The organism is Mycobacterium sp. 134 (genome assembly GCF_048282715.1).
Taxonomy (GTDB): Bacteria; Actinomycetota; Actinomycetes; order Mycobacteriales; family Mycobacteriaceae; genus Mycobacterium; species Mycobacterium septicum.
This window is the reverse complement of sequence record NZ_JBLVUN010000008.1, coordinates 680,393-795,735: the sequence shown is the minus strand read 5'-3', so window position 1 is coordinate 795,735 and position 115,343 is coordinate 680,393. Positions and strand designations below refer to the sequence as shown.

Genomic DNA, 115,343 nt, shown 5'->3' with positions numbered 1-115,343 from the left:
CGTCGTCAAGGGCCGATCCCAGAGCGTCGACATCGATTGCACCGTTGATCTGGAACGCGATCGGCATGTTGTAGGTCGCGACTCCACCCTCGAACCTGTTGAGGAACCACAGTCGCTGTTGCGCATACGACAGCGGGATGACGGCGGGACGCTGCTGCGGGACCAGCGGGCGGCGGCCGCTGGAGCCGGCGCTGAGGCGCAGCGCGAGTTGGGCGATCGTGGGTGCGTCGAACAAGGTACGCACCGCAAGGTCGACGTCAAGGTGGCTGTTGACCGCGGCGAGCAACCGCATGGCCGACAGCGAGTCGCCACCGAGATCGAAGAAGGAGTCGTCGATACCGACCCGTTCGAGTCCGAGCACCTGGGCGTAGATGCCGGCCAGGATTTCCTCGGTGGCGGTTGTCGGCGCCCGGTAGTGGTCTGTGTCAGCGTATTCGGGTGCGGGCAGGGCCCGCTTGTCGAGCTTGCCGTTGACGGTCAGCGGCAGGGCGTCGATGACCACGACCGCCGCGGGGACCATATACGAGGGCAGCCGCTGTGAAAGCTGTGCGCGGATCACCGACGGATCCGCAGTGCCGGTGATGTAGCCGACCAGGCGCTTGTCACCCGGCCGATCCTCCCGAGCGATCACCACCGCTTGCTGCACACCATCCAGATCAGCCAACGCTGTTTGTACTTCACCCAATTCGATGCGATACCCACGGATCTTGACCTGATCATCAGCCCGACCCGCATACCGCAACTGCCCATCGGAACCCCACGACACCAAGTCCCCGGTGCGATACATGCGGGCCCCCGGCGCCCCGAACGGGCACGGCACAAACCTCGAGGCAGTCAACCCGGCGCGGCCCAGATACCCCGCGCCGACCCCGCGGCCGGCCACGTACAACTCACCCACCACACCGGGCGGCACCGGACGCAGCAACCGATCCAACACGAACAACGCCGCACCCGGCACCGGCACACCAATAGGCACCGTGCTCGCACCCGCAACCAGCGGAGCGCTGATCGTGGCGTACACCGTCGTCTCGGTCGGACCGTAACCATTGATCATCACCCGGCCCGGCGCCCACCGATCCACCACATCCGAAGGGCATGCCTCAGCAGCCACCATCAACGCCGACACCGACGCCAGCTTCTCCGGCGACAACATCCCCACTGCGGACGGCGTCTGGCTCAGCACTGTCACCCGCTCGGCAACGACCAACGCCTCCAAGTCCCGCGGTGAGCGTGTGGTCTGCTCAGGCACCACCACCAGACGCCCGCCGAACAACAGCGCGCCCCAGATCTCCCACACCGAATAGTCGAATGCCAGCGACGAACACGCAGCCCACACCTGCCGGGGACCCATCGCCACGCCGACATCCAGTCCGTCGAACAGCCGGGTGACGTTCTGATGGGTAACCGCGACACCTTTCGGCACACCCGTCGTCCCCGACGTATAGATGATGTGCGCGATATCGTCCGGCGCGGGCACCGGCAGCGCGGTGGCCGACTGCACATCGATACGGGGATCGTCGACTTCGACGACCGGCACACCGCGACCATCGAGCCGCTCGGCCAAACCACCCGTGGTGACCGCTGCGACCGGCCTGGCATCGGTGAGCATGAACTCGATACGGGCGTCTGGGACAACCGGGTCGATCGGCAGATACGCCGCCCCCGACTTCAGCACACCCAGGATCGCGACAATCGACTGCGCAGAGCGCTCCAGCAACAACGCCACACACTCGCCAGGACGTGCGCCCCGGTCGATCAGCATGTGCGCCAACCGGTTCGACGCTTCATCGAGTTCTCGGTAGCTGAGGGTACGACCCTCGAAGCTGACCGCTTCGGAGCCGGGAGCCCGCTCCACCTGTGCCGCGAACAACGCCGGAATCGAGGACTCCATCACCGGGCGGTCCAGGACTCCCCGATGACCGACCTCATCCAGCCGCGCACGATCGGCGGCGTCGAGCACATCGACCGCTGACAACCGCTGCGCCGTGTCGGCCGTCATCGCCACCAACACTCGCTGCAACCGCTCGACCAGTGTGTGAACGCCGGCCGGGCCGAATACGTCGGTACGGAACTCGACCACACCGCCTATCCCGGCCGGTGCACCGGACTCGCTGAACCGCTCAGCGAGAGAGAACACCAGATCCATACGAGCCGTTCGAGATTCGGCGTCCAGTGGTGTGGCCTGGACATTCCCCAGCGCCAAACTAGAAGCCTGGTCCGCAGCGAAGTTCTGCCAGGACACCATCACCTGTACGAGCGGATGATGGGTAAGGCTGCGAGCCGGGTTGAGCCGCTCGACCAGTACCTCGAACGGCACATCCTGGTGGTCGAATGCCGCGATGCCGCGCTGACGCACCTGGCCCAACAGGTCAGAAACCGTGGGATCGCCGACCAGGTCCAGGCGCAGAACCAGGGTGTTGACGAAGAATCCCACAAGCTCATCGAGTGCCGGATCGCTACGTCCCGCGGTCGCAATTCCCACCGCCACATCGGAACTCGCGCTCAACTGGGCAAGCAACGTCGCCAGCGCAGCCTGCACCACCATGAAACTCGTCGCATTGTGCTCACGAGCCACCCGCGCCACCTGCTGCTGCAACTCGACAGGCCAGTCGATCGCCACGCTGGAACCCTGGTAGTCGGCCACCGGCGGATACGGCCGGTCTGTCGGCAGCTCAAGGCGCTCGGGCAGCCCCGCCAACGCCTCCTCCCAGTAAGCCAACTGCGTGGCGATCACGCTGTCCGGATCGGACTCCGAACCCAGCCAACCCTGTTGCCACAACGTGTAGTCGGCGTACTGCACCGGCAACGGCGTCCACTGCGGGGCCTGGCCGGCACAGCGGCTCGCATAGGCCGAACCCAGATCCGCCACGAGCGGGGTGATCGACCACCCGTCTGCAGCGATGTGATGTACCACCGCCACCAACACATGTTCGTCGTCCGCAACGCGGAACAGTGCGGCCCGAAGCGGGATTTCGCGAGTGAGATCAAACGGGCGCTGCGCGACCGCTCCGGCGGCCTCCGTCAATCGATCTGCCGACCAACCGGTGGCGTCCACTATCTGCCAGCCCAGTTCGGCCTGCCCGGCCGGTACCACCACTTGCTGTGGAATCCCGTCGACCGCCCCGAACATGGTGCGCAGGCTCTCGTGCCGACCCACCACATCGGCCAAGGACTGCCCCAGCGCGTCGGCATCCAGGTCTCCGACCAACCGCAACGCGACCGCCATGTTGTAGATCGCCGACGGGCCCTGCAACTGTTCCAAGAACCACAACCGCTGTTGTGCGTACGACAACGGAATGACGGCCGGGCGCTGTTGCGGAGTCAACCGCTGACGTCCGCCCGAGCCTGCCTTGATATGCGGCGAGAGTTGGGCGATCGTGGGTGAGTCGAACAGGGTCCGGACGCCCACGTCGGCGTCGAGGCCGGCGTTGACCGCAGCGATCAGGCGCATGGCGGACAGGGAATCGCCACCGAGGTCGAAGAAGGAGTCGTCGATCCCGACCCGTTCCAGTCCGAGTACCTGGGCGTAGATGCCGGCCAGGATTTCTTCGGTGGGAGTCGTCGGCGCCCGGTAACGGTCGACGTCGATGTACTCCGGTACCGGCAGGGCCCGCTTGTCGAGCTTGCCGTTGACAGTCAGCGGCAACGCGTCGATGACGACGACCGCGGCGGGCACCATGTAGGCCGGCAACCGCTCGGCCATCGCAGCCCGCACTTCGGCTGGGTCGGCGGTGCCGGTGATGTAACCGACCAGGCGCTTGTCGCCGGGATGGTCCTCCCTGGTGATCACCACGGCTTGCTGCACACCATCGAGATCAGCCAACACTGTTTGTACTTCGCCCAATTCGATGCGGTAGCCACGGATCTTGACCTGCTCATCCGCGCGGCCCGCGTACCGCAACTGCCCATCGGCACCCCACGAGACCAAGTCCCCGGTGCGATACATGCGGGCCCCCGGTGCGATGAACGGACACGGCACAAAGCGTGACCCCGTCAATCCCGCCCGACGCAGATACCCGGCACTCACCCCGCGGCCGGCGACATACAACTCACCCACCACGCCGGGCGGCACCGGACGCAACCACCGATCCAGGACGAACAACGCCGCACCCGGCACCGGCACACCAATAGGGACAACGTTCGAGCCGGGAACCAATGGCGCGCTGATCGTTGCATACACCGTCGTCTCAGTCGGACCGTAACCATTGATCATCACCCGACCGGGCGCCCAATGGTCCACGACCTCGGCAGGGCACGGCTCGGCGGCCACCATCAACGCTGCCGACTCCAGCCCCTCCGCAGCCAACATCCCCACCGCCGAGGGGGTCTGGCTCAAGACGGTGACGCGCTCACTGACCACAAGCTCGTGTAGGTCTTCCGGTGAACGCGTGACCTGTTCGGGCACTACGACCAGACGCCCGCCGAACAACAGAGCGCCCCAGATCTCCCAGACCGAGTAGTCGAACGCCAACGACGAACACTGGGTCCACACCTGTTGCGGACCCATCTCGATACCCACGTCCAGCCCATCGAAAAGGCGGGTCACGTTCTGATGGGTGACCGCAACACCTTTCGGCACACCCGTCGTCCCTGACGTGTAGATGATGTGCGCCAAATCGTCGGCTGCGGGACCCACCGTCAATGGAGTTCCGGGCTGAGCATCGATACGGGGATCGTCAACCTCGATCACCGGCACGCTGTACCCATCGAGCCGACCTGCCAAAGCACCCGTGGTCAGCACGGCCGCCGGCTCCGCATCGGTGAGCATGAACTCGACGCGCGCATCCGGCACCGCCGGATCGATCGGCAGATACGCCGCCCCCGACTTCAACACACCCAAAATCGCGACAACCGCATCAACCGAGCGGCCCGTCAACAAACCCACCGACCCGCCAGGCCCCACACCCTCGCTGACCAACAACCGCGCCAACCGATTCGACGCCTCATCCAACTCCCGATAAGACATCGAACAGCCACCGAAACGAACAGCCACCGCATCCGGAGCCCGAACCACCTGCGCCGCAAACAACGTCGGAATCGAGGACTCCACCACCGGGCGGCCCAGGACCCCCCGATGACCGATCTCATCCAGCCGCGCACGATCGGCGGCATCGAGCACATCCACCGACGACAACGACCCATCCGGATCAGCGACCATCGCCACCAACACCCGCACCAACCGGTCGACAAGTGTCTCGATGCCGGCCGCGTCGAAAACATCGGTGCGGAACTCCACCATTCCCGAGATGCCGGCCGGCGTTCCGGTGTCGCTGAATCGTTCGGCCAGTGAGAACACCAAATCCATACGAGCGGAATGGGTTCCCGCATCCAACGGGGTTACCTGGACGTCGCCCAGCGCCAGTCCGGCGGCAGGGTCACTGTGCTGCCATGGCAGGTTCTGCCAGGTCAGCATCACCTGTACGAGCGGGTGATGGGTCAGGCTGCGGGTCGGATTGAGCCGATCCACCAAGACCTCGAAGGGCACGTCCTGATGTTCAAAGGCGCCCAGGCTGCGCCGGCGCACCTGCGCCAGCAACTCGGCCACAGTGGGGTCGCCGGACAAGTCCACCCGCAGCACCAGGGTGTTGACGAAGAATCCCACCAGATTGTCCAGCGCGGGCTCACCGCGGCCGGCGGATGCGATGCCCACGGCCACATCGGTGCTGGCACTCAACTGGCCGAGAAGCGCGGCCAACGCGGTTTGCACCACCATGAAACTGGTCGCATTGTGCTGACGGGCTATCCGGGCGATCTGCTGCTGCAGTTCGGCCGGCCATTCCACGGCGACGCTCGAACCCTGGTAGTCGGCCACCGGCGGGTAGGGACGATCGGTCGGCAGTTCCAACTGCTCCGGCAGCCCGGCGAGCGCTTCCGTCCAATAGGCCAACTGGCCGGAGATCACGCTGTCGGGATCTGCGACCGAGCCCATCCAATCCTGCTGCCACAGTGTGTAATCGGCGTACTGCACCGGCAACGGCTCCCACTCCGGGGCCTGCCCGCCGCTCCGGCTGGCGTACGCCGCTCCCAGATCCGCCACCAGCGGGGTGACCGACCAACCGTCTGCGGCGATGTGATGCACCACGGCTGCGAGCACATGCTCGTCCGTGTCGACCCGGAAGAGCGTTGCCTTGATCGGGATCTCGCGCGACAGGTCAAAGCTGTGGCTCGCCGTCTCACTGATGGCCTCGTCCAGCCGGCTTACCGACCATCCTCCGGCATCGACCACCCGCCAACCCAAGTCAGCCTTGTCGACGTCCACGACCAGTTGGTGGGGTACCCCGTCGACCGATCCGAAGATTGTGCGCAGACTCTCCTGCCGGGCCACGACATCCGCCAGTGCGGCCCCCATCGCATCGGCGTCCAGGCGTCCCCGCAGCCGCAATGCGACGGCCATGTTGTAGATCGGCGACGGTCCCTGCAACTGCTCCAAGAACCACAACCGTTGCTGGGCATAGGACAACGGCACAGATTCGGGACGGTGGCGCGCCGTCAGCGGTGGGCGGGCTATGCCGTCCTGATGCCGGTCCAGATAGTCGGCAAGTCCTCCGACGGTGGGCGCGTCGAACAGATACCGCACCGGTACGTCCCTGCCGAGTGCCGACTGCAGCCTGGCGCTCACCCGGATGGCGATGAGCCAGTCACCGCCCAGGGCGAAGAAGTCGTCATCGAGTCCGGCTCTGCCGAGCCCCAGCACCTCGGTGAACACCTCGGCAACGATCTTTTCGGTATCGGTCTGCGGGGACCGGAAGGAGGTGGCGGCAAACGTCGGTTCCGGCAGCGCTTTTCGGTCGATCTTGCCCGAGGAGGTCAAGGGGAACTCCTCGAGCACCATGATCTGTGTCGGCACCATGTACTCAGGCAGTTGCTCGGCCAACCACTGGCGCACCTCGCTCACCTTGGCGTTGGTGTGTGGGTCGTTGGCGTACCCGCCGTGCAGACGCGAGTCGGTGGTGGGTTGGTAGAGATCGGTGAGCGGCGGCATCGCCACGCCGTCGGCGGCCGAGATGAAGGCGGCATCCAGCGTGCCGGGTTGTGCGCCCCATGTGACCGCGACGTGGTACCCGGCGGCCTCGCCGAGTCCATACAAGAGTTCAGGCGTGACGGCATCCTCGGAGGCGGCAACGGAGTCGGCATGGTCGAGGGCCTCGGCGAGCGGGAGACCGGCAGCCAGGGCCTGTTCGGTGACCACATCGGCGATCACGCCCGCTCGCGGGATCGCACTGACCCGCACCGTCTGTGGGCGCTGCGCCATCAACTCGGCGTGTAGCCCACTCAGGCCGGCGCAGTCGGTCCACGCCCAGTTCGGTGCACCGGCCAGCGAGCACACCTGGGTCGGAGACTTGTGGACGATGACGTCGTAGCGGTACCGAGTCAGCTCATTGTCGGCCTCGCCGCGCTTGGCCAAGACCCCGATTCCCCCCACCTCCGGGTGGTCAGCCGCCCAGCTGGTGAAGAACTCTGGGGATAGCAGCAATTCGTGCTCGCCCACGGTCGCGCGTTGAATCCGTTGGCGGACCTCGTCGGTGTCGGTCCCGGCGCGACTGCGCGCCAGCGCGATCCCAGTCTGGAACGCACCCTGCAGGCTGTGGTTACGCACATCGCCGACGAACAATGCCCCGCCCGGACGCAGCAGCTCCATTGCCTTGTCGATGACCTCGGCCAGATACCCCGCGCTGGGGAAATACTGGATCACCGAGTTGATCACCACCACATCGAACTGGCCTTCTGGCAGTGCCTCGGTGACATGCGCCGGTCGGGTCAGCAGATGGACCCGTTCTCCCCACGGCTGCCCGGCAACTGCTGCCTGCAGCTTCCGGATGGTCGGCGCGGAAAAGTCTGTCCCCCAGTACTCCACGCATTCCGGCGCGACCTGTGAGAGAACGAGGCCCGAACCCACGCCGATCTCCAACACCCGCTGAGGCTTCAGAGCCAGGATGCGGTCGACTGCACCCGAGCGCCATTCCCGCATCTGATCCAGCGGAATCGGCTCGTCGGTGTAGCTGCTGTTCCAACCTCGGAAGTCGCTACCGAACTCCGCCACCTGCATGTCGGCGTCGTACAGCTCGTCGTAGATGTCCTGCCACTGATCGACGACTTCGGCGTCGTGATCGGCGGTGGTGGTCTGTTCGAGAGCGATGTAGCCGACCAGATGATCGACACCGGTGCTGCCTCGATGAACAGCCGCAGCCGCACGCGTGACCTGGGGGCAGGCCAGCAGGGTGTTCTCGATCTCGCCGAGTTCCAGACGCTGCCCGCGCAACTTGATCTGCGCATCGGCGCGACCCAGATACTCCAGACTCCCCACCGGGGTCCAGCGCACCAGGTCACCCGTGCGGTACAGCCGCGACCCGGGAGCGCCAAAGGGGTTGGCCACAAACCGATCCGCAGTCAACTCCGGTCGGCCCACATACCCGCGCGCCAGCACCGGACCAGCCACATACAGCTCGCCTACCACCCCAACCGGGGCCGGGTTCAGCCGCGAATCCAGCACCAGCGCACACGTACCGGGAACCGGGGCACCAATGCGCACCGGCTCGCCGACCGACAGTGCACTCCAGGTGGCCCAGATCGTGACCTCGGTCGGTCCATAGGCATTGAACATCCGCCGACCCGGCGCCCAGGCCGCCACCAACTCCGCCGGGCACGCCTCACCACCGGTGACCAACGTGCCCAGTCCGTCGACCCGCGCCGGATCCAGTGTCGCCAGTACCGTGGGAGTGATCAATGCGGCAGTGACGTTCTGGCCGCACAGGATCTCGGTCAACGCCTCGCCGGCGTAGGCGTCCGGTGGGGCCACCACCAACGCCGCCCCCGACGCCACCGCCCACAACCACTCGAACACCGATGCATCGAACGTCGGCGCGGCCACCATCAACACCCGCGCACCAGCACCCACCCCGAACAACTCACGATGCGCCGCAGCCACACCCAACACACCGGCATGACTGATCGCCACACCCTTCGGCGTACCCGTGGACCCCGACGTGAAGATCGCATACGCCGCATCATCAAGACTCAACGGCGCCAACCGATCCGCGTCGGTGACAGGATCCACACTGTGGTCGGACAGATCCACCAGATCGAGCGGGATCACGAGTCGACCGCCGGTGCCGTCAACCAGATCGACACCGCACGTCAGTACGCACACCGCGTCGACGGTGTCCAGCACGGTGGCGATCCGCTCGGCCGGGTGGCCCGGATCGACGGGCACGTAGACCCCGCCCGCCTTCAGCACCGCCCACCACGCGATCACCAGCTCAGCAGACCGGCCCATCGCCACGCCGACCGCGCGCTCCGGACCGACGCCGGCTTCCACCAACGCGCGTGCCAGCCGATTGGATGCCTCATCCAACTCGCGGTACGACAGCTCTCTGGACCCGTCCACGACCGCCGGGGCGTTCGGGTCCGCGGCCACCGCCTCCGCCAGCAGCTGCGGTGCCAACCCCATGGGCGCGCCGACCTCGGCTCCAGACCACTTGTGCAGCAGCAGTTCCTGCTCGTCATGATCGAGCAGGCCCACCTCGCCGACCACCACCGACGGATCAGCCACCACGGCCTCGACCACCCGGCCGAACCAACTCACCAACCGCTCGATGCTGGAGCGGTCGTACAGGTCGGTGGCGTAGGCGACCGTGCCTGCGGCCATCAGCGCGCCACGGCCTTCGGCCGGTACTGCCTTCAGATCGAAGAGCGCACTGGCATCGCCGCTGGGTATTTCTCGCAGATCGAATTCCAGGTCGAATCGAGCGGTGCGAATATCTGCCGCCAGCGGCTCGACGTCGAGTTCGTCGAGCTCGATCTCGGGGCGCACATTGTTCTGGAATGCGAGCGCCACCTGGAACAGCGGATGATGAGAAGTGGAGCGGGTCGGGTTGAGCCTCTCGACGAGTAGTTCGAATGGCACGTCCTGGTTGGCGTAGGCATCGAGGGCTTTTTGCCGAACCCGCTCCAGCAACTCACTGAACGGCAGTGCGGGGTCGACTCCTACCCGCAGTACCCAGGAGTTGACGAAGAACCCGACCAACTCGTCGAGGGCCTGGTCCATGCGACCCGCGATCGGAGTTCCCAGCGCGATGTCTTCGCCGACTCCGGCGCGGTGCAATGCCACCGCCATCACTGCCTGCAAGACCATCGACGCCGTGGCGTTGTGTTCGGCGGCAACCGCCTTGATTCCCGCCCATGACTCTGGATCGATGCGCAGATCGACCGCGTCGCCGCGATAACTCGGAACCGGCGGCCGGGGACGATCCCCTGGCAACGACGAGACCTCAGGAAGGTCCGCCAGCTCTCGCCGCCAATAGGCCAGCTGGCGGGCGATCACACTGTCAGCGTCGGACTCTGACCCCAGCCAGTCCTGTTGCCACAGGGTGTAATCGGCGTACTGGACGGGCAACGGCACCCAGTCGGGGGCTTGACCCTGCACCCGCGCCCGGTACGCGTCGCCCACGTCACGGGCCATCGGCGCCATCGACCACCCGTCGAAGGCGATGTGGTGCAGCACGATTCCGAGGACGTACCGGTCAAGCCCTACTTCATAGATCTCCGCCCGGAACGGGATCTCAGCCGACAGGTCGAAACGATACTCGGCCAACGAAATCAGCTCGTCGACCACATCGGCATCCTGGAGCTGCACCACGGCGGGTCCTCCGCGCCGCCAGAGGCCCGGCTGCGCGGGAACTACTCGCTGCATAGGCACACCCTGGACATCGGGAAACACCGTGCGCAACGACTCGTGGCGGGCGATCACATCATCGAGCGCGGATCCCAGAGCCTCGGCATCCAGCGCTCCGTCGATCCGGAAGGCCATCGGCATGTTGTAAGTCGCGGCGCCATCCTCGAATCGGTTGAGGAACCACATTCGGTTCTGCGCATACGACAGCGGCACCACCGCGGGACGCTCACCTGCGGTGAGTGGCGCACGTCTGTCAGATCCCTCACCAAGACGCGGAGCCAACTGCGCGACGGTCGGTGCATCGAACAGCGTGCGCACCGACAGCCCGGCATCCAAGGTCGTGTTGACCGCGGAGACCACCCGCATCGCCATGATGCTGTCCCCGCCGAGGTCGAAGAAGGAGTCGTCGACCCCGACCCGTTCCAGTCCGAGCACCTGGGCGTAGATGCCGGCCAAGACTTCTTCGGCCGCGGTACCCGGTGCCCGGTACCGGTCGCCGGTGTACTCCGGTGCGGGCAGGGCCCGCTTGTCGAGCTTGCCGTTGACAGTCAGCGGCAGAGCGTCGAGGACGACGACCGCGGCGGGCACCATGTATGCCGGTAACCGCTCGGCCAGCGCGGTGCGCACTTCGGCTGGGTCGGCGGTGCCGGTGATGTAGCCGACCAGGCGCTTGTCACCCGGGCGATCCTCCCGAGCGATCACCACCGCTTGCTGCACACCATCCAGATCAGCCAACGCTGTTTGTACTTCACCCAATTCGATGCGGTAGCCACGGATCTTGACCTGATCATCAGCCCGACCCGCATACTGCAACTGCCCATCGGCACCCCACGACACCAAGTCCCCGGTGCGATACATGCGGGCCCCCGGCGCCCCGAACGGGCACGGCACAAACCTCGAGGCAGTCAAACCGGCGCGGCCCAGATACCCGGCACTCACCCCGCGGCCGGCCACGTACAGCTCGCCCACCACGCCGGGTGGCACCGGACGCAGCCATCGATCCAGGACGAACAGCGCCGCGCCCGGCACCGGCACACCGATCGGGACCGTACCCGAACCAGGCTGCAGAGGCCGGCTGATCGTGGCGTACACCGTCGTCTCAGTCGGACCGTAACCATTGATCATCACCCGGCCCGGCGCCCACCGATCCACCACATCCGATGGGCATGCCTCAGCAGCCACCATCAGCGCCGACACCGAGTCCAGAGCTACGGGATCCAAAACCCCTACCGCAGAAGGTGTCTGACTCAACACCGTCACCTGCTCTTCGACGAGCAACGCCTGCAACTCCTGCGGCGACCGTGTCACCGACTCGGGCACTACGATCAGGCGCCCACCATGCAGCAGGGCGCCCCAGATCTCCCAGACCGAGTAGTCGAACGCCAACGACGAACACTGGGTCCACACCTGTTGCGGACCCATCTCGATACCCACGTCCATACCGTCGAACAGACGGGTCACGTTCTGATGGGTAACCGCAACACCTTTCGGCACACCCGTCGTCCCCGACGTGTAGATGATGTGCGCCAAATCGTCCGGCGCAGGAAGTGGTAGCGCGGTACTCGGTTGAGCATCGATGCGGGGATCGTCGACCTCGATCACCGGCACGCTGTACCCATCGAGCCGACCTGCCAAAGCACCCGTGGTCAGCACGGCAACAGGCTCCGCATCAGCAAGCATGAACTCCACACGCGCATCCGGCACCGCCGGATCGATCGGCAGATACGCCGCCCCCGACTTCAACACACCCAAAATCGCGACAACCGCATCAACCGAACGGCCCGTCAACAAACCCACCGACCCGCCAGGCCCCACACCCTCACCGACCAACAACCGCGCCAACCGATTCGACGCCTCATCCAACTCCCGATAAGACATCGAACAGCCACCGAAACGAACAGCCACCACATCCGGAGCCCGAACCACCTGCGCCGCAAACGCCTCCGGAACCGATACCTCAGACACCGGCTGCGCCAGCACCGCCCGATGACCCACCTCATCAAGACGGCCCTGCTCACCGACCTCCAGCACATCGACCGACGACAACAACCCGTCCGGGTCAGCCGTCATCGCCGCCAACACCCGCTCCAACCGTGCCGCGAGGTCGGGGACCGCAAAGCTGGAGAACGGCTGACCGGCTCCCATGGTGCTGAGAAGCAGTTCCTCTCCCGCACTGGAGAAGATCAGACCGAACCCACCGACAACGCCCGCATTGGTCAACGACGCCGATGCCTGCACACCGCCGAAGTCCAACGTGAACGTGGACGGGAGGAAGTTCACACTCACCCGGTTGGCCATCTGTCCCGCGGCGCGTGGATTGATCTTGCGCTCAAGGGCATGCACCGGGAACCGTTGGTGCTGAACGGCTTCTTGTATGCGAGTCTCGACGTGGTCGATGAAATCGGAAATCGAGGATGCCGGCGAGGCTTTCAGCACCAGGGGCACGACTCCCGCGACCATCCCGGGAAGCGTCCGGGCCTCGGGACGCACGCGACGGCTGACGGGGAAGTCGAGCACGACATCTGGGCCATCGGCACACCATCCATGTACAAGAAGTGCGCACGCGGCGGTGACGACCGATGAGCGGGGAACGTTCAGCGAGTGGGCCAACTTGTCAACACTGCGGAGCAGATCAGAGTCCAATTGCACTGCGGCCGATGGCCAATTGGCGTCTTGGATGTCGGTAGTGTCGGCAGACCCGTACCGCGGATCGCTTTCCGGAGGCAGATGCCCATGCCAGTAGGCCTGGTCATCGAGATAGTCGCCAGACGCTTCGTAGTCGGACTCGCCGTCGATCAGATCGGACAGCGAGCCGAAGATCGCGCCTGGGATCGGCGCGCCGCTGAGAACTGCCGAGTAGACAGAGGCGAGCCGGGCTCCCACGAGTGCGATACCCGTTCCGTCCACAACGATGTGGTGGCAGCACGCCAGCAGGAAATGCTCGTCGGCACGGGTCTTGAAGAGTGCGCAATTGAACAGCGGTCCTGCCAGAGGCAGGGGCGTGCGCTGGATCGCCGCCGCCATGTCCCGGGCTTCCTGCTCGGGATCGGTCGCGCCGGTCAGGTCGTGGAATGCCAGCTCAACCTTCGGGTAGTCGACCGGCCGCTGGAACACCTGCCCGTCTACCTCGAAGAACGTGGCCCGTATAGGTTCCGCCTCGCGGACCACACGGCAGATCGCCCACTCAAGGGCATCGCGATCTACCGCACCCGCGATCTTCACGAACAAGCCGAGTTGCCACTCCGAACCGGAGCTGGCGACGTCTTGCGCAAGCCAAATGTCTAGCTGCGCACGTGTTACCGGCAGCGCCTGTTCACCATGCTGCATCGGACTCTCCCACCGCGAGATGTAATGCGAGCCCCCCCGGCCCCTTTATTTACCTGTCGGACCCCTGGCTCTGCGCTAATCGATCGCGCAGGCTCTTCGGCCGGATATCCGGCCAGTTCTGCTCGATATAGTCCAGACACGCAGCGCGATCGGCTTCGCCGAACACCACCTTCCAGCCGGCCGGAACGTCCGCGAAGGTCGGCCACAGACTGTGTTGCTCCTCGTCATTGATCAAGACGAGGAAACGGCCGTTGTCGTCGTCAAACGGGTTGATGCTCACCTGGTCCTCCCCACCGTCGAGTTGACCAGTAAAAATCGCTCAGGAATCCGATGCACGACGCCCAGTCCCGCACCTTGCCCGCACGATGTCTGTTTCTTTGGCCTACTCCAGCTATGACGTGTCTAGTTGCAGAGCGCCAGCATATCCACATCTTCTTGACGGGGGTGCAGAAATTAGCGAACCAGGAATTATCTGTTGCTACATCGATGGTATTCATCTTCTCTCTCGAGGACCCAGCAGATGTCGGGCAAATACACGCCATATTCGCGGCTACGACCCCACTGGCTTGGGCGACTCGCAACCTTTCAGCGGTCTCGGAAGTACGATCCGTCGCCCCTCGACGCGGACAACTACGGTCGAATGTCGCCGTCAAACTTCAGGGCGCGCGACGACCGACGAGATCCATCGCCCCATTCTTCCCATGCCGGTGGCCACGTAATGCTCAGTTCCGACGCGGACGCGGTGCGGCGAGCGGATGGGGTACACAGCGAGGTCAGGTCGCCTCGAGGACACCCCCGAACGCCGGTCACGACGGCCTTTCAAACCGCGTACACAGGCGATTCCCAGCAGAAACACACGGCGACCGCGTCGTTCTAGATCCGTCCGATCAGTGGCAGGACCGAGCTCATGCGCGGCAGCTCGTTTGACCCGGAACAGAGAAGAAGCGACGTCCGCGCACCCATTCCATCCGGACAACTCCCGGGATTGACGGCGACACGATGATCGCGGCAGATATCAAGAACACGTGTGTAGTTCTATCTAGCGAAGCTGCGCCCAATAGTGGCGGCGCGCAGGTAGGGCCCCAGCCCCGGCTATGGGTGGCTCAACCCCTGACATCACCGATTCAGCAAAACCCGAGCGAAACGACCGGGAACGTCGACCCGGGGTGAATCACGATCGGAACCGAGGAGTGACAGTTAGCCACGCAATCCTTACCGTTTTATCAAGATCGTTTGTTTTCAAACTTTTCGATCGCAAAAACCAGCGAACAATTGGCACGGATTCCGCAGTACCGGGCCGACGCCCACTTGATCTTCATCGCCGCTTCCTGGGCAGCCAACGACCGGCTTCAAACCCGGGCCAATTGACGTGATAAGTGCACGCACTTGCAGAAGCAGTAAACAACACTTGTTGACTAGTGAAACAAACTCGGGCCTTAATTGCTGGCAGCGTCATTTTGCGACGGGTTTTCCACCACGCAGACCGAAGCTCAGAAGTTCGCTCGCAGTCAGCTGACGCTCGCCAACACCAATGGCAAGACCTCGGGCACTCCAGCCTCGCGCAGCACCCGGCTGGCCATCGTCAGTGTCCATCCCGTATCGGTCATGTCATCGACCAGCAGCACCGGCCCGTCGACATCAAGCTGCGGCGATTCCCAGGCACCGTCCAGCGCAGCCACCCGATAGGCTGAATTCGCGGCGGTGACAGGGCGGTGTTGCGGGGCGTAGGGCAGGACGCCCAGATTCGTCAGCCGCCCGATCTGCGCCAGCCGCTGCACCGTCGAAGAGATCAGCACCGGATGCGCGTGAGAGTCCAGCCCCATCACCGCTACCGGCCGCTGATCCCAATCCCACGCCTTGAGCACCTCGATGGCCGCGCCGATCACGTCGTCGGGCACCTCGCCGTCGGTTTCGGCGAGCAGGCGCCGTAGCCGCGCTCCCCAGCCGAGATCGGTGAGTCTGCCGATCGCCCGCCCCGGTGCGGCGCCGTCGGCGATCCGGCCTGACAGCGGCAGACCCAGCGCGGCCAGTCCGGACGGCCACTGCTTGCGCGGGGCCACCAGGACGCCGGGCCGGGACAGCCGCTGCGCGGTATCGGTGAGGATGTCCTGCGCCACCGCAGCCTGGTAACGCCGACCGGTGCAGTTGTCACATCGTCCACATCGCGCGTCAGGGGCCAGCTCGGGATCGTCGAGTTGACCGCGCAGGAACACCATCCGGCAGCCGTCGGTGGCCTGATAGTCGAGCATCGCCTGCTGCTCCCGGCGCCGCGCCTCGTCAAGTGCCCGGTAACGGGCCTCGTCGTAGCTCCAGGGCATTCCGGTGCCGATCCAGCCGCCCTTCACCCGGCGGACCGCCCCATCCACGTCGAGCACCTTGAGCACCATCTCGAGGCGGGACCTGTTGAGATCGACCAGCGGTTCCAGCGCCTGCGTGGACTGTGCACGGTCGGTCTCCAGTGCCCCGATGACGTGGCGCACCATGGGTTCGGACGGGAAGGCCACCGACGCGAAATACCTCCAGACGTCCTGGTCCTCGGTGCCGGGAAGCAGGATCACCTCGGCGCTGTCGGTGGCACGCCCGGCGCGGCCCACCTGCTGGTAATAGGCGATCGGGGACGACGGCGCCCCGAGATGCACGACGAACCCCAGGTCGGGTTTGTCGAAGCCCATCCCCAGCGCGGACGTCGCCACGAGTGCCTTGACCCGGTTGTCGAGCAGGTCGGCTTCGAGTTGTTCGCGTTCGGTGGTGTCGGTGGACCCGGTATAGGCCGCCACCTTGTGGCCGCGCTCGGCCAGGAGTGCCGCCACGTCGTGCGCCTGGGCCACCGTCAGGGTGTAGATGATGCCGGAGCCGGGCAGGGAATCCAGTTGCGCCGCAATCCAGGCGGCACGTTGTGCGGGCGTGCCCACCTGCACCACCGACAGCCGTAACGATTCACGGTCCAGACCACCGCGCAGCACCAGGGTGTCCGACCCGCCGACTCCGAGTTGGGCCGCGACGTCACCGACCACCCGGTCGTTTGCGGTCGCGGTGGTGGCGAGAACCGGTATCTGCGAACCCAATTCGCCGATCAAGGTGCGGATGCGACGGTAGTCCGGCCGGAAGTCGTGTCCCCAGTCCGACACGCAGTGCGCCTCGTCGACCACCACCAGGCCCGCATCCGCGGCCAGCGCCGGCAGGACGTTGTCGCGGAAGTCAGGATTGTTGAGCCGCTCGGGGCTGACGAGCAGCACGTCGAGTTCCCCCTCGGCGACCTGCTGATGGATCGCGTCCCACTCGGTGACGTTGCCGGAGTTGATCGTCGCGGCCCGCACCCCGGCGCGCTCGGCAGCGGCCACCTGGTTGCGCATCAATGCCAGCAGCGGCGAGACGATCACCGTCGGCCCGCGACCGGAGGCGCGCAGCAGCTTGGCCGCGATGAAGTAGACCGCGGACTTGCCCCACCCCGTGCGTTGTACGACCAGCGCCCGGCGCCGCTCGACCACCAGTGCCTCGATGGCGGCCCACTGGTCATCTCGCAGAACCGCCTCGGGCCCGGCCAGCTGTTCGAGGATCGACTGGGCCTGCTCGCGGGTTGCCATGGCCCAATCATGCCGGGCTCGACTGACACCCTTCACCACGCCAACGGCTCAATCGCCGAAACCGCAGGGGCACTAAGCATTCCGCTTAAACATGAAACTGTGTCAACTTTTGCCAAACACCGGTGATCGGGATGGGCGGTCAGCAGTGTCTTGTGCACGATTTTCCGCGGCTGCCGCGGAAAATCGTGCACAAATCCAACTCAGAGTCAGCGTCTAGGCCTTGGCGGCCGCGGCTTCCTGCTCGCGCTTGATCTCGAGTGCGATGTCGATGAGCTGGTCTTCCTGACCACCGATCAGCTTGCGCTGCCCGACGCGGAGTAACAGCTCGTGGGCGGGCACTCCGTAGCGTTCGCCCTGGCGCACCGCGTGCTTCAGGAAGCTGGAGTACACCCCCGCATAGCCCATCACCAGCGCGTTGCGGTCCAGCAGGCACTCGGCCGGCATCGCCGGGGCGACGACCTCTTCGGCGGCATCGGCGATGTCGAAGAAGTCGATACCGGTCTTGACGCCGATCTTGTCGAACACCCCGACCAGCGCCTCGACCGGGGCATTGCCGGCACCGGCACCGAACCGACGGCACGAGCCATCGATCTGCTTGGCACCCGCACGGACCGCTTCGACACTGTTGGCCACACCCAGACCGAGGTTCTCGTGGCCATGAAAACCGACCTGCGCATCGTTACCGAGTTCGGCAACCAGAGCCGACACCCGGTCGGCGACACCTTCGAGCACCAGGGCGCCAGCGGAGTCCACGACGTACACGCACTGGCAGCCGGCGTCGGCCATGATGCGGGCCTGCTTGGCCAGCTTCTCCGGCGGAATGGTGTGGCTCATCATCAGGAACCCGACGGTCTCCAGACCCAGCTCACGGGCCAGCCCGAAGTGCTGGATCGACACATCGGCCTCGGTGCAGTGGGTGGCGATGCGGCAGATCGAGCCACCATTCCCCTGGGCTTCCTTGATGTCTTCCTTGGTGCCCACACCGGGCAGCATCAGGAAGGCGATCTTGGCTTCCTTGGCCGTCTCGGCGGCCAGCTTGATCAGCTCCTGCTCCGGGGTCTTGGAGAACCCGTAGTTGAAGCTCGACCCGCCCAGGCCGTCACCGTGGGTCACCTCGATGACGGGGACACCGGCGGTGTCCAGCGCGGCGACGATCGCGCCGACCTCGTCCTTGGTGAACTGGTGCCGCTTGTGGTGCGACCCGTCGCGCAGCGACGTGTCCGTCATCCGGACGTCCCACGCGGGGTTGAAGAAAATATCGGCGGTCATCGTGCACCTCCTGCAGTTGTCTGCTCCTCGCGCGAGCGCTCGTCGGCGCCCGACAGCGACTCTTTCGCGATTTCCTCGCCGACCTTGGTCGCCGCCGCGGTCATGATGTCCAGATTTCCAGCGTAAGGCGGCAGGTAGTCACCGGCACCCTCCACTTCCACGAACACCGTGACCAGGTGGTTTCCACCGTTGACCACGGACGGTTCGTCGAACTGCGGTTCGTTGAGCAGGCGGTAGCCCGGGACGTAGGTCTGCACCTCGGCGACCACATCCTTGATCGACTGCGTGATCGCGGCGTGGTCGGCGTCCTCGGGGATCGCGCAGAAGATGGTGTCGCGCATGATCATCGGCGGCTCGGCCGGATTGAGGATGATGATCGCCTTGCCGTTGCGGGCCCCACCGATGTCGCGCACGCCGGCACTGGTGGTCTTGGTGAACTCGTCGATGTTGGCGCGGGTGCCCGGACCGGCCGAGGCCGACGACACCGACGCCACGATCTCGGCGTAAGGCACGTCGACGACGCGGCTCACCGCGTAGACCATCGGGATGGTCGCCTGGCCACCACAGGTGACCATGTTGACGTTCGGCGCATCGAGGTGCGCGCGCAGGTTGGCCGGCGGAATCACGCCGGGGCCGACGGCCGCCGGGGTCAGGTCGATGGCGCGGATGCCGGCCTCGGCATAGCGCGGGGCCGCATCGCGGTGCACGTAGGCGCTGGTCGCCTCGAACACCAGGTCCGGCTTCTCGCTCTGTGCGAGCAGCCAGTCCACGCCCTCGTGCGAGGTCTCCAGGCCCAGCTTCCGAGCACGTGCCAGACCTTCGGACTGCGGATCGATACCGATCATCCAGCGCGGCTCGAGCCACTCCGACCGCAGCAACTTGTACAGCAGGTCGGTGCTGATGTTGCCCGACCCGACAATGGCAACTGATGCCTTTTCAGCCATATCGGCTCCCTTATTCGAAACTCAGTCTTACTGAACCTAACCCGGCGAAGTCAGCGACGAAATCGCTGCCCGGAGGTGCATCTATCGCACGTGTGCACGAGCCCGGCAACACGATGTCACCGGCCTTCAGGCGCACCCCGAAGCTCTCCACCTTGCGGGCCAACCAGGCCACCGCGGTGACCGGATTTCCCAGCACCGCATCGCTGCGTCCCTCGGCGACAACCTCGCCGTGGTTGGTCAGCACGGCGTCGATGTTGCAGATATCCACGTCCTTGGGCGAGACCCGCGCTTCGCCCAGCACCCATCCGGCGCTCGACGCGTTGTCGGCGATGGTGTCGCACAACTTGATCTGCCAGTTGGTGATGCGGGTGTCGATCAGCTCGATCGCCGGGGCGAACGCAGCGGTCGCGGCGAGCACGTCTTCCTCGGTGCATCCGGCCCCGGGCAGATCGTCGGCGAGGATGAACCCGACCTCGACCTCGACCCTCGGGTACAGGAAGTTCGACGACTTCACCGGGACGTTCTCGAACACCTCCATCTCGTCGAGGAGATGGCCGTAGTCCGGCTCGTCGACGCCCATCATGTCCTGCATGGCCTTGCTGGACAGGCCGACCTTGTGGCCGATGATCCGTGCACCCTCGGCGACTCGCTGCCGGATGTTGATCAACTGGATCTCGTAGGCATCCACCACGTCGATGTCGGGGTTACCGTCGGTCAACGGGGTCATCGGAACCCGGCTGCGCTCGGCCTGGGCCAGGTCGGCGGCCAGCTGGGCACGCACCTCGTCGCTAAGCATTCTGGTGAATTCCCCTCACTTCTTTGACCGGGGCGGTTGTTGGATTGCCGGTCAATTCTATAACGTGTTCTACATGACTGGACAGGAGTACGACGTTGTCGTGGTCGGCAGCGGCGCTGCCGGCATGGTCGCCGCCCTCACCGCAGCCCACCAGGGCCTCTCGACAGTAGTCGTAGAGAAGGCGCCGCACTATGGAGGTTCCACTGCGCGGTCAGGTGGTGGGGTGTGGATCCCGAACAACGAGATTCTCAAGCGTGACGGGGTCAAGGACACGCCCGACGCCGCCCGCACCTACCTGCACAAAACCATCGGCGACGTGGTGCCCGCGGAGAAGATCGACACCTATCTCGACCGCTCGCCGGAGATGCTGTCGTTCGTCCTGAAGAACTCGCCGCTGAAGCTGTGCTGGGTGCCCGGGTACTCGGATTACTACCCCGAGACGCCGGCGGGAAGCCCACCGGCCGTTCGGTGGAGCCCAAGCCGTTCAACGCCAAGAAGCTCGGCGCCGACGAGAAGGGCCTGGAGCCGCCGTACGGCAAGGTGCCGATGAACATGGTGGTGATGCAGCAGGACTACGTCCGGCTCAACCAGCTCAAGCGTCATCCCCGCGGCGTCCTGCGCAGCATCAAGGTGGGGGTGCGCTCCGTGTGGGCCAACGCCACCGGCAAGAACCTGGTCGGCATGGGCCGCGCACTGATCGCCCCGCTGCGCATCGGCCTTCAGCAGGCCGGCGTCCCGGTCCAGCTGAACACCGCGCTGACCGATCTCTATGTCGAGGACGGCATCGTCCGCGGCGTCTACGTTGTCGATCCCCGCGACAGTTCCGCTGAGCCGCAACTGATCCGGGCGCGCCGCGGCGTGATCCTGGGCTCCGGCGGATTCGAGCATAACGAGCAGATGCGGGTGAAGTACCAGCGCGCACCCATCACCACCGAGTGGACCGTGGGCGCGGTGGCCAACACCGGAGACGGCATCCTCGCCGCCGAAAAGCAGGGCGCCGCACTCGAATTCATGGAGGACTCGTGGTGGGGCCCGACGGTCCCGCTGACCGACTCGCCCTGGTTCGCCCTGTCGGAGCGCAACTCCCCCGGCTCGATCATCGTCAATATGGCCGGCAAGCGGTTCATGAACGAGTCGATGCCGTACGTCGAGGCCTGCCACCACATGTACGGCGGCGAATACGGCCAGGGCGCGGGCCCGGGCGAGAACATCCCGGCCTGGCTGATCTTCGACCAGCAGTACCGTGACCGCTTCATCTTCGCGGGTCTGCAGCCGGGACAACGCATTCCGAAGAAGTGGCTGGAATCGGGCGTCATCGTCAAGGCCGACACCCTCGAGGAGCTGGCCGCCAAGACCGGCCTGCCCGCCGACGCGTTTGCCGCGACCATCGACCGGTTCAACGGGTTCGCCCGCTCCGGGGTGGACGAGGACTTCAAGCGCGGCGACAGCGCCTACGACCGCTACTACGGCGATCCGACCAACAAGCCCAACCCGAACCTCGGCGAGATCAAGCACGGCCCGTACTACGCGGCCAAGATGGTGCCGGGCGATCTGGGCACCAAGGGCGGCATCCGCACCGACCTGCAGGGACGCGCGCTGCGCGACGACGACTCGGTCATCGAGGGTCTCTACGCCGCGGGTAACGTCAGCTCACCGGTGATGGGTCACACCTATCCCGGCCCGGGCGGGACCATCGGACCCGCCATGACCTGGGGTTACCTCGCAGCACTAGACATTGCAGGGAAGAAGTAGATGCCAATCGATCTCGACAAGGCGCTCGGCGCCGAGCTGGAACCCATCGAGTTCTCCTGGACCAGCAGCGACATCCAGCTGTACCACCTGGGCCTCGGCGCCGGCGCCGACCCGATGAGCGCGCGCGAGCTGAGCTACCTCGTCGACGACACCCCACAGGTGCTGCCGACGTTCGGCAATGTCGCGGTCAGCTTCCACATGACCGAGCCGCCCAAGGTGCAGTTCCCCGGCATCGACATCGAGCTGTCCAAGGTGTTGCACGCAAGCGAGGCCGTCAGCGTGCCCGGTCCGATCCCGACCAGCGGAACCGCGAAGTCGGTGCAGCGCTTCACCGAGATCTGGGACAAGGGCAAGGCCGCCGTCATCGTCAGCGAGTCCACGGTGACCGATGAATCCGGCACGGTGTTGTGGACCACCAAGCGGTCGATCTTCGCCCGCGGCGAGGGTGGATTCGGCGGCGAGCGCGGACCCGCGACCTCGACCGAACTGCCTGACCGCGCACCCGATATCGAGATCTCGTTGCCGACGCTGCCGCAGCAGGCGCTGCTGTACCGGTTGTGTGGCGACCGTAATCCCCTGCACTCCGACCCGGCCTTCGCCGCGGCGGCGGGCTTCGACCGGCCGATCCTGCACGGGCTGTGCACCTACGGCATCGGCTGCAAGGCCATCGTCGACAACCTGCTCGACGGTGACGTCTCGCAGGTGGCGTCCTACGGTGCGCGGTTCGCCGGCGTGGTGTTCCCCGGCGAGACCCTGCAGGCCAACATCTGGAAGGAAGACGGCAAGTTCATCGGCGTGCTGACCGCACCGTCGCGGGACAACGCCGTCGTACTGTCGGGCGTGGAGCTCGTCCCGGCCTAGCCTTCTTCTTTTTGCTCCACCCGCTTTGTCACGCTGGAGTGGCTGTCGACCTCGACGGCCACTCCAGTGTCGTTTTGGGGACGACGTCACCCACCTGATCGGATAGCTTTGGGCCCCAACTGCTCCCGCAACTTGCGCAGCCCTGCCGAGTCTTGTGTCAGTCGGTACAGTCGCTCCACCATTCGGTACAACCGGCAATAGATCCGCGGCGGGAAGTGGGGCAGCATCGGCGATCGGCGCGCCCGGAGCGCTACCGAGAACTCCGCCGGCGGCAATCCAACGTAGCGCGTAAGGTCCTCGTACCACTGTGCACTATTTCGTGCCCAGCCCTGGTGAGGCACTATCGCGCGCACGCGCTCGGTTTGGTAGGAATCGAGCGCGGAGACCAAATCCTGCTCCCCGCAGAGCTTCTCAGCGAGTGCGATGCCGTCCTCAAGCGCCAAGATCGTCCCTGATCCGATGCTGTAATGCGTGGTGTGAGCCGCGTCCCCCATCAGCACGATGTTGTCGTGGTGCCATCTCTCGTTGGTCACCGTCGCGAAGTTCCCCCACGCCGCCCCGGTGTGGTTGGGCGCGGCGCTCAACAGCGGATGACCGTCCAGCTGCCGCGCGAAGATCCTGCTCAACAGCGCCGTGGCATCCTTCTCGTCCAGCGCGTCGAAGCCGAGCCCAGCCCAGGTCTCCGGTGAGCACTCGACGATGACGGTACTGGCCCGCCCGTCAAAACCGTAGCCGTAGAACCAGATCCAGCCGGCGTCGGTCTCGGTGAATGCGAAGTTGAACGCATCGAAAACCTTGCCGGTGCCCAGCCAGATGTACTTGTTTCTGCCCGTGACGACGTTGGTCCCGAAAGTACCCGAGTGGAGCTTCCTCAGCCGACTGTTGACGCCGTCACACGCGACTATCAAATCGGCTTCAGGCAATTGAGACGGATCCGCCACATCGTGCTCGAACTGAATGTCAATTCCGAGTTCTGTTGCACGCCTGGCCAATATGTCGACCAGCGCCTGACGACTGATACTCAATCCGCTGTGCCCGAGGCTCTCCGTCCGAGCGCCTTCCAGGTCGACCAAGCTGCCGGACCACCGGAAGGAACTCTCCCGGATCTCATCCGCCAGGCGTGGATCGATATCGACGAGCTTGTCCAGAAGTGGCTGCCAGTAGGTGATTCCCCAGCCGTACGTCGATCCTGCGGGGTTACGTTCCAGAACCGTGATCTCGTGCGACTGATCACGCATCTTCATCAAGGTCGCGAACGACAACCCGGCAGGTCCCCCACCGACACACACGATCTTCACTTCGACCCTCCCCGCGAGGAATCCGGCGTTCTTGATGATCGCAACCGGACTGCGCCGACGGGAGGCATTTGCCAAAACCGCGTCAGCGTTGCTCGATCAGTTCGCGGGCATTGTCTGCGTAGGCAAGAAGATGTGCTGTCTGGCCACCGCAGATCGCTGTGCCCGGCAGGCAGTGCCGGGCACAGCAAACAGGACTCCGAACTTCGCTACATGCGCTTCCAGAGATCGTCCCCACCGGAATGACGTGGGGCCTCGGGTGCCACCGGAACCGGGCCGGGAGCCGGCTGGCTCGGCGCGGGCGCAGCCGGTGCCGGAGCGGCAGCAGCAGGCGGGGCCGAATGCGTGACCGGAGGCGCCGAATGCGGTGCCGACGAAGCAGCCCCACCGGTGCGCTCGTTCATCTGAGTCTCACGAGAGTCCAGGCCCGCTTCACGCCGGTCCTGCGCAGCGTCGCGGTCGTTCTGGGCCGTCTCCCGATCGTTCTGCTGCTTGTCCCGATCGTTGAGCTTGGCCTCGCGCTCTTCCTGCTGCTGTTGCGGGTTCGGACCGCCGGGACCACCCGGGCCACCGGGTTGGCCGGCACCGGGTGCACCGTCTTTCCCCGCGCCGTCGCCCTTGGCGCCTTCCATGGCCTTCATCAACGGCTCCATGAGCGAGCCGAACTGGCCGCCCATCTGGCCCGCCATCTGGGCGGGCTGGCCGGCCATCTGGCCCATCTGGCCCAGCTGCCCCATCATCTGGCCCAGCTGGCCGACGCCCTGCCCACCGGATTCGTCGGCCTTCTCGTAGGCGCCCTGGGCATCGGAAAGCTTGGCGTTGAACATGTTCTCTTTGGCCGACAGGGCCGTCACGTTCGTGGTCAGCGACGCCGCCAGGGTCGGCAAGATGCCGGCGATGGTCATGCTCATGGCGTCTTCGCCGGCCTGGATCGGCGGCATGTCCGGCAGCTCGATTCCAGCGGCACTCCAGTTGAGTGCGCCGGGCGTCTGCATCGGTGCGGTCATCGGTCCCCTCCTAGCGTCAGATCACCAGTCGTCAAAGTCGTCATCGCCATCACCCAACTCGTGTTCCAGCGGGGCCGGGACGGCCAGTCCGGACGTCGTACCGCCGCCGCCACCGGCGCGCTGGCCGCCGCCCATCATGCCCATGCCACCGCCCATGCCGCCCGCCGCGTTGGCGGCAGCCACCGGCGCGACGCCGCCGATCACAGCGGCACTGGCGCCGGCGTCGACGGAAACGGGTGCGGTACCGCCACCGACCATCTTCGACAGCAGGGGTGTCTGTGGACTCCCGCCACCCGAGCCACCCGGCAATCCCGCCGCCTTGACCATCCCCGCGCCGCTGCTCGGCCCGGACCCTCCGGCCAGCGGATGGTTCGAGAATGCCGAGAACGGGCTGGGCCCGCCACCGGTGCCCTTGCCGCCCGAGCCCAGCATCTGCGTGAGCTGCTGCAGGGGCTGCGACAGCTGCTGCAGAGGTTGGGAGAGCTGCTGGGGAATCTGCCCGAGCATCTGCGGGATCTGGCCCAGCATCTGCGGGAGCTGGCTGATCATCTGCATCATCTGCTCGCTGCCCTTTTGGGCCGCTTGCGTCGCCTGAGCCGTCGGTGGGGTTCCGACCTGCGGGAGGTTGGCTATCGTGCCCAGGCTGCTGGCCATCTCACTGCTCGCGGCCGAGACCGTCGCGATGTTCTGCGACAGCCCCATCTTGATCCGGCTCTCGATCAGCTCCTGCTTGTTGCTGAACGGCAACGCCTGCAGGGCGGTGACCTCCTGCTGGACCTCTTCGGCGGCCGCATTGAGCGTGGTCTTGGTCTGCACCACGGAAGCCGCCATCGTGGTCAACGCGGTGGCGATGGCCTGCGCCTGAGCTGCATTCGCCTCGTGGCCGGCGATCATCGTGGTCGCCTCACCCGAGGCCGCCACCGACGCGCCGCCCTGCCACTCACCGGTCAGCTTCGAGAGCTGATTGGTCTGCTGCGGGACGACGTTGCCGCTGATCTTGGTCGCGACCTTCGTGTACGACGCCGCAGCCGCGGTCAACTGGTCTTCATCGATATTCGGCCAAGCCGGTCCCTGCAACGTCTGCGACCCGTACGGGCTGCTGTCGCGCGGCATCCCCATGCCACGGCCCCCTTCTACGCGTGATGCACATCCGGAGCAAACATTACCGTGCCGATCGGGGGTGGCGATGCACCTTTATCCGAGGATCAATCCCGAAGTCGGCACCCCGGTTCCCGCGGTGACCAGCACATGCTCGACACCCTCGACCTGGTTGACCGAAGTACCCCGCAATTGGCGGACGCCCTCGGCAATGCCGTTCATCCCGTGGATGTAGGCCTCACCGAGCTGACCGCCGTGGGTGTTGATCGGCAACCGGCCGCCGAGCTCGATGGCGCCGCCGGCGATGAAGTCCTTGGCCTCGCCCTTACCGCAGAAGCCGAGCTCCTCGAGCTGGATCAACGTGTACGGGGTGAAGTGGTCGTAAAGGATCGCGGTCTGGATGTCGTCGGGCGACAGACCACTCTGCTCCCAGAGCTGACGGCCCACCAGACCCATCTCGGGAAGGCCGAGCTCGTCGCGGTAGTACGAGTACATGGTGAACTGGTCGGTGCCTGCGCCCTGCGCGGCAGCCTCGATGATCGCCGGCCGGTGCTTGAGATCCTTGGCCCGCTCGGGCGTGGTGACGACGATGGCCACGCCGCCGTCGCTCTCCTGGCAGCAGTCGAGCAGCCGCAGCGGTTCGGCGATCCACCGCGAATTCTGGTGATCCTCGATGGTGATCGGCTTGCCGTAGAAGAACGCCTTCGGGTTGGTCGCGGCATGCTTGCGGTCGGCCACCGACACAGCGCCAAAATCCGCACTCGTGGCGCCGTATTCGTGCATGTACCGCTGGGCGATCATGGCCACCGAAGCGGCCGGGGTGCTCAGTCCGTGCGGGTAGGACCAGCTGTACTCGACGCCGCGCGAGTCGGCGTTGACGGTCAGGCCCGTCATCACCTGGCCGAACCGGAACTCCGAGCGCTCATTGAAGGCCCGGTAGGCCACAACGACTTCGGCCACACCCGTGGCGACCGCGAGAGCCGCCTGCTGCACGGTCGCGGCCGCGGCGCCGCCGCCATAGCCGATCTGGCTGAAGAACTTCAGGTCCCCGATCCCAGTGGACCGCGCCACGGCGGTCTCCAGGTTGGAGTCCATCGTGAACGTCACCAGGCCGTCGACATCGGACGGCTTGAGGCCGGCGTCGTCGAGGGCATCGAGCACGGCCTCGGCCGCCAGCCGCAGCTCACTGCGACCGGAATTCTTGGAGAAGTCGGTGGCGCCGATACCGGCGATGGCTGCCTTGCCGGAGAGCATCAGTTGTCCCCCAAAGTAAGTGTGGACGTGGCGATGACGTGGTTGCCAAGGCTGTTGCTGCCCACCACCTTCAGTGTCACCAGGTCGCCTTCGATCTCGGTGACCTCTCCGGTGAACGTGATGGTGTCGTAGGCGTACCAGGGCACCCCCAGGCGCAGCTTGATCGACTTGACGAACGCGTTCGGACCCGCCCAGTCGGTCACGTACCGACCGACCAGTCCGGTGTCGGTCAGGATGTTGACGAAAATGTCCTTGGAACCCTTGGCCTGCGCCAGGTCCCGATCGTGGTGCACATCCTGGTAGTCGCGCGTCGCGATGGCGGTGGAGACGATGAACGTCGGGTCGCCGTAGATCTTGAGTTCGGGAAGTGTGGTGCCGACTCGAACGTCGGAGACAGTCGGGCTCATGCTTGTGGCTCCCATGCGTACAACGTCCAGGCTGGGCTGATCTCACTGTCCGGGAAGTCGAGATAGGTCGCGGAGACCGGCATGCCGATCTTCACCTGATCGGCGGCGATCCCGCGCAGCTCGCCCAGCATCCGGACCCCCTCCTCGAGTTCGACGAGGGCGATCACGAACGGCAGGCTGCGTCCGGGCACCTTCGGCGCATGGTGCACGACGTAGCTGAAGACCGTGCCCTTGCCGGAGGCAACGACGTAATCGGCGGGAGCGTCCTTGTCGGCCCACACCGCGGGCACCGGCGGGTGCTGCAACGTGCCGTCGGGGCGGCGCTGGATCCGAAGCTCGTGGGCGTTGATGCCGTCCCAGAAGAACTTGGTGTCCCGTGACGAGGACGGTCGCATCAGCTTGTCCGGGTCGAGATCTTCTGGGATCTCATAGGTTTCGGCGGCTTCCGCGGCTGCCTGCTTGGCGGCGGGAAGGAACTTCATGATGCGCCAGTCCATGTCGGCGACTTCCTCGTCACCGACATGCCAGCGGATCTTCTGATTGATGAAGTAGCCCTCACCCAGCGCGGTCTGCTTGGGCCCCACGATGCCGACGATCTCGGCGCTCATCACCACCTGTTCGCCGGGCTGGAGGTAGCGGTGATAGGTCTGGTCGCAGTTGGTGGCGACGACACCGACATACCCGGCATCGTCGAACAACTTCATCGCCCTGCCCAGCGGATCATCGTCGGACCGGCTGCGCCCCAACCCCATCATGGTCCAGACCTGGATCATCGCCGGCGGCGCCACGATGCCGGGATGACCTGCAGCCTTGGCGGCTTCCGCGTCGACGTAGATCGGGTTCTTGTCACCGATCGCGTCGACCCAGTGGTGAATCATGGGCTGATTCACCGGGTCCCGTGCCACCGTGGGCTTGCTCGTCCCGGACGCGATGATCTGGTCGATCCCTGCCTGAAGATTCGCGCTCATCTCAACCCTTCGCTCTACCGAGGAACTCTCGGCACCCGCAGACCCGACGCCGCGATCATCTCGCGCATCACCTCGTTGACGCCACCACCGAACGTGATCACCAGATTGCGCTTGGCCATCTTGTCCAGCCAGACCAGCAGTTCGGCAGTCTCGGAGTCGGCCGGGTTGCCGTACTTGCCGACGATCTCCTCGGCCAGGCGGCCGACCTCTTGGATGCGCTCGGTGGAGAACACCTTGGTGGCAGCGGCATCGGCCACGGCGATGGTCTCGCCGGAGGCGGCCACCTGCCAGTTGAGCAGCTCGTTGATCCGCCAGATCGACTTGATCTGCCCCAGAAGGCGTTTCACGTCGTCGTGCTCGATCGGCGTGACGCCGTCCGAACCGGGCTTGGAAGCCCAGCCGTGCACCTGATCGTAGATTCCGGCAATGCGGCCGGCCGGCCCAGGCCGACCCGCTCGTGGTTGAGCTGGGTGGTGATGAGCTTCCAGCCGCCGTTCTCCTCGCCGACGAGCATGTCGGCGGGGACGTGCACATCGTTGTAGTACGACGCGTTGGTGTGGTGCGCCCCGTCGGACAGGATGATCGGGGTCCAGGAGTAGCCGGGATCCTTGGTGTCGACGATCAGGATCGAGATGCCCTTGTGCTTGGCGGCTTCCGGATCGGTGCGGCAGGCCAGCCAGATGTAGTCGGCGTCGTGGGCGCCGGTGGTCCACATCTTCTGCCCGTTGACGATGTATTCGTCGCCGTGCTTGACGGCGGTGGTGCGCAGAGACGCCAGGTCGGTACCCGCCTCAGGCTCCGAATAGCCGATCGCGAAATGCACTTCGCCGGCAAGGATTCCGGGGAGAAACTTCTTCTTCTGTGCCTCAGTGCCGAGCGCCTGAAGGGTGGGTCCCACCGTCTGCAGCGTGACCATCGGCAACGGGATGTCGGCGCGGTTGGCCTCGTTGATGAAGATCTGCTGCTCCACCGGGCCGAAGCCGAGGCCGCCGTACTCCTTGGGCCAACCGACGCCGAGCTTGCCGTCGCTGCCCATGCGCTTGATCACCGCACGGTAGGCCTCGTTGTGCCGGTCGGACTCCATCGCCGCGGCCTCTTCGGGCGTGATGAGAGTCGAGAAGTATTCCCGCAGTTCGGCTTGCAGCGCACGCTGCTCGGTCGTCAGATCGATGAACATTACGCTCCCACCAAATCGAGGCGATGCGACGGACCACCCAACAGCCGGGTCAGATCCTTGATCGAGGAGTAGTAGCGGTCCATCGGGTAGGTGATGTCCATACCCATACCGCCGTGCAGGTGATGGCACAGCCGCATGGCCGGCGCGGCCTGCGAAGTGAGCCAGTAGCCCAGAATGGCCAGGTCCTCGTCGGCGTCGAGCCCCTCGGACAGCCGCCACAGAGCCGAAGTGGACAGCAAAGAGATTGTCCGCGAGGCGATGTAGACCTCGGACAGCTGTGCGGCCACCGTCTGGAACGTCGAGAGGGGACGGCCGAACTGCTCACGGGTGGCCACGTAGTCGGCGGTCAACCGCAGTGCGCCGGCCACCAGCCCGGCGGCGAATGCCCCGGTGACGGCGAGCGCCAGCTGGTTGACCCGGTGCGCGCTCGCGCCGTCGAGCACGTCGGCAGCGTCGACCACGACATCGGCGAACGTGACCGCGTATTCGTCGGAACCGTTGGAGGTCGGGGTCTTGGTGACCGTCACGCCGTCGGCCTCGGGCGAGACCACCACCACCGCGTTGTCGGCGGTGACCACCAGCCACTTGGCCGTCTCGGCATAGGGCACACCGATTTTGGTGCCGTTGAGCTTGCCTTCCGCGAAGTTGGTCGCGGGACGCTCCGGCAGTGACTGCCCGGGCTCGTTGAGCGCCGCCGAGAGCAGCGCACCCGTCGCCACACCGGCGAGGTAGCGGTCCTGCTGGGCGTCGGAAGCCAGGTCGAGCAGCGTCACCAGACCGAGGCCCACGGTGGCCAGCGCCGGACCGGTCGTGCCGTGCCGGCCGATCTCGGTCAACGCCGTCGACAGCTCGGGCAGCCCCAGACCGTCACCACCGAGTCGTTCCGGCACTCCCAGCGCCGCGACACCACCGGAAACCAGTGCATCCCAGGTGTTGTCGCGTTCCAGAACAGAAGTCACCACGTCGGCGACAGCCTGCTGTTCTGGGTTCGGTGTGAAATCCACCCGAATCCTCCTTGATCCGTTTAGACGACAGTGCGCTCAGGCCTGATGCGCCGGCCCGCCGGCCACGGGGCACGTGCCCGTGTAGTCGACCGGCCAATGCTTAATACCATTGAGCCAGCCGGACTTCAGCCGTTCGGGATCCCCGACCGGCTTGAGGTCGGGCATGTGATCGGCGACCGCGTTGAAGATCAGGTTGATCGTCAGGCGGGCCAGGTTGGCTCCGATGCAGTAGTGCGCCCCGGTGCCGCCGAAGCCGACGTGCGGGTTGGGATCGCGAAGGATGTTGAAGGTGAACGGGTCCTCGAACACCGCGTCGTCGAAGTTCGCCGAGCGGTAGGACATCACCACACGCTCGCCCGCCTTGATCTTGACGCCGGAGATCTCGGTGTCCTCGCTGGCGGTGCGCTGGAAGGCCGACACCGGCGTGGCCCAACGAATGATCTCGTCGACGGCGGTCTTCGGCCGCTCCCGCTTGAACAGCTCCCACTGGTCGGGGTTCTGCGAGAACGCGATCATGCCGTGGGTGATCGAGTTGCGGCTGGTCTCGTTGCCCGCGACCGCCAGCATGATGACGAAGAAGCCGAACTCATCGTCGCTGAGCTTCTCGCCGTCGATGTCGGCCTGGATCAGCTTGGTCACGATGTCGTCGGTCGGGTTCTTGCCCCGCTCTTCGGCCATCTTCATGGCGTAAGTGATGACCTCGAACGAGGACATGGCCGGGTCGACGTCGGCGTACTCGGGATCGTCGCCGGCGGTCATCTCGTTGGACCAGCGGAACAGCTTGTCGCGATCGTCCTGGGGCACGCCGAGCAGTTCGGCGATGGCCTGCAGCGGCAACTCGCAGGAGACCTGCTCGACGAAATCGCCGGTGTTCGACGCCGCGGCGTTCTTGGCGATCTGCTGAGCGCGGTTGTTCAGCTCGTCCTCGAGCCGCGCCAGGGCACGCGGAGTGAACCCACGGGAGATGATCTTGCGCAGCCGGGTGTGGTGGGGGGCGTCCATGTTGAGCAGGACGGCCTTCTGCAGGTCGACCGCTTCGCGGGTCATCTCCTGCGGCCAGACCGGGATCGCACCGTTCATCGCGCTGGAGAACACCTCGCTGCGCAGTGAGACGTCCTTGACGTCCTCGTGCCGGGTGACCAACCAGTAGCCCTTGTCGCCGAAGCCTCCGGTGCCACCGGGCACGTCGACCCAGCGAACCGGCTCGGCCTTACGGAGCTCGGCGAGCTCTTCGACCGGCAGGCCCCTGAGGTTGAGCTCGGAATCGAGGAAGTCGAAATCCTTGGGGATGTTCGGGCAGCCCATGTGTCTAACTCCTAGTGTCTGTAGCAAGCCGTGCGCGTAGCCAGCAATGCTTGAAACAACGTGGTCTAGTACCAATTGAGACCATTGAAACACGCCTTGACCGCAGATCAAAGGTAGTGATGCATCCGCGCTTGTCAGAGTAATGAAACGTGTTCTAGCCTGGCTTCATGGGTAACCCTGTCATCGTCGAAGCCACCCGCAGCCCCATCGGCAAGCGCAACGGCTGGTTGTCCGGCCTGCACGCCACCGAGCTTCTCGGAGCCGTCCAGAAGGCCCTCATCGAGAAGGCCGGAATCGACCCCGGCAGTGTCGAGCAGGTCATCGGCGGCTGCGTCACCCAGTACGGCGAGCAAGCCAACAATGTCACCCGTCAGTCCTGGCTGATCGCCGGACTGCCCGAGCACGTCGGCGCCACCAGCGTGGACTGCCAGTGTGGCAGCGCCCAGCAGGCCAACCACCTGGTCGCGGGCCTGATCGCCACCGGCGCCATCGACATCGGCATCGCCTGCGGCATCGAGGCGATGAGCCGGGTCGGCCTGGGCGCCAACGGCGGCGGGGCTCGCGCCGCGTCGTGGGACATCGACCTGCCCAACCAGTTCGAAGCCGCCGAGCGGATCGCCAAGCGCCGCGGCATCACCCGCGCCGACATCGACGCACTGGGCTTCGCCTCGCAGGCCAGGGCCAAGCAGGCCTGGGCCGAAGGCCGTTTCGACCGGGAGATCTCCCCGATCGAGGCGCCGGTCATCGACGAGAACAAGCAGCCGACCGCCGAATGGAACACGGTCAGCCGCGACCAGGGTCTGCGCGACACCACCCTTGAGGGCCTGGCCGCTTTGAAGCCGGTGATGGAGGGCGGTATCCACACCGCCGGAACGTCCTCGCAGATCTCTGACGGCGCTGCGGCGGTGCTGTGGATGGACGAAGACAAGGCGAAGTCCCTCGGCCTGAAGCCGCGGGCCCGCATCATCAGCCAGGCCAACGTCGGCGCCGAGACCTACTACCACCTCGACGGCCCGGTGCAGTCCACCGCGAAGGTCCTGGAGAAGGCCGGCATGAAGATCGGCGACATCGACCTCGTCGAGATCAACGAGGCGTTCGCCTCGGTGGTGTTGTCCTGGGCCCGGGTGCACGGCGCCGACATGGACAAGGTCAACGTCAACGGCGGTGCCATCGCACTCGGCCATCCGGTCGGGTCTACCGGCGCCCGACTGATCACCACCGCCCTCCATGAGTTGGAGCGCACCGACAAGAGCACGGCACTGATCACGATGTGTGCCGGCGGCGCGCTGTCCACCGGCACGATCATCGAGCGCATCTAGTGGCCCCGGAGGGCAGGAGCGAAGCGACCGGGGAATCGGCACGGTCTGACGCCGAGCGCATCGCGGCCGCACAGGCCTACATCGATGCGCTGGTGACCCATCAGGCCGACGCGGTCCCGTTCACGCCGGATTGCATCCGCATCGAGATGGGGCTGAAGACCGGCCGGTCCGGAGATCACCTGCGCCGCAGCCTGAACAACGGCCCGCAGTTCAAGTTGATCGAGAAGACGACGGCGCCGGAGTTCAGCGTCGACGGCGATCATGTCCGCGCCCGCTTCGACGTGCTCACCAAGCCGCGCCTGTTCGGGCGGCGGGTGTGCTCACACGTCGACGAGACGTTCCTGATCCCGGCGTCGGACGGAAAGATCCACCACATCCGCGCCTCCCTGACCCCCTTCATCAGCCGCTAAGGTCCACCGCATGGCCAACACCCCCCGCCCGCTCAACGCCAAACAGGTCGAGCGCCTCAACGCGAAATCGACCGGCACCGCCATCAAATGGATGTCCCGCGCCCAGACTTGGATCTTCAAGAAGACAGGCGGACGCTTCGGGGACAAGTTTCTGCGCGGCGCCGAAGTCGGCATCCTGACCACGATCGGACGCAAGTCGGGCGAGGAACGTGACAGCCCGTTGCTGTTCCTGCAGGAGGGCAAGCGCATCGTGCTGGTCGCCTCGCAGGGCGGCCAGGGCCACCAACCCGATGTGGTACCTGAACCTGGTGGCCAATCCCCGGGTGAAGTTCCAGACCAAACACGAGACCCTGGAGCTCACCGCGCGCGACGCCACCGACGCCGAGCGCGACGTGTACTGGCCCAAGCTGGACGCGATGTACGCCGACTTCGTGAACTACCGGTCCTACACCGACCGCAAGATCCCGATCGTGATCTGCGACCCGGCATAACAGACGTTCGCCCAAAGCGCCCCTGACCTCGAGGTCAGGGGCGCTTTGCGTTGCCAGGTGTCCTGGAGCTGGCCAATTACGCAACTCTCGGTAGCAGAATTGACGAGTTAACAGAATTTTGATTATGTTCTGTGAGCGCGCCCACAGTGAACGACAGGTGAGCGGCAGGCCACATTCTCGTGAACCGATGGAGACCCTATGCAACGACCCACTCGACGCCGGGCTGCCGGTGCCGCCGCGACCACCCTGACCGCGTGTTCGCTGTTCGCCGCCGCGACCCTGCCCGCCTCCGCGCTGACCGTGACGTTCATCCGGCACGCCGAGTCGCAGGCCAACGCCTCGGGGTACATCGACACCAGCACGCCCGGACCACACCTGACCAATGACGAGGTGGACCAGACTGGCGGACTAACCGGCGAACAGCAGGCCCAGAACTTCGCTGACGCGCTGTGTGCCACCTCCTGCACCGGAACGGCAGCGCCGTTCGACGCGCTCTACGCCTCGACCATGATCCGCACCCAAGAGACCGCGAAGCCGTTGGCCGACAAGACCGGGCTGCCGGTCACCATCCTGGGCTCCTACGACCCGAACAACCCGCAGCGGAACTCCGGCGTGCAGGAAATCAGTGCCGGCATTTTCGAGGGCCTTTCCGAAAAAGAGGGCATCGGCCGCATCGGCTACATCCTCGCCCCGTTGGCGTGGACGCTGGGCTTGCAGTTCGTCCCGATCCCCGGCGGCGAGACCGGCCTCGAGTTCAACGAGCGCGTCACGAATGCGCTGGCCGATGTCGAAGCCGGAACCACCGACACCAACGGTGACGGCGAGATCGAGGCCGCGGTGTTCTCCCACGGCGCCACCATCATGATGTGGACGTTGATGAACGTCGACAATCCCAGCTTGGCCCTCCTGGCGAACACGCTCGACAACACCGACACCGTGGTGGTCACGAAGAACGATGACGGCAGTTGGCATCTGGTGAGCTGGAACGGCCAAGAGGTCGGCGATGCCGACTACGCGACCAAGATGTTCGTCAACGTGCGCGATCTGATCGTGGCCCCGCAGAAGGCGGTCTACAACATGCGCATTCCGGTCCTCTCCCTGGATCCGGAAGCCATCGTGACCACCGGTGCACAGGGTCTCCAGGACGTGGCGCAGGCCGGGGTCAAGTTCGTGACAGACTCGGTGACCGACACCGTCAACGCGATCACCGGCATCCCCGGCTCGCTGGGTCAGTCGACATCGAAGGTGTCGAAGCTCAACACCCTCAACGTCGTCGCCGACAGCGGCACCCCGGCAGCGGGCGATCTCGCCGAGAAGGCCAAGACCGCCGTCGAGGGTGTCACCGAAAGCACAAAGGCCGCCGTCGAAAACGTCGCCGAGGACGCCACATCGGCGGTCGAGAAGGTGACCGAGCCGGTGCAGGCCAAGATCACCGCCGCCCGTACCGCCAACGGCGCCACCAAGCTGACCAATGGCAACAAGGCGGAGCCGGGTAAGGCCGTCTCGGCGGTTCGCGACCGGGTCAACCAGGCTGCGGACGACGTGCGCAGCGGCGTCGAGTCCTCGGTCAAGCAGGCACGCGAAACCGTCAAGAAGCTCGCGGGTGCCGACAAGACCACCAAGGCAGTCAAGGCGGGCAAGGACAACAGCGCCGGCAAGCCGAAAGCCGCATCAAAGGACGCCGCGTGAAATAGGCGTCACAGCAAGGTAATACCAACCGGGTCGATCCCTCTCCTCGCATGAGGAGGGGGATCGACCTGTCTCTGACCCGATGTAGAGCAGCGCCCAAATTTTGTCAAATACCTTCCCGCTCAACGGGATAACTGTTCGACCTCGCCGCAAATCGCCAGACAATGTTTCTGGCCGGCCAACGCAGTGTCACCGGCACGTCACGTGAAATCCCTACAGCCACAATGGAGGAAACACATGAACCGCCGCAGAGGTGGCGCGCCGGCGTCACGGTATCGAAGTCTACTAGGGGGTGTCGCCCTGGCATTCCTCGCCTTCTTCCTGGCGATGCCAGTGGCCCATGCCGCCGAGGTCATGCGGGTGACATTCATTCGCCACGCGCAGTCAGAGGGCAACGCCTCCGGCCTGATCGACACCAAGACCCCGGGTCCGGTCCTTACCCCCCTGGGCCAGCAGCAGGCCCAGGCCGTGGCCGACAAGCTCGGCGACAACAACTACGACGCCATCTACGCGTCGACCATGGTGCGGACTCAGCTCACCGCCGCACCGATGTCGCAGCGTCTCGGCCTGCCGATCCAAGTGCTGCCAGGTCTGCAGGAGATCGAGGCCGGCGCCTTCGAGGGCACACCGGAGGCGAACGCTGCCAGCGGGTACGGTCTGTATCCGATCGCATGGGCGCTCCCGGGCGTGATCCCGCAGATCCCGTTCGACAAGAGCACGTACATGCCGGGTACCAACCTCAATGGCTACGTATTCGACGAGCGGGTCCGGGGCGCGCTACAGACGATGTACGACAACGGCGACCGCAATGCCGTGGTGTTCTCCCACGGCGGCACCATCATGTTCTGGACATTGATGAACGTTCAGAACCTCACCGTGATGGAGAAGCTCCAGCTGCTGCAGACAGCCCAGTTGAACAACACCGATTACGTCGTGATCGAGGGCAACAACGAGGACGGCTGGACCCTGGTGAATTGGAACGGCAAGCAGTTCAGCCCGGAACCGACCTTCGGACACGAGGTGAACCTCCAGCTCCGGACTTTGTCACGCCAGCTGACCGCCGCCGCGGATCAGGTCAAGGAGGCGTTCAAGACGGGTGACTTCGTGACCATTGCGACGGCCATCAACCACAGTGTCGCCGATGCAACCTTCTCGGTCACCAAGTTCAACCGCGCCATCAACGCGCAGATCATCAAGCGCGTCAGCGATGCATTCCCGAGCAACACCAACGAGGTGCAGGACAAGGTGTCCACTGGGGTCGAGGACGTCAAGAGCACGCTGAAAGCGACCACGGACAGCATCGAGCAGAAGGCGCAGTCCGCTCCGGTGACGGAGACCGTCTCGGACACAACGAAACCGGCTGATTCCGCATCCCTCGCGGGTGCGAGGTCGAAGCTCAAGGCCACCGTCGACGGCATCATCAAGCCCCGTGGCGCGACCGATCTGTCCGACGGCAACAAGGCTCTGCCGGGCGTCACGAAGTCGCTCAGCCGTACCGGCGAGCAGGTTAGGACCGCTGTGAAGGATGCTCAGGACCAGGTGGCGTCGTCGATCAAGAAACTCGGCGACGCGGTCAAGAAGGCCACCGGAGGGGTGGCCAAGCCTGCGGGCGAGAAGGCTGCCGCCAGTGAGAGCAATGCCGGCAGCGACACCGCCGGCAAAAAGGACGCCGCCTAACCAGTCGGCGTTGTTCAAGGGGTGCCCCAGGCCAATTGGCCTGGGGCACCTTTTGCATTCGCATTCGCAATCCGTGCAATAACCAGTCTCAGACAACGAGACATCTGCACATGCCCAACCAATTCACTCATACGTTCATTTCGCTCCACCTGCACATCAATGATTGGAGGAACGAAGCAATATGAGTAATTTCAGACGCCCGGGCGTTCGGGCGACGATCGCCGGCATGGGAATGATGTTCCTGGCATTCCTTTTGGCCATTCCGGTCGCCCACGCAGCGGAAGTCATGCGGATCACGTTCATTCGTCACGGTGAATCCACCGCGAATGCGGCCAACGTCGCCGACTCATCCGTGCCGGGTCCGGTCCTCACGGAGAAGGGCCGGCAGCAGGCCCGTGACATCGTCAAAGTGCTGGGCGACAACAACTACGACGCGATCTATGCCTCGACTATGGTCCGGACCCAGCTGACCGCCACGCCGATGGCGGAGTATCTGGGCCTGCCGATCCAGGTGGTTCCAGGCCTCCAGGAAATTGAGGCAGGGATCTACGAGGGCACCCCGGAATCCGATGCGGTGAAAGGCTACCTGCAGGCGCCGCTGAAATGGCTGCAGGGTGATCTCGACGCCCGCATTCCCGGGTCTGTCAACGGGCGGGAATTCGATGCGCGTATGGATGGCGCAATTCAGACCATGTACGACAACGGGGACCGTAATGTCGCGGCATTCTCGCACGGCGGCGCCATCATGTTCTGGGTTTTCCTGAATGCGGAAAATGCGGACCCGATGTGGCTGATGACCAATCCGCTGCGAAACACCGGTTATGTCGTGGTGGAGGGAAATCCTGAGGACGGCTGGCGCGTCGTCAACTGGAACGGCACCGAGATCGGCCCCGAAACCGCGTTCCACGTCGAGGTCCTGCGGCAGGTAAGGACCCTGTCGAGGCAGCTCAACGCCGCGGCCGAGCAGGTGACAGATGCCTTCGCCACCCGTGATCCGGCGGCTATCGCCACGGCGATCAACCGGAGCATCGCCGACGCGAGCTTCTCCGTGACCAAGTTCAACCGGGCGATCGGCGCCGAGGTCATCGATCGGGTGAACAAGGCATTCCCGAAGAGCGAGAACGAATTACGCGAGAAGGTGTCGTCGGGAATCGAGAGCGTCGAGACGGCGGTGGGCAACACGGTCAACACGGTGACCGAGGAGGTCCAGACCTCCGAGCCCGCTACCGCCAGGGTGCAGTCCGCTGTCAAGAAGCCCTCTGCTGCAGCAGATCTCAGCGACAGCAACAAGTCCACCTCAAGTGTCGACAAAGTGGTCAAGCGCTCGGGCGACAAGGTGCGCGCCGCTGCCGAGAACACCCGTGAGCAGGTCTCGTCATCGGTGAAGAAAGCCGGAGACGCGGTGCGCAAGGTGGTGGCGAAGGCCTCCCACGCGGCGTCACAGTCCGGGTCGGACAAAGCCGGGTCGGACAAGACCAGCGGCAAGCGCATGGCCAACTCAAAAGGCTGACAAAGACATCGAGCCTGCGCGCAGATCGCCCATCGAAGAGCCGATTTCGCGATCTGTGCGCAGACTCGGCGTAAAGAACTAGGCGCCGTACACCGGGACCGCGGGGCGAGCCTTGGCCAGCAAGTCGTTGACGACCGGGCCCAGTTCGGCGGGATCCCACTTCGCGCCCTTGTCGATCTGCGGTCCGTGGGCCCAGCCCTCGGCGATGCGGATCTTGCCGCCCTCGATCTCGAACACCTTGCCGGTGACGTCCTTTGACTCGACGCTGCCCAGCCACACCACCAGCGGGGAGATGTTCTCCGCGGCCATGGCGTCGAAGGCCTGGTCCTGGGTGGCCATCATGTCGGCGAACACGGTCTCGGTCATCCGGGTCCGGGCCGACGGCGCAATGCCGTTGACCGTGACGCCGTAACGACCCATCTCGGCGGCGGCCACCAGGGTCAGCGCGGCGATACCGGCCTTGGAGGCGCTGTAGGTGGCCTGGCCGACGCTGCCCTGCAGACCGGCGCCGGAGCTCGTGTTGATGATGCGCGCGTCGACGGTTTCGCCGGCCTTGGACTTGGCCCGCCAGTACGCGGCGGCGTGCTTCATGGTGGCGAAGTGCCCCTTGAGATGCACAGCGGTGACGGCGTCGAACTCTTCTTCGGTGGCGTTGGCGAACATCCGGTCGCGCACGATGCCGGCATTGTTGACCAGCACGTCCAGGGTGCCGAAGGCGTCCACCGCGGTCTGGATCAGACCCTCGGCCTGCGCCCAGTCGGCGACGTTGGCCCCGCTGGTGACGGCTTCGCCTCCGGCAGCGACGATTTCGTCGACCACGTTCTGCGCCGCGCTGCCACCACCGGCCGGCGAACCGTCCAGGCCGACCCCGATGTCGTTGACCACGACGCGGGCACCTTCGGCGGCGAACGCGAGCGCGTGCTCACGCCCGATACCGCCACCGGCACCCGTCACGATGACCACGCGGCCGTCGAGCAATCCCATAGCTGTTTCTCCTTATTTGTTGGCGCTTGAGGCGTCGAGGTAGGTCGGCGGCTCACCACCGCCGTGCACCTGCAGCGCCGCCCCACTGATGTAGGACGCCGCGTCAGAAGTCAAAAATGCTGCGGCCCAGCCGATATCGGCGGGCTTGGCCAGCCGGCCCAGCGGCACGGTGGAGGCCACGGCGGCAACCGACTCGGCGTCGCCGTAGAACAGCTCGGACTGCTCGGTCTCGACCATGCCCACGATCACCGAGTTCACCCGGACCTTCGGCGCCCATTCGACGGCCAGGGTCGAGGTCAGATTGTCGATCCCGGCCTTGGCCGCGCCGTAGGCCGCAGTGCCCGGCGTCGGCCGGTGCCCACTGACACTGGAGATGTTGACGATCGTCCCGCCGGTCTCCTGCTTCTGCATCACCGCGTTGGCGTGCTGGGAGACCGACAGCGGTCCGAGCAGGTTGAGCTCGATGATCTTGGCGCTGAATTTGGCCGACGCATCGGCGGCCGCCACGTACGGCGATCCGCCGGCGTTGTTCACCACGGCGTCCAGTCGGCCATGCCTGTCCACGATGGCCTCGATGAGTCCGGCCACCGAGTCGTCATCACGAACGTCGCAGCTGTGGAATTCGTAGGGCAATCCCTCGACCGGACGGCGTGCGCAGGTCACCACGGTGGCGCCCTGACCGGCGAAAACCGCGCTGATCCCAGCGCCAACCCCTCGCACTCCGCCGGTCACCAGGACCACCTTGCCGGTCAAACCCAAATTGATGGCACCGGCTTCTGGCGTATCGGTCACTGTGCTAGCGTACCAAGCAAGTGCTTGCTTAGGTAGCGACCCCTTCAGGAAGTGGATTGATGACGATCACCACCAAGACAGTCGAGCCGGGCATCGTCTCGGTCACCGTCAACTACCCGCCCGTCAACGCCATCCCGTCGGCCGGCTGGTTCGAACTCGGCGATGCGATCACCGCGGCAGGCCGCGATCGCAGCACCCACGTCGTGATCCTTCGGGCCGAGGGCCGCGGCTTCAACGCCGGTGTGGACATCAAGGAGATGCAGAACACCGAGGGCTTCGGCGCGCTGATCGACGCCAACCGCGGCTGCTACCACGCCTTCAAGGCCGTGTACGAGTGCGAGGTTCCCGTCGTCGCCGCGGTCAACGGGTTCTGCGTGGGCGGCGGCATCGGCCTCGTCGGCAACGCCGACGTGATCGTGGCCTCCGATGACGCCAAGTTCGGCCTGCCCGAGGTGGAGCGCGGCGCGCTCGGAGCCGCCACCCATCTGTCCCGGCTGGTTCCCCAGCACCTGATGCGCCGGCTGTTCTTCACCGCCGCCACCGTTCCCGCCGAGACGCTGCACCACTTCGGGTCGGTGCACGAGGTGGTCCCGCGCGAGGATCTCGACGAGGCCGCGCTGCGCGTTGCCCGCGACATCGCCAGCAAGGACACCCGGGTGATCCGGGCCGCCAAGGAGGCGCTGAACTTCATCGACGTGCAGCCCGTCAACGCGCGCTACCGCATGGAGCAGGGCTTCACCTTCGAACTCAACCTGTCCGGTGTGTCCGACGAGCACCGTGACGCTTTCGCCGGCACTGACAAGGGATCGAAATAACATGGCAGACAAGCGAACAACTCTCGACGAGGCGGTCGCCTCGATCGAAAGCGGCATGACGATCGGCATCGGCGGCTGGGGCTCACGGCGCAAGCCGATGGCCTTCGTGCGCGCCCTGCTGCGCACCGACGTCAAAGACCTGACCGTGGTCACCTACGGCGGTCCGGATCTGGGCCTGCTGTGCTCGGCCGGCAAGGTCAAGCGCGTCTACTACGGCTTCGTCTCGCTGGACTCACCACCCTTCTACGACCCGTGGTTCGCCAAGGCCCGCACCACCGGTGCGATCGAGGCCCGCGAGATGGACGAGGGCATGCTGCGCTGCGGCCTGCAGGCTGCCGCCCAGCGGCTGCCGTTCCTGCCGATCCGCGCCGGTCTGGGTAGCGATGTCCGCACGTTCTGGGGCGACGAGCTCAAGACTGTGAAGTCGCCGTACCCGACCGACGGCGCCTACGAGGAGCTCATCGCGATGCCCGCGCTGAACCTCGACGCCGCATTCGTGCACATGAATCTCGGTGACGCCCAAGGCAACGCGGCCTACACCGGTATCGACCCGTACTTTGATGACCTGTTCCTGATGTCGGCGCAGCGCCGCTTCCTGTCGGTCGAGCGCGTGGTCTCCACCGAGGAACTGGTCAAGGCCGTTCCGACGCAGGCCCTGCTGATCAACCGGATGATGGTCGATTCCGTGGTGGAGGCCCCGAACGGCGCCCACTTCACCACCAACGAGCCCGATTACCGGCGCGACGAGAAGTTCCAGCGCCACTACGCAGAGGCCGCAGGCTCCGACGAGACCTGGGCCGAGTTCGTCAAGACGTATCTGTCCGGTAGCGAAGCCGATTACCAGGCTGCCGTTCGGAAGTTCAAGGAAGATCAGGAGGCCGCCAAGTGATTGCCGTGACCCGTGCCGAGGTGTGCGCCGTCGCCTGCGCCGAACTGTTCCGCGACGCCGGCGAGATCATGGCCAGCCCGATGACCACCGTGGTCCAGATCGGTGCCCGGCTGGCCCGGCTGACCTTCTCCCCCGACATCGTGCTGACCGACGGTGAGGCCAGGATCCTGGCCGATACCCCGGCGATCGGCGCCCCGTTCACCGTCGAAGGCTGGATGCCGTTCAACCGGGTCTTCGAGACGCTGGCCTGGGGCAAGCGCCATGTGGTGATGGGCGCCAACCAGATCGACCGCTACGGCAACCAGAACCTGTCGGCTTTCGGTCCGATCCAGCAGCCGACCCGGCAGATGTTCGGTGTCCGTGGCGCGCCCGGCAACAGCATCAACCACGCCACGAGCTACTTCGTCGGTAACCACTCCAAGCGCGTGTTCTGCGACTCGGTGGACATCGTCTCCGGAATCGGCTGGGACAAGGTCGATCCGGCGAACCCGGCCTACCGCTTCGCCAACATCTACCGCGTGGTGTCCAACCTGGGCGTGTTCGACTTCAACGGCCCCGACCACCAGATGCGCGCGGTGTCGCTGCACCCCGGCGTCGAGGCCGATCAGGTCGCCGACAACACCTCCTTCGAGGTGCACGGCCTCCAGGAGGCCGAGACCACCCGGCTGGCCACCGAGGAGGAGCTCAAGCTCCTGCGCGAGGTCATCGATCCGAAGTCGTTGCGCGACAAAGAGGTCAAGGTCTAAAGAATGGGCAAGCTCAAGACTCCGCTGACCGAACTGGTCGGCATCGAGCATCCCGTGGTGCAGACGGGAATGGGCTGGGTGGCCGGTGCACGACTGGTCGCCGCAACCTCCAATGCCGGCGGGCTCGGCATCCTGGCGTCGGCGACGATGACGCTCGAGGAACTGCAGACCGCCGTGACCAAGGTCAAGGCCGCCACCGACAAACCCTTCGGCATCAACATGCGTGCCGACGCGGGCGATGCCGGTGCGCGCGTCGACCTCCTGATCCGCGAAGGAGTCAAAGTCGCCTCCTTCGCCCTAGCTCCCAAACCCGAACTCATCGCCAAGCTGAAAGACGCCGGCGTCGTGGTGATCCCGTCCGTCGGCGCGGCCAAGCACGCCAAGAAGGTGGCCGGCTGGGGTGCTGACGCGGTGATCGTGCAGGGCGGCGAGGGCGGTGGCCACACCGGCCCCGTCGCGACCACGCTGCTGCTGCCCTCGGTGCTGGATGCCGTCAAGGACACCGGGATGCCGGTGATCGCCGCCGGTGGTTTCTTCGACGGGCGCGGCCTGGCCGCCGCCCTGGCGTACGGCGCCGCTGGGGTTGCCATGGGAACCCGGTTCCTGCTGACCTCGGACTCCACCGTGCCCGAAGCGGTCAAGGAGCGGTATCTGCAGGCTGCGCTGGACGGCACCGTGGTGTCCACCCGCGTCGACGGCATGCCGCACCGGGTGCTGCGCACGGGCCTGGTCGAGAAGCTGGAGAGCGGCTCGCGGGCACGCGGTTTCGCCGCAGCCGTCGGCAACGCCCAGAAGTTCAAGAAGCTCTCGGGTATGACGTGGCTGTCGATGGTCAAGGACGGCCTCGCGATGCGGCACGGCAAAGAACTCACCTGGTCGCAGGTCGTGATGGCCGCGAATACCCCGATGCTGCTCAAAGCCGGTCTGGTGGAGGGCAATACCGACGCCGGCGTGCTGGCATCAGGGCAGGTGGCGGGCATCATCAACGACCTGCCGTCGTGCGCCGAGCTGGTCGAGAAGATCGTGGACGACGCGGTCGCACACCTGCAGTCCGCCTCGGGCTACATCCAGTAACTTCCTCGCCGAGCAGACGCAGAATCGCCCTTTTCCAACGCGAAAGGGGCGATTCTGCTGGGGGCCCCTCCCGCTTGCGGGGGACTGCTCGCGGTGTTTCCCCGCACTTGGCACAGTGGATGCATGGACATCCGTCGCGTCGAGCACCCGGTGGTCCGGCGGGCCGCCGAGGGACTGCACAACTTCAACAGCAGGCACCCGTGGAGTCACAACGACCATTTCCACGGTTGGATCCTGGCGAACCTGCCCGCACACCGCGAGGCCGCGATCGACATCGGCTGCGGCCAGGGCGAATTGGTGGCCCAGCTGGCCACTCGGTTCGCGCACATCCACGGCACGGACCTTGACGCCGGCATGCGGAGGGCGACGGCACGGCGGTGCTCCGGGCTCACCAATGTCACCGTCGACGACGCCCAGCTCACCGAGCTCGGGGGTCCCGTCGATCTCATCACCATGATCGCGGTGCTGCACCATCTCGATGCCGAGCAGGCGCTGTCGGAGGTCAAACGGCTGCTGCGCCCGGGCGGACGGTTCCTGGCCGTCGGACTGGCGGCCCCGGCCTCGATGCGTGACACCGCGTGGGATCTGGCCTCCGCGCTGACCAACCCGCTCATCGGACTGGTCAAGCATCCGCGGCCGGTGCCCGGCGGCCCGGTGCCTCCGCCCTTCCCGGTACGCGATCCGCAGCTCGGTTTCGACGAGCTTCGGGCCGTGGTCCGGGACGTGATGCCGGGCGCCGAGATGCGCCGCCGGTTGGCGTTCCGGCACACGATCTCTTGGACCAAACCCGACCCGGAGTCATGACCGCCGGGGATGTTTGCCATCGGGATGATCCGGGCCCAGTGGCGATCCTGTTCATCCCGATGCTTGTGCCGGTGGAACGCCGCGGCACGGCCGGCACACCATCGCGCGACCGCGGTCCGGGCGACGGCCGGGCGCATTGTTACCGGGGTGATAAATCATCGAGGGTTTCCACGGCTCGGACCACGAGATTCCGTTGCCCGCCGATGCCCGCAGCCAACCGAGATTTCCACCGTCACCGCAGGTGAAAGGCCAAATCATCACATCGCTGCCGGATTGCCATATGACTGCCGCGTTCCCGTGAAATGACTTGTGCGTTAACGCAATTTCACAGCGCCCGACAGCCTCGGGTGCGTTCTTTTGATGCCCTCCGCGACGCCCCTACGCTCGATTGTCAACAGGCTGGAGGGACGGATCGTGGTCGATTCACATGCAGGCGGCGCAACACCCGCCGATGCTTTGCTGCGACTGGGTAAGTACTTCCACCGCGGCGAGATCTCCGACGATCAGCGGACTCTGCACAAGATCGGCGGGCGCTCGGCCGACGACTTCTATCGGGACCGCTGGGCTCACGACAAAGTGGTGCGATCGACCCACGGCGTCAACTGCACCGGATCCTGCTCATGGAAGATCTACGTCAAGGACGGCGTGATCACCTGGGAGTCGCAGCAGACCGACTACCCGTCGGTCGGTGCCGACAAGCCCGAGTACGAACCGCGGGGATGCCCGCGCGGAGCGTCGTTCTCGTGGTACACGTATTCACCTGCGCGCGTTCGCTATCCGTACGTCCGCGGCGTGCTGCTGGAGTACTACCGGGAGGCCAAGGAGCGGCTCAAGGACCCCGTGCTGGCCTGGGCCGACATCGTGGAGGATCCGGAGAAGTCGAAGCGGTACAAGACCGCCCGCGGCAAGGGCGGATTCGTTCGCGCCGAATGGTGGGAGGCCGCCGAGATCGCCGCTGCCGCCCACGTCCACACCATCAAGAAGTACGGACCGGACCGCGTGGCAGGCTTCTCGCCGATCCCGGCGATGTCGATGGTCAGCCACGCCGTCGGCGCCCGGTTCATCTCGCTGCTCGGCGGGTCGATGCTGTCGTTCTACGACTGGTACGCCGACCTGCCGGTGGCCTCGCCGCAGGTGTTCGGAGACCAGACCGACGTGCCCGAATCAGCCGACTGGTTCGACGCGGGCTACCTGATCATGTGGGGATCCAACGTCCCCGTCACCCGAACTCCCGACGCGCACTACATGACCGAGGCCCGGTACCGCGGGCAGAAGGTGGTCGTGGTGTCGCCGGACTATGCCGACAACACCAAGTTCGCCGACGAATGGCTGCCGGCCCGCCCCGGAACAGACGCGGCCCTCGCCATGGCGATGGGTCACGTCATCCTCAAGGAGTTCTTCGTCGAGAAGCAGACGCCCTACTTCACCGACTACGTCAAGAAGTACACCGATCTGCCGTTCCTGGTCACCCTCACCGAACGCGACGGACGCCTGCTGCCCGGGAAGTTCCTCACCGCAGCCGATCTGGGCGGCGAATACGCCGATGTCGAAGCCGCGTCCTCCAAGACCGTCCTCCTGGACCAGGCCGGGCGGCCCGTGGTGCCGAACGGCTCGCTCGGACACCGCTTCACCGCGTCCGGCGAGGGCCATTGGAACCTCGATCTGCAGGGTGTCCACCCGATGCTGACCCTGCTCGGCAACCATGACGACACCGCAACCGTCGCCTTCCCCCGGTTCGACAGCGACAAGCCCGGCGTCCTGGAACGCGGCGTTCCGATCAGAGTCGTTGCCGGACATCGTGTGACGACGGTGTTCGACCTGATGCTGGCGCAGTACGGAGTGGCTCGAGACGGACTCGCGGGTCAGTGGCCGTCGGGCTACGACGACGCGTCCGAGCCCTACACCCCGGCGTGGCAGGAAGAGATCACCGGCGTACCCGCTCAGGCCGCCGAGCGCATCGCCCGGGAGTTCGCCGACAACGCCGAACGTTCCAAGGGCCGGTCGATGATCCTGATGGGCGCGGGCACCAACCACTGGTTCCATTCCGATCAGATCTACCGGTCGTTTCTCACGCTGGTCATGCTCACCGGCTGCCAGGGTGTCAACGGCGGCGGCTGGGCGCACTACGTCGGTCAGGAGAAATGCCGGCCCGTCACCGGTTGGGCCACACTGGCGTTCGGCCTGGACTGGCAGCGGCCACCGCGGCAGATGCAGGGCACGGTGTTCTGGTACCTGGCGACCGACCAGTGGCGCTACGACCCGTTCACCTCGGAGGTGATGGCCTCGCCCCTGGCCGAGGGCAAGTTCGCGGGCCGCACGGCCGCCGACAACATCGCCCTGGCCAGCCGGCTCGGCTGGATGCCCAGTTACCCGACGTTCAACCGCAATCCGCTCGATCTGGCCGACGAGGCCGCCCGGATGGACAAGGACGCCGCGGAATACGTCGTGGACGGGCTCAAGTCGGGCCATCTGCAGTTCGCCTGTGAAGATCCCGACGCCCCGGAGAACTTCCCGCGCTGTCTGACGGTGTGGCGGTCGAACCTGCTCGGCTCCTCGGCCAAGGGCAACGAGTACTTCCTCAAGCACCTGCTCGGCACGGACTCCGCGGTGGCCGCGCGCGACGAGGACGGCATCCGCCCGCAGGAGGTCCGCTGGCGCGACGAGGCCCCGGTCGGAAAGCTGGATCTGCTGCTGTCCCTGGACTTCCGCAACACCAGCACGACGCTGTTCTCCGACATCGTGTTGCCCGCGGCCACCTGGTACGAGAAGCACGACCTGTCCAGCACCGACATGCACCCGTTCGTCCACGCCTTCTCGCCGGCCATCTCGCCGCCGTGGGAGACCAAGACCGATTTCGATGCGTTCCACCGCATCGCCCGCGGCTTCTCCTGGCTGGCCGAGAAACACCTCGGCAAACGCAAGGACATCGTCGCCATGCCGCTGCAACACGACAGCGCCGACGCCACCGCCCAGCCCGGTGGTCACGTACTGGACTGGAAAGCCGGTGAATGCGAACCGATTCCCGGCAAGACGATGCCGCGGCTGGTCATGGTGGACCGCGACTACCCCGCGGTCGCCGAGAAGATGGCCGCACTCGGGCCGATGGTGGAGACCGTCGGCCTCACCACCAAGGGTGTGACCACGCACCCCGACGCCGAGGTCGAGTACCTGCGCGGTGTCAACGGCGCGGTGGTCAGCGGCGTGGCGATCGGGCGGCCGTCGTTGGCCAAGGACACCCACGCCGCCGAGGCCATCCTGGCGTTGTCGGGCACCACGAACGGGCGCCTGGCCGTCGAGGGATTCGAGGCCCTGGAGCGGCGCACCGGAACCGAGCTGGTCGACCTGGCCAAGGAGAACGAGGGCAAGCGAATCACCTTCGCCGACACCCAGGCCCGGCCGGTACCCGTCAACACCTCACCGGAATGGTCCGGCTCGGAGACCGGTGGCCGGCGGTACTCACCGTTCACGATCAACACCGAGCGACTCAAGCCATGGCATACGTTGACCGGCCGCCAGCACTTCTATCTGGACCACGACTGGATGAGTGAGCTCGGCGAGCAGCTGCCGACGTTCCGGCCGCCACTGGACATGACCGCGCTGTTCAACGAGCCGGCAGTCGGGGACACCAACGGGGGCATCACGGTGCGATACCTGACGCCACACTCCAAATGGTCGATTCACTCTGCATACCAGGACAACCTGTACATGCTCACCCTGTCCCGAGGCGGTCAGTGCATCTGGATGTCGGACGTGGACGCCGCCAAGATCGGGGTCAAGGACAACGACTGGATCGAGTGCACCAACCGCAACGGCGTGGTGAATGCACGGGCCATCGTCAGCCACCGCATGCCCGAGGGTCTGGTGTTCATGTACCACGCCCAGGACAAGGCAGTCGACGTTCCGCGCACCGAAAAGAACGGGAAACGCGGCGGCATTCACAACGCGCTGACCCGGATCATGATCAAACCCACCCACCTCATCGGCGGGTATGCACAGCAGTCTTTCGCCCTGAACTACCACGGGCCCACCGGAAACCAGCGCGACGAGGTCACCACGATTCGTCGTCGATCGCAGGATGTGGAGTACTGACATGAGGGTGATGGCCCAGCTCGCGATGGTGATGAACCTCGACAAGTGCATCGGCTGCCACACCTGCAGCGTCACGTGCAAGCAGGCGTGGACCAACCGCAGCGGTGTGGAGTACGTGTGGTTCAACAATGTGGAAACCCGCCCCGGACAGGGCTATCCACGTCAATACCAGGACCAGGAGCGGTGGAAGGGCGGCTGGACGCTGAACAAGCGCGGCAAGCTCACCCTGAAGTCCGGCTCGCGCCTCAAGCGGTTGCTGAACATCTTCGCCAACCCCGACCTGCCCACGGTGTCGGACTACTACGACCCGTGGACCTATGACTACGAGAACCTGCTGTCGGCGCCGGCGATGGACACCACGCCGGTGGCCCGGCCCAAATCGTTGATCACCGGGCGGGACACCAAGGTCACCTGGGGCGCCAACTGGGACGACGACCTGGGCGGCGGGCCAGAGCAGGTGGGCCGGGATCCGTTGCTGGCCAAGGTCAACAAGGACGCCGAGGTCGCCGAGCTCTCGGCCAAGGTCAAGCTCGAGTTCGAGCAGACGTTCATGTTCTACCTGCCGCGGATCTGCGAGCACTGCCTCAATCCGGCCTGCGCCGCAGCCTGCCCGTCCGGGGCCATCTACATACGCTCCGAAGACGGCATCGTGCTGGTGGATCAGGACAAGTGCCGGGGTTGGCGGCAATGCGTCACCGGGTGTCCCTACAAGAAGATCTACTTCAACCACAAGACCGGCAAGGCCGAGAAGTGCACGTTCTGCTATCCGCGCGTCGAGGTCGGCATCCCCACGGTGTGTTCGGAGACCTGCGTCGGGCGGCTCCGCTACATCGGCGTGATGCTCTACGACGCGGATGCGGTGCTCGAGGCCGCCTCGGTCACCGACGACAAGGACCTCTACCCGTCACAGCTCGGCGTGTTCCTAAACCCACACGATCCACGCGTGGTCGCCGAAGCCGAACGGGCCGGCATCTCACCCGAATGGATTGAAGCAGCCCAGAATTCACCGGTATACCGGCTCATAGTCGACTATCAGGTGGCCCTGCCCCTGCATCCGGAGTACCGGACCATGCCGATGGTCTGGTACGTGCCGCCGCTGTCACCTGTGGTGGACATCCTGAAGGAGACCGGCCACGACGGCGAGAACCAGAACAACCTGTTCGGCGCCATCGACACGCTGCGGATCCCGGTCGAGTACCTCGCCGAGTTGTTCACCGCGGGTGAGGTCGGCCCGGTCCGGGCCGCTCTGCAACGTCTGGCGGCCATGCGGTCGTACATGCGCGCGGCCAACCTCGGTGAGGAGTTCGACGAGACCATCCCGGAATCGGTGCGGTTGAGCGGCGATGAGATCGAGGCGATGTACCGCCTGTTGGCCATCGCCAAGTACCAGGACCGCTACGTCATCCCCACCGGGGCCGGTTCGGATGCCCACCGCCTCGACGCACTGGCCACCGGCTGCAGCCTGGACGGCGATGGCGGTCCGGGAATGACCGCCTTCGACACCATGGTGGACAAGTTCCACCTGACCAATACCAATGACGCTGTTCCGCAGGGTGATCCGACCCGGGTCAACCTGCTCAACTGGGACGGTCGGAGCACAGACGGGTTGTTGCCGACCACATGAAGCTACTCACCCTCGGCCGCAGAACAGGTACGGGTTCCGCCCTGTCCGAGCGCCAGCAGCGACTGGTGTGGCGCATCGCCGCGCTGCTGCTCGACTACCCGACGGCCGAAACAGCCGATCTCGTCGGCCAACTAGCCGCTGCCACAGCCGAACTGCCGGATGCGGCGAGGATGCCGTTGTCGGATTTCCTGCAGCGGTTCGGCGATACGGATCCGATGCGGCGTGCATCCAACTATGTCGAGACGTTCGATATGCAACGGCGCAGCAGCCTGCATCTGACCTACTACGCCTATGGCGACACCCGCAAACGCGGTATGGCCCTGCTGCGGTTCAAGCACGCCTACCGCCAAGCAGGCCTGGAGGTGGGCGACCTGGAGAACTCGGAGCTGCCCGACTACCTGCCCATGGTGCTCGAGTTCGCCGCGACGGTCGATCAGGTCCAAGGTGAGCGACTGCTGGCCGAACACGTCCCGGTGCTCGAGCTGTTGCGACTCTCCCTGCAGGACAACGAGTCCTACTACACCGGTCTGCTGGCCGCCGTCCTCGCGACGCTGCCGCCGGTGAACAGCGCCGACCGCCGCCGTATCGCGCAGCTCGCCGCCGAGGGACCGCCCGACGAGGATGTCGGCCTCGACCCGTTCGCGATGGATCCGATGACGATGGATCCGATGACCTCAGGAGGCCGCCGATGAGCGCTTGCGCGAAGAGAGAAAAACTCCGATGAGCGCTTGCGCGAAGAGAAGAGAGTCCCGATGAGCGCTTGCGCGAAGAGAAAGACTCCGATGAGCAACGTGCTGTGGATGACCCTGCCGTACATCGCCTTCACCTCGTTCGCCCTCGGGCACGTCTGGCGGTACAAGGCCGACCAGTTCGGTTGGACCACACGGTCTTCGCAGATCTACGAGAGCAAGCTGTTGCGGCTGGGCAGCCCGCTGTTCCATTTCGGCATCCTCGGCGTGCTCGCCGGGCATGTCGGAGGGCTGCTGATCCCCCAGTCGTGGACGTCTGCGGTCGGCATCTCCGAACACTTCTACCACCTGATGTCGGTGAGCCTGGGGTCGATTGCCGGGTTGGCTGTGGTCGCCGGGGTGGGCATCCTGCTGTACCGCCGCGTCACCGTCCCGGAGGTGCGCACCGCGACCACACTCAACGACAAGGTGATGTACCTGCTACTCGTCGGCGCGCTGGCGACCGGGATGCTGAACACCCTGACCAACGTGTTCTCGACGTACAACTATCGCGAAACCGTGTCACCCTGGTTCCGCAGCTTGTTCACGTTGCACCCGGCACCGGAGCTGATGGCTGAATCCCCGTGGACGTTCCAGGCGCATGTGCTGATAGTGCTCGCCCTGCTCGGCTTCTGGCCCTACACGCGACTGGTGCACATGTTCAGTGCACCGATCGGCTATCTGGTCCGCCCCTATGTGATCTACCGCAGCCGCGATCCGCAGCGGGCCGGAAAGAACCGCTACGCCAAAGCCTGGGTGACGCCGCAGGCGCCGCCCCAGCGCAGCCGTTGGGTGTGAGCGATCTGAAGACGCCGGGGCTGCGCCGATAGGCAACTCCGATCGGCTCGTCGGAAACTCCGCTTTGACGAGCGAATCGCGGTGACGCAACCTCGATTGAGGCTGCCGAGCCATGGTTTTCATCGATCGGAGAATCCACATGCGCACCGTCGGGGTGTACGCGCGGGTGCGCATCGCGATGACGCCGCCACCGGGCGACCATCGTCCCGCGCTGCGCGTCGCCCTCGGCCTGGCAGTGCCCGGGGTGGCCCTGCTTCTCGCGGGACGCCCGGACCTGATGATCTACGCGGTATTCGGTGCGGTCACCGGGATGTACGGTCGGGCCGAGCCTCGGCAGCGCCGTGTCCTCCATCAGACGCAGGCGGCAGCCATCCTGATCGCGGGGGTCGCCATCGGTGTGGCCCTGTCGAGCATGCGGGCGCACCCCTGGGCACTGGTGGTCGCCGCAGTCGTCTTCGTGACGGTGGGATCGGTGGTGACTGACCGCCTTGCGCTCAAACCGGAGGGGCCGTTCTACGGGGTGTTCGCCCTCGGCGCGGTCGCCACGGTTCCGGCCGGGCGGGTTTCCCCGGCAGCTGCGGTGTCCATATGCGCCGCAACGGCTTTACTCTGCATCGTGCTCGGCGCACTCGACGCACCACGGGCGCCCGGCCTCGCACCGCGTAGCTTCACCACATCCGTGCAGAACGTGCCGATCCATGCCGTCCGCTACGCGGTCGCCGTCGCCGCGGCAGGAACCGCAGGCCTGTTTCTCGGGGTGGACCATGCCAACTGGGCGATCGCCGCTGCCGCCGGACCGCTGGCGGCAGCCGATACCAGTGGCCGGGTCCGCCGCGGCGTGCACCGCTTGACGGGCACACTCATCGGTCTCGTGGTGGCCGCCCTGCTCCTGGTTCCGCATCCCGACGAGTACATCCTGGCCATCTGTGTGGTGCTGCTCTTGTTCCCGACCGAACTGTTCATGGCCCATCACCACGCGATCGCCCTGGGCTTCTTCACTCCGCTGATCATGCTGATGACCGATCTGGCCGAGCCCGCGGAGCCGCTCGCGCTGCTCGCCTACCGCGGGATCGACACCGTCATCGGCGTCGCAGCGGCCGTCGGGGTCGCGCTGTTGCTACCCGGACCGGGTTTCAGCTGGACACGATGCCGACAACCAGGTTGATCGTGGTTGCGAGGATCACGGTGCCGAACAGATACGACAGCAGGCAGTGCCGCAGCGCGACCGCGCGGATGGTCGTGTCGGTGACGCTGGTGTCCGACACCTGATAGGTCATGCCGAGGTTGTAACTGAAGTAGAAGAAATCCCGGAACGCCGGCAGCTCGTCGGAATTGAAGTCGATGCCACCGGCTTTCGGGATGTAGTACAGATAGGCGTAGCGGGCGGCGTACATCAGGTGCATACCCGCCCAAGCCATGAAGACCCCGGCCAGCGCCGCGGTGGCCGCGCTCGGATCACTGTGCGAACCACCGCGAACCAACATGACGACGATGCTGACCAGTGCACCGACCGCGGCCGCCACGATCACGAGTTCCTCGACCACTGGGTTGAAGGCTTCCTGGCGGGCATGGTCGCGGGTGGCGCCGGCATCCATGGGCCACAGCAGAAGCCATCCTCCGGCGACGAAAACCGCTCCGGTGGAGGCGATCCCGACCAGCACCCCGAGAGAGGCGTCGGTCAGCCCTCCGGTTATCTGACCCGCGAGTACACCGACGATCACCGAGCCCCCGAGCCGAGTGACCGGGGAGAGCAGCCATGGTGCTGCCATCAGGCGGGCGCCGACAGGGACACACGCACCTTGACGTTCTTCATGATGGGCTGATCGCTCTGGGTGCTGTAGTCGCCGATGGCGCACAGCACGTTCATCTCGGGCATGTAGCCCGCGGCGCAGCCGCGCGGAATGCCGTACGGGATGGCCTTGTAGCGCCGTAGTGATCGGGTGCTGCCGTCGCGCGCGGTGGCGACGATGTCGACGTCGTCGAACTCCTTGATCCCACGCTCGGCCATGTCCTGCGCATTCATGAAAACGAGGGTGCGCAGGTTCTTCACGCCGCGATAGCGGTCGTTGTCGGAGTAGATGGTGGTGTTCCACTGATCGTGCGAGCGCAGTGTGGCCAGGATCAGGGTGCCGGTCGCGGCGCTGTCGTCGGGTAGGTCGGCCGCCGAGAACTCGGCCCGACCGGACGGGGTCAGGAAGATCAGTTCCCGCGCCGGCTGCTTGATGCGGAAGCCCAGCGGGAGCCGGACCCGCCGGTTGAAATCCTCGAAACCGTTGAGCACCTTGGCCATCGTGTCCCGGATCCGGTCGTAGTCCTCGACGTACCAGCTCCACGGCGTGCCGCTGGAGGGCAGTGCGGCCCGCGCGATCCCGGCGATGATCGCCGGTTCCGACATCAGGTGCGGCGAGGCGGGCTTCTTCATCCCGACCGAGAGATGCACCATGCTCATCGAATCCTCGACCGAGGTGGACTGGACCCCGGCCTTCTGGTGATCCTTCTCGGTACGGCCCAGGCACGGCAGGATCAGTGCCCGGCGACCGTGGATCACGTGACTGCGGTTGAGTTTCGTGCTCACCTGCACGGTGAGATCGCATTTTTGCAGGCCCGCGAATGTGTACGCGGTGTCCGGGGCGGCACTGGCGAAGTTCCCGCCCATCCCGACGAACACCTTGATCTCGTCGCGGTGCATGGCCTCGATGGTGTGCACGGTGTCCATTCCGTGCACGCGCGGCGGGTCGATACCGCAGACCTCGGCGAGCCGGTCGAGGAAGGCCCCGGCCGGCCGGTGGTCGATACCGCAGGTGCGGTTGCCTTGCACATTGCTGTGCCCTCGTACCGGTGACGGGCCGGCTCCTTCGCGGCCCAGATTGCCGCGCAGCAGAAGCAGATTGACGATCTCCCGCACGCTGTCCACGCCGTGCTCGTGCTGGGTGACACCGAGGCACCAGCTGATGATGCTGCGGTCGGCGTCGCAGTAGATCTTGGCCGCCTTGCGGATATCGGCCTGGCGCACACCGGATTTGTATTCGATCTCGTCCCATGAGGTGGCGTCGCAGACCGCGCGGTAGTTCTCGAATCCCGCGGTGTAGCGGGCGATGAACTCGGCGTCCAGTGCCTTGGGGTCGATTTCCGCCTGTTCGAGAACTGCTTTGGCGATGCCGCGGATCAGCGCCATGTCCCCGCCGATCCGCGGCTGCAGGTTCAGCGTGCTCGTCTTGGTGGACTTGAAGGTGGCCATCCGCAAAAAGTCGTGCGGGATGATGGTCTTGGTCGCGCCGGCTTCGACCAGCGGGTTGATGTGCACGACCTGCGCACCGCGCCGGTAAGCCTCGGCCAGCGCGGTGAGCATGCGCGGCGCGTTGGAGGCGGCGTTGACCCCGATGATGAACAGCGCGTCAGCGGTCTCCCAGTCCTCAAGGTCGACGGTGCCCTTGCCCGTTCCCAGCGCTGCCTGCAGCGCCCGCCCGCTCGCCTCGTGGCACATGTTGGAGCAGTCCGGCAGATTGTTGGTGCCGAGCTCGCGGGCCATCAGCTGGTACAGGAACGTGGCCTCGTTGCCCAGCCGGCCCGACGTGTAGAACGCCGCCTGGTTCGGGTCGTCCAGATCCGCCAGTGCCCGGCCGACCACATCGAACGCGTCGCGCCAGCTGATCGGTTCGTAGTGATCGGTGTCGGAGTTGTACATCATCGGTTCCGTCAGCCGGCCCTGGTCTTCGAGGGCGAAATCGCTCCAGGTCGCGAGTTCGGAGACGGTGTGCCGGGCGAAGAATTCCGGACCGCAGCGCTTGTGCGTCATCTCCCACGTGACGTGTTTGATGCCGTTCTCGCAGATGTCGAGTTTGAGGCCCTTCATGTCGTCGGGCCAGGCGCAGCCCGGACAGTCGAAGCCGCCGTCCTCATGGTTCATCTTCATGATCGCGCGGGGGCCGTCGATGGGCTCCCGCTCGCGGATCAGGAACCCGGTGACGCTCTTCGCCGCGCCCCATCCGGCCGCAGGGTGATGGTAGGGGTGGAATTCCGGTTGGTCGTGCCCCTCGGCGTCGGTGCGCTGCTCGGTGCCCCGGTCTGTCATGAGTCAAGTCTGCGCGCCGGCGAACAGCCGCGTCCAAGGAATGTTTCCGACGATGCGATAAGCCGCGCCTATCGTCCGTGGTCGAATGGCTCATGCTGTTCCGCCAGCTCGAATACTTCGTCGCGCTCGCCCGCGAGAAGCATTTCGCCCGTGCCGCGAGCGCGTGCTACGTATCGCAGCCGGCTTTGTCGGAAGCCATCCGCAAACTGGAGAACGAGCTCAAGGTTCCACTGGTGCGTCGTGGGCAGAGCTTCGAAGGGCTGACGCCCGAGGGCGAGCGGCTGGTGCTGTGGGCACGCCGGATCCTGGCCGATCACGATGCGCTCATCCATGAGGTCACCGCATTGCAGACCGGCCTCACCGGAGAGCTGCGGCTCGGCGTCATCCCGGCGGCCTCGAGCACCGTCGCACTGCTCACCGACCCGTTCTGCGCCGAACATCCGCTGGTGCGGGTGCAACTGGAGAGCAGTCAGCGCTCGGCAGGGATCGTGGAGCGTCTCCGCCGGTTCGAGCTCGACGCGGGCATCATCTACCCGGACGGGCAGAACACCACCGGCCTGCTGGTCACGCCGCTCTACCAGGAGCGCCAGGTGCTGATCGCCAGCGGCGAGTTGCTGACGAGCCAACCGGATCCGGTCACCTGGACCGACGCGCTACAACTACCGCTGTGCCTGCTGAACAAGGGCATGCGCGGCCGTCAGCTCCTCGACGACGCGCTGGCCGGTCAGGGCCTCACCCCGATGCCGCGGTTGGAGGCCGATTCGGTGGTCTCACTGATGGCGCACGTCAGCACCGGCCGGTGGGCCAGCATCGTCGGCCAGACCTGGCTGCGCGCGTTGCGCCCGCCGGACGGGGTAAGGGTGGTGCCGTTGGACGACCCGCCGGTGACTGCGACGGTCGCGCTGGTCACCAGCGCCGACGAGCCGGGATCGGTGTTGGCCCGCGCCTTGGTCAAGACGGCGCTAGAGGTACCAGTCGGGCAGCTGCTCGGGCCGTAATTCGGTGGCATCGCCGGGACGGGTGAGAGTCAGTACCGCGCGCACGATCTCGGGCCGGGTCTGCAGCACGTCGGCGATCGCGTTGAGCCGTGCCGCCACGTTGGATTCGGCGGCGTCACCGGTCAGGTCGACCGCAGCCACCAGGTAGATACGGTCCGCCCCAACCCATTCCATGTGCAGGTAGCTGACCCGCTCGATGTCGGTGTGATCGAGCAGCGCCCGCAGCACGTTGTTGCGGGCGAGCGGGGTGGCCGCCTCCCCCGTCAAGAAGTCCATGTTGCGCCCGATCAGGAACAGCGCGACGCCGCCCAGCAGCACGCCGACCAGGATCGACCCGATGGCATCCCACACCGCGTTCCCGGTGAGCTGATGAGCCGCAATGCCGGCCGCGGCGATCATCAGTCCGATCAGCGCCGAGAGGTCTTCGGCGAACACCGCGCGCAGCATCGGATTCGACGTCACCCTGATGTAGCGCAGCGGGTGGATACGTCGCCGCACCGCGCCCGATCGGGTCTGGCGCAGGGCTTGCGCGAACGACGTTCCCTCCAGCACGAATGCGATGCCGAGCACCGCGTACGCCCACCCGTACGACGTCGCCTCCGCTTCCCCGGTCAGCGAGGAGATGCCGTGCCAGATCGACACCACCGCACCGACGGTGAACAACCCGAACGCGGCGAACATCGACCAGATGTAGCCAGCCCGCCCATAACCCAACCGGTGTTCGGCATCAGCCGGCTTCATCGACTTGCGCGTACCGATCAGCAGGAACACCTCGTTGCCGGTGTCCGCCCAGGAGTGAGCGGATTCGGCCAGCATGGAGGCCGAGCCGGTGATGCCCGCGACCGCGGTCTTGGCGACCGCGATGAGTACGTTGGCGCCGAGTGCGACGGCGACGGTCAAGACGCTCTCGTCGCCCGAATCGCTCATGTCCAGGACACTACGGGCCTGTGCCCAACGCAACGGTCCCCCGCAAGCCGGAGCTCGCGGGGGACCGTTGGCGGAAGAAATCCGTCAGATTCAGAGGCGCTCGATGATCGTGACGTTGGCGGTGCCGCCGCCCTCGCACATGGTCTGCAGGCCGTAGCGGCCGCCGGTGCGCTCGAGGGTGTTGAGCATGGTCGCGAACAGCTTGGCACCGGTGGCGCCCAGCGGGTGGCCCAGCGCGATGGCGCCGCCACTCGGGTTGACCTTGGCCGGATCGGCCTTGGTCTCCTTGAGCCAGGCCAGCACGACCGGCGCGAAGGCCTCGTTGATCTCGACGGTGTCGATGTCGTCGATGGACAGGCCGGTCTTCTCCAGTGCGTACTGGGTGGCCGGGATCGGGCCGGTCAGCATCATCACCGGATCGTCGCCGCGCGCGCTGATGTGGTGGATCCGGGCGCGGGGCTTCAGGTTGTACTTGTTGACCGCTTCCTCGGAGGCCAGCAGCACCGCCGCCGCACCATCGGAGATCTGGCTCGCCAGCGCGGCGGTCAGCCGGCCGCCCTCGACAAGAGGCTTCAGCGAGGCCAGCTTCTCCAGCGTCGATTCCCGCGGTCCCTCGTCGACGCCGAAGTCGCCGACCGGGATGATCTCGTTGTCGAAGTGCCCGGCCCGGATCGCAGCGAACGCGCGCTGGTGGCTGTTGTAGGCGAACTCCTCCATCTCCTCGCGGGAGATGTCCCACTTCTCGGCGATCATTTCCGAGCCACGGAACTGCGAGATCTCCTGATCGCCGTAGCGGTGCAGCCAGTTCTTGGATTCGTTTGTGGGCGAGGTGAATCCGAACTCCTTGCCGACCACCATGGCCGAGGAGATCGGCACCCAGCTCATGTTCTGCATGCCGCCGGCCAGGATCAGGTCAGCCGTGCCCGACATGATGGCCTGGGCACCGAAGGAGATGGCCTGCTGGCTGGAACCGCACTGCCGGTCGACGGTGACGCCGGGGACGGACTCGGGGTAGCCGGCGGCCAGCCAGGTCAGGCGGCCGATGTTGCCGGCCTGCCCGCCGATGGCGTCGACGCAGCCGACGATGACGTCGTCAACGGCACCCGGGTCCACGTCGGTGCGGTCGAAGATGGCCCGGAACGCGTGCACGCCGAGGTCGATCGGGTGCACCTCGGCCAGCGAGCCGTTCTTCTTTCCGACCGGCGTACGCACGGCGTCGACGATGTATGCCTCAGGCATTACTTGTCTCCTTTGACAGTCGCGTTCTCCGCGGTGATTCCGCCGAGGACGATGGCGAGGTATTGCCGGCCGACCTCTTCGGCCGAAAGCGGTCCGCCCGGCTGGTACCAGCGGACCGAAACCCAGGTGGTGTCGCGGATGAACCGGTACACCAGGTCGACGTCGATGTCCTGACGGAACGAACCGTCGGCGATGCCCTGCTGCAGGATGTCCACCCACATCTTGCGCTGTTCACGGTTGCGCTCGTCGACAAAGCCGAACTGCGGTACCGACGACAGTCGCTTGGCCTCGTCCTGGTAGATCACCACTTGCGCGTGCCGGTGCTCGATCGCCTCGAACGACGTCATGAACAGACCGGTGAGCCGGCCCAACGGCGTCGTCTCACGGTCGAGGATCTCCTGGTACCGCTCGAACAGCCAGTCCAGGAAGTCCTTGAGCACTTCCTCGACCATCTGCTCTTTGGACTTGAAGTGGTGGTAGAGACTGCCCGACAGGATTCCTGCGGAGTCGGCGATGTCCCGAACCGTCGTAGCCTTCAGCCCGCGTTCGGCAAACATCCTCGCGGCAAGGTCCAGAAGCTCGTCACGTCTGCTTGCCGGCTGGGCAGGGGTATCCGCCTCCATCGACACAGCATAGCAACCAAGCGCTTGCTAGGTCACGTTCGGCACGAGAAAGCGGGCCCCCGATGGGAGGCCCGCTGTCGCCCATCAGGCTCACGCCGGCTGCGGCACACCTCCGACGTGCGGAATCGGGAGGATGTCCTCGACGGGCCGGGAACTGCGCCGGGACAGCGCGACGGAGAGCACAGTGGCCGCCAGCAGCACCACCAGCGCGGCGGCACCGGCGACCGGCGACGTCGGCCAGATCCCGTTCAGCAGCAGGATCGCCGGCACGGTGCACGTCGGAACGCCCAGCAGCACGAGGAACCATCCGGTGAAGTGGCCCAGATCGAACCGGCCGACCTTGGCCACCCCGAGCCCCAGCAGCACGAAGAAGAGCGACCACATGATCGCCCAGGTCGCCCAGATGACGGCGAAAACCGGATCGGTTCCGACGCTCTTGATCGCGTAGTACGCCGCGATCACCGCGACGAACGTGCTGTACCAACCGAATCCGCTCGGATCGATGTCGAAGATCTGGATGAACCCGAACCACAGGTAGGTGAACCCGAACAGATAGCTCGGCCAGGTCGCGTTGACGACGCCGGGATCGCCGCCGGACTGCACGAGAACCAACGTCGGCAGGACGACCTGGGCGGCGCCGACGAACAGGTTCAGCGGAGCGGCTCCCCGCCCGCTGACCACCCCGACCGAGACGAGTCCGTTGACGAACAGCGCCACACCGACAAGAAGCAAGCCGACGTTCCCCATCAGCGACCGACCCACTCCACGAACTGGTCCGAAGTGATCACCGGCGCGAAGAAGTTGTTGATCCGCTCGAAGGCCGCACGCTCCTGATCGGGATGGGCGGCACCGGTCGCATCGCCGATCACGATGGGCAACAGGCCATGGTCGCGCGCCGCCCGGGCATTGCCTTCCACGCACCAGTCGAGATGGATCCCGGTGAGCACCAACACCTCGACTCGTTGCCGGCTCAACGCACCGGGCAGGTCGGTGCCCACGAAGGCCGTCTGCAGCGCCTTCTCGTACAGCTCGTTGTCACCGGGTTCGACCAGATCGCGAAGTTCACCCACAAGTTCGTTGTCCCAGGCGATCTGCTCCGGGGTCGCGTCGATGTGGCCGGTCCACCCGTCGTACTGCGCCTTGTCGAAATCGGTTTTCGGGTAGTTCGCGCGGAACACCGAGAACCCGATCCAGTTGAACGACAAGAAATTCGGCGCCGATCGCGCGGCGGTTGCCGCCTTGACGGTGGCTTCGAGGCTCCCGCGGAAAGCATGGCCCTCCGCGTACTGAACCCCGCCCGGCCGGTACAGCGAGTTGGACTGGCTGATCGACAGGAAAGCTGCCGGCCGTGAGAGGATCTCGCGGAAATCGAGCTGCTCCCACTGCTTGGCCAGCGGCGGGATGGCGGCCAGGTTGTCGGGCGGATACCCCAGCGCTTCGGGATCGAGCGCAACCGGCTCGAGCGGGGTGATTCGAGGCGAGCCGTCGACGGCGAGTGCGGTCACACGGGATACCTTCGACCGGTGGCGACGAGGTTGACAGCCTTTGGATCGGCGCGATTCTGGCGTAGCTACCGATAGTCGTACGACCAGTACGGCGAGCAGTACTCCGGAAGATCGGTCACCACCGGACGGTCGGCTCGCGACCGCGAGAGATTGAACAGGTACCACGGCTCCGCATCCGAACCCTCGGATCGCACGCAGGCACGGATGTGCTCGGGCAACCGGTGTAGCGCCGGGTCGATGTCCGACGACAGCCTGGACAGGTATTCGGCGTCGAGTTGACCGTTCTGCTGGAACCGGTCGATGTTCCGATCGGCCACGAGCCGCTCGGGATTGAGCGCCGCCAACCCCAGCAGCGCCATCACACCGGCCACCAGCACCGCATGCGGCAGCCACCGGCCCGACATCCGCACCCCCGTCGCGGCGACGAGCAGGAACACCACACCGAGCCACAGCTCGATCGTCACCACCATCAGCCGATCAGTGCTGAAGCCGTATGCCTGCTGGTACAGCCACATCCGGTGAATGGCCGAGATCACCACGACAACCGATGTGGCGCAGAGTATTCCGACCAGTACCCGCAACAGACGACGGTCGGCCGCATCGGCCCGGCCTGCCACCCTGATCACCACGCCGAGCACCAGCAGGGTCAGGGCCGAGACCCACAGCAGCTGCCAGAAGCCTTGCCGGGCGTATTCGGCGTAGGTCAGTCCTTCGGTTTCCAGCACATGGGTGTGACCGCCGAACAGCACCGCGGCCTGCACCATCACGAACGCCAGGAACATCGCGTCGAGCACGCCCAGCGGCAGCGCCCACTCCCAGCGGGGCACCGCCTTCATCGGCGCGGGAGCCAAGGCATCGAGCCGCGGTGGGAATCGGGTCAGGTAGGCACCGCCGAGGACGAAGGCCGCCACGATCCCGAAAACCACGACCCGCGCGATGGCGTCGACGCCGTCGAAGGCCGGTACCAGGTTGCCGACCAGATGCGCGAAAGCCGCGTCCGCCGAAGCGAACAACGCGCCGAACACGAAAGCCAGCAGCACGGTGAGACCGACGACGACGGCGACGCGACCCGGGTTGGCGACACCCACCCGGCTTGGCAAACCACGTCGCACCCACCCGCTCACCCGGGCCGGCAGGGCCCACGCCAGAAACGGCGCGCTGAACACCGCGGTCCAGGTCCGCCCGCCGAAAAGCGTGCACCAGCCGACGATCCAGGCCGCCATGATGCACAGCACACCCAGCCAGTCGGCCGCCAGCAGTGCGGGTACCGCCAGCAACGCCACGGTCAACGCCATCCCGGCCCACTCCGTGCGGGTCGGTCGACGCTCGGCAGTGCCGAACACCACGCCGAAAACCATGATCCCGACCACGAGGTAACCGATGCTGAGCACCGATGGCCGCCACACCGCCGTCCCCACCAAACCTGCGGCGACGGCGAGGATCAGCGGTCGGGGTGGCGCCGACGACAGCGGCTCGATCGGCCACACCCGCCGTGGCCACACCGTCCACCCGGGCTCACCCGAGCTCGGCAGCGCCGGACCGATCAGCGGCGGTATCACCGGCTGTCCCGGATATCGTGGAGCTTCAGGAACTCCTGGAACCACAGTCGTCATGGCAACCCTTCCCCCGTCGTCGATTCGGGAATACCTACCTTGATCCGGCATCCCGCCCCGGTATCCATCACTTCGATTTCCCCGCCGTGCAATTCGACTGCCCACCGGGCGATCGCCAGCCCCAGGCCCGTGCCACCGTCAGAGGTCGCACCGCGGGTGAACCGCTGGAACACACGCTCACGCTCGGCGGCCGCGATACCCGGGCCCTGATCCGCCACTTCGAGCCGCAAGCCCGACACCTGACGCGTCGCCAGCACCATCACGCGGCCACCGGTCGGACTGTGCCGAATTGCGTTGTCCACCAGGTTGACCACCACCTGCCGGAGCCGTGCCGGGTCGGCGACGGCCTTCAAGTCGGGCGGTGACACCCTGATGACCACCGGTATGTCGCTCGCCGACACAGAGACGTGTTCGACGGCGTCGCGCAAGAACTCGCCGACGTCGAACCGACTGATCTGCAACGGAATCGCCCCGCCCTCGATCCGGGACAGATCGAGTAAGTTGCTCACCAGCTCACCGAGGCGCTCGGTCTGAGACAGCGCCATCCGCATGGTCTGGGCGTCGGGTTCGACCACACCGTCCACCACGTTCTCCAACACCGCCTGTAATGCCGTGATGGGTGTGCGCAACTCGTGGGACACATTGCCGATCAGGCCGCGCCGGTACTCGTCGGCAGCCTCGAGATCCGCCGCCATCTGATTGAATGCGGCTGCCAATTGACCGATTTCGTCTCGGGAGGTGGCGCGCACCCGGATGCTGTAGTCGCCGCGGGCCATCGCGCGCGCTGCCGCCGTCATCTGCCGCAGCGGCGAGGTCATCCCGTGCGCCAGAAACTGCGTCAAGATCAACGAAGTGGCAAGTGCGGCAAGCAACGCGTACCGGAACTGCCAGCTGGCGCCGACCCAGAAGGTGAACGAGGCCAGCAGGATCGCCCCGCCCACCAGCAGGCCGGTCTTGACCTTGAACGATGCGAATGGATCCAGCGGTCGAGGCAGTCGGTCCCACAGTGCGGTCACCCGGTCGGCCAGGCTCATCGGACCACTCGGCTCTTCGCGCAAGCGCTCATCGGACCACTCGGCTCTTCGCGCAAGCGCTCATCGCGGAACCTCCAGGGCGTAGCCCACACCGTGCACCGTCCGGATCAGCTCGGATCCGAGCTTGCGGCGCAGCGCCTTGACGTGGCTGTCCACGGTGCGGGTCTCCACCCCGGCCGCCCAACCCCACACGTGCTCCAGCAGCGTCTCGCGGGCCACCGCAGCCCTGGGCCGCCCGGCCAGGAACACGAGCAGATCGAATTCGGTCCGGGTGAGGTGGATCTCCCGGTCGCCCTCATGGACCCGACGCTCGCTCAGGTCGATGCGATAGCCGCCCACCGACAGCGGATGGTCGCCGTTGGTCCGGTCCACCCGGCGCAACAGCACCCGCACCCGGGCCACCAGTTCGCGCATGCTGAACGGCTTGGTCAGGTAGTCGTCGGCACCGATACCGAGGCCGATGAGCATGTCGGTCTCGTCGGTGCGGGCAGTCAGCATCAGCACCGGCACGGGAAGCTGCGCCTGAATACGCCGGCACACTTCCAGACCGTCGAAGCCGGGCAGCATCACGTCGAGGACGACAAGATCGGGCGACGTTGCCAGCGCGGTTTCCACCGCCGACGGCCCGTCGACCGCCGTCTCCACCTCGAACGCCTCGGCACGCAGCCGGGTCGCCACCGCGGCCAGGATGGTCGGCTCGTCGTCGACCACCAGGATTCGCTTCACGAACCCGACTCTAGGTGCAGGTTGTGGTGGTCACGGGCAGTGTTTGTGAAGATCCTGTGGAGACCGTCACGAATTTGCTGTGGTCGGGTGTCGGGCGTTCTGGTTAGGCTGGCCGGGGTCAGTACGCATGTGGAGGGGCGGCGGTTGGATCAGCAAACGGTGTGGTCCACCGACGAGGTACGTCAGTTTGCCGGGAAGGCGTACGCAGCGGGCCAGAAACTCGCAGGCGCTGCCGGTTGGTCCGGCACCGGTGCCACCCAGACCTTGGTGTGGGGCGACTTCCAGGGCAGCGGGCGCACCCCGTATCGCGTGCAGGTCAACCTGGTGGGCCCGACGTACAAATGCTCGTGCCCGTCGCGGCAGTTTCCCTGCAAACACGTGGTCGGTCTGGTGCTGCGCTGGTGTGGCGGCAGCGTCGACGCCTCGTCGGAGGCTCCAGCGGGCGTCGTCGCGGCTCCCGCGGCTCCCGCAGCTCCGAAAGCGCCGCGTGAAGTCAGCGAGAAGGCCATCGCGGCACGCGAGCACAGCGTCAGCGAGGGCCTGGAGCAGCTCCAGCGATGGATCGACGATCAGATCCGCAACGGTGTCGCCGGCATCAGCGCCGATCCGTACGCCGGGTGGAGCGAGCCGATCGCCAAGCGGATGGTCGACGCCAAGGCCCCCGGCCTGGCGCGCTGGTTGCGCGCCCTGCCCGGCCATCTCACCCACGACGAGTGGCCACGGTTGATCATCGAGGACCTCGGGCTGATCCGGCTGCTGATCGACGCCTACCGCACGATCGACGCGCTGTCCGTGGAGACCGCCGCCGCGGTTCGCCGCCACATCGGATTCACGGTCCCGCGGGCCGAGGTGCTGGCCGCCGACTCGGTCAACGACACCTGGCAGGTACTCGGTTACGCCGAGACCTTGGAGGATCGGTACACCACGCGGCGAATGTGGTTGAGCGGCACTACCACCGGGCTCCTGGTCAATGTGCAGTCCACCGCGCCGAGCGGGGCCAGCTTCGACAACCGGCTCACCCCCGGCCGGGAATTCACCGGCGGTGTCCACCCGTATCCCGGCGGCCCGTCGAGCTTCCGAGTCGCAATCCCCGACGGCGACGTGCCGACCGAGCCCATCGGGCAACTCGCGGTCGCCGGCACCGGGATCGATTCGGCGCTGGCCGGCCGCGCCCGCGCACTGACGGTCGACCCGTGGTTGCTCCGGTACCCCGCGATCATCGCCGCCCGCCCCGTAGAACTCTCCAGGCCCAAGCGCCGCTACCTGGTCGATGCCTCGGGCAACGCGATGCCGGCGATCTGCGACGACGCCCGCTGGGCTCGGCTGCAGGCAGGAAGCGGCGGCCGATTACTGCCGCTGCTGACCGAGGTCACCACGGACGGGATCGATCCGCTGTCGATGTTGAGCGACGCGCCGCCATCGCGTCTGGCCGGACCGGCGGTGACCGCGCTGTGAGCGACTACCAAAGGATGATCTCCGCCGCCACGGTCGGATTCGGTGCGAAACCCCTACCCGACAGCACATTCGATGCTCCGATCGACGGCAGCGTCGCGGCGGTGCACGACGCCGGCGACCCGGTAGGGTCGGTGCTGCGGGTGGCCGGCCTCTACGCAGTCGCCCGGCGGCCGGGCAGTTGCCGACGTCCGTCGAGACGGGCTCCGATCCGGCGCCATCGGAATCCCGGCCGCTGATCACCGCTGCACACGCCTTTCTCATCGAGCGGGCGCTCACGATCCGTCCCATCCTCGACGGGGTGCTGGCCGACATCGCGGCGGCGGGCCTCCGCCTCCCGCCGCGGCTCATCCCCGACTTGTTGCGGATCCAGCGGAGCGGCGCTGTGACAAAGGAACTCTGGGTGGCGATCGGCAACGGTGGCCGGTGGTACGCCGTCGAGCACTACGGCCGCGGACATCGCGCGCTGCGCGACGTTCTGCGAGCCCGGCCCACCGAATGGCCCAAGGAAACCGACTACACCCACGGCGACACCGCCAAACGCCTCGACTGGCTCGCCGCCGCGCGCGGCCTCGACCCGGATCGGGCCCGCGACCTCGTGGCGCAGCACTGGGCGGCCGAGGACGCCGAGTCCCGGGCGGCGCTGTTGGCGGCGTTCGCGTCACCTGAGCACGACGCCGACGAGCCCTTCCTGGAAGCCGCGCTCGACGACCGGGCCGTCACCGTGCGCAGTGCCGCCATCGCCGTACTGGGTGACCGTTCGCGTAGCCGCTACCTGGACCGCATGAAAGACCGTGCCGCGCATATCTTCTCGGTCAAGAAGTCGTTGCTCGGGGTCAAGGTCACTGTCCATCCCCTGGCCGGGCCCGACGCCGCGGCGGTTCGTGACGGGCTGAGCACCACCAAACCCGAAGCCGTCGTCGCGCGCACGCCGATCGCGTTCTGGGCCGAGGTCTTCGGCGCGGTGGCACCGGAGAAGGTGGCCCGCGCGCTGTCCGACACCGATCAGGCGGTGCTGGCCGCGCTGACACTCAGCGCGCTGCGCGGCGACGACCCCACCTGGGCCGTGCCGCTGTTACAGCGTTGCCTGCCCGCCGATTACGCCACCTGCTACGACCCGTCCACCGCACATCCGGCCATCTCCGCCGAGATGATCCGCGCGCTCACCAACATCGCGGAGGCCGCACCGCTGGTGCGCGTCGCCGCGGGCCTGCCGCGACCGTTTGCCCCCGACGTCGCCGCAGCGCTGTTCGGATCCCTGGCCGGGGCCGGCTGGGGCACGGCACGGCAGCGCCGCGAGGCCGCTGCGCATCTGGCGGCCGGGTATCCGCTGGACTGGCTGCGGCGCATCGCGACACTCGTCGACCACACCGCAGACGAGGAACTGCACAAGTTCTACGCCACCGTTTTCGAGCTGCTCACCCTGCGATCCGACATTGCAAAGGAACTCTCCAATGACTGAAGCGACCCTGCTGCGTCCGCATGCCGAGCAGCTGTTCGCCGCGGAACTCACGGCCCTGCGCGCCGCGGATGACAAACCCGCGCCGCCGAACTGGTTGATGTCGCCACACGCCGTCGTTCGTTATCTGCTCGGCGGGGAAACCGTTGAGGGAGTGGAGATCACCCCGAAGTACATCGGGCCCCGGCGGATCATCGAAGTGGCCGTGGCGACTCTGGCCACCGACCGGGCACTGCTGCTGCTCGGCGTGCCCGGCACCGCCAAGACCTGGGTGTCGGAACATCTGGCCGCAGCGGTGACCGGGGATTCGACGCTGCTGGTGCAGGGCACCGCGGGCACCGTCGAGGAAGCGGTGCGCTACGGCTGGAACTATGCCCGGCTGATCGCCGAAGGCCCGTCACAGCAGGCCCTGGTTCCGTCACCGATCATGACCGCGATGCGCGACGGCAAGATCGCCCGCCTCGAAGAGCTGACCCGTATCCCGTCGGAGGTCCAGGACGCGCTCATCACTGTGCTGTCCGAAAAGACCTTGCCCATACCCGAACTCGGTGGTGAGGTGCAGGCGACGCAGGGGTTCAACGTGATCGCGACGGCGAACGACCGCGACCGCGGCGTCAACGACCTGTCCTCGGCGTTGCGCCGCCGGTTCAACACCGTGGTCCTTCCGCTGCCTGCGAGCCTCGACGACGAGGTGGAGATCGTGACGCGCCGGGTGGCCGACATCAGCGGGTCGCTGCAGCTGCCCGAGGTCCCGACCTCGGCCGACGAAATCCGCCGGGTCGTCACGGTCTTCCGGGAACTGCGCTCGGGGCTGACCGCCGACGGCCGCAACAAGCTCAAGCAGCCGTCGGGCACCCTGTCCACCGCCGAGGCGATCTCGGTGGTCACCCAGGGCATCGCGATGTCGGCACACTTCGGCGACGGAGTGCTCCGGCCGGCCGACACCGCAGCCGGCATCGTCGGTGCGGTCGTGAAGGATCCGGTCAACGACGCGGTGGTGTGGCTGGAATACCTCGAAGCAGTGGTGCGTGAACGCGACGGCTGGGCCGACTTCTACCGGGCATCGCGGGACGTCCTGCACTCGTGACCGCCCACGTCCTGGGTATCCGGCACCACGGTCCCGGATCTGCGCGTGCCGTGGTGGCCGAGCTGGACCGCATCCAGCCCGACATTGTGGTGATCGAAGGGCCGGCCGACGCGGACCGGCTCACCACCGACGTGGACGACACCGACATGGTGCCACCGGTGGCCATCATGGCCTACGCGGTCGATGACCCCGCGGTGTCGGCGTTCTGGCCGTTCGGCGGCTTCTCCCCCGAGTGGCAGGCGCTGCTGTGGGCCGCCCGCCACCGGGTTCCGGTACGGTTCTGTGATCTGCCCGCCGCCACCGTGCTGGCACAGCGCGATCAGCGGCACGAGGACGCTTCACGCGTCCGTGTCGATCCGATCGCTGCGCTCGCCGACGCCGCGGGGTATGACGATCCCGAACGCTGGTGGGACGACGTCGTTGAATCACGTACGGACGGAACTGGATTCGAGGCGATCACCGAGGCCATGCAGACGGTGCGGGAGCTCGAACCCGACGAGGATGACCCCATCGAGCAGCAGCGCGAAGCACACATGCGTCAGGTGATCCGCAAAGCCGTCAAGGAATTCTCGACAGTGGCCGTGATCTGCGGGGCCTGGCACGCTCCGGCATTGGCCGGGAAACTGCCCCCGGCAAGCGCCGACTCGGCCCTGCTGCGCGGCCTGCCCAAGGTCAAGTCCGCGACGGTATGGGTGCCGTGGACGCATTCGCGGCTGGCCGCGGCGTCGGGCTACGGCGCGGGTATCCGCTCGCCCGGCTGGTATCAGCACGCGTTCCTAGAGCGGGAACGTCCGGTGGAAACCTGGCTCACCCTGGCAGCCAGGGCATTACGCGACCACGACATCTTCGTCTCCTCGGCCCACGTCATCGAAGGCGTCCGGCTGGCCAACGCGCTCGCCGCGATGCGGGGTCGCGCCCACCCCGGTTTGAGTGAGGTGAACGAGGCCACCGAGTCCGTGTTGTGCGAGGGATCCGACACCCGGTTCGGGCTGATCGTGCGCGAGCTGGTGATCGGGGAACGGCTCGGCGGCATTCCCGAGCATCTGCCGATGGTGCCGCTGCTCGCCGACATCACCAAGCAGCAGAAGTCACTGCGCCTCAAACCCGACCCAACCGCCAAGCAGGTGACCCTCGACCTGCGAAAGCCGAACGACCTCGCGAAGTCCCATCTGCTGCATCGGCTCACCGTGCTCGGCATTCCGTGGGGCGAACCCGAGACGATCAGCGGGCAGGGCACGTTCAAGGAAGCGTGGACCCTGCAGTGGCAACCCGAGTTCGCCGTGAAGGTCGTGGTGTCGTCGGTGTGGGGCAACACGGTGTACCGCGCCTGCAAGGCCAAACTGGCCGATACCGCCGAGAACTCGACGCATCTCGGACAGGTCACCGCGGCGATCGAGGCCGCCCTGCTCGGCGGGGTCGACGAAGCGGTTGCCCGTCTGCTGGCCATCCTGGAGAACAAGGCCGCGGTCGACCGGGACCTCACCGAGCTCATGGCGGCCCTACCCGCGCTGGCCCGGTCATTGCGCTACGGCGATGTGCGCCGCACCGACGCGGGTGCCCTCGGTGTGGTGACCACGTCCCTGCTGCGCCGCGTCAACGTCGGCCTGCCCGCGACACTGACCGGGCTCGGCCCCGACGCGGCCGCCGAAATGCTCGCGCACATCAACGCGGTCACCGACACCGTCGACCTGCTCGATACCGAGATCCGCGGGGAATGGCTGGCCACGATCGCGCGCCTGGCTGATCGCGACGACCTCCACGGCAGCCTGGTCGGCCGGTTCGTCCGCATCGGCGTCGACGGAGCGGTGTTCACCACCGCCGAAGCGGCGCAACGCATGCGCCGCGCCTTGAGCATCGGCGCACCGGCCGACGAGAAGTCGGCCTGGATCGAGGGTTTTCTGTCCGGCAGCGGGCTGTTGCTGGTGCATGACACCGAACTGCTCTCTGTCATCGACGAATGGCTGACCGGTTTGACGGCTACGGAGTTCACCGACGTATTGCCGCTGGTACGTCGCACCTTCAGCACCTTCGATGCCGGCATCAAACGCAACATCGGGCATGCGGTGGCCACGGCAGGCTCCGCTGTCCACACCGAATTCGCCATCGACGCCGAACGCGCCCGCCCCGCGGTGGCCGCGGCGGCGGCCATCTTCGCACGAGGTATCGCCCATGTCTGACGAGACCATCTCCGACGAACGGGACCGCCGGTGGCGGCTGGTGCTGGGGTCGGACGCGGAGTCACTGCCGAGCCTGCAAGGCGGCGACGTCGAGATGGACAAGGCGCTGTCGGCGCTCTACGACCGCAAAGGTGGGCTCGGCGGTTCGGCCCCCTCGGTGGCGCGGTGGTTGGGTGATATTCGAAAGTACTTCCCCAGCACGGTGGTTCAGGTCATGCAGCAAGATGCCATCGAACGGCTCAACCTGCGCATGCTGCTGCTCGAACCGGAGATGATGGACAGCGTCGTACCGGACCTGTCCTTGGCCACCACGCTGATCACCCTGGGGCAGGCCATTCCCGACGAGTCGAAGGCATCGGCCCGGGCCCTGGTCCGCAAGGTCGTCGAGGACATCGAGCGGCGCATCGCCGACGGCACCCGGGCCACGCTGCGCGGGGCGCTGTCGCGCAATGCCCGCACCAGCCGTCCGCTGGCGTCCGACATCGACTGGAACCGCACCATCGCGCGCAACCTGAAGACGTTTCAGCCCGAGCTGAACACGATCATCCCCGAACGGCTGGTCGGGTTCCGCCGCGCCGGCCGCTCGGTGACCAAGGACATCGTGCTGGCCATCGACCAGTCCGGGTCGATGGCCGAATCGATCGTGTACTCCGCGGTTTTCGGCGCGGTGATCGCCTCGATGCGGTCGCTGCGCACGTCGCTCGTGGTGTTCGACACCGAAGTCGTCGACCTCACCGACCTGCTCGACGACCCCGTCGACGTGCTGTTCGGCACTCAACTCGGCGGCGGCACCGACATCAACCGGGCCATCGCGTACTGCCAGAACCTGATCACTCGCCCGGCCGACAGCATCTTCGTGCTGATCTCCGACCTCTACGAGGGCGGCGTCCGCGACGAGATGCTCGCCCGCGTCAGACAACTCGTCGACGCGGGCGTCCAGGTGGTGGTGCTGCTGGCGCTGTCCGATTCGGGCGCACCGTCGTTCGACCGGGAGATCGCCGCCGATCTGGCTGCCATGGAGATCCCGGCGTTCGCCTGCACGCCGGACGCGTTTCCCGAGCTGCTGGCGCTGGCCATCAACAAGGGCGACATCCGGGGCTGGGCGGACCGAACCGGTCTCGCCCAGCGCGGGATGGACTCGCCCTAGGCCCGCTGGCTGGAGACCGAGATGACCTCGCCGGTCAGGTAGCTCGAGTAGTCGCTGGCCAGGTAGGCGATCGTGGTGGCGATCTCCCACGGCTCGGCCGCGCGGCCGAACGCCTCGTCGGAGGACAGCCGGTCCAGCAGGGCCGCATCGGCCGACTTCTCGAGGAACTTGTGCCGCGCGATGCTCGGCGAGACCGCATTGATCCGCACGCCGTATTCGACGGCTTCGATTGCGCTGCAACGAGTCAGCGCCATGACGCCGGCCTTGGCCGCGGCGTAGTGCGACTGCGAGTGCTGCGCGCGCCAGCCGAGAACACTGGCGTTGTTGACGATCACACCGCCGTGCTCGACATCCCGGAAGTAGCGCAGGGCGGCGCGGGTCGCCCGCATCACCGAGTTCAGGGTGACGTTGAGGACCCGGTCCCACTCGTCGTCGGTCATGTCGACCAGCGGGGTCTCTCCGCCCAGGCCGGCGTTGTTCACCAGAACGTCCAGGCGGCCCATCTTTTCGACCGACCGGGCGATCAGCGCGTCGACCGCCTCGGTGGAGGTGACGTCGCAGACCACGGCCTCGACCCGGCCCAGGCCGAGCTCGGCCAGCTGCTCACGGGTCTCGTTCAGGCGCCGCTCGTGGTAGTCGGACACCACGACGTCGGCGCCCTCCAGCAGAGCGCGGCGGGCGGTGGACGAGCCGATGCCGGTTCCGGCGGCGGCGGTCACCAGGACGACCTTGCCCTTCAGCAGGCCGTGGCCCTCAACCTCTTTGGGAGCTACCGACAAATCCATCAGCCCTTGGCCTCTCGGGGTAGGCCGAGCACCCGCTCGGCGATGATGTTGCGCTGGATCTCGTTGGACCCGCCGTAGATGGTGTCCGAACGCGAGAACAGGTAGAGCCGCTGCCACTCGTCGAATTCGCCCTCGGGCAGCGTCAGCCCGGCCGTGCCCTGCACGTCCATGGCGATCTCGCCGAGCTCGCGGTGCCAGTTGGCCCACAACAGCTTCGACACGTTGTCTTGGCCCGGTTGTTCCACGTCCATGGTGGCCAGGGCGTAGGACCGCATGGCCTGCAGACCGGTCCACGACTCGGTCAGCTTCTGACGGATCAGCGGATCGTCGGCCGCGCCGCTGCGCTTGGCCAGCTCCACGAGGTTGGAGTGCTCACGGGCGTAGCGGATCTGCTGGCCCAGCGTGGACACGCCGCGCTCGAAGGTCAGCGTGCCCATGGCCACCCGCCACCCGTCACCGGGCTGACCGACGACCAGCGAGGCCTCGGTGCGGGCGTCATCGAAGAACACCTCGTTGAACTCGGAGTCGCCGGTCAGCTGGATGATCGGGCGGATCTCGACTCCGGGCTGATCCAGCGGCACCAGCAGATAGGACAGTCCGGCATGGCGCTTGGAGCCCTTCTCCGTGCGCGCCACCACGAAGCACCACTGCGCCCAGTGCGCGAGTGATGTCCATACCTTCTGGCCGTTGATGACCCATTCTTCGCCGACCAGCTCGGCCGTCGTCGCCACATTGGCCAGGTCACTGCCGGCGTTGGGCTCGGAGTAGCCCTGGCTCCACAGCTCGGTGACGTCGAGGATCTTGGGCAGGAACCGCTGCTGCTGTTCGGGCGTGCCGTACTCGATGAGTGTCGGCCCGAGTAGCTCCTCGCCCAGGTGGTTGACCTTGTCGGGCGCGTTGGCGCGGGCGTACTCCTCATAGAAGGCGACGCGATGCGCGACCGACAGCCCGCGGCCGCCGTGCTCCACCGGCCAGCCGAGGCAGGTCAATCCCGCCGCGGCCAGATGCTGATTCCACGCCCGGCGCTCTTCGAGGGCTTCGTGTTCACGCCCCGGTCCACCCAGGCCCTTGAGCGCTGCGAATTCGCCAACAAGATTGTCTGCGAGCCACTGCCGGACCTCGGCCCGGAACTCCTGGACCTCTATCACCCCTGTAGGCTAACCTACCAAGCACTTGCTTTGTTAAGGGAGCATCGATGACGAGCGATCGCCGCACCGTTCCAGCGGTGCTGGACCGGGTTGCCGTGGAGTTTTCCGACCATGAGGCCCTGGTCAGCGACAATAAGAGCCTCACCTATTCGGAACTGCGCGCGCACGTACGCCAAGCTGCCGCGGCGATGATCGACCTCGGTGTCAAACCCGGCGACCGGGTGGCGATCTGGTCCCCCAACACCTGGCACTGGGTGGTGGCCTGCCTGGCCACGCACTACGCCGGCGCGCAGATGGTGCCGCTGAACACCCGCTACACCGCCAGCGAGGCCACCGACATCCTGGCCCGCACCGAGGCTCCGCTGCTGATCGCCTCCGGCGAGTTTCTCGGCTCGGACCACGCGGCCGAACTGGACCGAGACGCGCTGCCCGCGCTGCGGCACATCGTGCGGGTGCCGATAGAGAAGGACGACGGAACCTGGGATGAGTTCGTCGCCCGCGGGACCGACCTGGACGCTGTCGACGCCCGCGCCACCGCGGTACAGCCCGACGACGTCTCCGACATCCTCTTCACCTCCGGCACCACCGGACGCAGCAAGGGCGTGCGGTGCGCGCACCGCCAGTCGCTCGACGGATCGGCGGCCTGGGCCGAGTGCGGTCAGGTCACCAGCACCGACCGCTACCTCTGCATCAACCCGTTCTTCCACAACTTCGGCTACAAGGCCGGCATCCTGGCCTGCCTGCAGACCGGCGCGACGCTGTACCCGGTGCTCACGTTCAAACCCGAGCAGGCCCTCAAAACCATTGCCGAACAGCGCATCACCGTGCTTCCAGGGCCGCCGACCATCTTCCAGACCCTGCTGGACCACCCCAAGCGTGCCGATTACGACCTGTCCTCTCTGCGCTTCTCGGTCACCGGCGCGGCCGTCGTCCCGGTAGTCCTGATCGAGCGGATGCAGTCCGAACTCGACATCGACATCGTGCTGACCGCCTACGGCCTGACTGAGGCGGCAGGATTCGGCACCATGTGTCGCTCCGACGACGACGCCATGACGGTGGCCACCACCTGCGGCCGGCCCATCGCCGATTTCGAACTGCGCCTGGATGATTCGGGCGAGGTGCTGCTGCGCGGCCCGAACGTCATGCTCGGCTACCTCGACGACCCCGAAGCCACCGCGGCGGCCATCGACGCCGACGGCTGGCTGCACACGGGCGATATCGGCACGCTCGACACCCGCGGCAACCTGACCATCACCGACCGCCTCAAAGACATGTTCATCTGCGGCGGGTTCAACGTGTACCCGGCCGAGATCGAGCAGGTGCTGGCCCGGTTGGACGGGGTGGCCGAGGCCGCGGTGATCGGCGTCCCCGACGAGCGGCTCGGCGAGGTCGGCAAGGCCTACGTGGTGCTCAAACCCGGGGTGACGCTCGACGAGGCCGCCGTAATAGCCCACACCCGCGAGCATCTGGCGAACTTCAAGGTGCCGCGATCAGTTGAGTTTCTGGATGTGCTGCCGCGAAATCCGGGCGGCAAGGTGATCAAACCGGTGCTGCGCAGCAGAGGGACCCGAGAAGGGGTGCAATGGACCTGACATTCGACGACGAGACCGAGGCCTTTCGGGCCGAGGTCCGTGACTTCCTGAAAGCCAATCGGGAGTCCTTCCCGACGAAGTCGTACGACACCCTTGAGGGTTTCGAACAGCACCGCCGCTGGGACAAGGTGCTCTTCGACGCCGGGCTGTCGGTGATCGCGTGGCCCAAGGAGTACGGCGGCCGTGACGCCACCCTGCTGCAGTGGGTGGTGTTCGAGGAGGAGTACTTCCACGCCGGTGCTCCCGGCCGGGCCAGCGCCAACGGCACCGCGATGCTGGCGCCGACACTGTTCGCGCACGGCACCGAAGAGCAACTCCAGCGTGTGCTGCCGAAAATGGCCAGCGGCGAGGAGATCTGGGCCCAGGCCTGGTCCGAGCCGGAGTCCGGCAGCGACCTGGCCTCCCTGCGTTCGACGGCCACCAAGGTCGACGGCGGCTGGAAGCTCAACGGGCAGAAGATCTGGAGCTCACGCGCACCGTTCGGTGAGCGCGGCTTCGGCCTGTTCCGCTCCGACCCGGAGGCGCAGCGCCACAAGGGTCTGACCTACTTCATGTTCGATCTCAAGGCGCCCGGCATCACCGTGCGCCCGATCGCCCAGCTCGGCGGGGACACCGGTTTCGGCGAGATCTTCCTCGACGACGTGTTCGTGCCGGACAACGACGTGATCGGCGGCGTGCACGAGGGCTGGCGCGCGGCGATGAGCACGTCGAGCAACGAGCGCGGCATGTCGCTGCGCAGTCCGGCGCGCTTCATGGCTCCAGCTGAACGCCTTGTCGCTCAGTGGAAGAGCAACCCCGATCCGGTGTTCACCGACCGCGTGGCCGACGCCTGGATCAAGGCCCAGGCCTACCGGCTGCACACCTTCGGCACCGTGACGCGGCTGGCCAACGGCGGCGAACTCGGTGCCGAGTCCTCGGTGACCAAGGTGTTCTGGTCCGACCTGGACGTCGCCCTGCACCAGACCGCCCTGGACCTGCAGGGTCCTGACGCCGAGCTGGTCGATCACTGGACCGAAGGTCTGCTGTTCGCTCTTGGCGGCCCGATCTACGCCGGCACCAACGAGATCCAGCGCAACATCATCGCGGAAAGATTGCTCGGACTACCGCGTGAATCTGGGGGGAAGGCAAAGTGAATTTCGAGATCGACGAACAGCAGCGGGACTTCGCGGCCAGCATCGACGCGGCGCTGGGCGCCGCCGATGTTCCGGCTGCCGTGCGCGCCTGGGGCGACGGGGACACCGGGCCCGGCCGCAAGGTCTGGGCCCAGCTGACCGACCTCGGCGTGACCGCACTGTTGGTGCCGGAGAAGTACGACGGCATCGAGGCGCATCCGGTCGACCTCGTCGTCGCCCTGGAACGGTTGGGCTACTGGGCGGTGCCCGGTCCGGTGACCGAATCGATCGCCGTCGCACCGATTCTGCTCGCGGACGACGAGCGCTCGGGCGCACTGGCCGCCGGCGAGCTCATCGCCACCGTCGCCATGCCTCCGCAGGTGCCGCGCGCCGTCAACGCCGACTTCGCGGGACTGACGCTGCTGGCCTCCGATGGCCAGGTCGGCGACGCCGCCGTCGGCACTGCTCACGATTCCGTCGATCCGGGCCGAAAGCTGTTCGACGTCAACGCCTCCGGTGCCACTCATGCGGCCGACACCGCACGGGCCTATGAGTTCGGTGTCCTGGCCACCGCGGCCCAGTTGGTGGGCGCCGGCCAGGCCATGCTGGATCAGTCGGTCGAATACGCCAAGCAGCGCGCGCAGTTCGGCCGGATCATCGGCTCGTATCAGGCCATCAAGCACAAGCTGGCCGACGTGCTCATCGCCGTCGAACTGGCTCGCCCCCTGGTCTACGGTGCGGCGCTGTCACTTGCCAGCCAAAAAGATGGGGCCACGTCGCCCGACACCGCACGTGACATCAGCGCCGCCAAGGTGGCCGCCGCCGATGCCGCCCTGCTGGCCGCCCGCTCGGCGCTGCAGACCCACGGTGCCATCGGGTTCACCCAGGAACACGACTTGTCCCTGTCACTGCTGCGCGTTCAGGCGTTGCGCAGTGCCTGGGGCGATCCCACCCTGCACCGTCGTCGACTCCTGGAGGTCCTCTCGTGAGTGAAGAACGCCAACTGCTGCGCGAAACCGTCGCCGCACTGGTGGACAAGCACGCCTCCCCCGAGGCAGTGCGCGCCGCGATGGAATCCGAGCGCGGCTACGACGAGAAGCTGTGGGGCCTGCTGTGCGAGCAGGTCGGCGCCGCCGCCCTGGTGGTGCCGGAGGAACTCGGCGGCGCCGGAGGCGAACTCGCCGATGCCGCGGTGGTCCTCGAAGAGCTCGGCAAGGCCCTGGTGCCGACGCCGCTGCTCGGTACCACGCTGGCCGAGCTCGCCCTGCTGGCCGTCGGAGATCACGAGCCGCTCGAAGGTCTCGCCGAGGGCGCCTCCATCGGCACCGTGGCATTCGACGCCGACTACGTGCTCAACGGTGACGTGGCCGATGTCGTCATCGCCGCCGACGGGGAGAACCTGACCCGCTGGACCACGTTCACCGCCACCCCCAAATCCACCATGGATCTGACCCGCCGGCTGTCCGCGGTGATCCCCGGTGACACTGTCGCCCTCGGCGCCGACCCGGGGCTGGCCGACACCGCGGCCCTGTTGATGGCCGCCGAACAGATCGGTGCCGCGTCGCGCTGCCTGGACCTCACCGTCGCCTACACCAAGGACCGGGTGCAGTTCGGTCGCGCGATCGGCAGCTTCCAGGCGCTCAAGCACCGGATGGCCGACCTGTACGTCAAGGTCTCCTCGGCGCGCGCCGTCGTCAACGACGCCATCGCCGCCCCGTCAGCCACCACGGCCTCTCTGGCCCGCTACTTCGCCAGCGAGGCGCTGTCCGCGGTGACAGCCGAGGCCATCCAGCTGCACGGCGGTATCGCCATCACCTGGGAGAGCGACATCCAGCTGTACTTCAAGCGAGCCCATGGCAGCGCCCAGCTGTTGGGTCCGCCGCGTGAGCATCTGCGCCGGCTCGAAGCTGAGGTCTTCTAGGCGGCTCGGCCGCCGCCGTCTTCTAGCCTGAAACACATGGACAATCACGTCGCACTGCGAGCCGGAATCCCGCCGTTTCACGTCATGGACGTGTGGCTGGCGGCGGACGAGCGTCAGCGCACGCACGGCGACCTGGTCAACCTGTCCGCCGGGCAGCCGAGCGCCGGGGCTCCGACGGCGGTGCGTGACGCTGCCGTCGCCGCGCTGAACCAGGGCCCGCTCGGCTACACCGTCGCGCTCGGCCTTCCCGAGCTGCGCGCCGAGATCGCCGCGTCGTACCGCAAGTACGGCGTCGAGGTCGGCGTCGACGAGGTGGTGCTCACCACCGGATCCTCGGGCGGGTTCCTGCTGACCTTCCTGGCCTGCTTCGACGTCGGCGATCGGGTGGCGATCGCAAGCCCGGGCTACCCCTGTTACCGCAACATCCTCACCGCGCTCGGCTGTGAAGTGGTGGAGATCCCGTGCGGCCCAGAGACCCGGTTCCAGCCGACGGTCGCGATGCTCGACGCGCTCGATCCCCCGGTGGCCGGTGTGATCGTCGCCAGCCCGGCCAACCCGACCGGCACCGTCATCCCGCCCGATGAGTTGGCCGCGATCGCTCGCTGGTGCGACGACTCCGGGGTGCGGTTGATCAGCGACGAGGTGTACCACGGTCTGGTCTACCCGGGCGCCCCGGAGACCAGCTGCGCGTGGCAGACCTCGCGAAATGCTGTGGTGGTCAACAGCTTCTCGAAGTATTTCGCGATGACCGGTTGGCGGCTGGGCTGGCTGCTGGTGCCCACCGGACTGCAACGCGCGGTCGACCGGCTCACCGGCAACTTCACCATCTGCCCGCCCGCTCTGGCCCAGCACGCCGCGGTGGCCGCGTTCACCCCGGAGTCGCTGGCCGAGGCCGATGGCCTGCTCTCGCACTATGCCGACAACCGCACACTGCTGCTCGACGGGCTGCGCGGCATCGGTATCGACCGATTGGCCCCGACCGACGGCGCCTTCTATGTGTACGCCGACGTCAGCGACTACACCGACGACTCGTTGGCCTGGTGCTCGAAGCTGTTGGCCGAGACCGGTGTTGCCATCGCTCCCGGCATCGACTTCGACACAGTGCGCGGCGGGTCCTATGTCCGGCTGTCCTTCGCCGGGCCGACCAGCGATATCGAAGAGGCGCTGCGCCGCATCGGTGCGTGGTTGGGCTGACGCCGCCCGACCGCGCCGAGACTACGGTTTCTGCCGGGAAATAGTCGATTCCGCGGCAGAAACCGTAGTGTCGGCGCGAGATAATCAACGACGCTGCGACGCGTACCAGTCCAGCAGATCCGGATTGTCCACCGCGCTGCGCTCGACCACCTTGGCGGCGTCGGCGCCCTGGAACAGCTTCTTGATCGGGACCTCGAGCTTCTTGCCCGTGCGGGTGTGCGGGATACCCGGGGCGACAATGATGTCGTCGGGCACGTGCCGTGGCGACACCTCGGCGCGGATGGTCTGAATGATCTTGTCCCGCACCGTGTCCGTGAGCTCGATACCCTCGGCCAGCACCACGAACAACGGCATCCAATACCCGCCGTCGGACTGCTCGGCCCCGATCACCAGCGCCTCGGCGACCTCCGGCAACCGCTCCACCGACTGGTAGATGTCGGCACTGCCCATGCGGATGCCGTTGCGGTTCAGGGTGGAATCCGAGCGCCCGTGCACGACGACGCTGTCGTGATCTGTGATGGTGATCCAGTCACCGTGCCGCCACACCCCGGGGAACATCTCGAAATAGGCATCGCGGTAACGAGATCCGTCGGCGTCGTTCCAGAACGCGATCGGCATCGAGGGCAGCGGCTTGGTGATCACCAGCTCGCCGACCTCCCCACGCACCGGATTGCCGGATTCGTCCCAGGCATCGACCGCTGCACCGAGGTAGCGCGCCGACAGCTCACCCGGCCACACCGGCACCGTCGGCACACCACCGATGAAGGCCGAGACCACGTCGGTGCCGCCGCTGATCGATGCGACCTGCACGCGCTCACCGACGTTGTCGCGCAGCCACAGTGCCGACGAGGGCGGCAGTGACGATCCGGTGATGCCCACGGTTCGCAGCGCCGACAGATCATGCTCTTCTCGGGGTACCGAACCGGCCTTCGCGCAGGCGAGGACATACCCGGGGCTGGTGCCCAGAACCGTCGCACCGACGGTGGCCGCGATGTGCCACAGTGCGTCGGCCGTCGGATAGGTGGGGCTGCCCTCGTAACACACGATGGTGGCCCCGACCAGCAGGCCGGCCACCTGGAAATTCCACATCATCCAGCTCGGGCTGGTGTACCAGAAGAAGGTGTCGTCACGGCCGATGTCGGACTGCAGCGACACCGCTTTGAGGTGTTCGAGCAGCACGCCGCCGTGGCCGTGCATGATGCCCTTGGGCAGCCCGGTGGTGCCCGACGAATAGAGAACCCACAGCGGATGATCGAAATCGACCGGCGTCGTGGCCAATTCGCCCTTGCCGGCCGTCGCCGACTCCCAGCCCAGCCAGTCGTCACGGGCCGCGCCCAGCCGTGACACCAGCACCGAGGCCTTCAACGTGGGCAGACCCTCGCGGACCGCGGCGATATCGGCGCTCTTGTCATGGGACTTGCCCCCGAACTGGTAGCCGTCGGCGGTCACCAACACAGTCGGCTCCAACTGACCGAGCCGGTCCAGGGCCGCCTTGGCGGTGTAGTCCTGTCCGCAGGCGCTCCAGATCGCGCCGATACTCGCAGTCGCCAGGAAGGCGATGATCGCCTCGGCGATGTTGGGCAGGTAGCCGACCACCCGGTCCCCCGGCTCCACGCCGAGCGATCGCAAGGTGTGCGCGAATGACGCGGTACGGCGCAACAATTCCGCCCACGACAGCTCGGTGACGGCGCCGCCCTCGGCGACGGTGAGGATGGCCGGTCGATCGGTCCTGGCCTGGCGGGCCACCTGGCCGACGTAGTTGAGCCGGGCACCGGGGAACCAGCGCACGCCCGGCATCGCGTCGCCGACGAGCACCTGCTCCGGCCGCTCACCCAGGTCGAAGTAGTCCCACAGCGCGCCCCAGAACGCCGCCGGATCATCGACGGACCACTGCCACAGGCTCTGATAGTCAGGCGCGCTGATACCGGTGCGGGACTCCACGAACCGGGCGAAGTCGGTGACCTTAGCGGCCGCGACGCCTTCCGGGGTCGGTTCCCATTGAGCTTCTGTCGTGGTCATCGTGCGCTCCACCCACCATCCATCGTGTACGACGCCCCGGTCACCATCCGGGCGTTCGGAGACGCCAGCCAACCTACCAACGCGCCCACCTCTTCCGGCTCGACCAGTTGCTTGACCGCGCTTTCCTTCAGCAGCACCTCGGCCAGCACGTCCTGCTCGGGAATGCCATGGATGCGGGCCTGATCGGCGATCTGCTTGGTCACCAACGGAGTTCGCACATAGCCGGGGTTGACGCAATTACTGGTCAGCCCGTGCGGGCCACCCTCGAGCGCGGTCACCTTCGACAGCCCTTCCAGCGCATGCTTGGCCGTGACATAGCCGGACTTGAACTCCGAGGCGCGCAGGCCGTGCACCGACGAGATGTTGACGATGCGACCGAACCCCTGCGCGTACATGTGCGGCAACGCGGCGCGGATCAGCAGGAACGGCACCTCGACCATCAACGCCAGCAGCATCCGGAACCGCTCGGGCGGGAATTCCTGGATCGGGTGGATGCTCTGCACCCCGGCGTTGTTCACCAGGATGTCGCAGTCCAGCCGCAGCGTCTCCAGCGCCGAGACGCCGAGAAGATCCACCGCCCAGGGCTTTCCACCGATCTCCGCGGCGACGGAAGCCGCGGCAGGTCCGTTGACGTCGGCCACCGTGACCACCGCACCGAGGGACGCCAGCTCGCGGGCACATGCCGCGCCGATCCCACTGGCAGCCCCGGTGACCAGTGCCGTGCGGCCGGCCAGATCGCTCATGCCGCGGCCCGCTGCAGATCGGCGGCATCGATGTCCGCCAGGTCCACACCCTTGGTCTCGCGGGTGAAGGCCAACGCGATCAGCGTCACCAGTGCGGCCAGCGCGAGATATACCGCGATCGGCACAGACGAGCCGTAGGTCTTCAACAACCAGACCGCGATGATCGGCGCCAGCGACCCTGCGGCGATCGAGGTGACCTGATAGCCAAGGGAGACACCGGAATAGCGCATCCGGGTGGGGAACATCTCGGACATCAGCGCGGGCTGCGGCGCATACATCAGGGCATGGATCACCAGGCCCAGCGTGATGGCCCCGATCACCGACAGATACTGACCGCTGTCCATCATCGGATAGGCGAAGAAGCCCCAGCAGGCCGCACCGACAGCACCGACGAAGTACACCGGACGACGTCCGTAGCGGTCCGAAAGCGCCCCTACTGTCGGGATGGCCACGAGGTGCACCGTGTGGGCGATGAGCAGCCACCACAGGATGTCGCTGGTGTCGGAGTGCACGTGCTCCTTGAGATAGGTGATCGAGAACGTGACCACCAGGTAGTACATGATGTTCTCGCCGAAACGCAGACCCATCGCGGTGAACACCCCGCGCGGATAGCGCTTGAGCACTTCGATCGCGCTGAACGAGCTGGCCTTGATCTGTTCGGCTTCCTGTTGGGCCGCAACGAAGATCGGAGCGTCGGTCACCTTGGTGCGGATGTAGTAGCCGATCAGCACCACCACCGCCGACAGCCAGAACGCCACCCGCCAACCCCAGGACAGGAACGCGTCGGCACTGAGCAGTCCGTTCAGCAGCAGCAGCACCACGGTCGCCAGCATGTTGCCCACCGGAACGCCGGCCTGCGGCCAACTGGCCCAGAAACCGCGCGAACGGTTCGGGCTGTGCTCGGCCACGAGCAGCACCGCACCACCCCACTCGCCGCCGACTGCGAAGCCCTGCAGGAACCGCAGGACCACCAGCAGGATCGGTGCCAGGTAGCCGATCTGCGCGTAGGTCGGCAGGCAGCCCATCAGGAACGTGGCCAGGCCGACGAGGATCAGGCTGAACTGCAGCAGCTTCTTGCGGCCGAACTTGTCGCCGTAGTGACCGAACACGATGCCGCCCAGCGGGCGGGCCAGGAAGCCGATGGCGTAGGTGCCGAAGGCCGCCATGATGGCGTCCAGGTCGTTGCCGCCCTGCGGGAAGAACAGCTTGTTGAACACCAGTGTGGCGGCGGTTCCGTACAGGAAGAACTCGTACCACTCGACCACCGTGCCTGCCATCGAGGCGGCGACAACGCGGCGAAGACCGGTCACATTGGGCGCGCTCATCCGCGGCTCTCCTTATTGCTCAACACTGTGATGCCCCTTACAGCTTTCGTGAGTATTCATGCACGCCGAACTCGCCGCAATGGGTAAAACCGCACGAGCAGTCTGCAAAAATGCAGAAATGGACGGTCCGCAACGCCCCGGTCGCCCCAGCGCGGACGATCTGCTCGTGCTGCTCGCGGTCGGCCGGTCCGGCCGCTACACCGCCGCGGCCGATGAGCTGGGCATCAACCACACCACGATCTCGCGGCGTATCGCCGCGTTGGAGCAGGCCATCGGGGGCCGGGTATTGACCCGGGCCGGCGGCGGGTGGGAACTCACCGACCTCGGGCGCGAGGCGCTGGCCGCCGCCGAGGCCGTCGAGTCCGCGGTATCCACCCTGAGCACCACCGGCGCCCGGCAACTCGAGGGGGTGGTCCGGATCTCGGCGACGGACGGCTTCAGCGCCTACATCGCCGCCCCGGCGGCGGCCCACGTGCAACGCCGGCACCCTCGCCTGACCGTCGAGATCGTGACCGCCACCCGCCGCGCCTCCCAACAGCGGTCGAGCCTGGACCTCGAGATCGTCGTGGGCGCACCCCAGGTACGACGGGCCGAGGCGATCCTCCTCGGTGACTACTGCCTTGGCCTGTACGGCGCGCGTTCCTATCTCGCCGAACACGGCACCCCCTCCGACATCGCGGACCTGGCCCGGTTCCCGTTGGTCTACTTCATCGATTCGATGCTGCAGGTCGACGATCTCGACATGGCCACCAGCTATGCACCGGCCATGCACGAATCGGTGACGTCCACCAACGTGTTCGTCCACGTCGAGGCCACCCGCGCCGCTGCCGGGCTGGGGCTGCTGCCGTGTTTCATGGCCGACCGGCACGAGGATCTGGTTCGGGTTCTGCCCGCGGAACTGACGGTTCGGTTGAGCTACTGGCTGGTGGCCCGGGCCGAGACGCTGCGCCGCCCGGTGGTGGCCGCAGTGGTCGAGGCGATCCAGGATCGGATGGCCGACCAACACGATGTGCTGCTCGGCATTCGTTGACCCGATGAGAAGAATGCTTGCGGTCCGGCCCCGATATTGCTGCAGTGAGCGGTATGCCATTCATCGAGCACGAGCGCGGGCGCGCCTACTACCGGCACTGGGCCGCATCCGAACCCCGCGCAGCCGTCGTCTTCCTGCACGGGTTCGGTGAGCACACCGGGGTCTACCACCGGTACGGTTTCGCGCTCAACGCCGCGGGCATCGACCTGTGGGCGGTCGATCAGTTCGGGCACGGCCTGACGCCGGGCACCCGGGGCGACTTCGGCAGCATCGAGGACAGCTCAGCACTGGCCGAGGCACTGACCACCCTCGCCGAGCAGGAGAGCGCCAGCATACCGCTGGTGGCACAAGGACATTCGTTCGGCTCGGTGGTGACCCTGTTCCGGCTGCTCGGTGCACCCGGCCGGTACCGGGCCGGCATCATCTCCGGCGCCCCGTTGGTTCCGATCCCCGAGATGCTCGATACGGATACCGAATTGGACCTGGACCCGAACTGGCTCTCGTCCGACCCGTTCTACCTGGACGCCCTGGAGAACGATCCACTTGCCTTCGTCGACGCCGACGGGACCGCCCTCACCCGCGAACTGGACCGGGCCTGGGACCGGTTCGGCGCCGAGTTACCCGAGCTCACGGTGCCGACGCTGGCCCTGCACGGCTCGGCCGACGTCATCGCCCCGGCCGGTGCGGTGAAGGCCTATTCCGAACAGATAGAAGCGTTGCAGTTCAAGGAGTTTCCGGGCGGCCGCCACGACATCCTCAACGAGGATGTACACCGCGAGGTCGCCGCGGATATCGTCGCGTTCATCGACGCTCAGATCAGCTAGCGCCCAGCTTCGTACCCCGCCGTGAGCCAGTAGATGGTCCGGTCGAGGGTGGGCAGGATCTCGGTGATGGCGATCTCGCCCGCGGTGAAGCGACCGACCAGACCGAACACCAGGCTGGTCAGGATGTTGTCGAAGTCGTGCACGAACGCCTCGTCCACGCCGGCGAGGATGGACAGACCCGCAGGCATCACGGCGTCGAGACCACGGCGCACCAGACGGTCACCGCCCGGCGCGGCCCTGGCCCTCGAGTAGGCCCTGAGCATGTCGGGGTGCTTCTCCCACGGCTCGAAGATGGTGCGGAACATCCGGATCATCGCGTCATACAGGGACTCCCCTGGGTCACGCGTCTGCCCGGCCACCCCGGAGTAGCGGTTCTCGGCCATCCAGGTATCGAGCGCTGCCAGGATCAGCTCATCGCGGGTGGAGTAGCGCTTGTAGATCGTGGCCAGTGAGGTCTTGGCCCGGCGCGCCACCTCACGCAGCTGCACCGCGTCATAGCCCTCGGTCTCGAGGAGGTCCACGACGATGTCGAGGATCCGATCACGCTCTTCGGTCACTGTCTCAGTCACTGTCGAAAACACCCTTGCCGCCGGAGAGTAACCACGTTACCGTACCGCTGTAACACGGTTACAGCCATTCGGCGAAGCGAGGATCAATGGGAAATCTGGACGGAAAAGTCGCCTTCATCACCGGGGTGGCCCGAGGTCAGGGCCGCAGCCACGCGGTGACACTCGCCGCTGAGGGCGCGGCCATCATCGGCGTGGACATCTGCGAAGACATCCCATCCAACGGTTACCCGATGGCAAGCCGCGATGAGCTCGACGCGACGGTCGCGCTCGTAGAGGCCGCGGGCGGCAAGATGGTCGCCGCCGTTGCCGACGTCCGCGATTTCCACGCGCTCAAGGCGGCACTCGACGCGGGAGTCGAACAGTTCGGGCGCCTGGACATCGTGCTCGCCAACGCCGGCATCGCGACCATGGCCTTCCGCGAGCTGACGATCGAAGAAGACCTCGAGATGTGGACCGACGTGATCGACGTCAACCTCGTCGGCTCGTTCCACACCGCCAAGGCCGCGATCCCCCACCTGATCGAGGGCGGACGCGGCGGATCGATCGTCTTCACCAGTTCGACCGCCGGGCTTCGCGGCTTCGGCGGCCTACAGGGCGGCGGCCTGGGCTACGCCGCATCCAAGCACGGCATCGTCGGGCTGATGCGCACCCTGTCCAATGCCCTTGCCCCGCAAAGCATCCGGGTCAACACAGTGCACCCCACCGCGGTCAACACCATGATGGCGATCAACCCGGCGATGACGGCGTTCCTGGAAAACTACCCAGACGGCGGTGTGCACCTGCAGAACCCGATGCCGGTATCCATGCTGGAGCCGCAGGACATCAGCGCGACCATCAGTTACCTGGTGTCCGATGCTGCCAAATACGTCACCGGGGTCACCCTCCCCGTCGACGCCGGCTTCACGAACAAGCTCTGATGGGGCGGGTCACCGGCAAGCGCGTGCTGATCACCGGCGCAGCACGCGGCATGGGCCGAAGCCACGCGGTACGCCTGGCCGAGGAAGGCGCCGACCTGATCCTCGTCGACATCTGCGAATCGCTGCCAGAGGTGGAATATCCGCTGGCCACCCGCGACGATCTGGACGAAACCGCCCACCTGGTCAGGGAACTCGGCCGTCAGGCGCTGACCTATGTGGTCGACGTGCGCGACGGTGCAGCCTTGAGCGCCGCGGTCGCCGAGGGGGTGGCAGAGCTCGGCGGTCTGGACGCCTCTGTGGCGAACGCCGGGGTTCTGACCGCGGGCACCTGGGACACCACCACCGCGGAGCAGTGGCGCACGGTCGTGGACGTGAACCTGATCGGCACCTGGAACACCTGCTCGGCCGCACTGCCGCATCTGGTGGAGCGCGGTGGCAGCCTGATCAACGTCAGTTCGGTGGCGGGACTCAAGGGCTCACCGCTGCACACGCCCTACACGGCTTCCAAACACGGTGTGGTCGGCCTCAGCCGCGCCCTGGCCAATGAGCTTGCCGCGGTCAACGTTCGGGTCAACACCGTGCATCCCACCGGAGTCGCCACCGGGCTTCGTCCCGACAGCCTGCACACCCTGCTCCACGAGACCCGTCAAGACCTGGGGCCGATCTTCCAGAATGCGCTGCCGATCCAGATGACCGAGGCGCTGGACATCAGCAATGCGGTGCTGTTCCTGATCTCCGACGAAGCCCGGCACGTCACCGGCCTGGAGTTCAAGGTCGATGCCGGGGTGACGATCCGATGACCGCGTCCGATACGCGGACCGAGCGCGGCAGGCGCGAGTTCGCCGAGGTGATGACGTTCGAGGCGCCGTCCGACGAGAGTCCGGCGACTGCCAACCTCATCGACTTCGTGTTCGCAGAGGTGTGGCCGCGTACCGCTTTAACCCGCCGGGACCGGCGTTTCGTCACGCTGCCGTGCGTCGCGGCGGCCGACGCCGAAGGCCCCTTGCGTGACCATGTATACGCCGCGCTCAACAGCGGTGAGGTGTCCATCGTCGAAATGCGGGAAACCGTCCTGCATTTCGCGGTGTACGCCGGGTGGCCCAAGGCCTCACGGTTCAACATCGTGGTCGACGAGCAGTGGGACCGCATCCACCGCGAGCGCGGCCTGACACCACCCGCACCGGAGCCGCTCCTGCCGCTGCCCACACCGAGCGATCCGGAGGAACGACTGGTCTGCGGGGAGCAGTCCTTCCGGGACATCAACTGCATTCCCTTCGCCCCGACCCGCGACAACCCCTACTCCGGGGCAGGCATCCTCAACTTCGTATTCGGGGAGATGTGGCTGCGCCCCGGACTCGGCATGAAGGAACGGCGCCTGGTCACGGTGGCCTGCGTGGCATTTCAGGATGCCCCGCTGCCGATCCTGAGCCACGTCTATGCCGCGCTGAAGAGCCGTGATGTCTCGTTCGAGGAAATGGACGAGCTGGCACTGCATTTCGCGGCCTACTACGGCTGGCCCAAGGCGGCGAATCTCAATCAGGTGATCGGCGAGCAGAAGCAGCGGATCCTCGCCGAGGAGCAAGCCGAGGCATGACCTTCGAGCACATCTACCCGGCCACCGGCCGGCCGAACGGAACCGTGTCCCTGGCCGGGCCCGCCGAGATCGACAAGGCGGTCGCGGCGGCGGCCAAAGCGCAGCGGGAATGGGTCTCGCTCACCGTCGACCGCCGCCGGGACCTGCTGATCGACCTGGCCGACGTGGTGCACGAGCACCTCGACGAGCTCGCGAAACTCAATGTGGCCGACTACGCGGTACCGATCTCGTTCGCCGGCACCGCGCTGCTCCTCGAGCGGTTCCTGCGGCATTTCGCGGGTTACGCCGACAAGCCGCACGGGGTGACGACTCCGGTCAACGGGTCGTTCGACATCAACCTCGTCGAGCGCGAGCCGTACGGCGTCGTCGGCGTCATCACGCCCTGGAACGGCGCCCTGGTCGTCACGGGATCGTGTGCCGCCCCGGCGCTGGCCGCCGGCAACGCCGTCGTCCTCAAGCCTTCCGAGCTCGCACCGTTCGCGGCGCTGCGTTTCGGAGAGCTGTGCTTGGAGGCGGGATTGCCCGAAGGGCTGGTGACCGTCGTCCCCGCCGACGCGGCGGGTGGCGACACCCTGGTGCGCCATCCCGGTATCGGCAAGATCGCGTTCACCGGGGGCGGCGCCACCGCGCGCAAGGTATTACAAGCCGCCGCAACGAATCTGACGCCAGTGGTCACCGAGCTGGGCGGCAAGTCCGCCAACCTGATCTTCGCCGACGCCGATCTCGACCTCGCCGCCACGTTGTCGGCGCACCAGGGCCCGCTCATGCAATCAGGGCAGAGCTGCGCGTGCGCGAGCCGGATACTCGTCCACGACGCGGTGTACGACGAATTCCTGGAGAAGTTCCTCGGAGTGATAGGCGCCGCCCGCATTGGTGACCCGATGGATCCCGCGACGACGTTCGGACCGGTGATCAGCCAGGCCGCGGCTGACCGGATCCTGGCCGCGGTCGACACCGCCGCGTCCAGCGGGGCGGGCGAATTGTTGTTGGGCGGCAAACGGATCGACCGTGACGGCTTCTACATCGAGCCCACCGTGTTCGGCGGGGTGGACAACGCCTCGGAACTCGCGCAGCTGGAGACCTTCGGTCCGGTGGTCTCGGTGATGAGATTCCGTGACGAGGACGAGGCCGTACGGATCGCCAACGACACGCCGTACGGGCTGAACGCCTTCGTGCAGACGATGGACCTCAACCGCGCGCACCGAGTCGCCCGCCGGCTCGAATCCGGATCTGTGTGGATCAACCAGTTCAGCGACATCTCACCGCAGGGCCCTTACGGCGGCTACAAGGAGAGCGGCTCGGGCCGCACCGGCGGCATCGAGGGCCTCAACGAGTTCCAGCAGGTGAAGAACATCCGGATCGCTGTGCGCTGATTTCCCGGCTCCGGTTGACGTGAGCCAGACAACACTCCACACTAACCGTCATGTTCGGTCAGAAATCCACATTGACGGTCAACCGTGCTGCCGGTTGAGCGTCATGAGGCGATCGTCGATGCGGTAGGCACCGCGCAGGCGGTCAGCACAGACGAACTCGTCCGCCGCCTCGGGGTATCGGCCGAGACGGTCCGCCGCGACCTGGCCTTTCTCGAAGAGCGCGGAGCATTGCGCCGGGTTCACGGCGGCGCCGCCGCGGTAGCCGACCACCGCCCCATCGAGCCGCCGTACTCCGAGCGCACGATGATCCGGCACCAGGCCAAGGCCCAATTGGCCCGGGTGGCTGCGGGACTGCTCGAAAACGGGCAGACCGTGATCATCGACATCGGCACCACGGCCGTCGCCGTCGCCCACGCCATCCCCCGCGGCTTCACCGGCACCGTCATCACCCCCTCGCTGCCGGTCGCGATCGAGCTGGCCGACCGCCCCGGAATCCAGCTGCTGCTGGCCGGCGGACGGGTCCGGGCCGGCGACCTGGCCTGCTCGAACGCACACACCAAGGCGTTCTTCACCGACATCTACGCTGATATCGCCCTGCTCGGCTCCGGCGGCGTGGACGCGGCGGCCGGGCTCACCGACTTCCATCTCGACGAGATCGACGTACGCCGCACGATCATCGCCAACAGCGCGCGCAGCTACATCCTCGCCGACTCGTCCAAGCTCGGGCAGGTGGCGCCCTACCGGGTCTGCGATCTCAGCGCGGTCAACGGACTGATCACCGACCAGAACACCGACCCGGCCGTTGCAGCGGCTTTCGAGGAGACGGGAGGTGTGGTCATGCCGGCGCGGCCGGCAAGCGCCTGAAACGGGTGCGGGCGACGTTGCAGCGTCGCCCGCGGACCGAGCCTCATCTTCGCGAAACAGTCAATTTCCCTCAGAAAGCCCGATCTATGACAAATTCTTCCACATCGCCGTACGGCTACACCGAGACCCTGGAACGCGGCACCGGCAAATTCGCCTCGTTCGCGGTGGCCTTCGCGTTCGTCTCGATCGCCACCGGCATCTTCACCACCTACGGCAGCGTGCTCAACAGCTCCGGCCCGATGGGCATCTGGACCTGGCCGATCGTCATCGTCGGCCAGGTGGCGGTGGCCCTGCTGCTCGGCTCGCTGGCCGCCCGCATCCCGGTGACCGGTTACGCGTACCAGTGGGTGTCGCGGCTGGCCAACCCGATCCTCGGCTGGATCACCGGGTGGATCTCGTTCACGTTCCTGGCGATCGTCGTCGTCGCGGTCGATTACACCGTGGCCGCCACCGTGGTGCCGGCGTTGTTCGACTTCACCGGAACCCCGTTGACGTCATTCGAGATCACCGCCGCAGTCTTGTTTCTGCAGGCGTTGCTGGTCGGGCTGTCGACCAAGTGGACCGAGCGGGTCAACAACTTCGCCGTCACGGCGGAGCTGATCGGGATGGTCGCCCTGGTGGTCCTGCTGTTCATCGTCGGTGTGGTCGCGCACAAGCTGTCGGTCGGCAACCTGTTCTCCCGGGGTGACATCCCGGCCGAGGGGTACTGGAGCTTCGGCACCGCCACCTCGGTGGGCCCGTGGATGCTCGGCTTCCTGCTCGGCGCCTTCACCATCGTCGGCTTCGAGTCCGCCGCGAATCTGGCCGAGGAAACCAAGACGCCCGAAATCGTTGTGCCGCGCGCAATGTGGCAGGCCGTGCTGGCCTCGGGCGTGCTGGGGTTCCTGTTCCTGTTGGTGGTGACCGCCGCCGTCAACGATCCGGCCACGCTGGCCCAGTCGGGCACCCCGATCGCCGACGTGATCCGTGACATCCTCGGCTCCTTCGTCGGCACCGCGCTGCTGGTGCTGGTGGCGATCGCGATCTTCGCCTGCGGCCTGGTGATCTTGATGAGCGGCGTGCGCCTGGTCTGGGCGATGTCGCGCGATCAGCGTTTCCCGGGATGGCAATTGCTGCACAAGGTTTCGCCGCGGTTCCGCACCCCGGCCAATGCCACCGTGTTCATGGCAGCCACCTCGGCGGTGATCCTCGGGATCTTCTCGACCAGCACCGACGCATTGTTCAAACTGTTCTCCGCGGCCACTCTGCTGCCCGCATCCATCTACGCCATCACCATCGCGCTCTACATCGCGACCCGGAAGAAGCTCCCGGCCAGTGGCGGATTCAGCCTGGGCCGCTGGGAGGTTCCGGTCCTGGTGGTTGCCGTGGTGTGGCTGGTGTTCGAACTGTCGCTGTTCCGCGACGCGTCCTTCAAGGATCCTTGGTTGTACGTCCTGGCAATGGTGGCCATCGGTGCCGTCTACCTCGGCTACCTGCTGGTCACCCGCGGCAAGGAGGGTTTGAAGATGCCCGAGTTGGCCTCGATCGACGCCGAACTGGACCATGTCGCAGGCGATACCGAGGATGCCGTGAAATGACGGTACTGGCCATCGACCAAGGCACCTCGGGCACCAAGGCGATCGTCGTCGATCCCCAAGAGGGTGTAGTAGGCGTTGCCGAGGTCGCTGTCCACCCGCGCTACCTCGACGGCGGCGGCGTCGAGCAGGACCCGGCAGAACTGCTGGAGTCCGTGCTCGGCGCCGGACGCGCCGCCCTCGACGAGGCCGGCCGCCCTGTCGACGCGGTTTCGCTGGCGAATCAGGGCGAGACCGTGCTGGCCTGGGATCCCGTTACAGGCAAGGCGCTGACCCCGGCCATCGTGTGGCAGGATCGCCGGGCCGAGGCCTTGTGCGCCGACCTCGACGCGCATGCCGACATGCTCGCCGCCCGAACCGGATTGGTGCTCGACCCCTACTTCTCGGCGCCGAAGATGGCCTGGCTGCGCCGCAACGTCGAGTCCACAGGCGTCGTGACGACCTCGGATACCTGGCTGCTGCACCAGCTCACCGGCGAGTTCGTCACCGACGCCACGACCGCCAGCCGCTCGGCGGCCGTGGAACTGGGCGGCCGGGACTGGAGCCACGAGTTGCTCGCATTGTTCGGACTGGACGGCGAGCGGCTGCCCCGAATCGCCGCCAACGACGAGATCATCGGCACCACATCGGCTTTCGGAGCGGATGTCCCGGTCGGCGGCATCGTGGTGGACCAGCAGGCCGCACTGCTGGCCGAGGCGTGCCTCGAACCGGGCATGGCCAAGTGCACGTTCGGCACCGGTGCGTTCCTGCTGTCCAACACCGGGACCACCCCGGTGCGCTCGACCACGGGTCTGACCTCGTCGGTGGCCTGGCGGGTCGGCGGCATCGACTCGTTCTGCATCGACGGCCAGGTCTACACCGCTGCATCGGCCGTCAAATGGCTCACCACGCTCGGCGTGATCAGCGGAGCCGCGGAGATGGATGCCATTGCCGAATCCGACAACGGCGGGGTGATGTGCGTGCCCGCGCTGGCAGGCCTTGCCGCGCCATGGTGGAAATCGCAAGCCACCGCGACGATCTCGGGTATGACCCTGTCGACCGGGCGCGGTCACATCGTGCTGGCGGTACTGCAGGGCATCGCCGCACAGGTCGCCGAACTGGTGTCGGCGATCGACACCGACGCACCGCCGCTGACCCGGCTCCGTGTCGACGGCGGGCTCACCCAGGCCACGGTCCTGATGCAGGCCTGCGCCGACATCCTGCAGGTGCCCGTCGACGTGTATCCCTCGGCGCACGCCACCGCGCTGGGCGCTGCCGCGCTGGCGCGGCTCAGCCTCGCGCCCGAGAAGTCGGTGTCCGACGTCGTCGCCGACTGGACCCCGTCGGCCTGCTACGAACCCCGCTGGAGCCCGGCGCGTGCCGCCGAATTCCGCTCGGCCTGGCGAGAGCTGGCCGAAACCACGTATCACCAGGAGAATTCATGAACACCCCGACCTCCGACGCCTTTGACGTCGTGGTCATCGGAGCCGGCATCGTCGGCTCAGCCATAGCGCGTGAGCTGTCCGGATACCAACTGTCGGTTGCGCTGCTCGAAGCCCGCGACGATGTCGGCGACGGAACCAGCAAGGCCAACACGGCGATCCTGCACACCGGGTTCGACGCCAAACCCGGAACGCTGGAATCCACCATGGTCAGCCGCGGCTACGAACTGCTGTCCGACTACGCGGCCCACACCGGGATCCCGGTCGAGCACACCGGCGCCATCCTGGTGGCCTGGGACGACGAACAGCTCGATGCCCTACCGGGATTGAAGGAGAAGGCCGAGGCCAACGGGTATCACCGGTGCGAGATCGTCGATTCCGCAATCGTGTACGCCGCGGTTCCCGACCTGGGTCCGGGCGTCCTCGGCGGGCTCACGGTGCCCGACGAGTCGATCATCTGCACCTGGACGGTCAACCTCGCGCTGGCCACCGACGCCGTCAACCGGGGCACCACCCTGCTGACCGAGCACCGGGTGGAGCGCGTCGAGACCGGTGCCGAGCTCACCACGCTGCACACCTCCGCGGGCACGGTGCGCACGCGATGGGTGGTCAACGCGGCCGGCCTGGGTGCCGACGTCATCGACAACCTGTTCGGCTTCTCACGGTTCACCGTGACCCCGCGCCGCGGCGAGCTCATCGTCTACGACAAGCTGGCCCGGCCGTTGGTCGACAAGATCGTGCTGCCGGTACCGACCTCGCGCGGCAAGGGAGTTCTGGTCAGCCCCACGATCTACGGCAATGTCATGCTCGGCCCCACCTCCGAGGACCTCACCGACCGCAGCGCGACCGGCACTTCGGAGAGCGGATTCGAGTTCCTGCTGGAAAAGGGTCGCGCGCTGATGCCCCGGCTCCTTGCCGAGGAGGTCACCGCGACCTATGCCGGGCTGCGCGCCGCGATCGACCACGGGGACTACCTGATCGAGGCCGATCCGGCGCAGCATTACCTGCTGGTCGGCGGTATCCGGTCCACCGGCCTGACCGCGGGCATGGCGATCGCGGAATACGCCCGTGATCAACTGGTCTCGGCCGGCCTTGAGCTGACCCCGGCCGCCGATCTGCCCGACCCGCCGCAGATGCCCAACCTCGGCGAGGCGTTCCCCCGTCCCTATCAGCAGGCCGAGAAGATCGCCACCGATCCCGCCTACGGCCGGATCGTGTGTTTCTGCGAACGGGTCACCGAAGGTGAACTGCGCGATGCCTGCCATTCCGTCATCCCACCCGCGGCCCTGGAAGGCCTGCGTCGACGCACCCGCGTGATGAACGGCCGCTGCCAGGCTTTCTTCTGCGGTGCGGAGGTGCAGTCCGTCTTCGAGCGGGAATCTCAGGAGAGCAAGCAGTGAGCAGCATCTACGACGTCGCGATCATCGGCGGCGGGCCCGCCGGCCTGACCGCCGCGGCCGAGCTGGCGCGCGATTCAAATCTGAATGTGGTTGTGCTGGAACGCGAGTCCGAGGCCGGAGGCATTCCGCGGCACAGCGACCATCCGGGCTACGGCATCCGCGATATGAAGACGTTCATCGGCGGGCCGGCCTACGCGCGTCGCCTGGTCCGCCAGGCCACGGCGGCCGGGGCCGAGATCCGTACGGCCACCATGGTCACCGGCTGGGCCGGCGACAGGTCCCTTGAGCTCACCGCGCCCTCAGGGCGCGAACGCCTCGACGCACGTGCGGTCATCCTGGCCACCGGCGCCCGCGAACGGGCCCGCCCGGCCAGGATGATCCCCGGCGACCGGCCCGGTGGCATCTACACCACCGGGCAGCTGCAGAACACCGTGCACCTGCAGCACCGCGGCGTGGGCAAGCGGGCCGTCGTCGTCGGGGCCGAACTGGTCAGCTACTCGGCAGTGCTCACCCTCAAGCACGCAGGATGCGAAACCGCATTGATGACAAGCGAGTACCCGTCACCCGAGTCCTACGCGATGTTCAACATCGCCGGCCGGACCCCGCTGATGAACGTCGAGGTCGCCACCACTACCCGGGTGACCCGCATCGTCGGCAAGCGCGTCGTCGTCGGCGTAGAGGTCGAGAACACGAGGACCGGACAACGCCGCATCGTGGCCTGCGACACCGTGGTCTTCACCGGCGACTGGATTCCCGACCATGAGCTGGCCCGCTCCGCCGGCCTCACCATGGACCCGAGCAGCCTGGGGCCGGTCGTCGACACCGCGCTACGGACCAGCCGGGAGGGAGTGTTCGCGATCGGCAATCTGCTGCACCCGGTGGACACCGCCGACATCGCCGCGCTCGATGGCCGTCACGTGGCCTCGCAGGTGCGTCGCTACCTCGGCGGTGCACCGACGCCGGACCAGGCGATCCGCATCGAGGCCGTGGCCCCGTTGCGCTGGGTCGCCCCGGGTCTGCTGCGGCCGGGAGATCCGGCGCCCGCGCGGCACCGGCTGCTGCTGTGGACCGACACCCTGGTGCGTATCCCGAAAGTGGTGGCCCGCCAGGATGGAAAGGTCGTCGGCCGCAAGACCCTGCCGTGGCCGGCGTCACCGGGCCGGGTGTTCCGGGTGCCGTCCAGCATCCTCGACGCGGTCGATCACCGCGGCGGGCCGGTCAGCCTTTCGCTGGGGTGAACGTGATGTTGAGTTCGGTGAGGCCCCGCAGCAGGAACGTCGGCTCGTAGGTGTAGTTCCGTCGTCCGGCCGGGCCGTGGGCGGATTCATCGATCCCGATGTCCCGCATCCGGTCCAGGAGGCGACGGACGGTGATCTGCCCTTCGACCCGGGCCAGCGGCGCCCCGGCGCAGGTGTGGATGCCCCGGCCGAAAGCGATGTGTTCACGGACGTTCTTGCGATCCGGACGGAACTCGTGCGGATCGTCGAACTTGCGGGGATCGCGGTTGGCCGCGCCCAGGCACAGCATGACGATGGTCCCGGCCTTCAGGTGCACCCCACCGAGGGTGGTGGTCTTGCGGACGAGCCGGAAATCGATCTTGGTCGGAGAGTGCATCCTCAGCGCTTCTTCGATGAAAGTCGGTATGCCGTCCGGGTTTTCGCGCAGCGCCTGTTGAAATTCCGGATGGTCGCCCAAGGTCTGCACGGCGGCGCTGAGAAGCTTGGTGACCGTCTCCTGACCGGCGGCGAACAGGAACGTGGCGGGCTTCACCACTTCCAGTAGCTCTGGGGTGGAGCCGTCGGGATAGGTGGCGGTGGCCATGCCGGAGAGCACGTCGCCGCGTGGCTCGCGTCTGCGCTCGGCGAGGTAGCCGGCGAACTTGTCGTCCAGATACTGCAGGGGGTCGAGCCCGACGGGCTCACCGTCGAGGGCCCCGACGCGGTTGCCCTCCGGCCGCTCGGCGCCCAGTGCGGCAAGGAATTCGGGACGGTCTTCCCCGGGAACGCCCAGCAGGTCGATGATCGCCGAGGTGGCAAAGGGTTTGGCGTACTCGGAGAGGAACTCGCATCTTCGGTTGTCGATGAACCGGTCGAGCTGGCGGTCCACCAACTGCCACATGTAGTCCTCGTTCTCCTTGAGCCGCCGCGGCGTCAGCAGCTTGCTCAGGAGCGAGCGGGCCCGCTCGTGCTGCGGCGGGTCCATCACCACCATGTGCTCGTGGATCGGGAACAGATGGCGGTGCGCCTCGATCTGCTCGCCGATGTCGTCACCCTCGGGTTCGAAGGGCAACGGCGGGAACAAACCGCCGATGGCGTTCACGGCCGAGAACGACGCATGGTCCTTGAAGGCCGCCATGACTTCCTGGTAGCCGGTCACCGCGACCACACCGTGGTGCGGTTCGGCGAACACCGGTCCGTTGCCGCGCAGGTACTCGTAGTACTCGTAGGGATCCTGCGCGACGGCCGGGTCGGCGAAGTAGTCGACGGAGGCGAGATCGGTCATGGCTCACTGGCCTTTCGTGCTGATGTTGAGCAGGCTGATCGCCTGGCGCGGGCAAGCGTCGACCGCGGATTTGACGTTGTCCCAGGTACGTTGATCCCACTGGCCGTCTGCCGGGGCGGCGCCGGCCACCTCGTCGTCAGACAGGTCGAACACCTCAGGGGCAAGTTGGATACAGAGTGCATGTCCCTCGCACAGACCGGCGTCCACCTGGACCCGGGTCGCGCTCATGTCTTCGGGCATCGGTTTCCTCAGTTCATAATTTGATCAATCGATCAAACCGTTAGGATGGCTCATGCTTACCACCCCCGACCTTCGGCGGTCAAGGATCTCGCACGACCAGGTACATCTGTTGTCGGGCAATGGTTTTCGGAGGTTGCGCTGATGCCGGCGGCACGATCGGCCAAAGACAAGGACGCGGGCACCCGTAAGCGCCTCATCGAGGCAACTGCCCAGGTCATCCGCGACGAGGGGTACGCCGCGGCCACCACCCGGCGGATCGCGGCCGTGGCCGGCGTGCGGTCGGCGCTGGTCTACTACTACTTCGACACCCTCGACGACCTGTACATCGCGGTGCTGCGCAGCGGCGCCGACGCGGCCCTGGCCCGGCTGCGTGAGGCCACCACCACCGACGATCCGCTCCGGGCACTGTGGCTGATCAACTCCGACTCCCGGGTGACCGGGCTCAACACCGAGTTCATGGCTCTGGCCAATCACCGCAAGGCGATCGGCGTCGAACTCAAGGCCTACTCCGAGCGGGTCCGCGACATCGAGGCCACCGCCATGGCCGGCGTACTCCGCACCCACGGTGTGGACATGGAGGAGTTCCCGCCTGTGGTGATGTCGATGCTGCTCACCCAGTCCGCCCGCAGCCTGTGCAACGAAGAGGCGGTCGGCGTGACCGAGGGCCACGCCGAGTTCCGCGCCTTCGTCGAGCGGTTTCTGAGCCGGTTCGGTAGCGAGGCGGCTGCTACTTGAGCATGCTGCCCGCGTCGACCGTGACCGGCAGGCCGGTGATGTAGCGGGCCTCGTCGGAAGCCAGGAACAACACCGCATTGCTGATATCCACGGGCTCCACCCAGCCGACCGGGAGCACGTGCATCAACTGGGCGACCACGGCCATGTCGTCAGGACCCGGGTTCTCCAGGTCGGGACGGAACAGCTTCATCGTCCCCTCGTTCATGAACATCGGGGTGTTCACGTTCGTCGGACACACCGAGTTGACCCGGATCGAGTGCTGCCCCAATTCGACCGCGAAGCTGCGCATCAGACCGATCACACCGTGCTTGGCCGCGATGTAGTGTCCGGTGTTCGGGTACGCCTTGAGACCGCCGACCGAGCTGGTGAGGACGATCGAGCCGCCACGGCCACCGGAAAGCAGATGCGGTACAGCAGCTTTCACGGTCTTCCAGACGCCGGACAGATTGACGCCGATCATGTCGTCCCAGTCGGATTCCTTGGTCTTGTCCAGGGTGTCGCCGCCGTTGCCGATACCGGCGTTGGCCACCACGATATCGAGCCGGCCCAGCTGTTCGACACCGCTGTCGACAGCTGCCTTGAGCGCACCGAAATCACGCACATCCAGTTCCGCTGTGACGATGCGGCGGTTCAGCCCCTTGACCAGATCGGCCGTCTCGGCCAAATCGTCCGGGGTCGATGCCGGGATCGCGCTGGTATCGGTAACCGGGCGGCACACATCGACAGCGATGATGTCCGCACCCTCTTGCGCCAGTCGCAGCGCGTGACTGCGCCCCTGCCCGCGCGCCGCACCCGTGATGAATGCAACCTTGCCTTCTACCCGGCCTGCCATCGCAACCTTCTTTCGTTTTGATCGAACGATCAAACTATGAGCACCTACTGAGGTTATGTCAAGAGCAAGATTGATCATTCGATCAATGCACGACGTGTACGCCCCGTTGCCCATTCCGGCGCCCCGTAAGCGCAGTTATGGGTTGCCTCTCAGCCCACTCTCAGGTGGTACATAGCCAAACCGGCGGCCACCATCGCGGGCGTCGACCATCGGGTGCACCCTCGCCTACCTGCGCAGATTGCTGACCGGAGACCGTCCACCCACAGGAAGTTCACAGGTATATAGCTGCCCTAAGTGTGGTTAGCCATACCTATTGTTTCTTAGGTAAGTCTCAGCTAACGTCTGACCGCCGCCGCAGGGGCGGCGTATGTATTCGAAAGAGGAGATCTTCGTGCAACAAGCACTGCCATGGTCGGGCGGCGGCCGGATGAACAAGTTCGTCGTCGGCGGTATCGCGGCGCTGGGCGCCGGCGTCATCGCCGTCAACCCGATCGCCACCAGCCCGGCCCTGATCGAGGCCCAGCACCGCGCGGTCCAGCTCGTGGCCGATGCCACCGCTTCGCCTCTGGACGTCTACGGCGAGCTGTTCAACAACACCATCACGAACATCAGCACCCTAGGTGGGCAGCTCGCGGCGAACCCGTTCCCCGTCCTGAGCACGATTGCCGCGAACCAGCAGGGCTATGCCGAACAGATCGGCGCGGCCATCGAGGCCATCCCCACCACGTTCCAGAACTGGTATGAGAACGGCGGTAGAGAGGGCAGCGCCGGCAAGGTCTACGTGGCCGCCATCCAGACCGCACTGGAAGCCGGGGATTTCAACACCGCGTACGACAACTTCAACAAGTTCTTCCTGTTCGGCCTGCAGAACTCAATCCTGCCGGTCGCCAACGTACTCTTCACCATTCCCCCGAAGATGGCACAGAACTTCGCCGACGCGGTCACCGCCGTATCCAGCGCGGGCACCTTGGTGTACGGCCTTTTCCAGTCCCTGTTCGCCCCGTTGAGCGGCTCGGCGTTCGAGGCATCTAGGGTCAACGATGCGATCTCGGCAGCAGTGTCGTCGGGTGATGTGGCGGGCGCGGTCACCGCGATCGTCAACGCACCCGGCATCATCGCGAACGCGTTCCTCAACGGATTCGACTACAACGACGCCGACACCACCGAAGCGTGGTCGGGACTGTTCTCCCCCAAGGGAACCCGGGCCAGCGGCGGCCCGATCTCACAGCTGCTGATCACCATTCCGCAGAAGATCGCCGCCGCCATCACCAACACGACCGCCACGACGGCCTCCACGACCGGGGCCACTGTGGTCGCGGATGCCCTTGCACCGGTGAGTGATTCGACGACATCCGCGGCTGTCGAGACGTCGGTCACCGACCTCGGCAGCGGCACCGACGCCGCCGACGCGGCCGAGGTCGCGGCCGCGTCGACCGCAGCCACTGCGAAGACCGCCAAGGCCGCCAAGGCCGCCCTGACCGCGAAGACCACGACTGACACGGCCACCGACACCGCCGACGCGACAGCTGCGAGCACCACCGATGCGGCTGCCACGACGACAACCGAGGAGACCAAGTCGGAAGAGGCCAAACCCGCGAAGGCCGAGTCGAGCACCGACGGCAAGCCCGGCGGAAGCCGGCTGAGCTCGGCCGTCAAGAAGCTCAGCGACAAGGTCAAGGGCCCCAAGAGCAAGGCCGGCTCGTCGGACGCCGGTGACAGCTCGGCCTCCGACAAGAGCGTGTCCAAGAGCGAGAGCAAGCACGCCAAGAAGGAGTCGGGCCACAAGTCCGCAGCCTGATCACGGCACAGCACAACTGGGCCCTCTCCGCGAGGAGGGGGCCCAGTCCTGTCTGGGCGTACACGAAACTGGGCCCCACCCTTTCGGATGAGGCCCAGCTACGCGCAGCGCTATCTACTCGGACGAGGAGCTCGAGCTTCCCTTGGAGTCGCTGGAGTCCTTGGACTTGCTGGAGTCCTTGGACTTGCCGGCGTCGGTGGACTTGGCTTCCTTCGCCTTGGCCTTGGCTTCCTTGGCCTCCTTGGCCTTGGCCTGCCGGGCTTCCTTGGCCTCGCTGATCTTGGCCTTGATCCGGTCCGTGACCTTGGTCTTGCCCGTGGTCTTGGTGTCGGCGGTGACCGTCTTGGTCGCCGCCGGCGTCGTGGCGGCCTCGGTGGCGGCCGCATCGGTCGCTGCCGGAACGACACTGGCCGCAGGCGTCTCGACCTTTACTGCCTCGACAGCCGGGGTTTCGACCTTCGGGGACTCGACAGCCGGGCTCTCGGCCTTCGGGGCCTCGACGGCCGGGGCCGCTTCCTTGACCGACTCGACGACCGACTCGGTCAGCGCCGCCTTGGGCGCAACTGCGGAGACCAGCTGAGCGGAGACGCTCGTCGGCACCGCCGTCGGAGCGACCTCCGGGGTGTTGTCGATGGCATTGGCGAGGGTCTTGGGGATGTTCACCAGCAGGTTCTGCAGCAGACCCGCGACCACCCGGGCGCCTCCCTGCTCGCCGGGCTCGGCCCAGGTGAGCAGGGCCGGCCACTCGGTGTAGCCGCCGGTGCCCGTCTCGGGGTCGGGGTCGGAGTACTTGAATCCGTTGAGCGCCGCGTTGACGAGGATCCCCGGCGTGTTGACGACGGCGTTGAAGGCCCCCTGCACGTCACCGGCCGCGACGCTGGTGCTGACAGCCTCGGCGATGCGGGCGAGCTCGAACGTCGGGCCGCTGATCGTCGCGAAGGCACCCTGGAACAGGGCGCTCACGACAACACTCGAGGTGAAGGTGGCCGCGACCACCTTGGTGAAGTTCTGTGCGATCTGCTCCGGGATCCCGGCCAGGTACACGGTCCCGCCACGCGGCGTGCCCGACAGGATGAAGCCGGGAGCGGTCAGCGAACCGAAGGCGCCCTGGAACGCGTACAGCATGGAGTGGTTGAACCACCGGTATGCCTCGCCGATGTCGCCTGCCTCGAGAGCGGCCTGCGCCTGCGCCAACCGGGCCTGGCCGTTGGGGCCGTTGTACCAGTTCTGCAGGTTGGTGGGGATGGCCTCGAACGCCGCGCCGAACTTTGCCGCGTACCCCTGCTGGTTCTCCAGCACCTGACTCAGGAACGGTGCCGGATTCGCCGCGAGCGCGGCGCCCAGGGACTGGAGGTTGCCGACGGTGTTGCTGACCAGCGTCCCGTAGACGTCGACCGGCGAGGCGGTCGCATCCATCGTCGCCGTCAGGTCGTAGGCGAGGGTCTTGGCCTGCTGAACGATCGTCGAGTTCTGGGCAACCGGGGTCACCGCGATGGCGCTGGCACTGACCATTGCGACGCCGGCGATAAGGAACCGATCCTTCCGGCTCACCGCAGGGGCGGCGCCGGAGGAGAGGGCGGGAAGGGGCACGAAATCTCCTGAAAGCTGATAATTGACTGTGGAACGACCAAAAATTAGCTTAGCGTTCCCTAAATATCAATAGGTATGCCTACCCTGACTTCCGAGAGCGTAAATATGTGCTGGACAGGCCCCGGTTCCGGGGTTGCGCCGAGACGTGAACACGAACTGGGCCCCCTCTTGGAGGAGGGGGCCCAGTTTGCGTCAGCGATGAAAAGTAGTCAGAGCCAGGTGTCGGACGTGGTGGCGGTGAGGAACGCATCAAGATCGTCACGCCACTGCGCCGGGGTGTTCTTGTCCGGCTCGATCCCGGTGTACTCGCCGCGGTAGAACAGCAGCGGCCGGGGCTTGCGCTTGGGGACTTCGGACAACGAGTGCACCGCACCGAACACCACGAAGTGGTCACCGCCGTCGTGCACGGAGTGCACATTGCAGTCGATGTGGGCGAGGCTGCCGTCGATCACCGGGGAGCCGAGTTCCGAAGGACTCCAATCGATCCCGGCGAACTTGTCCGGCGCCTTGGAGCCGAACTGCGCCGACACATGCTGCTGCTTCTCGTGCAGCATGTTCACGCAGAACTTGCCACTGGCCTCGATGGCCTGCCACGCCCGCGACTGTTTGGTGGGGCAGAACAACACCAGCGGCGGGTCGAGCGACAACGCGGCAAACGACTGGCAGGCGAAGCCGATCGGCACGTCGTCGTGAAAGGTCGTGATGACCGTGACGCCGGTGCAGAACTGGCCGAGCACATTTCGGAATGTGCGCGGGTCGATTGCGGGAGCCGACATGTTTACTTGAAGCCCACGGAGAAGTCGTGGCCCCAGAGACTGATCCCGACGCTCTCCCGGGCGATCCAGCTCTCGTCCTCGACTTCGAGTCCCTCACAACCGAATTCCATGTCGAACCCACCCGGGGTCTTCATGTAGAAGGACAGCATCTTGTCGTTGATGTGCCGGCCCAGCGTCGCCGACATCTTGACGTTCCGGCGGTTGGCGCGATCCAGGCACAGGCCGACGTCGTCGGAGTTCTCCACCTCGACCATCAGGTGCACGATGCCGGTCGGGTTGGGCATCGGCATGAAAGCCAGCGCGTGATGGCGCGGGTTGCAGCCGTAGAAACGCAGCCAGACCGGATCGCCGTCGGCCGGGCGACCCGCGAGCTGCGGGGGCAGCTGCATCGAGTCGCGGAGCCTGAAGCCAAGCACGTCCTGGTAGAACGCCTGCGCTGCGGCATCGTCGTTGCAGGTCAGCACCACGTGCCCGAGGCCCTGCTCTTCGGTGACGAACTTGTGGCCGTACGGGCTGACGAACCGGCGGCCCAGGTACTGCGCACCGTAGAACGCCTCCAGGACGTTGCCGGCCGGATCGGAGAACCGGATGAAGCCCTCGACCCGGCGTTCGCGGATCTCGTCCCTGGTGCCCTCGGCGAAATCGACGCCGGCCTTGGACAGGCTCTCGCGCAGGATCTGCAGCGCAGGGGCGTCGGCAACCTCCCAGCCGGAGACCAACAGCCGGTCCTGGTCGCCGGGCACGATCACCAGGCGAGCCGCGAAATCGTCCATCCGCAGGTAGAGCGCGTCCGGGATGGACCCCTCGCCCTCAACCATGCCGAGCACTTTCACACCGAACTGGCGCCACGCGGCCACGTCGGTGGCCTCGATGCGCATGTAGCCGAGTGCCTTGATGCTCACGGTCAGCCTCCCAGGAAATCGATGGTGAGCTTGTTGAACTCGTCGAACTTCTCGACCTGAGCCCAATGTCCACACTGCCCGAAGACGTGCAGTTGTACCCGCGGAATCTGCTTGACGGCGACCAGTGCGCCATCGAGCGGATTGACCCGGTCCTCCCGGCCCCAGATCAACAGCACCGGCTGGCGCAGCTTGTACACCTCGCGCCACATCATGCCGAGCTCGAAGTCCGCACCGGCGAACGACTTACCCATCGCACGGGTAGCGGCCAGCGACTCCGGCGTGCTCGCGATCGCGAACCGCTCGTCGACCAGCTCAGGGGTGACCAGCTTCTGGTCGAAAACCATGATCCGGATGAAGGCTTCGAGGTTCTCGCGCGTCGGCTCGAAGTTGAACTTGGCGAGCGCCTTGACGCCCTCGGTCGGGTCCGGCGCGAACAGGTTGACGCTGAGTCCGCCGGGGCCCATCAGGATGAGCTTGCCCGCCCGGTCCGGGTAGTCCAGCGCGAAGCGGACCGCGGTGCCGCCGCCGAGCGAGTTGCCCAGCAGCGGGACACGGCCCGTGATCTCCAGCCTGTCGAGCAGGCCGAGCACTGCCTTGGCGCTGTAGCGGTTGTACTGCTCGTGCTCGGTGTGCTTGTCCGACAGGCCATAGCCGGGCTGGTCGATGGCCAGCACGTGGTACTTCTCCGCGAGCACGGCGATGTTGCGGCCGAAGTTCGACCAGCTGGACGCACCGGGCCCGCCGCCGTGCAGCAGCACGATGGTCTGCGCCGTCGGGTCACCGGCCTCGTGGTAGTGCAACCGCATGGCCAGATCCCCGGCCTGCACATCGGCAAAGCGCGAGGTGGATTCGAAGGTGATCTCCTGGGTGGCGGTCATGTATCAGACCATCGTGTCGGCCGGGGGCAGGCCGAACTCGTTGTTGCCGAAGATCAGGTAGGCACGCTCGGGATCGTTGGCGGCGTGCACGCGGCCGGCGTGCGCGTCACGCCAGAACCGCTGCACCGGAGCGTCATTGGACAGCGCGGTGGCCCCCGAGGCCTCGAAGAGGCGGTCGATCGAGGCGATCGACCGGCCGGTGGCTCGCACCTGATCGCGACGGGCGCGGGCCCGCAGCTCGAACGGGATCTCCTCGCCGGCGACCAGCAGCGCGTACTCTTCGGCGACGTTGCCGGACAGCTGACGCCAGGCGGCGTCGATGTCGCTGGCGGCCTCGGCGATCCGGATCTTGGCGAACGGATCGTCCTTGGCCTTCTCGCCGGCGAAGGCCGCACGGACACGCTTGCCCTGGTGCTCGACGTGCGCGTCGTAGGCGCCGTAGGCCATGCCCACGATCGGGGTGGAGATGGTGGTGGGATGGATTGTGCCCCACGGCATCTTGTACACGGGAGCGGTGTTGGTCTCGTAGCCGCCGGCGGTGCCGTCGTTCATTGCCTTGTAGGACAGGAAGCGGTGCTTGGGCACGAAAGCGTCCTTGACCACGACGGTGTTGCTGCCGGTGCCGCGCAGGCCGACCACGTTCCAGACGTCGTCGATCTTGTAGTCGCTGATCGGGATCAGGAAGCTGCCGAAGTCGACCGGCCGGCCGTCCTTGATGACCGGGCCACCCAGGAACGCCCAGGTGGCGTGGTCGCAACCCGATGACCAGTTCCAGGAGCCGTTGACGATGTAGCCGTCACCGGTCTCGGTCACCACGCCGGCACCCATCGGGGCGTAGGAGGAGGAGATCCGAACCGCGGTGTCCTCGCCCCAGACATCTTCCTGAGCCCGCTGATCGAACAGGGCCAGGTGCCAGTTGTGCACGCCGATGATGCCGGCCACCCAGCCGGTGGAACCACAGGCGCTGGCCAGCCGCCGGACCGCCTCGTAGAAGACAGTCGGGTCGCACTGCAGGCCACCCCACTGTTCGGGCTGCAGCAGCTTGAAGAAACCAACGTCTTCCAGCGCCTTCACGTTCGCATCGGGCAGCTTGCGCAGATCCTCGGTCTCCTGAGCGCGCTCACGCAGCGTCGGCAACAGTTCATCGATGCCGGCCAGAACCGCCTGCACGTCACGCTGTTCAATGGATGTCACGGAAATGCCTCCCAAGATTCGGACTGCGATAAGCGCGAGCTGACCGCCTAGACAGAGATTAGAACACGTTACGATTTGTGTCGAGTAGCGCCTTGCAATGGTGGGCTGGACCAGGGCAAGTACGTTTTTGTAACATGTTCTAGTTATGAGCGAAGAAAGGGTCCAGCCGTGACTGATGAGCCACTGGGCAGCCATGTCCTCGAACTGCAGGTGAGTGCGGTCATCGAGGAGACGGCCGATGCGCGGTCCCTGGTGTTCTGCGTACCGAGCGGTCCAGGAGACCCGGTGATCCCTTCCGAAAAACTCCGCTACGCCCCGGGGCAGTTCCTGACCCTGCGGGTACCGAGCGATCGCACCGGCTCGGTGGCCCGTTGTTACTCGCTGTCCAGCTCGCCGGTGACCGACGATCAGCTGACCGTCACGGTCAAGCGGACCGTCGACGGCTACGCGTCGAACTGGCTGTGCGACAACGCACACGCCGGGATGCGGATGCATGTGCTGGCCCCGTCCGGGACGTTCGTGCCCAAGAATCTCGACACCGACTTCCTGCTGCTGGCCGCGGGCAGCGGCATCACCCCGATGATGGCGATCTGCAAGTCCGCCCTCGCCGAGGGCAGCGGCAACGTCGTCCTCGTGTACGCCAACCGCGACGAGAACTCGGTCATCTTCGGCGCGACCCTGCGCGAGCTGGCGGCCAAGTACCCCGACCGGTTCACCGTCGTGCACTGGCTGGAGACCGTGCAGGGGCTGCCCAGCCCCGCCGCGCTGGCCGGGCTCGTCGCGCCCTACGCCGCTCGCGAGGCCTTCATCTGCGGGCCCGGACCGTTCATGGCCGCCGCCGAGCAGGCGCTGCAGCAGGCCGGTGCCGCCGACGAGCGCATCCACATCGAGGTGTTCAAGTCGCTGGACTCCGACCCGTTCGCCGCCGTGGTGATCGAAGAAGATGACAGCGACCAGGGGCCGGCCACCGCGATCGTCACGCTGGACGGCACCACCCACGAGGTCCGCTGGCCGCGCTCGGCCACGCTGCTCGACGTCCTGCTGGACAAGGGGCTGGACGCACCGTTCTCCTGCCGCGAAGGCCATTGCGGCGCATGCGCGGTACTCAAGAAGTCCGGGGACGTCGAGATGAAGATCAACGACGTGCTCGAACCATCCGATCTCGACGAGGGCCTGATCCTGGGTTGCCAGGCCACGCCGGTGTCGGATTCGGTCGAAGTCACCTACGACGAGTAACGAGCGGATACCTTTCTTGACGATGACGATCAACAGGCTCTTCGCAGCGAGCGCGGCGGCGGTGCTGACCGCGGCTGCGCTGACCCTCCCGGCGTCGGCCTCGGCCGCCGCGAACTCGGCCGTCACCTCGGTTCCCAGCCCACAGGGCGACATCGAGATGCACGTCAGCGCCGACTGCGCGGGCACACAGTGCACGTTCAACACTCAGGCCAACCTGCTCACGCCGGACGGCCCCATCGGTTTCCCGGGTGACGCGTGGGCGCGGCAGACCATCACGCTGCGCAGCACCAACAAGGACACCTGGCAGGAGGCCTCCTACAGCGCGCCGGCCGGAATGCCCAGGGAGATCAAGGGCTCCAACCACGACAACGTGCTGTCGAAGCTGTACCGGTCGGTCAACAAGGTCGAGATCTCGGCGACCTACTTCGGCGGCGGACCGCTCGAGCGATTCCGCGTCGAGGGCGTGTCGACCCCCACCGAGTGGCGGACCGGCCAGCCCAACACGAAGGACCAGTTCATCATCTGCTCAGTGATCCAGGTGGTCTTCGGAGGGGTCAACCTGACCACGCCGACCGCCTGCACCCAGACCGGCTTCTGACATGTGCCTGTCCACGAGCTTGCGCCACCGGCGGTGCCGGTAGGCGTAGATCCCGCGGGCAAGCATCACCACCACGGAAGTGAGCCGGCCGGCGTCGATCTCGACGGTGTCGCTGTACCGGCACGACTCATCGGTGACCGGTTCGACGTGCAGGGTGTGGTCCCACGAGCGCAGCACCCCGCCGTACTCGTGGGTGCGGATCGTGCGGGTGCCGTCGTCGACCGCGAGAACCTCGATGGTGTGCCGGTAGGCCGGGATCAGGTGGAAGGCGAACAGCCAACCGGTGCCCTGGTCTCCGGCCTTGAACGGTTCGGTACGGCCGGCCAGAGCCGGCACGCCGAACAGACCGCGGCAGACGTAGAGAAATGTCGGGACCTGCTGCATGGCCTGCCACACCCGTTCGGTGTCGGCGGGCAGAATCGTTTCAACGTGGATGCGCTGCATGTCACCAATTTTCGAGAGCCGCGCAGCGGCTGACTACTCGCTTTTCGCGCGGAGGCGACGATGACCCCGACCGACCGATTCCGGCCCCGTAAGCAGCCCAGACAGCAACGCGCCGTCGAAACCCGGCAGGCCATCCTCGACGCGGCGGCTCGCATTTTCGCCGAGTACGGGTACGCCGCGGGCACCACCAACCGCATCGCCGAAGCAGCGGATCTGTCGATCGGCTCGCTGTATCAGTACTTCCCGAACAAGGACGCGATCCTGTCGGCGCTCACCGACGCACATGTCGACGCCGGTGCGGCGCTGCTGCGCGAGCGCACGGCCGAAGGCCTGCCCGAGTCACTCGAAGACCTGCTTCGGCTGTTCGTCCGGGCGACCATCGACAACCACCGCGATGACACCCGCCTGCACCGCGTGCTGTTCGAAGAGGCTCCTCGATCGCCGGGCCTGCTGAACCGGCTGCACCACACCGAAGAGGACGCCGTCAGCGCGGCAAAAGCCTTGCTGGACAGCCACTCCGACGTGGCGGTGGTCGACACCGCATTCGCGGCACGCATGGTGGTCGCGACCGTCGAGTCGCTGACACACCGGCTACTGGCCTGCGATAAGCCCGCCGATGCCGAACAACTCGAGGACGGCATCGTCGCGATGCTGGCGGGTTACCTACGGGGCTAGCGCGGCAGGCCGAGCAACCGCTCACCGGCGACGGTCAGCAGGATCTGCTCGGTGCCACCGGCAATCGTCAGGCAGCGCGTGTTGAGGAAGTCGTGCACCTCGCGGTTGCGCACCACACCGCCGCCGTCGGACAGTTCCAGCCGGAACTCCGCCAGCGTCTGGCGGTAGCGCACACCGATCAGCTTGCGGGCGCTGGCCTGCGCGCCGGTGTCCTGACCGCTGACCGCCAGCTGGGCGATCCGCTGATCCAGCAGAGAGCCCACCTGAGCCGTCAGGATCAACCCGCCGAGGCGGTCCAGATCGGCCGGGTCCACGTCCGGCTTGGCGCCGAGGGTGCGGAGCAGTTCCTCCATCGGATTGCCCAGCGCGGTCCCGCCGGCCATCGCCACCCGCTCGTTGGCCAGCGTGGTGCGGGCCAGCCGCCAGCCGTCGTTGACGGTGCCCACCACCATCTCGTCGGGCACGAACACGTCGTCGAAGAACACCTCGTTGAACAGTTCGTCACCGGTGATCTCGCGCAGCGGGCGGATCACGATGCCCGGCGTCTTCATGTCGATCAGGAAGTAGGTGATGCCTTTATGCTTCGGGGCGTCGGCGTCGGTGCGCGCCAGGCACACGCCCCAGTGCGCCTTCTGCGCGGCCGAGGTCCACACCTTCTGGCCGGTCAGCTTCCAGCCCGGCTCACCGTTCGGACCTTCCGCGCGAACAGCTTTCATGCGCAGGGCGGCCAGGTCGGAGCCGGCACCCGGCTCGGAGAACAGCTGGCACCAGGCCAGGTCACCGCGCAGCGTGGCCGGTACGAACTGGTCGATCTGTTCGGGGCTGCCGTGCTCCAGGATGGTCGGCACCGCCCACCAGCCGATCACCAGATCCGGGCGCTCCACCTCGGCCGCGGCGAGCTCCTGGTCGATCAGCAGCTGCTCGGCCGGAGATGCGTTGCGGCCGTAGGGACGTGGCCAGTGCGGGGCCAGCAGCCCGGACTCGGCCAGGGCCACCTGGCGCTTCTCCACCGGCAGCGCGGCCACCTCGGTGACCGCGGCACTGATCTCCGGGCGCAGACCCGCCACCGAGTCCAGATCGATACGCAGCTCACGCCGCACGCCCTGCTGGGTCAGTGCGGAGACCCGGCGGATCCACCGGCGCCTGCCACCGAGTGCATGCGAAATCCCATATGCGCGGCGCAGATACAGATGCGCCTCGTGCTCCCAGGTGATGCCGATACCGCCGAGCACCTGGATGCAGTCCTTGGCGTTGACCTCGGCGGCGTCGATGCCCGCGGCGGCCGCGACCGCGGCGGCGACCGACAGCTGCGAGTCATCGGATTCGGATACCGCGCGCGCCGCGTCGGCCGCCGATACCGAAATCTGCTCGGAGCGCAGCAGCATCTCGGCACACATGTGCTTGATCGCCTGGAAGCTGCCGATCGGCTTGCCGAACTGCTCACGCACCTTGGCGTACTCGGTGGCGGTCTGCAGGGTCCAGCGCGCCAGCCCGGCGGCCTCGGCTGCCAGCACGGTCGCGGTGATGTCCTCGAACCGCTGCCGCGAGACCTCGAGCACCTGTGCGGGCGCCGAATCGAGCACGACCCGGGCCAGTGGCATCGAGAAGTCGGTTGCGGTGAGCAGTTCGACACTCACGCCGGCGGCGCCCCCGTCGACCAGAACCACGCGGTCGCCGGCAGGCAGCAGCAGCACCCCGGCGGCGTCGGCGCCCAGGACGTACTCGGCGGTGCCCGACACCTTGTCGCCATCGAGACTCAGGTCGGCACTCAGCGCCGCACCGGCGGTGCGCTCACCCGAGATCAGGCCCTCGAGCAGGGCCTCATCGGTCACGACCAGGGTGGCCAGGGCCGTGGTGGCCACCGGGCCGGGCACCAGCGCGGCGGCGGCCTCGTCGACCATCGCGCACAGGTCCTCGACCGTGCCGCCGGCCCCGCCCTGCTCCTCCGGAACGGCAACGCTGAAGATCCCTAGTTCGGCGAGACCCTGAAACGGCCTGCGCCATGCATCGGCATCATGTTCGCCCTCGCGGACGGCGGTAGCGGTAGCAGCTGCAGCCGCCCAGCTACGCACCAGGTCACGGGCGGCAAACTGCTCGTCGGTGATCGTCGCAGACGCGCCGGACATGGTGGACCTCCTAGCCCCTCAAGCGAGAAGTCCGTGCTTCCCACTAGAACGTGTTCTAATGGTGACAGTGTTCGACCGTCAAGTCGACCCGCATCACAGCAGGACACGTCCGTGTGTTTACCGGCGCGGAGGTGCGTAGAAGGAGATCGCCGTGCGTATCGTTTTCGATGAGGTACGCGCCGAGAGGGGGCCACACACCGCATGTCCAGCGCACCACAGCAGGCAGGCAGCGAATCGTCCGGGTCGGACACCCGACCGCGTGAGGTTCTGAACGTGGCAGTCCTCGCCGAATCCGAACTCGGCTCCGAAGCACAGCGGGAGCGCCGCAAGCGCATCCTGGACGCGACCCTGGCCATCGCCTCCAAGGGCGGCTACGAAGCCGTCCAGATGCGCGCCGTGGCCGAGCGCGCCGATGTTGCCGTCGGCACGCTCTACCGCTACTTCCCCTCCAAGGTCCACCTCCTGGTGTCCGCCCTCGGCCGGGAGTTCGAGCGCATCGACGCCAAGACCGACCGCGCCGCACTCGCCGGCGGCACCCCCTATCAGCGGCTGAGCTTCATGGTCGGCAAGCTGAACCGGGCCATGCAGCGCAATCCCCTACTCACCGAGGCGATGACGCGGGCCTTCGTCTTCGCCGACGCATCCGCCGCGGGCGAGGTCGACCACGTCGGCAAGCTGATGGACTCGATGTTCGCCCGGGCCATGAGCGACGGCGAGCCGACCGAGGACCAGTACCACATCGCCCGGGTCATCTCGGACGTGTGGCTGTCCAACCTGCTGGCGTGGCTGACCCGGCGGGCCTCTGCCACCGACGTCAGCAAGCGACTCGACCTGGCCGTGCGGCTGCTGATCGGCGCCGAGGACAAACCTAAGATCTAGCGGGTGAGCCTTCCCGCCGACCTTCAGGACGCACTGACCCGGGCCGCAAAGGTCCCCCGGCTGCTCATCACCTCGGATTTCGACGGCACCCTGGCCCCGATCGTCAACAACCCCGCCGACGCGCGCCCGCTGCGCGAGGGCGCCGAAGCGCTCGTGGCGCTGTCGCAATGTCGTGACACTTCGACCGCCCTGATCTCCGGCCGCGCGCTGGAGGTGCTGCGGGAGCTGTCCGGGATGCCCGCGGCCGTGCACATGGTCGGCAGCCACGGCGCCGAATTCGACTCCGGATTCGCCCATCCCATCGACCGTGCCCTGCTCGACCGGATCGCCACCGAACTCACCGCGATCGCCGCGACCCGACCGGGCGTGACCGTCGAACTCAAACCCGCGAGCGTGGCCCTGCACGTCCGCAACGCCGAACCCGGCGACGCCGAAGCCGCGTCCGCGCAGGCACTCCGATCCGCACAGGCGTGGGATGCGCAGCTGACCAAGGGCAAGGCCGTGCTCGAGTTCGCGGTGATCACCACCGACAAGGGCGAGGCGATCGACATCCTGCGCGATCAGCACCGCGCGTCGGCGGTGATCTACTTCGGCGACGACGTCACCGACGAGAAGGCGTTCCGCCGGTTGCGCGAAGGCGACGTCGGCGTCAAGGTGGGACCGGGCGAGACCCTGGCCGGGTACCGGGTCGACGAGCCCGAAGACGTTGTGGCAGCGCTGAAGTACCTGTTGCGGGCGCGCGCGGCGAACTAGGCCGGCGGGCCCGACGTCCGCCCGCGCACCACCTCGGTGGGGAGCACGTCGATCACCGGAAGCCCCGACCGCGGCGGATTGTGCAGCAACTCGCCGGCGCGCCGTCCCTTGGCCAAACTGGACTGCACCACGGTGGACAGGCCGCGGCGCAACGCCTCCGGCACCCCGTCGAAACCCGTCACCGTCATCTCCCCCGGCACGTAGATACCGCGGGAGCGCAGATAATCCATGGCCGACAGGGCCAGCACGTCGGCGGTGCACATCAGCGCGGTGATGCGGGGATTGGCGTCCAGCGCCACCTCGGCAGCCGCCCCTCCGGATGTCGGTAGATGGTCGTAGCTCTCCACCACGGTCAGCCTGTCCGGTGCCAGTCCGGCGGCCGTCATCGCGTCGTACACACCGTGAATCCGCTCGCGCTGCACATGGAAATGCGGCGACAACACCCGATCCGGATCTGCCAGTGCGGGTTTCGTGCCGCCGTGCGGCCAGTCGCGGCCCAGCCGCATCGTCAGCAGGCCGATGTCGCGATGGCCCAGATCCAGCACATGTTCGGCCAGCCTCC

89 protein-coding genes and 3 pseudogenes (2 of these 92 running past the window's edge) are annotated in these 115,343 nt (G+C 66.5%); 48 read left to right on the top strand and 44 right to left on the bottom strand.

What is annotated here, in order from left to right:
• The 6 genes from ACNQVK_RS08635 to ACNQVK_RS08610 form a co-directional block, all read right to left on the bottom strand.
• A protein-coding gene (locus ACNQVK_RS08635; protein WP_418029193.1) for an amino acid adenylation domain-containing protein crosses the window boundary here: on the bottom strand, positions 1 to 13,999 show its 5' portion. The gene continues 5,585 nt to the left of window position 1, outside the view; the window shows 13,999 of its 19,584 coding nt (coding positions 1-13,999); it begins with the start codon at positions 13,997 to 13,999; its stop codon lies beyond the left edge, outside the window.
• Between the two features lie 49 nt (positions 14,000 to 14,048).
• Positions 14,049 to 14,279: an MbtH family protein gene (locus ACNQVK_RS08630; protein WP_044520656.1), complete on the bottom strand. Its 231-nt coding sequence runs from the start codon at positions 14,277 to 14,279 to the stop codon at positions 14,049 to 14,051.
• Positions 14,280 to 15,507: 1,228 nt separating this feature from the next.
• Complete coding sequence (locus tag ACNQVK_RS08625) at positions 15,508 to 17,583, bottom strand: RecQ family ATP-dependent DNA helicase (RefSeq protein ID WP_418029192.1); 2,076 nt, start codon at positions 17,581 to 17,583, stop codon at positions 15,508 to 15,510.
• A gap of 213 nt (positions 17,584 to 17,796) precedes the next feature.
• Positions 17,797 to 18,852 carry a 4-hydroxy-2-oxovalerate aldolase gene (gene dmpG / locus ACNQVK_RS08620; RefSeq protein ID WP_418029191.1) on the bottom strand — a complete coding sequence of 352 codons (1,056 nt, stop codon included), beginning with the start codon at positions 18,850 to 18,852 and terminating at the stop codon, positions 17,797 to 17,799.
• The gene (locus ACNQVK_RS08615) at positions 18,849 to 19,796 is read right to left on the bottom strand and encodes an acetaldehyde dehydrogenase (acetylating) (protein ID WP_418029190.1); all 948 of its coding nucleotides are present in this window, start codon (positions 19,794 to 19,796) and stop codon (positions 18,849 to 18,851) included. The genes dmpG and ACNQVK_RS08615 overlap by 4 nt, the downstream gene beginning before the upstream one ends.
• A 10-nt stretch (positions 19,797 to 19,806) precedes the next feature.
• Positions 19,807 to 20,592 carry a 2-keto-4-pentenoate hydratase gene (locus tag ACNQVK_RS08610; protein WP_418029189.1) on the bottom strand — a complete coding sequence of 262 codons (786 nt, stop codon included), beginning with the start codon at positions 20,590 to 20,592 and terminating at the stop codon, positions 19,807 to 19,809.
• Between ACNQVK_RS08610 and kstD the strand changes: the two are divergent.
• Both kstD and ACNQVK_RS08600 read left to right on the top strand, forming a co-directional pair.
• Positions 20,492 to 22,344 (top strand): annotated as a pseudogene (gene kstD, locus ACNQVK_RS08605) (3-oxosteroid 1-dehydrogenase). The gene ACNQVK_RS08610 and the pseudogene kstD overlap by 101 nt on opposite strands.
• Positions 22,345 to 23,205 carry a MaoC/PaaZ C-terminal domain-containing protein gene (locus ACNQVK_RS08600; RefSeq protein ID WP_418029188.1) on the top strand — a complete coding sequence of 287 codons (861 nt, stop codon included), beginning with the start codon at positions 22,345 to 22,347 and terminating at the stop codon, positions 23,203 to 23,205.
• An 86-nt stretch (positions 23,206 to 23,291) separates the two neighbouring features.
• On the opposite strand, the gene ACNQVK_RS08595 is transcribed toward ACNQVK_RS08600, so the two are convergent.
• From ACNQVK_RS08595 to ACNQVK_RS08555, 9 genes and pseudogenes are all read right to left on the bottom strand, one after another.
• Positions 23,292 to 24,503 (bottom strand): FAD-dependent monooxygenase, encoded by a 1,212-nt coding sequence (locus tag ACNQVK_RS08595; RefSeq protein ID WP_418029187.1) that lies wholly within the window; start codon positions 24,501 to 24,503, stop codon positions 23,292 to 23,294.
• 206 nt (positions 24,504 to 24,709) lie between these two features.
• A complete protein-coding gene (locus tag ACNQVK_RS08590; RefSeq protein ID WP_409548314.1) occupies positions 24,710 to 25,507 on the bottom strand; it encodes a hypothetical protein in 798 nt (265 codons plus the stop codon).
• A 21-nt stretch (positions 25,508 to 25,528) separates the two neighbouring features.
• Positions 25,529 to 26,626 (bottom strand): hypothetical protein, encoded by a 1,098-nt coding sequence (locus ACNQVK_RS08585; protein ID WP_418029186.1) that lies wholly within the window; start codon positions 26,624 to 26,626, stop codon positions 25,529 to 25,531.
• A gap of 75 nt (positions 26,627 to 26,701) precedes the next feature.
• Entirely contained in the window at positions 26,702 to 27,859 is a 1,158-nt protein-coding gene (locus ACNQVK_RS08580; RefSeq protein ID WP_418029185.1) for a lipid-transfer protein, read from the bottom strand.
• On the bottom strand, positions 27,859 to 28,266 hold the full coding sequence (locus ACNQVK_RS08575) for a MaoC family dehydratase (protein ID WP_276130156.1): 408 nt from the start codon (positions 28,264 to 28,266) through the stop codon (positions 27,859 to 27,861). Before ACNQVK_RS08575 ends, ACNQVK_RS08580 begins: the two co-directional genes overlap by 1 nt.
• Positions 28,263 to 29,234, bottom strand: coding sequence for a bifunctional MaoC family dehydratase N-terminal/OB-fold nucleic acid binding domain-containing protein (locus ACNQVK_RS08570; RefSeq protein WP_418029184.1), 972 nt, complete (start codon positions 29,232 to 29,234; stop codon positions 28,263 to 28,265). The genes ACNQVK_RS08575 and ACNQVK_RS08570 overlap by 4 nt, the downstream gene beginning before the upstream one ends.
• A gap of 14 nt (positions 29,235 to 29,248) precedes the next feature.
• Positions 29,249 to 30,411: pseudogene (gene fadE29 / locus ACNQVK_RS08565) on the bottom strand (acyl-CoA dehydrogenase FadE29).
• Positions 30,411 to 31,415 carry an acyl-CoA dehydrogenase family protein gene (locus ACNQVK_RS08560; protein ID WP_418029183.1) on the bottom strand — a complete coding sequence of 335 codons (1,005 nt, stop codon included), beginning with the start codon at positions 31,413 to 31,415 and terminating at the stop codon, positions 30,411 to 30,413. The pseudogene fadE29 and the gene ACNQVK_RS08560 overlap by 1 nt, the downstream one beginning before the upstream one ends.
• A 36-nt stretch (positions 31,416 to 31,451) precedes the next feature.
• Positions 31,452 to 32,720 carry a cytochrome P450 gene (locus ACNQVK_RS08555; protein ID WP_418029182.1) on the bottom strand — a complete coding sequence of 423 codons (1,269 nt, stop codon included), beginning with the start codon at positions 32,718 to 32,720 and terminating at the stop codon, positions 31,452 to 31,454.
• Positions 32,721 to 32,887: 167 nt separating this feature from the next.
• Here ACNQVK_RS08555 and ACNQVK_RS08550 point away from each other — a divergent pair, with 167 nt between their 5' ends.
• The 6 genes and pseudogenes from ACNQVK_RS08550 to ACNQVK_RS08525 all read left to right on the top strand — a co-directional run bounded on the left by ACNQVK_RS08550 (position 32,888) and on the right by ACNQVK_RS08525 (position 39,816).
• The gene (locus ACNQVK_RS08550; protein WP_418029181.1) at positions 32,888 to 34,039 is read left to right on the top strand and encodes a steroid 3-ketoacyl-CoA thiolase; all 1,152 of its coding nucleotides are present in this window, start codon (positions 32,888 to 32,890) and stop codon (positions 34,037 to 34,039) included.
• A complete protein-coding gene (locus tag ACNQVK_RS08545; protein WP_418029180.1) occupies positions 34,039 to 34,449 on the top strand; it encodes a hypothetical protein in 411 nt (136 codons plus the stop codon). The genes ACNQVK_RS08550 and ACNQVK_RS08545 overlap by 1 nt, the downstream gene beginning before the upstream one ends.
• A gap of 10 nt (positions 34,450 to 34,459) precedes the next feature.
• Positions 34,460 to 34,940: pseudogene (locus tag ACNQVK_RS08540) on the top strand (nitroreductase family deazaflavin-dependent oxidoreductase).
• Between the two features lie 198 nt (positions 34,941 to 35,138).
• Positions 35,139 to 36,629, top strand: coding sequence for a histidine phosphatase family protein (locus tag ACNQVK_RS08535; protein WP_418029179.1), 1,491 nt, complete (start codon positions 35,139 to 35,141; stop codon positions 36,627 to 36,629).
• A gap of 237 nt (positions 36,630 to 36,866) precedes the next feature.
• Positions 36,867 to 38,306 (top strand): histidine phosphatase family protein, encoded by a 1,440-nt coding sequence (locus ACNQVK_RS08530; RefSeq protein ID WP_418029178.1) that lies wholly within the window; start codon positions 36,867 to 36,869, stop codon positions 38,304 to 38,306.
• A gap of 181 nt (positions 38,307 to 38,487) precedes the next feature.
• Entirely contained in the window at positions 38,488 to 39,816 is a 1,329-nt protein-coding gene (locus ACNQVK_RS08525) for a histidine phosphatase family protein (RefSeq protein WP_418029177.1), read from the top strand.
• A gap of 78 nt (positions 39,817 to 39,894) precedes the next feature.
• Here the strand turns inward: ACNQVK_RS08525 and ACNQVK_RS08520 are convergent, their stop codons facing one another.
• Both ACNQVK_RS08520 and ACNQVK_RS08515 read right to left on the bottom strand, forming a co-directional pair.
• Positions 39,895 to 40,800, bottom strand: a complete 906-nt coding sequence (locus ACNQVK_RS08520; protein ID WP_418029176.1) for an SDR family oxidoreductase — start codon at positions 40,798 to 40,800, stop codon at positions 39,895 to 39,897.
• A gap of 12 nt (positions 40,801 to 40,812) precedes the next feature.
• Positions 40,813 to 41,592, bottom strand: coding sequence for an SDR family oxidoreductase (locus ACNQVK_RS08515; protein WP_418029175.1), 780 nt, complete (start codon positions 41,590 to 41,592; stop codon positions 40,813 to 40,815).
• A gap of 59 nt (positions 41,593 to 41,651) precedes the next feature.
• On the opposite strand from ACNQVK_RS08515, the gene echA20 reads away from it, so the two are divergent.
• The 10 genes from echA20 to ACNQVK_RS08465 all read left to right on the top strand — a co-directional run bounded on the left by echA20 (position 41,652) and on the right by ACNQVK_RS08465 (position 54,324).
• Positions 41,652 to 42,407: a (7aS)-7a-methyl-1,5-dioxo-2,3,5,6,7,7a-hexahydro-1H-indene-carboxyl-CoA hydrolase gene (gene echA20 / locus ACNQVK_RS08510; RefSeq protein WP_418029174.1), complete on the top strand. Its 756-nt coding sequence runs from the start codon at positions 41,652 to 41,654 to the stop codon at positions 42,405 to 42,407.
• Position 42,408: 1 nt separating this feature from the next.
• Positions 42,409 to 43,296 (top strand): cholesterol ring-cleaving hydrolase subunit IpdA, encoded by an 888-nt coding sequence (gene ipdA, locus ACNQVK_RS08505; RefSeq protein WP_168441665.1) that lies wholly within the window; start codon positions 42,409 to 42,411, stop codon positions 43,294 to 43,296.
• Positions 43,293 to 44,042 carry a cholesterol ring-cleaving hydrolase subunit IpdB gene (gene ipdB, locus ACNQVK_RS08500; protein WP_418029173.1) on the top strand — a complete coding sequence of 250 codons (750 nt, stop codon included), beginning with the start codon at positions 43,293 to 43,295 and terminating at the stop codon, positions 44,040 to 44,042. The genes ipdA and ipdB overlap by 4 nt, the downstream gene beginning before the upstream one ends.
• Positions 44,043 to 44,045: 3 nt before the next feature.
• On the top strand, positions 44,046 to 45,116 hold the full coding sequence (gene ipdC, locus ACNQVK_RS08495) for a (3aS,4S,5R,7aS)-5-hydroxy-7a-methyl-1-oxo-octahydro-1H-indene-4-carboxyl-CoA dehydrogenase (RefSeq protein ID WP_418029172.1): 1,071 nt from the start codon (positions 44,046 to 44,048) through the stop codon (positions 45,114 to 45,116).
• A gap of 123 nt (positions 45,117 to 45,239) precedes the next feature.
• Positions 45,240 to 45,920: a class I SAM-dependent methyltransferase gene (locus tag ACNQVK_RS08490; protein WP_418029171.1), complete on the top strand. Its 681-nt coding sequence runs from the start codon at positions 45,240 to 45,242 to the stop codon at positions 45,918 to 45,920.
• A gap of 360 nt (positions 45,921 to 46,280) precedes the next feature.
• Positions 46,281 to 50,009, top strand: coding sequence for a nitrate reductase subunit alpha (locus ACNQVK_RS08485; RefSeq protein ID WP_418029169.1), 3,729 nt, complete (start codon positions 46,281 to 46,283; stop codon positions 50,007 to 50,009).
• Position 50,010: 1 nt separating this feature from the next.
• Positions 50,011 to 51,633 (top strand): nitrate reductase subunit beta, encoded by a 1,623-nt coding sequence (gene narH / locus ACNQVK_RS08480; RefSeq protein ID WP_418029167.1) that lies wholly within the window; start codon positions 50,011 to 50,013, stop codon positions 51,631 to 51,633.
• Entirely contained in the window at positions 51,630 to 52,325 is a 696-nt protein-coding gene (gene narJ / locus ACNQVK_RS08475; protein ID WP_418029166.1) for a nitrate reductase molybdenum cofactor assembly chaperone, read from the top strand. The genes narH and narJ overlap by 4 nt, the downstream gene beginning before the upstream one ends.
• 90 nt (positions 52,326 to 52,415) lie before the next feature.
• On the top strand, positions 52,416 to 53,159 hold the full coding sequence (narI, locus tag ACNQVK_RS08470) for a respiratory nitrate reductase subunit gamma (RefSeq protein ID WP_418029165.1): 744 nt from the start codon (positions 52,416 to 52,418) through the stop codon (positions 53,157 to 53,159).
• Between the two features lie 139 nt (positions 53,160 to 53,298).
• Positions 53,299 to 54,324 carry an FUSC family protein gene (locus ACNQVK_RS08465; RefSeq protein WP_418029164.1) on the top strand — a complete coding sequence of 342 codons (1,026 nt, stop codon included), beginning with the start codon at positions 53,299 to 53,301 and terminating at the stop codon, positions 54,322 to 54,324.
• Here ACNQVK_RS08465 and ACNQVK_RS08460 read toward each other — a convergent pair.
• A complete protein-coding gene (locus tag ACNQVK_RS08460; protein ID WP_418029163.1) occupies positions 54,293 to 54,928 on the bottom strand; it encodes a DUF1345 domain-containing protein in 636 nt (211 codons plus the stop codon). The genes ACNQVK_RS08465 and ACNQVK_RS08460 overlap by 32 nt on opposite strands.
• Positions 54,928 to 57,231: an FdhF/YdeP family oxidoreductase gene (locus ACNQVK_RS08455; protein WP_418029162.1), complete on the bottom strand. Its 2,304-nt coding sequence runs from the start codon at positions 57,229 to 57,231 to the stop codon at positions 54,928 to 54,930. Before ACNQVK_RS08455 ends, ACNQVK_RS08460 begins: the two co-directional genes overlap by 1 nt.
• A 92-nt stretch (positions 57,232 to 57,323) precedes the next feature.
• On the opposite strand from ACNQVK_RS08455, the gene ACNQVK_RS08450 reads away from it, so the two are divergent.
• Positions 57,324 to 58,229, top strand: a complete 906-nt coding sequence (locus tag ACNQVK_RS08450; RefSeq protein ID WP_418034043.1) for a LysR family transcriptional regulator — start codon at positions 57,324 to 57,326, stop codon at positions 58,227 to 58,229.
• Here ACNQVK_RS08450 and ACNQVK_RS08445 read toward each other — a convergent pair.
• The 8 genes from ACNQVK_RS08445 to ACNQVK_RS08410 all read right to left on the bottom strand — a co-directional run bounded on the left by ACNQVK_RS08445 (position 58,194) and on the right by ACNQVK_RS08410 (position 65,896).
• Positions 58,194 to 59,156: a cation diffusion facilitator family transporter gene (locus ACNQVK_RS08445; protein ID WP_418029161.1), complete on the bottom strand. Its 963-nt coding sequence runs from the start codon at positions 59,154 to 59,156 to the stop codon at positions 58,194 to 58,196. The genes ACNQVK_RS08450 and ACNQVK_RS08445 overlap by 36 nt on opposite strands.
• Before the next feature lie 90 nt (positions 59,157 to 59,246).
• Entirely contained in the window at positions 59,247 to 60,395 is a 1,149-nt protein-coding gene (gene fadA6, locus ACNQVK_RS08440) for a steroid 3-ketoacyl-CoA thiolase FadA6 (protein WP_418029160.1), read from the bottom strand.
• On the bottom strand, positions 60,395 to 61,018 hold the full coding sequence (locus tag ACNQVK_RS08435) for a TetR/AcrR family transcriptional regulator (RefSeq protein ID WP_418029159.1): 624 nt from the start codon (positions 61,016 to 61,018) through the stop codon (positions 60,395 to 60,397). The genes fadA6 and ACNQVK_RS08435 overlap by 1 nt, the downstream gene beginning before the upstream one ends.
• Before the next feature lie 90 nt (positions 61,019 to 61,108).
• A complete protein-coding gene (locus ACNQVK_RS08430) occupies positions 61,109 to 61,765 on the bottom strand; it encodes an AmiS/UreI family transporter (RefSeq protein ID WP_409548289.1) in 657 nt (218 codons plus the stop codon).
• On the bottom strand, positions 61,765 to 62,523 hold the full coding sequence (locus ACNQVK_RS08425) for a cysteine hydrolase (protein ID WP_418029158.1): 759 nt from the start codon (positions 62,521 to 62,523) through the stop codon (positions 61,765 to 61,767). The genes ACNQVK_RS08430 and ACNQVK_RS08425 overlap by 1 nt, the downstream gene beginning before the upstream one ends.
• A 65-nt stretch (positions 62,524 to 62,588) precedes the next feature.
• Positions 62,589 to 64,136, bottom strand: coding sequence for a DUF4153 domain-containing protein (locus ACNQVK_RS08420; RefSeq protein ID WP_418029157.1), 1,548 nt, complete (start codon positions 64,134 to 64,136; stop codon positions 62,589 to 62,591).
• Positions 64,133 to 65,152: a HAMP domain-containing sensor histidine kinase gene (locus ACNQVK_RS08415; RefSeq protein WP_418034041.1), complete on the bottom strand. Its 1,020-nt coding sequence runs from the start codon at positions 65,150 to 65,152 to the stop codon at positions 64,133 to 64,135. Before ACNQVK_RS08415 ends, ACNQVK_RS08420 begins: the two co-directional genes overlap by 4 nt.
• A 78-nt stretch (positions 65,153 to 65,230) precedes the next feature.
• Positions 65,231 to 65,896, bottom strand: a complete 666-nt coding sequence (locus ACNQVK_RS08410) for a response regulator transcription factor (RefSeq protein ID WP_418029156.1) — start codon at positions 65,894 to 65,896, stop codon at positions 65,231 to 65,233.
• Positions 65,897 to 66,040: 144 nt separating this feature from the next.
• On the opposite strand from ACNQVK_RS08410, the gene ACNQVK_RS08405 reads away from it, so the two are divergent.
• Genes ACNQVK_RS08405 through ACNQVK_RS08380 form a run of 6 tightly spaced genes read left to right on the top strand, consistent with a single transcriptional unit; the run spans position 66,041 to position 73,218 of the window.
• Positions 66,041 to 67,351, top strand: a complete 1,311-nt coding sequence (locus ACNQVK_RS08405) for an SWIM zinc finger family protein (RefSeq protein ID WP_418029155.1) — start codon at positions 66,041 to 66,043, stop codon at positions 67,349 to 67,351.
• Positions 67,348 to 67,587, top strand: a complete 240-nt coding sequence (locus ACNQVK_RS08400; protein WP_418029154.1) for a hypothetical protein — start codon at positions 67,348 to 67,350, stop codon at positions 67,585 to 67,587. The genes ACNQVK_RS08405 and ACNQVK_RS08400 overlap by 4 nt, the downstream gene beginning before the upstream one ends.
• Complete coding sequence (locus tag ACNQVK_RS08395; protein WP_418029153.1) at positions 67,530 to 68,810, top strand: DUF5691 domain-containing protein; 1,281 nt, start codon at positions 67,530 to 67,532, stop codon at positions 68,808 to 68,810. Before ACNQVK_RS08400 ends, ACNQVK_RS08395 begins: the two co-directional genes overlap by 58 nt.
• Positions 68,803 to 69,894, top strand: a complete 1,092-nt coding sequence (locus ACNQVK_RS08390; RefSeq protein ID WP_418029152.1) for an ATP-binding protein — start codon at positions 68,803 to 68,805, stop codon at positions 69,892 to 69,894. Before ACNQVK_RS08395 ends, ACNQVK_RS08390 begins: the two co-directional genes overlap by 8 nt.
• The gene (locus tag ACNQVK_RS08385) at positions 69,891 to 72,071 is read left to right on the top strand and encodes a DUF5682 family protein (protein WP_418029151.1); all 2,181 of its coding nucleotides are present in this window, start codon (positions 69,891 to 69,893) and stop codon (positions 72,069 to 72,071) included. Before ACNQVK_RS08390 ends, ACNQVK_RS08385 begins: the two co-directional genes overlap by 4 nt.
• Positions 72,064 to 73,218 (top strand): VWA domain-containing protein, encoded by a 1,155-nt coding sequence (locus tag ACNQVK_RS08380; protein WP_418029150.1) that lies wholly within the window; start codon positions 72,064 to 72,066, stop codon positions 73,216 to 73,218. The genes ACNQVK_RS08385 and ACNQVK_RS08380 overlap by 8 nt, the downstream gene beginning before the upstream one ends.
• On the opposite strand, the gene ipdF is transcribed toward ACNQVK_RS08380, so the two are convergent.
• Positions 73,215 to 74,003 (bottom strand): (5R,7aS)-5-hydroxy-7a-methyl-1-oxo-2,3,5,6,7,7a-hexahydro-1H-indene-carboxyl-CoA reductase, encoded by a 789-nt coding sequence (gene ipdF / locus ACNQVK_RS08375; RefSeq protein ID WP_418029149.1) that lies wholly within the window; start codon positions 74,001 to 74,003, stop codon positions 73,215 to 73,217. The genes ACNQVK_RS08380 and ipdF overlap by 4 nt on opposite strands.
• Entirely contained in the window at positions 74,003 to 75,151 is a 1,149-nt protein-coding gene (gene ipdE1, locus ACNQVK_RS08370) for an acyl-CoA dehydrogenase IpdE1 (RefSeq protein ID WP_418029148.1), read from the bottom strand. The genes ipdF and ipdE1 overlap by 1 nt, the downstream gene beginning before the upstream one ends.
• A 47-nt stretch (positions 75,152 to 75,198) precedes the next feature.
• Here ipdE1 and fadD3 point away from each other — a divergent pair, with 47 nt between their 5' ends.
• From fadD3 to ACNQVK_RS08345, 5 genes are read left to right on the top strand one after another with little or no spacing between them, the layout of a single operon-like run.
• The gene (fadD3, locus tag ACNQVK_RS08365; protein ID WP_418029147.1) at positions 75,199 to 76,743 is read left to right on the top strand and encodes a 3-((3aS,4S,7aS)-7a-methyl-1,5-dioxo-octahydro-1H-inden-4-yl)propanoate--CoA ligase FadD3; all 1,545 of its coding nucleotides are present in this window, start codon (positions 75,199 to 75,201) and stop codon (positions 76,741 to 76,743) included.
• Positions 76,734 to 77,876, top strand: a complete 1,143-nt coding sequence (locus ACNQVK_RS08360) for an acyl-CoA dehydrogenase family protein (RefSeq protein WP_418029146.1) — start codon at positions 76,734 to 76,736, stop codon at positions 77,874 to 77,876. The genes fadD3 and ACNQVK_RS08360 overlap by 10 nt, the downstream gene beginning before the upstream one ends.
• Positions 77,873 to 78,844: an acyl-CoA dehydrogenase family protein gene (locus tag ACNQVK_RS08355; RefSeq protein ID WP_418029145.1), complete on the top strand. Its 972-nt coding sequence runs from the start codon at positions 77,873 to 77,875 to the stop codon at positions 78,842 to 78,844. The genes ACNQVK_RS08360 and ACNQVK_RS08355 overlap by 4 nt, the downstream gene beginning before the upstream one ends.
• Positions 78,841 to 79,776 carry an acyl-CoA dehydrogenase family protein gene (locus ACNQVK_RS08350; protein ID WP_418029144.1) on the top strand — a complete coding sequence of 312 codons (936 nt, stop codon included), beginning with the start codon at positions 78,841 to 78,843 and terminating at the stop codon, positions 79,774 to 79,776. Before ACNQVK_RS08355 ends, ACNQVK_RS08350 begins: the two co-directional genes overlap by 4 nt.
• Before the next feature lie 36 nt (positions 79,777 to 79,812).
• The gene (locus ACNQVK_RS08345; protein ID WP_418029143.1) at positions 79,813 to 80,970 is read left to right on the top strand and encodes a pyridoxal phosphate-dependent aminotransferase; all 1,158 of its coding nucleotides are present in this window, start codon (positions 79,813 to 79,815) and stop codon (positions 80,968 to 80,970) included.
• An 84-nt stretch (positions 80,971 to 81,054) separates the two neighbouring features.
• Here the strand turns inward: ACNQVK_RS08345 and ACNQVK_RS08340 are convergent, their stop codons facing one another.
• The 3 genes from ACNQVK_RS08340 to ACNQVK_RS08330 are packed head-to-tail and all read right to left on the bottom strand — an operon-like array spanning position 81,055 to position 85,057.
• On the bottom strand, positions 81,055 to 82,989 hold the full coding sequence (locus ACNQVK_RS08340; RefSeq protein ID WP_418029142.1) for an acetoacetate--CoA ligase: 1,935 nt from the start codon (positions 82,987 to 82,989) through the stop codon (positions 81,055 to 81,057).
• A complete protein-coding gene (locus ACNQVK_RS08335; protein ID WP_418029141.1) occupies positions 82,986 to 83,732 on the bottom strand; it encodes a 3-hydroxybutyrate dehydrogenase in 747 nt (248 codons plus the stop codon). Before ACNQVK_RS08335 ends, ACNQVK_RS08340 begins: the two co-directional genes overlap by 4 nt.
• Positions 83,729 to 85,057: an MFS transporter gene (locus ACNQVK_RS08330; protein WP_418029140.1), complete on the bottom strand. Its 1,329-nt coding sequence runs from the start codon at positions 85,055 to 85,057 to the stop codon at positions 83,729 to 83,731. The genes ACNQVK_RS08335 and ACNQVK_RS08330 overlap by 4 nt, the downstream gene beginning before the upstream one ends.
• A 118-nt stretch (positions 85,058 to 85,175) precedes the next feature.
• Here ACNQVK_RS08330 and ACNQVK_RS08325 point away from each other — a divergent pair, with 118 nt between their 5' ends.
• Both ACNQVK_RS08325 and ACNQVK_RS08320 read left to right on the top strand, forming a co-directional pair.
• Complete coding sequence (locus ACNQVK_RS08325; RefSeq protein WP_418029139.1) at positions 85,176 to 86,087, top strand: LysR family transcriptional regulator; 912 nt, start codon at positions 85,176 to 85,178, stop codon at positions 86,085 to 86,087.
• A gap of 53 nt (positions 86,088 to 86,140) precedes the next feature.
• Entirely contained in the window at positions 86,141 to 86,911 is a 771-nt protein-coding gene (locus ACNQVK_RS08320; protein WP_418034039.1) for an alpha/beta fold hydrolase, read from the top strand.
• Here ACNQVK_RS08320 and ACNQVK_RS08315 read toward each other — a convergent pair.
• A complete protein-coding gene (locus ACNQVK_RS08315) occupies positions 86,908 to 87,480 on the bottom strand; it encodes a TetR/AcrR family transcriptional regulator (protein WP_276130113.1) in 573 nt (190 codons plus the stop codon). The genes ACNQVK_RS08320 and ACNQVK_RS08315 overlap by 4 nt on opposite strands.
• An 86-nt stretch (positions 87,481 to 87,566) precedes the next feature.
• Between ACNQVK_RS08315 and ACNQVK_RS08310 the strand changes: the two genes are divergently transcribed.
• The 9 genes from ACNQVK_RS08310 (at position 87,567) to ACNQVK_RS08270 (ending at position 97,861) form a co-directional block, all read left to right on the top strand.
• Positions 87,567 to 88,397, top strand: a complete 831-nt coding sequence (locus ACNQVK_RS08310) for a mycofactocin-coupled SDR family oxidoreductase (RefSeq protein WP_418029138.1) — start codon at positions 87,567 to 87,569, stop codon at positions 88,395 to 88,397.
• Positions 88,397 to 89,197 carry a mycofactocin-coupled SDR family oxidoreductase gene (locus ACNQVK_RS08305; RefSeq protein WP_418029137.1) on the top strand — a complete coding sequence of 267 codons (801 nt, stop codon included), beginning with the start codon at positions 88,397 to 88,399 and terminating at the stop codon, positions 89,195 to 89,197. Before ACNQVK_RS08310 ends, ACNQVK_RS08305 begins: the two co-directional genes overlap by 1 nt.
• On the top strand, positions 89,194 to 89,991 hold the full coding sequence (locus ACNQVK_RS08300) for a carboxymuconolactone decarboxylase family protein (protein ID WP_418029136.1): 798 nt from the start codon (positions 89,194 to 89,196) through the stop codon (positions 89,989 to 89,991). The genes ACNQVK_RS08305 and ACNQVK_RS08300 overlap by 4 nt, the downstream gene beginning before the upstream one ends.
• A complete protein-coding gene (locus ACNQVK_RS08295) occupies positions 89,988 to 91,364 on the top strand; it encodes an aldehyde dehydrogenase family protein (protein WP_418029135.1) in 1,377 nt (458 codons plus the stop codon). Before ACNQVK_RS08300 ends, ACNQVK_RS08295 begins: the two co-directional genes overlap by 4 nt.
• A gap of 84 nt (positions 91,365 to 91,448) precedes the next feature.
• Positions 91,449 to 92,228, top strand: coding sequence for a DeoR/GlpR family DNA-binding transcription regulator (locus tag ACNQVK_RS08290; protein WP_418029134.1), 780 nt, complete (start codon positions 91,449 to 91,451; stop codon positions 92,226 to 92,228).
• Positions 92,229 to 92,314: 86 nt separating this feature from the next.
• Positions 92,315 to 93,805, top strand: coding sequence for an amino acid permease (locus tag ACNQVK_RS08285; protein ID WP_418029133.1), 1,491 nt, complete (start codon positions 92,315 to 92,317; stop codon positions 93,803 to 93,805).
• Positions 93,802 to 95,226 (top strand): FGGY family carbohydrate kinase, encoded by a 1,425-nt coding sequence (locus tag ACNQVK_RS08280; RefSeq protein ID WP_418029132.1) that lies wholly within the window; start codon positions 93,802 to 93,804, stop codon positions 95,224 to 95,226. Before ACNQVK_RS08285 ends, ACNQVK_RS08280 begins: the two co-directional genes overlap by 4 nt.
• Positions 95,223 to 96,623, top strand: a complete 1,401-nt coding sequence (locus tag ACNQVK_RS08275; RefSeq protein ID WP_418029131.1) for an NAD(P)/FAD-dependent oxidoreductase — start codon at positions 95,223 to 95,225, stop codon at positions 96,621 to 96,623. Before ACNQVK_RS08280 ends, ACNQVK_RS08275 begins: the two co-directional genes overlap by 4 nt.
• Positions 96,620 to 97,861, top strand: a complete 1,242-nt coding sequence (locus ACNQVK_RS08270; protein ID WP_418029130.1) for an NAD(P)/FAD-dependent oxidoreductase — start codon at positions 96,620 to 96,622, stop codon at positions 97,859 to 97,861. Before ACNQVK_RS08275 ends, ACNQVK_RS08270 begins: the two co-directional genes overlap by 4 nt.
• On the opposite strand, the gene ACNQVK_RS08265 is transcribed toward ACNQVK_RS08270, so the two are convergent.
• A complete protein-coding gene (locus tag ACNQVK_RS08265; protein ID WP_418029128.1) occupies positions 97,842 to 99,125 on the bottom strand; it encodes a cytochrome P450 in 1,284 nt (427 codons plus the stop codon). The genes ACNQVK_RS08270 and ACNQVK_RS08265 overlap by 20 nt on opposite strands.
• Before the next feature lie 3 nt (positions 99,126 to 99,128).
• Complete coding sequence (locus ACNQVK_RS08260) at positions 99,129 to 99,365, bottom strand: ferredoxin (protein WP_418029127.1); 237 nt, start codon at positions 99,363 to 99,365, stop codon at positions 99,129 to 99,131.
• A gap of 141 nt (positions 99,366 to 99,506) precedes the next feature.
• On the opposite strand from ACNQVK_RS08260, the gene ACNQVK_RS08255 reads away from it, so the two are divergent.
• Complete coding sequence (locus ACNQVK_RS08255) at positions 99,507 to 100,100, top strand: TetR/AcrR family transcriptional regulator (protein WP_418029126.1); 594 nt, start codon at positions 99,507 to 99,509, stop codon at positions 100,098 to 100,100.
• Here ACNQVK_RS08255 and ACNQVK_RS08250 read toward each other — a convergent pair.
• Entirely contained in the window at positions 100,093 to 100,932 is an 840-nt protein-coding gene (locus ACNQVK_RS08250) for a mycofactocin-coupled SDR family oxidoreductase (protein ID WP_418029125.1), read from the bottom strand. The two genes, ACNQVK_RS08255 and ACNQVK_RS08250, sit on opposite strands and share 8 nt — an antisense overlap.
• 367 nt (positions 100,933 to 101,299) lie before the next feature.
• Here ACNQVK_RS08250 and ACNQVK_RS08245 point away from each other — a divergent pair, with 367 nt between their 5' ends.
• Positions 101,300 to 102,730, top strand: a complete 1,431-nt coding sequence (locus ACNQVK_RS08245) for a hypothetical protein (protein ID WP_418029124.1) — start codon at positions 101,300 to 101,302, stop codon at positions 102,728 to 102,730.
• Between the two features lie 114 nt (positions 102,731 to 102,844).
• On the opposite strand, the gene ACNQVK_RS08240 is transcribed toward ACNQVK_RS08245, so the two are convergent.
• The 5 genes from ACNQVK_RS08240 to hsaA all read right to left on the bottom strand — a co-directional run bounded on the left by ACNQVK_RS08240 (position 102,845) and on the right by hsaA (position 108,070).
• Complete coding sequence (locus tag ACNQVK_RS08240; protein ID WP_418029123.1) at positions 102,845 to 104,320, bottom strand: hypothetical protein; 1,476 nt, start codon at positions 104,318 to 104,320, stop codon at positions 102,845 to 102,847.
• Positions 104,321 to 104,529: 209 nt separating this feature from the next.
• Positions 104,530 to 105,096, bottom strand: a complete 567-nt coding sequence (gene hsaB / locus ACNQVK_RS08235; RefSeq protein ID WP_418029122.1) for a 3-hydroxy-9,10-secoandrosta-1,3,5(10)-triene-9,17-dione monooxygenase reductase subunit — start codon at positions 105,094 to 105,096, stop codon at positions 104,530 to 104,532.
• 2 nt (positions 105,097 to 105,098) lie between these two features.
• Positions 105,099 to 105,974, bottom strand: coding sequence for an iron-dependent extradiol dioxygenase HsaC (gene hsaC, locus ACNQVK_RS08230; RefSeq protein WP_418034038.1), 876 nt, complete (start codon positions 105,972 to 105,974; stop codon positions 105,099 to 105,101).
• 26 nt (positions 105,975 to 106,000) lie between these two features.
• The gene (gene hsaD / locus ACNQVK_RS08225; RefSeq protein WP_418029121.1) at positions 106,001 to 106,876 is read right to left on the bottom strand and encodes a 4,5:9,10-diseco-3-hydroxy-5,9,17-trioxoandrosta-1(10),2-diene-4-oate hydrolase; all 876 of its coding nucleotides are present in this window, start codon (positions 106,874 to 106,876) and stop codon (positions 106,001 to 106,003) included.
• A 3-nt stretch (positions 106,877 to 106,879) separates the two neighbouring features.
• On the bottom strand, positions 106,880 to 108,070 hold the full coding sequence (gene hsaA / locus ACNQVK_RS08220; RefSeq protein WP_418029120.1) for a 3-hydroxy-9,10-secoandrosta-1,3,5(10)-triene-9,17-dione monooxygenase oxygenase subunit: 1,191 nt from the start codon (positions 108,068 to 108,070) through the stop codon (positions 106,880 to 106,882).
• A gap of 168 nt (positions 108,071 to 108,238) precedes the next feature.
• On the opposite strand from hsaA, the gene ACNQVK_RS08215 reads away from it, so the two are divergent.
• Both ACNQVK_RS08215 and ACNQVK_RS08210 read left to right on the top strand, forming a co-directional pair.
• Positions 108,239 to 109,306: a ferredoxin--NADP reductase gene (locus ACNQVK_RS08215; RefSeq protein ID WP_205264857.1), complete on the top strand. Its 1,068-nt coding sequence runs from the start codon at positions 108,239 to 108,241 to the stop codon at positions 109,304 to 109,306.
• Positions 109,307 to 109,328: 22 nt separating this feature from the next.
• Positions 109,329 to 109,904 carry a hypothetical protein gene (locus ACNQVK_RS08210; RefSeq protein ID WP_418029119.1) on the top strand — a complete coding sequence of 192 codons (576 nt, stop codon included), beginning with the start codon at positions 109,329 to 109,331 and terminating at the stop codon, positions 109,902 to 109,904.
• Here ACNQVK_RS08210 and ACNQVK_RS08205 read toward each other — a convergent pair.
• On the bottom strand, positions 109,833 to 110,348 hold the full coding sequence (locus ACNQVK_RS08205; RefSeq protein ID WP_418029118.1) for a hypothetical protein: 516 nt from the start codon (positions 110,346 to 110,348) through the stop codon (positions 109,833 to 109,835). The two genes, ACNQVK_RS08210 and ACNQVK_RS08205, sit on opposite strands and share 72 nt — an antisense overlap.
• 60 nt (positions 110,349 to 110,408) lie before the next feature.
• On the opposite strand from ACNQVK_RS08205, the gene ACNQVK_RS08200 reads away from it, so the two are divergent.
• Positions 110,409 to 111,023, top strand: coding sequence for a TetR/AcrR family transcriptional regulator (locus ACNQVK_RS08200; RefSeq protein WP_418029117.1), 615 nt, complete (start codon positions 110,409 to 110,411; stop codon positions 111,021 to 111,023).
• Here the strand turns inward: ACNQVK_RS08200 and ACNQVK_RS08195 are convergent.
• A complete protein-coding gene (locus ACNQVK_RS08195) occupies positions 111,020 to 113,149 on the bottom strand; it encodes an acyl-CoA dehydrogenase (protein WP_418029116.1) in 2,130 nt (709 codons plus the stop codon). The two genes, ACNQVK_RS08200 and ACNQVK_RS08195, sit on opposite strands and share 4 nt — an antisense overlap.
• A 273-nt stretch (positions 113,150 to 113,422) precedes the next feature.
• Here ACNQVK_RS08195 and kstR point away from each other — a divergent pair, with 273 nt between their 5' ends.
• Together kstR and otsB are read left to right on the top strand one after the other, a co-directional pair.
• Positions 113,423 to 114,028 carry a cholesterol catabolism transcriptional regulator KstR gene (gene kstR / locus ACNQVK_RS08190; protein ID WP_164480958.1) on the top strand — a complete coding sequence of 202 codons (606 nt, stop codon included), beginning with the start codon at positions 113,423 to 113,425 and terminating at the stop codon, positions 114,026 to 114,028.
• 3 nt (positions 114,029 to 114,031) lie between these two features.
• Positions 114,032 to 114,781 carry a trehalose-phosphatase gene (otsB, locus tag ACNQVK_RS08185; RefSeq protein WP_418029115.1) on the top strand — a complete coding sequence of 250 codons (750 nt, stop codon included), beginning with the start codon at positions 114,032 to 114,034 and terminating at the stop codon, positions 114,779 to 114,781.
• Here the strand turns inward: otsB and ACNQVK_RS08180 are convergent.
• On the bottom strand, positions 114,778 to 115,343 hold the 3' portion of the coding sequence (locus tag ACNQVK_RS08180) for a LacI family DNA-binding transcriptional regulator (protein WP_418029114.1). Its footprint extends 535 nt past the window's final position; 566 of the gene's 1,101 nt are visible here — the last part of the coding sequence; its start codon lies off the right edge, out of view; it ends in the stop codon at positions 114,778 to 114,780. The genes otsB and ACNQVK_RS08180 overlap by 4 nt on opposite strands.

Excerpts from the sequence above, each read along its gene's own strand:
- ACNQVK_RS08265 (WP_418029128.1), bottom strand. The coding sequence starts at position 99,125 with ATGACCGATCTCGCCTCCGTCGACTACTTCGCCGACCCGGCCGTCGCG.
- ACNQVK_RS08535 (WP_418029179.1), top strand. The coding sequence starts at position 35,139 with ATGCAACGACCCACTCGACGCCGGGCTGCCGGTGCCGCCGCGACCACC.
- ACNQVK_RS08530 (WP_418029178.1), top strand. The coding sequence starts at position 36,867 with ATGAACCGCCGCAGAGGTGGCGCGCCGGCGTCACGGTATCGAAGTCTA.
- ACNQVK_RS08310 (WP_418029138.1), top strand. The coding sequence starts at position 87,567 with ATGGGAAATCTGGACGGAAAAGTCGCCTTCATCACCGGGGTGGCCCGA.
- ACNQVK_RS08340 (WP_418029142.1), bottom strand. The coding sequence starts at position 82,989 with ATGACCACGACAGAAGCTCAATGGGAACCGACCCCGGAAGGCGTCGCG.
- ACNQVK_RS08465 (WP_418029164.1), top strand. The coding sequence starts at position 53,299 with ATGCGCACCGTCGGGGTGTACGCGCGGGTGCGCATCGCGATGACGCCG.
- echA20 (WP_418029174.1), top strand. The coding sequence starts at position 41,652 with ATGACGATCACCACCAAGACAGTCGAGCCGGGCATCGTCTCGGTCACC.
- ACNQVK_RS08445 (WP_418029161.1), bottom strand. The coding sequence starts at position 59,156 with ATGAGCGATTCGGGCGACGAGAGCGTCTTGACCGTCGCCGTCGCACTC.
- ACNQVK_RS08430 (WP_409548289.1), bottom strand. The coding sequence starts at position 61,765 with ATGGGGAACGTCGGCTTGCTTCTTGTCGGTGTGGCGCTGTTCGTCAAC.
- ACNQVK_RS08525 (WP_418029177.1), top strand. The coding sequence starts at position 38,488 with ATGAGTAATTTCAGACGCCCGGGCGTTCGGGCGACGATCGCCGGCATG.
- ACNQVK_RS08435 (WP_418029159.1), bottom strand. The coding sequence starts at position 61,018 with ATGGAGGCGGATACCCCTGCCCAGCCGGCAAGCAGACGTGACGAGCTT.
- ACNQVK_RS08295 (WP_418029135.1), top strand. The coding sequence starts at position 89,988 with ATGACCTTCGAGCACATCTACCCGGCCACCGGCCGGCCGAACGGAACC.
- ACNQVK_RS08335 (WP_418029141.1), bottom strand. The coding sequence starts at position 83,732 with ATGAGCGATCTGGCCGGCCGCACGGCACTGGTCACCGGGGCTGCCAGT.
- ACNQVK_RS08260 (WP_418029127.1), bottom strand. The coding sequence starts at position 99,365 with ATGCCCGAAGACATGAGCGCGACCCGGGTCCAGGTGGACGCCGGTCTG.
- ACNQVK_RS08490 (WP_418029171.1), top strand. The coding sequence starts at position 45,240 with ATGGACATCCGTCGCGTCGAGCACCCGGTGGTCCGGCGGGCCGCCGAG.
- ACNQVK_RS08195 (WP_418029116.1), bottom strand. The coding sequence starts at position 113,149 with ATGTCCGGCGCGTCTGCGACGATCACCGACGAGCAGTTTGCCGCCCGT.
- ACNQVK_RS08455 (WP_418029162.1), bottom strand. The coding sequence starts at position 57,231 with ATGACAGACCGGGGCACCGAGCAGCGCACCGACGCCGAGGGGCACGAC.
- ACNQVK_RS08305 (WP_418029137.1), top strand. The coding sequence starts at position 88,397 with ATGGGGCGGGTCACCGGCAAGCGCGTGCTGATCACCGGCGCAGCACGC.
- ACNQVK_RS08420 (WP_418029157.1), bottom strand. The coding sequence starts at position 64,136 with ATGACGACTGTGGTTCCAGGAGTTCCTGAAGCTCCACGATATCCGGGA.
- ACNQVK_RS08330 (WP_418029140.1), bottom strand. The coding sequence starts at position 85,057 with ATGAGCGCGCCCAATGTGACCGGTCTTCGCCGCGTTGTCGCCGCCTCG.
- ACNQVK_RS08520 (WP_418029176.1), bottom strand. The coding sequence starts at position 40,800 with ATGGGATTGCTCGACGGCCGCGTGGTCATCGTGACGGGTGCCGGTGGC.
- ACNQVK_RS08555 (WP_418029182.1), bottom strand. The coding sequence starts at position 32,720 with ATGGGCTGCCCGAACATCCCCAAGGATTTCGACTTCCTCGATTCCGAG.
- ipdA (WP_168441665.1), top strand. The coding sequence starts at position 42,409 with ATGGCAGACAAGCGAACAACTCTCGACGAGGCGGTCGCCTCGATCGAA.
- ACNQVK_RS08255 (WP_418029126.1), top strand. The coding sequence starts at position 99,507 with ATGCCGGCGGCACGATCGGCCAAAGACAAGGACGCGGGCACCCGTAAG.
- ACNQVK_RS08210 (WP_418029119.1), top strand. The coding sequence starts at position 109,329 with ATGACGATCAACAGGCTCTTCGCAGCGAGCGCGGCGGCGGTGCTGACC.
- fadA6 (WP_418029160.1), bottom strand. The coding sequence starts at position 60,395 with ATGCCTGAGGCATACATCGTCGACGCCGTGCGTACGCCGGTCGGAAAG.
- ACNQVK_RS08600 (WP_418029188.1), top strand. The coding sequence starts at position 22,345 with ATGCCAATCGATCTCGACAAGGCGCTCGGCGCCGAGCTGGAACCCATC.
- ACNQVK_RS08380 (WP_418029150.1), top strand. The coding sequence starts at position 72,064 with ATGTCTGACGAGACCATCTCCGACGAACGGGACCGCCGGTGGCGGCTG.
- ACNQVK_RS08580 (WP_418029185.1), bottom strand. The coding sequence starts at position 27,859 with ATGCTCTCCGGCAAGGCAGCCATCGCCGGTATCGGCGCCACCGACTTC.
- hsaD (WP_418029121.1), bottom strand. The coding sequence starts at position 106,876 with ATGACCGCCACCCAGGAGATCACCTTCGAATCCACCTCGCGCTTTGCC.
- narI (WP_418029165.1), top strand. The coding sequence starts at position 52,416 with ATGAGCAACGTGCTGTGGATGACCCTGCCGTACATCGCCTTCACCTCG.
- ACNQVK_RS08390 (WP_418029152.1), top strand. The coding sequence starts at position 68,803 with ATGACTGAAGCGACCCTGCTGCGTCCGCATGCCGAGCAGCTGTTCGCC.
- fadD3 (WP_418029147.1), top strand. The coding sequence starts at position 75,199 with ATGACGAGCGATCGCCGCACCGTTCCAGCGGTGCTGGACCGGGTTGCC.
- ACNQVK_RS08275 (WP_418029131.1), top strand. The coding sequence starts at position 95,223 with ATGAACACCCCGACCTCCGACGCCTTTGACGTCGTGGTCATCGGAGCC.
- ACNQVK_RS08610 (WP_418029189.1), bottom strand. The coding sequence starts at position 20,592 with ATGCTTAGCGACGAGGTGCGTGCCCAGCTGGCCGCCGACCTGGCCCAG.
- ACNQVK_RS08245 (WP_418029124.1), top strand. The coding sequence starts at position 101,300 with ATGTATTCGAAAGAGGAGATCTTCGTGCAACAAGCACTGCCATGGTCG.
- ipdC (WP_418029172.1), top strand. The coding sequence starts at position 44,046 with ATGGGCAAGCTCAAGACTCCGCTGACCGAACTGGTCGGCATCGAGCAT.
- dmpG (WP_418029191.1), bottom strand. The coding sequence starts at position 18,852 with ATGACCGCCGATATTTTCTTCAACCCCGCGTGGGACGTCCGGATGACG.
- ACNQVK_RS08300 (WP_418029136.1), top strand. The coding sequence starts at position 89,194 with ATGACCGCGTCCGATACGCGGACCGAGCGCGGCAGGCGCGAGTTCGCC.
- ipdF (WP_418029149.1), bottom strand. The coding sequence starts at position 74,003 with ATGGATTTGTCGGTAGCTCCCAAAGAGGTTGAGGGCCACGGCCTGCTG.
- ACNQVK_RS08325 (WP_418029139.1), top strand. The coding sequence starts at position 85,176 with ATGGACGGTCCGCAACGCCCCGGTCGCCCCAGCGCGGACGATCTGCTC.
- ACNQVK_RS08570 (WP_418029184.1), bottom strand. The coding sequence starts at position 29,234 with ATGAGCGCGAATCTTCAGGCAGGGATCGACCAGATCATCGCGTCCGGG.
- ACNQVK_RS08280 (WP_418029132.1), top strand. The coding sequence starts at position 93,802 with ATGACGGTACTGGCCATCGACCAAGGCACCTCGGGCACCAAGGCGATC.
- narJ (WP_418029166.1), top strand. The coding sequence starts at position 51,630 with ATGAAGCTACTCACCCTCGGCCGCAGAACAGGTACGGGTTCCGCCCTG.
- ACNQVK_RS08450 (WP_418034043.1), top strand. The coding sequence starts at position 57,324 with ATGCTGTTCCGCCAGCTCGAATACTTCGTCGCGCTCGCCCGCGAGAAG.
- ACNQVK_RS08285 (WP_418029133.1), top strand. The coding sequence starts at position 92,315 with ATGACAAATTCTTCCACATCGCCGTACGGCTACACCGAGACCCTGGAA.
- ACNQVK_RS08575 (WP_276130156.1), bottom strand. The coding sequence starts at position 28,266 with ATGAGCCCGACTGTCTCCGACGTTCGAGTCGGCACCACACTTCCCGAA.
- ACNQVK_RS08485 (WP_418029169.1), top strand. The coding sequence starts at position 46,281 with ATGCCCTCCGCGACGCCCCTACGCTCGATTGTCAACAGGCTGGAGGGA.
- ACNQVK_RS08615 (WP_418029190.1), bottom strand. The coding sequence starts at position 19,796 with ATGGCTGAAAAGGCATCAGTTGCCATTGTCGGGTCGGGCAACATCAGC.
- ACNQVK_RS08550 (WP_418029181.1), top strand. The coding sequence starts at position 32,888 with ATGGGTAACCCTGTCATCGTCGAAGCCACCCGCAGCCCCATCGGCAAG.
- narH (WP_418029167.1), top strand. The coding sequence starts at position 50,011 with ATGAGGGTGATGGCCCAGCTCGCGATGGTGATGAACCTCGACAAGTGC.
- hsaC (WP_418034038.1), bottom strand. The coding sequence starts at position 105,974 with ATGCGCATCGAGGCCACCGACGTGGCCGCGTGGCGCCAGTTCGGTGTG.
- ACNQVK_RS08460 (WP_418029163.1), bottom strand. The coding sequence starts at position 54,928 with ATGGCAGCACCATGGCTGCTCTCCCCGGTCACTCGGCTCGGGGGCTCG.
- ACNQVK_RS08205 (WP_418029118.1), bottom strand. The coding sequence starts at position 110,348 with ATGCAGCGCATCCACGTTGAAACGATTCTGCCCGCCGACACCGAACGG.
- ACNQVK_RS08320 (WP_418034039.1), top strand. The coding sequence starts at position 86,141 with ATGCCATTCATCGAGCACGAGCGCGGGCGCGCCTACTACCGGCACTGG.
- ACNQVK_RS08590 (WP_409548314.1), bottom strand. The coding sequence starts at position 25,507 with ATGACCGCACCGATGCAGACGCCCGGCGCACTCAACTGGAGTGCCGCT.
- ACNQVK_RS08345 (WP_418029143.1), top strand. The coding sequence starts at position 79,813 with ATGGACAATCACGTCGCACTGCGAGCCGGAATCCCGCCGTTTCACGTC.
- ACNQVK_RS08360 (WP_418029146.1), top strand. The coding sequence starts at position 76,734 with ATGGACCTGACATTCGACGACGAGACCGAGGCCTTTCGGGCCGAGGTC.
- ACNQVK_RS08250 (WP_418029125.1), bottom strand. The coding sequence starts at position 100,932 with ATGGCAGGCCGGGTAGAAGGCAAGGTTGCATTCATCACGGGTGCGGCG.
- ACNQVK_RS08200 (WP_418029117.1), top strand. The coding sequence starts at position 110,409 with ATGACCCCGACCGACCGATTCCGGCCCCGTAAGCAGCCCAGACAGCAA.
- ACNQVK_RS08625 (WP_418029192.1), bottom strand. The coding sequence starts at position 17,583 with ATGGCAACCCGCGAGCAGGCCCAGTCGATCCTCGAACAGCTGGCCGGG.
- hsaB (WP_418029122.1), bottom strand. The coding sequence starts at position 105,096 with ATGTCGGCTCCCGCAATCGACCCGCGCACATTCCGAAATGTGCTCGGC.
- ACNQVK_RS08585 (WP_418029186.1), bottom strand. The coding sequence starts at position 26,626 with ATGGGGATGCCGCGCGACAGCAGCCCGTACGGGTCGCAGACGTTGCAG.